General features: G+C 68.1%; 104 protein-coding genes, 1 tRNA gene and 3 pseudogenes. 45 read left to right on the forward strand and 63 right to left on the reverse strand.

Annotated elements, in window-relative coordinates:
* Window positions 1–1,504: molybdopterin-dependent oxidoreductase (locus tag E3T25_RS07935; RefSeq protein ID WP_241980737.1), on the forward strand; the 1,504-nt coding region annotated here is incomplete at its 5' end.
* A gap of 366 nt (window positions 1,505–1,870) precedes the next feature.
* Window positions 1,871–2,080 carry a TraR/DksA family transcriptional regulator gene (locus E3T25_RS17940; RefSeq protein ID WP_420898237.1) on the forward strand — a complete coding sequence of 70 codons (210 nt, stop codon included), beginning with the start codon at window positions 1,871–1,873 and terminating at the stop codon, window positions 2,078–2,080.
* A 79-nt stretch (window positions 2,081–2,159) separates the two neighbouring features.
* Here E3T25_RS17940 and E3T25_RS07945 read toward each other — a convergent pair.
* The 4 genes and pseudogenes from E3T25_RS07945 to E3T25_RS07960 form a co-directional block, all read right to left on the reverse strand.
* Window positions 2,160–3,434, reverse strand: a pseudogene (locus E3T25_RS07945) (ABC transporter ATP-binding protein); the annotation flags it as partial.
* A pseudogene (locus tag E3T25_RS07950) lies at window positions 3,433–4,962 on the reverse strand (ABC transporter ATP-binding protein); the annotation flags it as partial. The pseudogenes E3T25_RS07945 and E3T25_RS07950, both read right to left, overlap by 2 nt.
* A gap of 8 nt (window positions 4,963–4,970) precedes the next feature.
* Window positions 4,971–5,561, reverse strand: coding sequence for a TetR/AcrR family transcriptional regulator (locus E3T25_RS07955; protein WP_104099714.1), 591 nt, complete (start codon window positions 5,559–5,561; stop codon window positions 4,971–4,973).
* Between the two features lie 70 nt (window positions 5,562–5,631).
* Window positions 5,632–6,594, reverse strand: a complete 963-nt coding sequence (locus E3T25_RS07960; protein ID WP_104099713.1) for an aldo/keto reductase — start codon at window positions 6,592–6,594, stop codon at window positions 5,632–5,634.
* Window positions 6,595–6,677: 83 nt separating this feature from the next.
* Here E3T25_RS07960 and E3T25_RS07965 point away from each other — a divergent pair, with 83 nt between their 5' ends.
* The 3 genes from E3T25_RS07965 (at window position 6,678) to E3T25_RS07975 (ending at window position 9,010) form a co-directional block, all read left to right on the forward strand.
* On the forward strand, window positions 6,678–7,796 hold the full coding sequence (locus E3T25_RS07965; RefSeq protein WP_166785310.1) for a N(5)-(carboxyethyl)ornithine synthase: 1,119 nt from the start codon (window positions 6,678–6,680) through the stop codon (window positions 7,794–7,796).
* 96 nt (window positions 7,797–7,892) lie between these two features.
* Window positions 7,893–8,393 carry a methylated-DNA--[protein]-cysteine S-methyltransferase gene (locus E3T25_RS07970; RefSeq protein WP_134373546.1) on the forward strand — a complete coding sequence of 167 codons (501 nt, stop codon included), beginning with the start codon at window positions 7,893–7,895 and terminating at the stop codon, window positions 8,391–8,393.
* Complete coding sequence (locus tag E3T25_RS07975) at window positions 8,390–9,010, forward strand: DNA-3-methyladenine glycosylase I (RefSeq protein ID WP_134373548.1); 621 nt, start codon at window positions 8,390–8,392, stop codon at window positions 9,008–9,010. The genes E3T25_RS07970 and E3T25_RS07975 overlap by 4 nt, the downstream gene beginning before the upstream one ends.
* 544 nt (window positions 9,011–9,554) lie before the next feature.
* Here the strand turns inward: E3T25_RS07975 and E3T25_RS07985 are convergent.
* The 14 genes from E3T25_RS07985 to prmC form a co-directional block, all read right to left on the reverse strand.
* Window positions 9,555–10,535, reverse strand: coding sequence for a malate dehydrogenase (locus E3T25_RS07985; protein ID WP_134373646.1), 981 nt, complete (start codon window positions 10,533–10,535; stop codon window positions 9,555–9,557).
* 44 nt (window positions 10,536–10,579) lie between these two features.
* The gene (locus tag E3T25_RS07990) at window positions 10,580–11,350 is read right to left on the reverse strand and encodes a YaaA family protein (protein WP_134343227.1); all 771 of its coding nucleotides are present in this window, start codon (window positions 11,348–11,350) and stop codon (window positions 10,580–10,582) included.
* A 5-nt stretch (window positions 11,351–11,355) separates the two neighbouring features.
* On the reverse strand, window positions 11,356–11,622 hold the full coding sequence (locus E3T25_RS07995; protein WP_104099707.1) for a F0F1 ATP synthase subunit epsilon: 267 nt from the start codon (window positions 11,620–11,622) through the stop codon (window positions 11,356–11,358).
* A gap of 2 nt (window positions 11,623–11,624) precedes the next feature.
* Window positions 11,625–13,088, reverse strand: coding sequence for a F0F1 ATP synthase subunit beta (gene atpD, locus E3T25_RS08000; protein ID WP_104099706.1), 1,464 nt, complete (start codon window positions 13,086–13,088; stop codon window positions 11,625–11,627).
* 18 nt (window positions 13,089–13,106) lie between these two features.
* On the reverse strand, window positions 13,107–14,009 hold the full coding sequence (locus E3T25_RS08005; RefSeq protein ID WP_104099705.1) for a F0F1 ATP synthase subunit gamma: 903 nt from the start codon (window positions 14,007–14,009) through the stop codon (window positions 13,107–13,109).
* 103 nt (window positions 14,010–14,112) lie between these two features.
* Window positions 14,113–15,750: a F0F1 ATP synthase subunit alpha gene (gene atpA, locus E3T25_RS08010; protein ID WP_104099721.1), complete on the reverse strand. Its 1,638-nt coding sequence runs from the start codon at window positions 15,748–15,750 to the stop codon at window positions 14,113–14,115.
* 86 nt (window positions 15,751–15,836) lie between these two features.
* Complete coding sequence (locus tag E3T25_RS08015) at window positions 15,837–16,634, reverse strand: F0F1 ATP synthase subunit delta (protein ID WP_134373550.1); 798 nt, start codon at window positions 16,632–16,634, stop codon at window positions 15,837–15,839.
* Window positions 16,634–17,176: a F0F1 ATP synthase subunit B gene (locus E3T25_RS08020; RefSeq protein ID WP_104099703.1), complete on the reverse strand. Its 543-nt coding sequence runs from the start codon at window positions 17,174–17,176 to the stop codon at window positions 16,634–16,636. The genes E3T25_RS08015 and E3T25_RS08020 overlap by 1 nt, the downstream gene beginning before the upstream one ends.
* An 11-nt stretch (window positions 17,177–17,187) precedes the next feature.
* Window positions 17,188–17,418 (reverse strand): ATP synthase F0 subunit C, encoded by a 231-nt coding sequence (atpE, locus tag E3T25_RS08025; protein ID WP_174720104.1) that lies wholly within the window; start codon window positions 17,416–17,418, stop codon window positions 17,188–17,190.
* Window positions 17,419–17,469: 51 nt separating this feature from the next.
* Window positions 17,470–18,252: a F0F1 ATP synthase subunit A gene (gene atpB, locus E3T25_RS08030; RefSeq protein WP_134373552.1), complete on the reverse strand. Its 783-nt coding sequence runs from the start codon at window positions 18,250–18,252 to the stop codon at window positions 17,470–17,472.
* A 179-nt stretch (window positions 18,253–18,431) separates the two neighbouring features.
* Window positions 18,432–18,917: a Cg1360 family ATP-synthase-associated protein gene (locus tag E3T25_RS08035; RefSeq protein WP_134343229.1), complete on the reverse strand. Its 486-nt coding sequence runs from the start codon at window positions 18,915–18,917 to the stop codon at window positions 18,432–18,434.
* Complete coding sequence (locus tag E3T25_RS08040; RefSeq protein ID WP_134343230.1) at window positions 18,914–20,137, reverse strand: MraY family glycosyltransferase; 1,224 nt, start codon at window positions 20,135–20,137, stop codon at window positions 18,914–18,916. Before E3T25_RS08040 ends, E3T25_RS08035 begins: the two co-directional genes overlap by 4 nt.
* Before the next feature lie 2 nt (window positions 20,138–20,139).
* Entirely contained in the window at window positions 20,140–20,943 is an 804-nt protein-coding gene (locus E3T25_RS08045) for an L-threonylcarbamoyladenylate synthase (RefSeq protein ID WP_104099698.1), read from the reverse strand.
* 40 nt (window positions 20,944–20,983) lie between these two features.
* A complete protein-coding gene (prmC, locus tag E3T25_RS08050; RefSeq protein WP_241980752.1) occupies window positions 20,984–21,865 on the reverse strand; it encodes a peptide chain release factor N(5)-glutamine methyltransferase in 882 nt (293 codons plus the stop codon).
* 140 nt (window positions 21,866–22,005) lie between these two features.
* Here prmC and cysK point away from each other — a divergent pair, with 140 nt between their 5' ends.
* From cysK to E3T25_RS08065, 3 genes are read left to right on the forward strand one after another with little or no spacing between them, the layout of a single operon-like run.
* The gene (gene cysK / locus E3T25_RS08055; RefSeq protein WP_104099697.1) at window positions 22,006–22,944 is read left to right on the forward strand and encodes a cysteine synthase A; all 939 of its coding nucleotides are present in this window, start codon (window positions 22,006–22,008) and stop codon (window positions 22,942–22,944) included.
* Between the two features lie 29 nt (window positions 22,945–22,973).
* Window positions 22,974–23,552 carry a serine O-acetyltransferase EpsC gene (gene epsC, locus E3T25_RS08060; protein WP_104194082.1) on the forward strand — a complete coding sequence of 193 codons (579 nt, stop codon included), beginning with the start codon at window positions 22,974–22,976 and terminating at the stop codon, window positions 23,550–23,552.
* A 13-nt stretch (window positions 23,553–23,565) separates the two neighbouring features.
* Entirely contained in the window at window positions 23,566–24,576 is a 1,011-nt protein-coding gene (locus E3T25_RS08065) for an isopenicillin N synthase family dioxygenase (RefSeq protein WP_134373554.1), read from the forward strand.
* A 51-nt stretch (window positions 24,577–24,627) separates the two neighbouring features.
* Here the strand turns inward: E3T25_RS08065 and pdxH are convergent, their stop codons facing one another.
* From pdxH to argS, 10 genes are all read right to left on the reverse strand, one after another.
* Window positions 24,628–25,269, reverse strand: coding sequence for a pyridoxamine 5'-phosphate oxidase (gene pdxH / locus E3T25_RS08070; protein ID WP_174842986.1), 642 nt, complete (start codon window positions 25,267–25,269; stop codon window positions 24,628–24,630).
* A gap of 106 nt (window positions 25,270–25,375) precedes the next feature.
* Window positions 25,376–26,455: a peptide chain release factor 1 gene (gene prfA / locus E3T25_RS08075; RefSeq protein WP_134343233.1), complete on the reverse strand. Its 1,080-nt coding sequence runs from the start codon at window positions 26,453–26,455 to the stop codon at window positions 25,376–25,378.
* Window positions 26,455–29,037, reverse strand: coding sequence for a transcription termination factor Rho (gene rho, locus E3T25_RS08080; RefSeq protein WP_420898236.1), 2,583 nt, complete (start codon window positions 29,035–29,037; stop codon window positions 26,455–26,457). The genes prfA and rho overlap by 1 nt, the downstream gene beginning before the upstream one ends.
* Window positions 29,038–29,582: 545 nt before the next feature.
* Complete coding sequence (gene thrB, locus E3T25_RS08085) at window positions 29,583–30,536, reverse strand: homoserine kinase (protein WP_104194086.1); 954 nt, start codon at window positions 30,534–30,536, stop codon at window positions 29,583–29,585.
* Window positions 30,533–31,654, reverse strand: coding sequence for a threonine synthase (gene thrC, locus E3T25_RS08090; RefSeq protein ID WP_134343235.1), 1,122 nt, complete (start codon window positions 31,652–31,654; stop codon window positions 30,533–30,535). Before thrC ends, thrB begins: the two co-directional genes overlap by 4 nt.
* The gene (locus E3T25_RS08095) at window positions 31,654–32,991 is read right to left on the reverse strand and encodes a homoserine dehydrogenase (RefSeq protein WP_134373558.1); all 1,338 of its coding nucleotides are present in this window, start codon (window positions 32,989–32,991) and stop codon (window positions 31,654–31,656) included. The genes thrC and E3T25_RS08095 overlap by 1 nt, the downstream gene beginning before the upstream one ends.
* Window positions 32,988–34,436: a diaminopimelate decarboxylase gene (gene lysA / locus E3T25_RS08100; protein ID WP_134373560.1), complete on the reverse strand. Its 1,449-nt coding sequence runs from the start codon at window positions 34,434–34,436 to the stop codon at window positions 32,988–32,990. The genes E3T25_RS08095 and lysA overlap by 4 nt, the downstream gene beginning before the upstream one ends.
* A gap of 207 nt (window positions 34,437–34,643) precedes the next feature.
* On the reverse strand, window positions 34,644–34,931 hold the full coding sequence (locus tag E3T25_RS08105) for a hypothetical protein (RefSeq protein WP_134373562.1): 288 nt from the start codon (window positions 34,929–34,931) through the stop codon (window positions 34,644–34,646).
* A gap of 143 nt (window positions 34,932–35,074) precedes the next feature.
* Window positions 35,075–35,854 (reverse strand): LmeA family phospholipid-binding protein, encoded by a 780-nt coding sequence (locus tag E3T25_RS08110; protein ID WP_134373564.1) that lies wholly within the window; start codon window positions 35,852–35,854, stop codon window positions 35,075–35,077.
* Between the two features lie 2 nt (window positions 35,855–35,856).
* Window positions 35,857–37,533, reverse strand: coding sequence for an arginine--tRNA ligase (argS, locus tag E3T25_RS08115; RefSeq protein ID WP_104099686.1), 1,677 nt, complete (start codon window positions 37,531–37,533; stop codon window positions 35,857–35,859).
* Window positions 37,534–37,586: 53 nt separating this feature from the next.
* Between argS and E3T25_RS08120 the strand changes: the two genes are divergently transcribed.
* On the forward strand, window positions 37,587–38,240 hold the full coding sequence (locus tag E3T25_RS08120) for an iron ABC transporter ATP-binding protein (RefSeq protein WP_134373566.1): 654 nt from the start codon (window positions 37,587–37,589) through the stop codon (window positions 38,238–38,240).
* Window positions 38,241–38,408: 168 nt separating this feature from the next.
* Window positions 38,409–38,480 (forward strand) — tRNA-Arg (locus E3T25_RS08125).
* Window positions 38,481–39,215: 735 nt separating this feature from the next.
* Here the strand turns inward: E3T25_RS08125 and E3T25_RS08130 are convergent.
* Entirely contained in the window at window positions 39,216–40,778 is a 1,563-nt protein-coding gene (locus E3T25_RS08130; RefSeq protein ID WP_134373568.1) for a DUF222 domain-containing protein, read from the reverse strand.
* Between the two features lie 331 nt (window positions 40,779–41,109).
* Between E3T25_RS08130 and E3T25_RS08135 the strand changes: the two genes are divergently transcribed.
* The gene (locus tag E3T25_RS08135) at window positions 41,110–41,325 is read left to right on the forward strand and encodes a GYD domain-containing protein (RefSeq protein WP_233191191.1); all 216 of its coding nucleotides are present in this window, start codon (window positions 41,110–41,112) and stop codon (window positions 41,323–41,325) included.
* Between the two features lie 476 nt (window positions 41,326–41,801).
* On the forward strand, window positions 41,802–42,743 hold the full coding sequence (locus E3T25_RS08140) for a hypothetical protein (RefSeq protein WP_134373570.1): 942 nt from the start codon (window positions 41,802–41,804) through the stop codon (window positions 42,741–42,743).
* A 94-nt stretch (window positions 42,744–42,837) separates the two neighbouring features.
* Here E3T25_RS08140 and E3T25_RS08145 read toward each other — a convergent pair whose 3' ends face one another.
* Complete coding sequence (locus tag E3T25_RS08145; protein ID WP_370295259.1) at window positions 42,838–43,035, reverse strand: hypothetical protein; 198 nt, start codon at window positions 43,033–43,035, stop codon at window positions 42,838–42,840.
* A gap of 118 nt (window positions 43,036–43,153) precedes the next feature.
* Between E3T25_RS08145 and E3T25_RS08150 the strand changes: the two genes are divergently transcribed.
* Window positions 43,154–43,507 (forward strand): hypothetical protein, encoded by a 354-nt coding sequence (locus tag E3T25_RS08150; RefSeq protein WP_134373572.1) that lies wholly within the window; start codon window positions 43,154–43,156, stop codon window positions 43,505–43,507.
* 60 nt (window positions 43,508–43,567) lie between these two features.
* Here the strand turns inward: E3T25_RS08150 and E3T25_RS08155 are convergent, their stop codons facing one another.
* From E3T25_RS08155 to E3T25_RS08180, 6 genes are all read right to left on the reverse strand, one after another.
* On the reverse strand, window positions 43,568–43,924 hold the full coding sequence (locus E3T25_RS08155; protein WP_134373574.1) for a GntR family transcriptional regulator: 357 nt from the start codon (window positions 43,922–43,924) through the stop codon (window positions 43,568–43,570).
* A complete protein-coding gene (locus tag E3T25_RS08160; protein ID WP_134373576.1) occupies window positions 43,921–44,868 on the reverse strand; it encodes a hypothetical protein in 948 nt (315 codons plus the stop codon). The genes E3T25_RS08155 and E3T25_RS08160 overlap by 4 nt, the downstream gene beginning before the upstream one ends.
* Window positions 44,869–45,265: 397 nt before the next feature.
* On the reverse strand, window positions 45,266–45,709 hold the full coding sequence (locus tag E3T25_RS08165) for a DUF1294 domain-containing protein (protein ID WP_134373578.1): 444 nt from the start codon (window positions 45,707–45,709) through the stop codon (window positions 45,266–45,268).
* A 23-nt stretch (window positions 45,710–45,732) separates the two neighbouring features.
* Entirely contained in the window at window positions 45,733–47,064 is a 1,332-nt protein-coding gene (locus E3T25_RS08170; RefSeq protein ID WP_134343245.1) for a M20/M25/M40 family metallo-hydrolase, read from the reverse strand.
* Between the two features lie 76 nt (window positions 47,065–47,140).
* A complete protein-coding gene (locus tag E3T25_RS08175) occupies window positions 47,141–47,713 on the reverse strand; it encodes a GNAT family N-acetyltransferase (RefSeq protein ID WP_104099679.1) in 573 nt (190 codons plus the stop codon).
* A gap of 35 nt (window positions 47,714–47,748) precedes the next feature.
* Window positions 47,749–48,597, reverse strand: coding sequence for an aldo/keto reductase (locus E3T25_RS08180; RefSeq protein ID WP_134373580.1), 849 nt, complete (start codon window positions 48,595–48,597; stop codon window positions 47,749–47,751).
* Between the two features lie 337 nt (window positions 48,598–48,934).
* On the opposite strand from E3T25_RS08180, the gene E3T25_RS17750 reads away from it, so the two are divergent.
* The 9 genes from E3T25_RS17750 to E3T25_RS08225 all read left to right on the forward strand — a co-directional run bounded on the left by E3T25_RS17750 (window position 48,935) and on the right by E3T25_RS08225 (window position 58,500).
* A complete protein-coding gene (locus E3T25_RS17750; RefSeq protein ID WP_134373582.1) occupies window positions 48,935–51,010 on the forward strand; it encodes a TPM domain-containing protein in 2,076 nt (691 codons plus the stop codon).
* 142 nt (window positions 51,011–51,152) lie between these two features.
* Entirely contained in the window at window positions 51,153–51,884 is a 732-nt protein-coding gene (locus tag E3T25_RS08190) for a PspA/IM30 family protein (RefSeq protein WP_104194097.1), read from the forward strand.
* A gap of 67 nt (window positions 51,885–51,951) precedes the next feature.
* Complete coding sequence (locus E3T25_RS08195; protein ID WP_134343250.1) at window positions 51,952–52,599, forward strand: NADPH-dependent F420 reductase; 648 nt, start codon at window positions 51,952–51,954, stop codon at window positions 52,597–52,599.
* Between the two features lie 73 nt (window positions 52,600–52,672).
* Entirely contained in the window at window positions 52,673–53,518 is an 846-nt protein-coding gene (locus E3T25_RS08200; RefSeq protein WP_104099674.1) for an arginase family protein, read from the forward strand.
* A gap of 44 nt (window positions 53,519–53,562) precedes the next feature.
* Window positions 53,563–54,369 carry a crotonase/enoyl-CoA hydratase family protein gene (locus tag E3T25_RS08205; protein WP_233191189.1) on the forward strand — a complete coding sequence of 269 codons (807 nt, stop codon included), beginning with the start codon at window positions 53,563–53,565 and terminating at the stop codon, window positions 54,367–54,369.
* A 67-nt stretch (window positions 54,370–54,436) separates the two neighbouring features.
* Entirely contained in the window at window positions 54,437–55,909 is a 1,473-nt protein-coding gene (locus tag E3T25_RS08210) for a dihydrolipoyl dehydrogenase family protein (protein WP_134373584.1), read from the forward strand.
* Between the two features lie 125 nt (window positions 55,910–56,034).
* Window positions 56,035–56,418 carry a Fe-S oxidoreductase gene (locus E3T25_RS08215; protein ID WP_134373586.1) on the forward strand — a complete coding sequence of 128 codons (384 nt, stop codon included), beginning with the start codon at window positions 56,035–56,037 and terminating at the stop codon, window positions 56,416–56,418.
* Window positions 56,419–56,433: 15 nt separating this feature from the next.
* Window positions 56,434–57,276: an SDR family NAD(P)-dependent oxidoreductase gene (locus E3T25_RS08220; protein WP_134373588.1), complete on the forward strand. Its 843-nt coding sequence runs from the start codon at window positions 56,434–56,436 to the stop codon at window positions 57,274–57,276.
* Between the two features lie 804 nt (window positions 57,277–58,080).
* Window positions 58,081–58,500: a DUF302 domain-containing protein gene (locus E3T25_RS08225; protein ID WP_104099150.1), complete on the forward strand. Its 420-nt coding sequence runs from the start codon at window positions 58,081–58,083 to the stop codon at window positions 58,498–58,500.
* A gap of 148 nt (window positions 58,501–58,648) precedes the next feature.
* Here the strand turns inward: E3T25_RS08225 and E3T25_RS08230 are convergent, their stop codons facing one another.
* From E3T25_RS08230 to E3T25_RS08240, 3 genes are all read right to left on the reverse strand, one after another.
* On the reverse strand, window positions 58,649–60,145 hold the full coding sequence (locus E3T25_RS08230; protein WP_134373590.1) for a catalase: 1,497 nt from the start codon (window positions 60,143–60,145) through the stop codon (window positions 58,649–58,651).
* On the reverse strand, window positions 60,142–60,642 hold the full coding sequence (locus E3T25_RS08235) for a Fur family transcriptional regulator (RefSeq protein ID WP_104099152.1): 501 nt from the start codon (window positions 60,640–60,642) through the stop codon (window positions 60,142–60,144). Before E3T25_RS08235 ends, E3T25_RS08230 begins: the two co-directional genes overlap by 4 nt.
* Window positions 60,643–60,734: 92 nt before the next feature.
* Window positions 60,735–61,259 (reverse strand): MarR family winged helix-turn-helix transcriptional regulator, encoded by a 525-nt coding sequence (locus E3T25_RS08240; protein ID WP_166785030.1) that lies wholly within the window; start codon window positions 61,257–61,259, stop codon window positions 60,735–60,737.
* 61 nt (window positions 61,260–61,320) lie between these two features.
* Between E3T25_RS08240 and E3T25_RS08245 the strand changes: the two genes are divergently transcribed.
* Entirely contained in the window at window positions 61,321–63,387 is a 2,067-nt protein-coding gene (locus tag E3T25_RS08245; protein WP_134373592.1) for an MMPL family transporter, read from the forward strand.
* Window positions 63,388–63,526: 139 nt separating this feature from the next.
* On the opposite strand, the gene E3T25_RS08250 is transcribed toward E3T25_RS08245, so the two are convergent.
* The 10 genes from E3T25_RS08250 to E3T25_RS08295 all read right to left on the reverse strand — a co-directional run bounded on the left by E3T25_RS08250 (window position 63,527) and on the right by E3T25_RS08295 (window position 72,515).
* Complete coding sequence (locus E3T25_RS08250; RefSeq protein WP_134373594.1) at window positions 63,527–64,981, reverse strand: amidase; 1,455 nt, start codon at window positions 64,979–64,981, stop codon at window positions 63,527–63,529.
* Between the two features lie 72 nt (window positions 64,982–65,053).
* A complete protein-coding gene (locus E3T25_RS08255; RefSeq protein ID WP_104194153.1) occupies window positions 65,054–65,416 on the reverse strand; it encodes a hypothetical protein in 363 nt (120 codons plus the stop codon).
* Window positions 65,417–65,460: 44 nt separating this feature from the next.
* Window positions 65,461–66,039, reverse strand: coding sequence for a GNAT family N-acetyltransferase (locus E3T25_RS08260; RefSeq protein WP_174720224.1), 579 nt, complete (start codon window positions 66,037–66,039; stop codon window positions 65,461–65,463).
* A gap of 26 nt (window positions 66,040–66,065) precedes the next feature.
* Entirely contained in the window at window positions 66,066–66,752 is a 687-nt protein-coding gene (locus E3T25_RS08265) for a uracil-DNA glycosylase (RefSeq protein ID WP_134373596.1), read from the reverse strand.
* Window positions 66,753–66,762: 10 nt separating this feature from the next.
* The gene (locus tag E3T25_RS08270) at window positions 66,763–67,482 is read right to left on the reverse strand and encodes a Type 1 glutamine amidotransferase-like domain-containing protein (protein ID WP_134373598.1); all 720 of its coding nucleotides are present in this window, start codon (window positions 67,480–67,482) and stop codon (window positions 66,763–66,765) included.
* Window positions 67,479–68,096 (reverse strand): phosphoribosyltransferase, encoded by a 618-nt coding sequence (locus E3T25_RS08275; protein ID WP_104099892.1) that lies wholly within the window; start codon window positions 68,094–68,096, stop codon window positions 67,479–67,481. Before E3T25_RS08275 ends, E3T25_RS08270 begins: the two co-directional genes overlap by 4 nt.
* Window positions 68,097–68,132: 36 nt before the next feature.
* Complete coding sequence (locus E3T25_RS08280; protein WP_104099879.1) at window positions 68,133–69,263, reverse strand: bifunctional 2-methylcitrate synthase/citrate synthase; 1,131 nt, start codon at window positions 69,261–69,263, stop codon at window positions 68,133–68,135.
* 46 nt (window positions 69,264–69,309) lie between these two features.
* Entirely contained in the window at window positions 69,310–70,221 is a 912-nt protein-coding gene (prpB, locus tag E3T25_RS08285) for a methylisocitrate lyase (RefSeq protein ID WP_104099878.1), read from the reverse strand.
* Window positions 70,221–71,756: an MmgE/PrpD family protein gene (locus E3T25_RS08290; RefSeq protein ID WP_134373600.1), complete on the reverse strand. Its 1,536-nt coding sequence runs from the start codon at window positions 71,754–71,756 to the stop codon at window positions 70,221–70,223. The genes prpB and E3T25_RS08290 overlap by 1 nt, the downstream gene beginning before the upstream one ends.
* Window positions 71,757–71,798: 42 nt before the next feature.
* Complete coding sequence (locus E3T25_RS08295) at window positions 71,799–72,515, reverse strand: GntR family transcriptional regulator (protein WP_104099876.1); 717 nt, start codon at window positions 72,513–72,515, stop codon at window positions 71,799–71,801.
* Between the two features lie 87 nt (window positions 72,516–72,602).
* Between E3T25_RS08295 and E3T25_RS08300 the strand changes: the two genes are divergently transcribed.
* From E3T25_RS08300 to E3T25_RS08315, 4 genes and pseudogenes are all read left to right on the forward strand, one after another.
* Window positions 72,603–74,537 (forward strand): AMP-binding protein, encoded by a 1,935-nt coding sequence (locus E3T25_RS08300; protein ID WP_134343264.1) that lies wholly within the window; start codon window positions 72,603–72,605, stop codon window positions 74,535–74,537.
* A gap of 78 nt (window positions 74,538–74,615) precedes the next feature.
* Entirely contained in the window at window positions 74,616–74,975 is a 360-nt protein-coding gene (locus tag E3T25_RS08305; protein WP_104099874.1) for a DUF485 domain-containing protein, read from the forward strand.
* Entirely contained in the window at window positions 74,972–76,615 is a 1,644-nt protein-coding gene (locus tag E3T25_RS08310) for a solute symporter family protein (RefSeq protein ID WP_104170207.1), read from the forward strand. The genes E3T25_RS08305 and E3T25_RS08310 overlap by 4 nt, the downstream gene beginning before the upstream one ends.
* Window positions 76,616–76,753: 138 nt before the next feature.
* A pseudogene (locus tag E3T25_RS08315) lies at window positions 76,754–76,981 on the forward strand (2,3-butanediol dehydrogenase); the annotation flags it as partial.
* Window positions 76,982–77,065: 84 nt separating this feature from the next.
* On the opposite strand, the gene E3T25_RS08320 reads toward E3T25_RS08315, so the two are convergent.
* A complete protein-coding gene (locus E3T25_RS08320; protein ID WP_134343265.1) occupies window positions 77,066–77,845 on the reverse strand; it encodes an SDR family oxidoreductase in 780 nt (259 codons plus the stop codon).
* Between the two features lie 26 nt (window positions 77,846–77,871).
* Between E3T25_RS08320 and E3T25_RS08325 the strand changes: the two genes are divergently transcribed.
* The 7 genes from E3T25_RS08325 (at window position 77,872) to E3T25_RS08355 (ending at window position 87,038) form a co-directional block, all read left to right on the forward strand.
* The gene (locus E3T25_RS08325) at window positions 77,872–79,068 is read left to right on the forward strand and encodes an acyltransferase family protein (RefSeq protein WP_134373602.1); all 1,197 of its coding nucleotides are present in this window, start codon (window positions 77,872–77,874) and stop codon (window positions 79,066–79,068) included.
* A gap of 117 nt (window positions 79,069–79,185) precedes the next feature.
* Window positions 79,186–80,517, forward strand: coding sequence for a bifunctional o-acetylhomoserine/o-acetylserine sulfhydrylase (locus tag E3T25_RS08330; protein ID WP_134373604.1), 1,332 nt, complete (start codon window positions 79,186–79,188; stop codon window positions 80,515–80,517).
* A 339-nt stretch (window positions 80,518–80,856) separates the two neighbouring features.
* Entirely contained in the window at window positions 80,857–82,083 is a 1,227-nt protein-coding gene (gene metX, locus E3T25_RS08335; protein WP_134373606.1) for a homoserine O-acetyltransferase MetX, read from the forward strand.
* Between the two features lie 125 nt (window positions 82,084–82,208).
* On the forward strand, window positions 82,209–83,696 hold the full coding sequence (locus E3T25_RS08340) for a DUF4389 domain-containing protein (protein ID WP_134373608.1): 1,488 nt from the start codon (window positions 82,209–82,211) through the stop codon (window positions 83,694–83,696).
* Window positions 83,697–83,826: 130 nt separating this feature from the next.
* Window positions 83,827–84,996 (forward strand): sensor histidine kinase, encoded by a 1,170-nt coding sequence (locus tag E3T25_RS08345; protein WP_134343269.1) that lies wholly within the window; start codon window positions 83,827–83,829, stop codon window positions 84,994–84,996.
* On the forward strand, window positions 84,993–86,291 hold the full coding sequence (locus tag E3T25_RS08350; RefSeq protein ID WP_104099866.1) for a hypothetical protein: 1,299 nt from the start codon (window positions 84,993–84,995) through the stop codon (window positions 86,289–86,291). Before E3T25_RS08345 ends, E3T25_RS08350 begins: the two co-directional genes overlap by 4 nt.
* A gap of 60 nt (window positions 86,292–86,351) precedes the next feature.
* Window positions 86,352–87,038 carry a response regulator gene (locus tag E3T25_RS08355; RefSeq protein WP_255408575.1) on the forward strand — a complete coding sequence of 229 codons (687 nt, stop codon included), beginning with the start codon at window positions 86,352–86,354 and terminating at the stop codon, window positions 87,036–87,038.
* Window positions 87,039–87,504: 466 nt separating this feature from the next.
* On the opposite strand, the gene E3T25_RS08360 is transcribed toward E3T25_RS08355, so the two are convergent.
* From E3T25_RS08360 to E3T25_RS08370, 3 genes are all read right to left on the reverse strand, one after another.
* A complete protein-coding gene (locus E3T25_RS08360; RefSeq protein ID WP_104099865.1) occupies window positions 87,505–87,840 on the reverse strand; it encodes a thiamine-binding protein in 336 nt (111 codons plus the stop codon).
* A gap of 4 nt (window positions 87,841–87,844) precedes the next feature.
* A complete protein-coding gene (locus E3T25_RS08365; protein ID WP_166785975.1) occupies window positions 87,845–89,083 on the reverse strand; it encodes a glycosyltransferase 87 family protein in 1,239 nt (412 codons plus the stop codon).
* Between the two features lie 71 nt (window positions 89,084–89,154).
* Complete coding sequence (locus tag E3T25_RS08370; RefSeq protein WP_104099863.1) at window positions 89,155–90,015, reverse strand: ADP-dependent NAD(P)H-hydrate dehydratase; 861 nt, start codon at window positions 90,013–90,015, stop codon at window positions 89,155–89,157.
* A gap of 74 nt (window positions 90,016–90,089) precedes the next feature.
* Between E3T25_RS08370 and E3T25_RS08375 the strand changes: the two genes are divergently transcribed.
* Window positions 90,090–91,181, forward strand: a complete 1,092-nt coding sequence (locus E3T25_RS08375) for an NADH:flavin oxidoreductase/NADH oxidase (protein ID WP_134373612.1) — start codon at window positions 90,090–90,092, stop codon at window positions 91,179–91,181.
* 6 nt (window positions 91,182–91,187) lie between these two features.
* Here E3T25_RS08375 and E3T25_RS08380 read toward each other — a convergent pair whose 3' ends face one another.
* The 3 genes from E3T25_RS08380 to guaB1 form a co-directional block, all read right to left on the reverse strand.
* On the reverse strand, window positions 91,188–92,249 hold the full coding sequence (locus E3T25_RS08380; RefSeq protein WP_104170217.1) for a hemolysin family protein: 1,062 nt from the start codon (window positions 92,247–92,249) through the stop codon (window positions 91,188–91,190).
* On the reverse strand, window positions 92,242–93,675 hold the full coding sequence (locus E3T25_RS08385; RefSeq protein ID WP_134373614.1) for a hemolysin family protein: 1,434 nt from the start codon (window positions 93,673–93,675) through the stop codon (window positions 92,242–92,244). The genes E3T25_RS08380 and E3T25_RS08385 overlap by 8 nt, the downstream gene beginning before the upstream one ends.
* 179 nt (window positions 93,676–93,854) lie before the next feature.
* Window positions 93,855–95,294: a GMP reductase gene (gene guaB1, locus E3T25_RS08390; protein ID WP_134373616.1), complete on the reverse strand. Its 1,440-nt coding sequence runs from the start codon at window positions 95,292–95,294 to the stop codon at window positions 93,855–93,857.
* A gap of 132 nt (window positions 95,295–95,426) precedes the next feature.
* On the opposite strand from guaB1, the gene E3T25_RS08395 reads away from it, so the two are divergent.
* On the forward strand, window positions 95,427–99,239 hold the full coding sequence (locus tag E3T25_RS08395) for a multifunctional oxoglutarate decarboxylase/oxoglutarate dehydrogenase thiamine pyrophosphate-binding subunit/dihydrolipoyllysine-residue succinyltransferase subunit (protein ID WP_134373618.1): 3,813 nt from the start codon (window positions 95,427–95,429) through the stop codon (window positions 99,237–99,239).
* A gap of 445 nt (window positions 99,240–99,684) precedes the next feature.
* Window positions 99,685–100,521, forward strand: a complete 837-nt coding sequence (locus tag E3T25_RS08400) for a VOC family protein (RefSeq protein ID WP_134373620.1) — start codon at window positions 99,685–99,687, stop codon at window positions 100,519–100,521.
* Here the strand turns inward: E3T25_RS08400 and E3T25_RS08405 are convergent.
* Window positions 100,518–100,760 (reverse strand): zf-HC2 domain-containing protein, encoded by a 243-nt coding sequence (locus tag E3T25_RS08405; RefSeq protein WP_104099857.1) that lies wholly within the window; start codon window positions 100,758–100,760, stop codon window positions 100,518–100,520. The two genes, E3T25_RS08400 and E3T25_RS08405, sit on opposite strands and share 4 nt — an antisense overlap.
* Window positions 100,757–101,362, reverse strand: coding sequence for a sigma-70 family RNA polymerase sigma factor (locus E3T25_RS08410; protein WP_233191227.1), 606 nt, complete (start codon window positions 101,360–101,362; stop codon window positions 100,757–100,759). The genes E3T25_RS08405 and E3T25_RS08410 overlap by 4 nt, the downstream gene beginning before the upstream one ends.
* A 110-nt stretch (window positions 101,363–101,472) precedes the next feature.
* On the opposite strand from E3T25_RS08410, the gene aroA reads away from it, so the two are divergent.
* The 3 genes from aroA to bcp all read left to right on the forward strand — a co-directional run bounded on the left by aroA (window position 101,473) and on the right by bcp (window position 104,530).
* Window positions 101,473–102,831 (forward strand): 3-phosphoshikimate 1-carboxyvinyltransferase, encoded by a 1,359-nt coding sequence (gene aroA / locus E3T25_RS08415; RefSeq protein WP_134373622.1) that lies wholly within the window; start codon window positions 101,473–101,475, stop codon window positions 102,829–102,831.
* Window positions 102,828–103,877 (forward strand): ribosome small subunit-dependent GTPase A, encoded by a 1,050-nt coding sequence (gene rsgA, locus E3T25_RS08420; protein ID WP_104099854.1) that lies wholly within the window; start codon window positions 102,828–102,830, stop codon window positions 103,875–103,877. Before aroA ends, rsgA begins: the two co-directional genes overlap by 4 nt.
* A gap of 173 nt (window positions 103,878–104,050) precedes the next feature.
* The gene (gene bcp / locus E3T25_RS08425) at window positions 104,051–104,530 is read left to right on the forward strand and encodes a thioredoxin-dependent thiol peroxidase (RefSeq protein ID WP_134373624.1); all 480 of its coding nucleotides are present in this window, start codon (window positions 104,051–104,053) and stop codon (window positions 104,528–104,530) included.
* A 165-nt stretch (window positions 104,531–104,695) separates the two neighbouring features.
* Here bcp and E3T25_RS08430 read toward each other — a convergent pair whose 3' ends face one another.
* The gene (locus tag E3T25_RS08430; protein ID WP_233191224.1) at window positions 104,696–105,151 is read right to left on the reverse strand and encodes a hypothetical protein; all 456 of its coding nucleotides are present in this window, start codon (window positions 105,149–105,151) and stop codon (window positions 104,696–104,698) included.
* Window positions 105,152–105,334: 183 nt separating this feature from the next.
* Here E3T25_RS08430 and E3T25_RS08435 point away from each other — a divergent pair, with 183 nt between their 5' ends.
* Entirely contained in the window at window positions 105,335–105,583 is a 249-nt protein-coding gene (locus tag E3T25_RS08435; RefSeq protein ID WP_035837005.1) for a WhiB family transcriptional regulator, read from the forward strand.
* A gap of 127 nt (window positions 105,584–105,710) precedes the next feature.
* On the opposite strand, the gene E3T25_RS08440 is transcribed toward E3T25_RS08435, so the two are convergent.
* Window positions 105,711–107,204, reverse strand: a complete 1,494-nt coding sequence (locus E3T25_RS08440) for a sensor histidine kinase (protein WP_134373626.1) — start codon at window positions 107,202–107,204, stop codon at window positions 105,711–105,713.
* Between the two features lie 76 nt (window positions 107,205–107,280).
* Here E3T25_RS08440 and E3T25_RS08445 point away from each other — a divergent pair, with 76 nt between their 5' ends.
* Both E3T25_RS08445 and E3T25_RS08450 read left to right on the forward strand, forming a co-directional pair.
* Complete coding sequence (locus E3T25_RS08445) at window positions 107,281–107,745, forward strand: LpqB family beta-propeller domain-containing protein (protein WP_134373628.1); 465 nt, start codon at window positions 107,281–107,283, stop codon at window positions 107,743–107,745.
* Entirely contained in the window at window positions 107,718–109,439 is a 1,722-nt protein-coding gene (locus E3T25_RS08450; protein ID WP_241980738.1) for a DUF5671 domain-containing protein, read from the forward strand. Before E3T25_RS08445 ends, E3T25_RS08450 begins: the two co-directional genes overlap by 28 nt.
* A gap of 93 nt (window positions 109,440–109,532) precedes the next feature.
* Here the strand turns inward: E3T25_RS08450 and E3T25_RS08455 are convergent, their stop codons facing one another.
* Together E3T25_RS08455 and E3T25_RS08460 are read right to left on the reverse strand one after the other, a co-directional pair.
* On the reverse strand, window positions 109,533–110,789 hold the full coding sequence (locus E3T25_RS08455) for a CpaE/TadZ family protein (protein ID WP_174842999.1): 1,257 nt from the start codon (window positions 110,787–110,789) through the stop codon (window positions 109,533–109,535).
* Between the two features lie 2 nt (window positions 110,790–110,791).
* Window positions 110,792–111,424, reverse strand: a complete 633-nt coding sequence (locus E3T25_RS08460; protein WP_104099850.1) for a hypothetical protein — start codon at window positions 111,422–111,424, stop codon at window positions 110,792–110,794.
* 211 nt (window positions 111,425–111,635) lie between these two features.
* On the opposite strand from E3T25_RS08460, the gene E3T25_RS08465 reads away from it, so the two are divergent.
* A complete protein-coding gene (locus tag E3T25_RS08465; protein WP_134373630.1) occupies window positions 111,636–111,968 on the forward strand; it encodes a helix-turn-helix domain-containing protein in 333 nt (110 codons plus the stop codon).
* 369 nt (window positions 111,969–112,337) lie between these two features.
* On the opposite strand, the gene E3T25_RS08470 is transcribed toward E3T25_RS08465, so the two are convergent.
* Window positions 112,338–113,003, reverse strand: coding sequence for a hypothetical protein (locus E3T25_RS08470; RefSeq protein ID WP_241980740.1), 666 nt, complete (start codon window positions 113,001–113,003; stop codon window positions 112,338–112,340).
* 238 nt (window positions 113,004–113,241) lie between these two features.
* Here E3T25_RS08470 and E3T25_RS08475 point away from each other — a divergent pair, with 238 nt between their 5' ends.
* Window positions 113,242–113,682, forward strand: coding sequence for an Rv3235 family protein (locus E3T25_RS08475; RefSeq protein WP_233191219.1), 441 nt, complete (start codon window positions 113,242–113,244; stop codon window positions 113,680–113,682).
* Window positions 113,683–114,023: the final 341 nt, after the last annotated feature.

The following is a 114,023-nucleotide window of genomic DNA, read 5'->3' on the forward strand; positions in this document are numbered from 1 at the left end:
GCCCGCGACGGCCGGCGTGGCCGCCGCCCTGGCCGGCCTCGGCGCGGCCGAGCTGACGGCCGCCCTGCTCGCCCCGGTGGGCAGCCCGATCTTCGCCGTCGGCGCGCTGGTCATCGACCGTGCCCCGGCCTGGTTGAAGGAACTCGTCATCGCCCTGTTCGGCACGGCCGACAAGGTCGTACTGGTGTTCTGCGTCGCGCTCGGTGCCGTGGTGCTGGCCGCCGCCGCCGGGGCGCTGGAGTTCCGGCGGGCGCCGATCGGCCGGGTCCTCGTGGCCCTGGCCGGCGCGCTGGCCGTCTTCGCGGTGCTGTCCCGGGAGAACACCGCCGCCTTCGACGCGATGCCCGCAGTGCTGGCGATGGTCGTTTCGGCCGTGCTCCTCACGGTGATGGTCGCCCAGCTGCGCCGCACGCCCGGAGGCGCCGAGGCATCCGCTCCGGACCGCCGTCGGTTCCTGGTCTGGGCCGGGGCCAGCGCCGGCCTGGGCGTGCTCGCCGCAGCCGGCGGGCAGCTGATCTCGGCCGGTATCCGGGCGACGGATGCGGCGCGCGCGCGCTTCACACTGCCGGCCGCGGCCGTTCCCGGTGCCCCGATCCCAGACGGTGCCGCTCTGGACCTCCCCGGCCTCACTCCGCTGATCACCCCGAACGCCGACTTCTACCGCATCGACACCGCCCTGCAGGTGCCCCGGATCGACCCGGGAACCTGGACGCTGACGGTCACCGGGATGGTCGAGAGGGAGATCGAGATCGACTTCGCCGAGCTCCTCGCCCTGCCCCTCGAGGAGAGCACGACCACTCTCGCCTGCGTCTCTAACGCCGTCGGCGGCGACCTGATCGGCAACGCGACCTGGCTGGGCTACCCGATCCGCCTGTTGCTGGCGCGGGCCCGGCCTCTCGCCGGGGCCGACATGGTGCTCTCCCGCAGCGAGGACGGCTGGACCGCGGGCACCCCGCTGGAGGTTCTCACCGACGACCGCAATGCGATCCTCGCGGTGGGGATGAACGGGGAGCCGCTCCCCCTCGAGCACGGCTACCCGGTGCGTATGGTCGTGCCCGGGCTCTACGGTTACGTGTCGGCCACGAAATGGGTGGTCGAGTTGAACGTGACCCGCTTCGACCGGGAGACCGCCTACTGGACGACGCGCGGCTGGACCGCCCGAGGACCGGTCAAGCTCTCCTCCCGGATCGATGTGCCGAGCCGGAACACCGACGTCGCGGCCGGACCGGTGATCGTGGCGGGTGTGGCCTGGTCGCAGTACGTGGGCATCCGCGGCGTGCAGGTGCAAGTTGACGACGGAGCCTGGAACGACGCGACCCTGGCCGACGCGATCTCGGCCGACACTTGGCGCCAGTGGAGCTGGGTCTGGCCGGCATCGGCCGGGCGGCACACCCTGCGGGTGCGGGCGACGGATGCCGCGGGCCTGGTGCAGACTTCCGTGCGCCGGGACGTGATCCCCGATGGGGCCACCGGCCTGCACGATATCCCGGTCACGGTCGCCTGAAGCGACCCCTCGCAGTCCCGCGGCAGCCGGCCGGCGCGGGCGTATCTTCAACAGCGAGAACCACGCAGCGTGCCGGCGCATTGCCGTGCCCGGCTTGAGAGGACGGTAATCATGCACCGGAATGACGGATCGACAGTGCGCGCCGGCGGCTCACGTCGCCCCCCGGCAGCGGAGTAGACGCCCATGCCCACCCGGACGAAACTGACCCCCGCCGACCTGCGGCACTTCGAGAAGCTGCTCCGCCATCAGCGCCGCGACCTCGACATCACGCTCGGCCGGATCGGCACCACCCTCGACGGTGTGATCAAGGCCAGAAACACCGGCACCGCCGACGACGAGCACGACCCCGAAGGACCCACCCTGACCATGGAGTGGTCGCGCATCTCGGGTGTGCACAGCGACCTGGCGGCGCAGTCCGCGGCGATCGACCAAGCCTTGGCGCGCATCGCGGACGGCAGCTACGGGTTCTGCACCCGCCGGGGCGAACCGATCGGCCGGGAACGACTCGAGGCCCGGCCGTCCGCGGAGCTGTGCATCGACTGCGCGCGCGAGTTGGAGGCGCACCGCCGGGCCTGACCGAACCAATTCGACGGAGATTCTGGTCTCCAGAGCGGTTTTTGGTCATTCTGGGGCCGCTTTGGGCAAAATCTCCGTCGAATTCGTTCCGGACGGCGCGGAGGGCGCGCATCGCTTTCTGCACGAGCACCTCGGTGCGCGTGTCGACGGAGCTGGTCGCCTCGTCCAGGATCAGCACGCTGGGCTTGGCGAGGAACGCGCGGGCGATGGTGAGCAGCTGCTTCTCGCCGGCGCTGACGTTGCTGCCCTCGTCGTCGAGTACGGTGTTGTAGCCGTCGGGCAGCGTGTGCACGAACCGGTCCACGTAGGTCGCGCGCGCCGCGTCCAGGATCTCCTTCTCCGTGGCATCCGGACGCCCGTAGGCGATGTTGTCGCGGATCGTGCCGCCAAACAGCCAGGTGTCCTGCAGCACCATGCCCATGCGTCCACGCAGGTCGTCGCGGGTCATTCGGCGCACGTCCACGCCATCGAGCGTGATCCGGCCGGCGTCGAGCTCGTAGAAGCGCATCATCAGGTTCACCAGGGTGGTCTTGCCTGCCCCGGTGGGGCCCACGATGGCCACGGTCTGGCCGGGCTCGGCCACCAGGCTCAGGTTGTCGATCAGCGACTTGTCCGCCGTGTAGCGGAACGAGGCGTTCTCGAAGACCAGCCGGCCGTGGGCGGTCGTGGGTGCCTCGGCACGCTCCGGGTCGGGGCTCTGCTCATCGGCGTCGAGCAGGGTGAAGACCCGCTCGGCGGAGGCGACGCCGGACTGCAACAGGTTCGCCATCGACCCGAGTTGGGCCAGCGGGTGGGTGAATTGGCGGGAATACTGGATGAACGCCTGCACATCGCCGAGCTGCATGGCCCCGGATGCCACCTGGAGGCCGCCGACGACGGCGATCCCGACGTAGACGAGGTTGCCGATGAATGTCATCGCCGGCATGATCAGGCCGCTGACGAACTGGGCGCCGAAGCTGGCCTCGTAGAGCTCGTCGTTCTTGGCCCGGAAGCGTTGCTCGACCTCCTTCTGGCGGCCGAACACCTTGACCAGGGCGTGGCCGGTGAAGGTCTCCTCAATCTGGCCGTTCAGCTCGCCGGTGTGGGTCCACTGGGCGACGAACAACTTCTGCGAGCGCTGGGCGATCAGGACGGTCGTGACCAGGGTCAGCGGCACTGTGACCAGGGCGATCAGGGCCAGGAGAGGCGAGAGCTGGAACATCATCACGATGACGCCCACCACGGTGAGCAGAGAGGTGACGGCCTGGCTCAGCGACTGCTGCAGGCTCTGTAAGACGTTGTCCACGTCGTTGGTGACCCGGCTGAGCACCTCGCCTCGCTGCACCGTGTCGAAGTAGCGCAGCGGGAGGCGGTTGGGCGACGATCACCATGGTGGCGCCACCCGTGCCGACGGCCAGTGCCTCGCGCAGCCGAGCATCCGTCGCCAGGTCGAGCGAGGAGAACGAGTCGTCGAAGATATAGAGTTCGGGCCGTTTGACCAGGGCCCGGGCAATGGCCAGGCGCTGCCGCTGCCCGCCGGACACATTCATGCCGCCCTGCGCGATGGTCAGTGCCTCCCAGAGTTCCGCCTCAGTGGCGTCGGGCTTGCCGTAGAGCAGGTTGCTGCGCACGGTGCCGGAGAACAGATGCGGCTTCTGCGGCACCAGCCCGATGCTGCCCCAGAGCAGGTCAGGGTGGAGCTCGCGCACGTCCACCCCGTCGACCCGCACGCTGCCGTTGGTGGCGTCGAAGAGGCGAGGCAGCAGGTTGACCAGGGTGGTCTTGCCCGATCCGGTGCTGCCGATGATCGCGGTGGTCTGCCCCTGATGCACGGTAAAGCTCACGTCGGAGAGCACCGGCTGCTCGGCGCCGGGGTAGGCGAAGCCCACGTCCACGAGTTCCACCTCTCCGCGGCCGATACTGTCGACGACGGGGTGGCGCGGCGGGCGCACGCTGGACTCGGTCTCGAGCACTTCGCCGATCCGGTCGGCCGACACGGTCGCCCGCGGGATCATCACGGCCATGAACGTGGCCATCATCACGGCCATCAGGATCTGCATCAGGTAGCTAAGGAAGGCAACCAGGGTGCCGACCTGCATGGACCCGTCCTCGATCCGGAACGCCCCGAACCAGATCACGGCCACGCTGGAGACGTTCAGGACGAGCATGACGACCGGGAACATCAGGGCCATCAGGCGGCCGGCCTGAAGGGCGGTGTCGGTGACATCCACGTTCGCCTTGCCGAACCGCACGGACTCGACGTCTTCGCGCACGAACGCCCGGATGACGCGGATGCACGTGAGCTGTTCCCGCAGCACCCGGTTCACCGTGTCGATGCGGGTCTGCATCAGGAGGAACAGCGGCACCATCCGCGCGATGATCAGCCCGACTGCGATCAACAGCACGGGCACGCTCACGGCGATCAATCAGGATAGCTGCACGTCCTGCCGGACGGCCATGATCACGCCGCCGATGGACAGGATCGGTGCGGTGACCATCATGGTGGCGGTCATCAGCACGAGCATCTGCACCTGCTGCACGTCGTTGGTCGACCGGGTGATCAGCAACGGGGCGCCGAACCGGGTGACCTCCTGCTCGGAGAACTCGCCGACCCGGGTGAAGACAGCGCCGCGCAGGTCGCGTCCGAGCCCCATGGCGGCCTTCGCGCCGAAAAAGACGGCGACGATCGCGCACACGATCTGGAACAGGGTGATCAGCAGCATCAGACCACCGATGCGCAGGATGTACACGGTGTCTCCCGTGGCGATGCCCTCATCGATGATGTCGGCGTTGAGGGTGGGCAGATAGAGCGAGGCGATCGACTGGGCCAGCTGGAACACGACGACGGCTGCCAGCAGCCGCCGGTACGGCCGCAGGTATTTCACGAGCAGTTTCCAGAGCATCGGATCTCCTAGCAGGGGGCGTTCGGCGGCGTCGGGAAGCCGATGATGCCGTAGAGGATGAGGGCGGTGAGCTCATCGTCGTCGAAGTCGGGGCCGGCCGTGATGTGGGGCACGGATGCCGCAAGCGCGATCATCCGGATGACCTGCCCTGAACGCTCCGGGGCAACCGTGAGGCGCAGGAGGTCAGGCGCGAGCACGTCGGCGAGCAGCACGGTGAACTCGTGCGCGACGTCGTGGGTGTGGGGTCTGCCCATCGAGCCCACCGCCGTCATCAGCGCGAAGACCTGCGCGAAGCGGCGGCGCAGCAGGGAGACCATGGCGCGCACCCGTTCCTCGAGCGGGAGCTCACGGTCGAGCGCGGCAAGTTCGAGACGGAACGGCTCGGGGTCGAGCTGACGGTCCATGGCCGCCCGGAGCAGGTTGTCCTTGCTGTCGAAGGCTCGGAAGATGGTGCCCTCGGCGATCCCGGCGCACTGGGCGATCTGTCGAGTGGTGACGGTCTGGCCGTGCTCGATCAGCAGCGGCGTGACCGCGTCGAGGATCATCGACTGCCGGTCCTCGACGGACAGGGCTTTCGCGCGCGCAGGTTTGACGGACATCCCCCCAGCTTTTATGAGTGAGCGCTCACTCACAAAGTGGAATCGGGGTTCGGGTTCCAGAGAGGACGGTTCAGGCGAAGAGGTCCGAGATCCAGGCCACGTCCTCGGGCGACGGCCTCCACGCGCTGCCCTCGGTGGCGTTCTGCAGGATCTGTTCCGGGCGGGTTGCTCCGGCGATGATGCTGGTGAGCCCCGGCTGGGCCAGCAGCCAGGCGAAGGTGGCTGCGAGCATGGTCACGCCGCGCTGGTCGCAGAACGCTTCGTACTTTTCGATGACGTCCCAGGGCGCGTTCCGGGCCAGGTGCGGCCGGACCATCATGATGCGGCTGTCGGCGGGGCCGCCCGCACGAGAGAACTTGCCTGTGAAAAGCCCGTTGTAGAGGGGGAAGAACGGCAGGAAGCCGAGCCCGTAGGCGTTGACGGCCGGCAGCACCTCGTCTTCGGCGTCACGCACCAGCAGGCTGTACTCGTTTTGCGCCGAAACGAACCGCGGATGCCCCGTCAGCCGGGCGGTGAACTCCGCCTCGGCGATCTGCCAGCCGGCCAGGTTGGAGTGGCCGATATAGCGCACCTTTCCCTCGCGGATGAGGTCGTCGAGGGTCTGCAGGGTCTCTTCGATCGGGGTGTTCGGGTCAGGCTGGTGCAGTTGGTAGAGGTCGATCCAGTCGGTCTGCAGGCGCCGGAGGGACGCCTCGACGGCCAGTCGAATGTAGCGACGTGAGGCGCGGGCGCCCCAGTCGGGTCCATTCCGACCGTTCATGTCCATGCCGAACTTCGAGGCGAGCACGATCTGGTCGCGCTTGCCCCGCAGCGCGCAACCCATCAGGGTCTCGCTGAGGCCGCGTTCCGCGCCGTAGATGTCGGCCGTGTCCAACAGGGTGATCCCGGCGTCGACGGCCGCGTTGACGACGGCGGTGGTTCCGGCCTGGCTCTCCGTCGCGGTTCCGGCGCGTCCGAAGTTGTTGCAGCCCAACCCGATCGTGGACACCATGAGCCCCGAATTGCCCAGTCTGCGGTACTCCATCTGCTCCATCCCTCCACATTAGGCTCGCCGGCCTGTGCTAAACAGGACTCAACTACAAAGGGGTGTCAGTGAGTCGTTTCACGCTCGGCGTCATGTCGCGTTCCGGTAAGCCGAATGAACGGCGCTTGCCCATTCATCCGTCACATGTCGAACGGATCGATCCGGACCTCCGGGAGCGAATGTTTCTCGAGCGGGGCTACGGAGAGCAGTTCGGCGTGTCGGACGAGCAGCTGGCCCCGCTCGTGGGAGGGCTTTGCTCGCGCGCGGACCTCATCCGGGAGTGCGACGTCATCCTGCTCGCAAAGCCTCTGCTGGCGGATGTCGCGGCACTGCGCGACGGACAGGTGCTCTGGGGCTGGCCGCACTGCGTGCAGGATGAGAAACTCACCCAGCTTGCCATCGACAAGCGGCTGACCCTGATCGCGTTCGAGGCGATGAACCACTGGACCGGAGGCGGCGAGTTCCACCTGCACGTGCTGCACAAGAACAACGAGCTCGCCGGGTATTGCTCCGTGCTGCACGCCCTGTCCCTGATCGGTTCGACGGGTGACTACGGCCGCAAGCAGCGTGCCGCGGTGATCGGCTTCGGGGCCACCGCCCGGGGCGCCGTGACGGCGCTCAACGCACTCGGTGTCTACGATGTCACGGTGCTGACCAATCGCGACGTGACCGCGGTCAGCTCCCCGATCCACTCCGCCCAGATCGTGCAGCTCGACCACGGCGACGGCACGAACGGGAACTTCGCCCTGCCGGGAAACGAACGGGTGCCACTGCCCGAGTTTCTCGCCGGCCACGACGTCATCGTGAACTGCGTGCTGCAGGACCCAAATGCCCCGCTCATCTTCCTGAGCGACGATGATCTTCCGATGGTGGCCCCGGGGTCGCTGATCATCGACGTGTCCTGCGACACCGGCATGGGTTTCAGTTGGGCGAAATCGACGACGTTCGACGAACCGACCTTCCGGGTCGGCACCAACGTCACCTACTACGCGGTCGACCACAGCCCGTCGTACCTCTGGAACTCCGCCACCTGGGAGATCAGCGAGGCGCTGTTGCCGTACCTGCGCGAGGTCCTTGCGGGCGAGGCCGCTTGGACCGCCAACGAGACCCTTCGGCGGGCCATCGAGATCCACGAGGGGATCATCCGGAATCCCGACATCCTGGCATTCCAGCACCGCTCCCCCGAGTATCCCCACACCCGGCTCGCCTGAAGCCGGCCGGCTCCTCCCCAGCCCAGCCCGGCCCTCCTTCCACGCCAGGTCCGAAACCCGCGCTGTGCGCAGGGCGCCGCCGACTACAGTCGAGGCATGACGACCATCGAAACCTTCCTGATCCGGCTGCCCAGCCCCATTGGGCGGCTGGAACTCACGAGTGACGCCGAGCGCATCCTCTCCCTCTCCATCGAACGCGACGGACAGCTGCCCCTCGACGAGACCCCGGAAGCCCCGTCGCCCCTGCTCGACCGGGCCGCGCGCCAATTGGCGGAGTACTTCGGCGGCACCCGCACGGTTTTCGACCTGCCCGTGGCGCCGAGCGGGGGCACTGCGTTCCAGCAGGGCGTCTGGCAGCGACTGTCCGAGCTCGGCTTCGGCGAGGCGACCTCGTACGGCGAGCTGGGACGATCGCTGGGCAAGCCGGGGTCCGGCCGGGCCGTGGGCGGCGCCGTCGGGGCGAACCCCGTTCCGATCCTGATCGGCTGCCACCGGGTGCTCGCCGCCGACCGTCGCATCACCGGCTACAGCGGCGGCAGCGGAGTGCCCACCAAGGTCTGGCTCCTCGACCACGAGGGCATCGAGCACCGCTCATGAGCACCCCGGCGACCAGCGCGCTGCCAGCCGAGGCCACGACATCCGCCTCACTGAAGCTCGGCGATGACGGGCTCACCCGCTGCGGCTGGGTCGGCGGCGACCCCGAATACCAGCGCTACCACGACGAAGAGTGGGGGCGTCCGCTCCGGGACGAGAGGCTGCTGTTCGAGAAGCTGTGCCTCGAGGGGTTCCAGGCCGGCCTGTCCTGGATCACCATCCTGCGACGTCGGCCGGCCTTCCGGGCCGCCTTTTACGACTTCGACGTCGACCGCGTGGCCGTGATGGACGACGTCGACGTCGCCCGGCTCCTCGCGGATGCGAGCATCATCCGGCACCGCGGCAAGATCGAGGCCACCATCCGGAACGCCCGGGTCACCCGAGACCTCGGCGAGAGCCTGACCGAGCTGATCTGGAGCTTCGCGCCCGAAGCCCGCGGCCCCCGGCTGCGGGAGCTCGGCGAGGTCCCGGCGACCACAATGCAATCGATGGCACTGAGCCGGGAGTTGCGCACCCGGGGCTACACGTTCGTCGGCCCCACCACCATGTACGCCCTGATGCAGTCGGCCGGCCTCGTCGACGACCACCTGAGCGGATGCCATCGGTCGAACGACGCCTGACCACCACAACGCCTTCGGCTGACGCTATGCCGATCGCCGCCCTGTCAGCCGCCACGCTGCCAACCGCCGCCCTGACGGCCACGGGCTGCCCGACCGCGGGCTGCCCGACCGCGGGCTGCCCGACCGCGGGCTGCCCGACCGCGGGCTGCCCGACCGCGGGCTGTTGTGCGTGAGGTGCTCCTCGAGGCGAGTATGTCCTGAACGATTGGTTCTGTCGCGCCCGCACTTCAGCCCTGACTGCACCGTGTGGACGCCGTTCATCACGGGCGGAACGCCGTGTCCGGTGTCGAACCAATTCGACGGAGATTCTGCCGAAAATGAGCATATTTCTGGGATTTAGAGGATATTCGGGCCGAATCTCCGTCGAATTCGTTCGGGACGGAGTCGCCGCGAGGCCTCGGAATCAAACATACGGCAGTCGGAGCGCACGTTCATCCCCCTCCCTTTCGCGGTCACGGCTCTCCGACGTGTGCATCGAAAACAACCGCTTCGAAGCCCCCATCCGCGAATCCTCATCGCCCCCCAGCCATCAGGACTCGCGCGTCTATCGGAGGGACGGCAGCAGGCCGAGTGCCCGTACGGCCTCGCGCTCCTCGATCAGCTCCGCGACGGACGCGTCGATCCTCGCCCGCGAGAACGCGTTGATAGCCAGGTCCGGCACGATCTGCCAGCGGCCGTCGACAGCCCGAACCGGGAAGGAACATACGAGCCCCTCCGGGACGCCATAAGAGCCGTCGGAGCTGACGCCCGCCGAGGTCCACCGCTCACCGGTCCCGTTGACCCAGTCGTAAACGTGGTCGATGGCTGCGCTGGCCGCGGAGGCCGCGGACGATCCCCCGCGGGCCTGAATGATTTCGTAGCCTCGGTTCGCCACCCGGGGGATGAAGTCGTCGACGAGCCAGTCCTGCGCCACCAGCTCGGAGACCGGACATCCCCCGGCGGTGGCGTGGAAGACATCCGGGTACTGGCTGGCGGAGTGGTTTCCCCAGATGGTGAGACCGTCGAGTTCGGCGACGTGCACCTGAAGCCGGCTTGCTAGCTGAGCGATGCCGCGGTTGTGGTCCAGTCGCGTCATGGCGGTGAACCGGTCGGCGGGGATGTCGGGGGCGAAGGCACTCGTCACCAGGGCGTTGGTGTTGACGGGGTTGCCCACGACCAGCACGCGCACGTCGGATGCCGCGCCCGCGTTGAGGGCGGCCCCCACCGGACCGAAGATGCGGCCGTTGCTTTCGAGCAGCGCGACGCGCTCCATTCCAACGGCTCTAGGGCGGGATCCGACCAGGAGGGCGATGTTGACGCCGTCGAAGGCGCGCACGGGGTCTTCGGTGACCGTCACGGAGCGCAGGAGAGGGAACGCGCAGTCCTGCAGTTCGAGGGCGGTGCCCTCGGCTGCTGCGCGCCCCGAGGGGATCTCCATCAGGGTCAGGTTGACGGGAACGGTCGGGCCGAGGAGGTCTCCGGACGCGATCCGGAAGAGCAGCGAATAGCCGATCTGTCCGCCGGCGCCGGTGACGGTGACATTCATTGGTGTGGACACGAAAGCCAGCCTAGGGCCGGAATGTGCCCGCGTCAGCCTCGGGTTGCGGCAACCTCGGCGGCGACGACGAGATTCAGTTCCCGGACCGCTCCCGGGCGCAAATCGAAGCCTGCCCCCGGTGCCCAGTCGAGCAGCTCTACGGCGGTGTCGAAGGACCGACCGTGCCGGATCAGAGCCCGGGTGAAGTTCCCCTTGGCCGTCTTGTTGAAGTGGTTCACGGCTCGCGTCTGGCCGTCCGCCGTCTCCGTGACCACGCGCAGAAACACCGCGTCGGGCCGCACCGGCGCGGGGCCGAGCGCCACGTACCCGTTCGAGCGGAGATCCAGCAGGAGCCCCGCTGACCCCGCCAGAACGCAACCCACAGCGCCCGCCCAGTGCTTCTTCAGAGGCAGCTCCGGCAGCCTGGAATCGCAGGACAGCCGGTAGGCCGGGAGGAGATCGAGAGCGCCGACCGGCCCGAACAGGGCGGAATGCACGAGGACGTTCCGGCCTGCCCAGTCGCGTTCCAGCGGGGAGAGGCTGGCGGCGTCGAGGGCGTCATAGACGACGCCGGTGTACCGGTCGATGGCCGGCATTGTGGCGGCGGAGGACAGCACGCGATTGCGCTCCACCTCCGCGGACTGCGTGCGACCCAGTCTTAGGGCCGACATCATCGCATCCGGATGCTTCGCAAGCGACTGCAGCGCACGCACAAGTACCCGCCGCTTAGGTCCAAGCGACGGGTACGTGAGGCTCTGCAGGTCAAGCGGTAATTCGATGCCCCCGTGACGTTTCGTCTCGGACGGCGGCAGAAGGATCAGCACACTGACTAAACGAGTTCTGCCTTGCGAGCGACGATCGTGACCACATCGTTGGCGACCGACAGGAAGCCGTCCGCCGCCTCGGCGACGATTTTCTCGCCGCCGCTCAGGGTCACGCGCACCTCACCGCTGGCCAGGATGGCCAGCATGGGCTCGTGCCCGGGGAGGATTCCGATCTGGCCTTCGACGGTGCGGGCGACAACCATGCTCGCCTCGCCGGACCACACCTCGTGGTCCGCCCCGACGACGCTGACCTTGAGCGAAGAATCGGCCATGACTAGTCGTTCTCCTTCTGGATTTTCGCCCACTTCTCTTCGACGTCGGCGATGCCTCCGACGTTGAAGAAAGCCTGCTCGGCCACGTGGTCGAAGTCACCATTGGCAATCGCCGTAAAGGATTCGATGGTGTCCTTAAGCGATACCGTGGACCCCTCGACGCCCGTGAATTTTTTGGCCATGTAGGTGTTCTGCGACAGGAACTGCTGGATGCGGCGTGCGCGGGAGACGGTGACCTTGTCTTCCTCGGAAAGCTCGTCGACACCGAGGATCGCGATGATCTCCTGCAGTTCCTTGTTCTTCTGCAGAATCGCCTTGACGCGAACGGCCGTGTTGTAGTGATCGGCACCCAGGTAGCGGGGGTCGAGGATACGGCTGCTCGAGGTGAGCGGGTCGACGGCCGGGTAGAGGCCCTTCGAAGCGATCTCACGCGACAGCTCGGTGGTGGCGTCGAGGTGGGCGAACGTGGTCGCCGGGGCCGGGTCGGTGTAGTCGTCAGCAGGCACGTAGATGGCCTGGAGCGACGTGATCGAGTGGCCACGGGTCGACGTGATGCGCTCCTGCAGGATGCCCATCTCGTCGGCCAGGGTCGGCTGGTAGCCCACAGCGCTGGGCATACGGCCCAAAAGGGTCGACACCTCAGAGCCAGCCTGAGTGAACCGGAAGATGTTGTCGATGAAGAGCAACACATCCTGCTTGGCAACATCGCGGAAGTACTCGGCCATGGTGAGCGCGGAGAGGGCGACGCGCAGACGCGTCCCCGGCGGCTCGTCCATCTGGCCGAACACGAGGGCGGTCTTGTCGAAGACGCCCGCCTCTTCCATCTCGTGGATGAGATCGTTGCCCTCACGGGTGCGCTCACCGACACCGGCGAACACGGACACTCCACCGTGGTCCTGCGCGACACGCTGGATCATTTCCTGGATCAAAACGGTCTTGCCGACGCCGGCACCACCGAACAGGCCAATCTTTCCACCCAAGACGTACGGGGTGAGCAGGTCAATGACCTTGATGCCGGTCTCGAACAGCTGCGTCTTGGATTCCAGCTGGTCGAAGGGCGGTGGCTTGCGGTGGATGGGCCAGCGCTCAGTGATTTCGATCTTCTCGCCGGGCTCCGCATTGAGCACCTCGCCAATGGCGTTGAACACGCGCCCCTTGGTAACGTCCCCGACGGGAACCGTGATGGGCGAGCCGGTGTCCCGGACCTCCTGGCCACGAACCAGACCGTCGGTCGGGTTCAGCGCGATGGCGCGAATGAGGTCGTCGCCCAAGTGCTGGGCAACCTCGAGCGTGATCACGGTCGACACATCACCGATGACGATGGTGGTCTTCAGTGCGTTGTACATGCCCGGAATCGAGTCGTGCGGGAACTCGATGTCGACGACCGGGCCCGTGACCCGGGCGATCCGGCCCACGGCCACGGTCTCGACCGGTGCATGGACTGGCGCGGTTGCGGTGTCAGTCATAGCTCTCTCTTCTCTGGTTTAGTGCTTGGCGGATGAGAGCGCGTCGGCTCCACCCACGATCTCGGAAATCTGCGACGTGATCTCGGTCTGCCGGGCGTTGTTGGACAGCCGGGTGTAGTCCTTGATTAGCTTGTCCGCGTTGTCGGAGGCCGATGACATGGCCTTCTGACGTGCGGCGTGCTCGGCTGCGGCGGACTGCAGCATGGAGTTGAAGATACGGCTCTCGATGTAGACGGGCAGGAGCGAGTCCAGCACCGTTTCAACGTCCGGTTCGAACTCATAGAGTGGCAGGACCTGATTATCACCAGGCTCCTCACCGCCCTCCACGACCTCGAGGGGAAGCAGCCGGACAACCTGAGGAAGCTGGGTGACCATGCTGACGAACCGGTTGTAGACGACGTGAATCTCGTCGACGCCACCGTCGTCCGCTTCGCGGAGGAAGGCCTCGAGCAGCGCGTCGCTGATATCGCATGCGGTCTCGTACTGCGGCTGATCGGTGGAACCGGTCCAAATGCGCTCGGAGACGCGGCGGCGGAAATTGAAGTACGACGCGGCCTTGCGACCCACCAGGAAGTAGACGATGTCCTTACCCTGGCTGCGCAGCAGCTCGCTGAGCGATTCGGCCTCACGCAGCACCTGCGAGCTGAACGCCCCCGCGAGACCACGGTCGGAGGCGAAGATGACGACCGCAGCGCGCTCGATCTTCTCCGGTTCGGTCGTGAGCACGTGGGCGACATTCGAGTACGTCGCTACCGCGGACACCGCCTGCGTGACGGCACGAGCGAACGGGGTTGACGCGGCGACGCGAGCCTTGGCCTTTTGAATGCGCGAGGCAGAGATCAACTCCATGGCCCGAGTGATCTTCTTAGTCGTCTGGGCAGACTTGATCTTCTGCCGGTAGACCCGAAGTTGCGCTCCCATGTGTCTCCTGTGCTTCCTTGTCAGTGCTGAATTGGTGCGGACGATCGAGTGATGCCGGCCGCGCCCCGCGGCTCGAACGAGTCGGGAGCGCGGCCGATGTCACTTAGCGGCGGTGCTTGACGATCTTTTCCTGGTTGACCTTGTCAGCGGGAATCGCCTCGAAGACTTCCTTGCCCACCGAGGCGAGCGGCTTGCCCTCGCCCGTCTGGAATCCTTGCTTGAACTTGTCGACCTCGATCTCGAGCGTCGCGATGGTCGCGTCGTCGAGAACGTTGGTGTCGCGCAGTGTCGTGAGTACGCTCGTGGTGCGGCCCAGGTGGTCGAGCAGGCCACGCTCGAAGCGCAGGACGTCGGCCACGGGCACCTCGTCGAACTTGCCGTTCGTGCCGGCCCAGATCGAGACGACCTGGTCTTCGACGGGGTACGGCGAGTACTGCGGCTGCTTGAGCAGCTCGGTCAGGCGTGCGCCACGACCGAGCTGGCGACGGCTCGTCGCGTCGAGGTCGGAGGCGAACATCGCGAAGGCCTCGAGCGACCGGTATTGCGCCAGCTCGAGCTTCAGAGTGCCGGAGACCTTCTTGATCGACTTGACCTGAGCGTCACCGCCGACTCGGGAGACCGAGATGCCCACGTCGACCGCGGGACGCTGGTTGGCGTTGAACAGGTCGGACTGCAGGAAGATCTGGCCGTCGGTGATCGAGATCACGTTGGTCGGGATGTAGGCAGAGACATCGTTCGCCTTGGTCTCGATGATCGGCAAGCCGGTCATCGATCCGGAACCGAGGGCGTCGGACAGCTTGGCGCAACGCTCGAGCAGACGGGAGTGCAGGTAGAACACGTCACCGGGGTACGCCTCACGTCCCGGCGGGCGGCGCAGAAGCAGCGACACCGCACGATAGGCCTCGGCCTGCTTGGACAGGTCGTCGAAGATGACGAGGACGTGCTTGCCGGCGTACATCCAGTGCTGACCGATGGCCGAGCCGGTGTACGGGGCGAGGTACTTGAAGCCGGCCGGGTCGGAGGCCGGGGACGCGACGATGGTCGTGAACTCCATGACTCCGGCATCCTCGAGCGCACCCTTGACGGCGGCGATCGTGGAACCCTTCTGACCGATGGCGACGTAGATGCAACGAACCTGCTTGTTCACGTCGCCCGTCGCCCAGTTGGCCTTCTGGTTGATGATCGTGTCAATCGCGATCGCGGTTTTGCCGGTCTGGCGGTCTCCGATGATCAGCTGACGCTGGCCGCGGCCGATCGGGATCATGGCGTCGATGGCCTTGATTCCGGTCTGCATGGGCTCGTGAACCGACTTGCGGTCCATCACGCCGGGTGCCTGTAGCTCCAGCGCGCGGCGGCCTTCGCTCTTGATCTCGCCGAGCCCGTCGATGGGCGCCCCCAGCGGGTCGACGACGCGGCCGAGGTAGCCGTCGCCGACGGGTACGGAGAGGACCTCACCAGTGCGGTGCACCTCCATGCCCTCGACGATGCCGGCGAACTCGCCGAGAACGACGACGCCGATCTCGTCTTCGTCCAGGTTCTGGGCGAGGCCGAGGGTGCCGTCCGCGAACGTGATGAGCTCGTTCGCCATCACGCTGGGAAGGCCCTCGACGTGCGCGATGCCGTCGCCGGCCGTGGTGACGTAGCCAACCTCGGTCGTCGCGGTCTTGTTCGGCTCGTAGGACTTCACGAAGTCCTGGAGAGCGTCACGGATCTCATCGGGGCTGATCGTTAGTTCTGCCATCATCTTCCCTTTTCTGTACTGGGTGTACAGGTTCTGTCGTGCACGAGACGCTGCCGTCCCGAGGTGTGTGGTACTGACTGAAGCGGTCAGCCAGCGAGCTGGATTCTCAGATCTTTAAGGCGGGTGGCAATGCTGCCATCGATGACGTCGTCACCGATTTGAACGCGGACGCCCCCGACAATTTCGGGGTCGACAACCTCATTGATCGTGAGCCGACGCCCATAGCGCACCGTGAGGCTGGCTCGAAGGCGATCAACCTGCTCCGGAGCCAACGCGGCGGCCGACGTGATCGTGGCGATCGAGCTGTCCGACTGGTCCGCGACGATGGATGCGGCGTAGCGCAGCAATTCTCCGATGCGGCGGCCGCGGGGCTGCTGCACCAGGTGTCGAACAATCGCGAGCGTCTGTTCGGAGACCTTGCCGGCCAGGAGGGCGTCAACAACACTCACCTTGGCCGCTGTGGTGCCGAGCTTTGAGGCGAGGGCGAGCTCGAGCTCGCCGTTGGACGACACGGTCTTGCCGAACGCGAACAGTTCCTCCGCGACCTGCCCTGGGACCGTGGCCGAAGACGCAATCACCCGCAGGCCGAGGTCTTCGATGCCGGCCAGAAGATCGGTGTGGTTCGACCAGCGTGCGGCGGAGGCGGCTTGAAGCAGCTCCAGCGCGGTCGGCGTCATTGCGCCCGAGAAGATTGCGCTCACGAGGGTGGCCTTCGCCGCCGCATCCGCTGACGGGTCGACCAAAGCCGACCGGAGCTGTGACGTGTGGCCAATCACACGACCGGAGTTCAACAAATTGACGCCGGTCGCGAGGACGTTCGTTCCCCCGGGACGGGACAGAACCGCCCGTGTTGAGACTAAGGCTTCCCTGGTGGCGCTACCCATTACCGGACCACTTTCTCCGAGGCCTCGAGGTCAGCCAGGAATCGGTCGACGATGCCGCTGGCCTTTTCGTCGTTGGTCAGGCTTTCGCCGATGACGCCGGAGGCCAGGTCGATGGCCAGTGTGCCGACTTCGCTGCGCAGGGAGATCACTGCGGCCTGTCGTTCGGCCACGATCTGAGCCTTCGCCGTCGCGGTTACCCGAGCGGCGGCGATGACGGCCTGCTCCTTGAGCTCGTTCACGATCGTCTGTCCGTCGACGCGGGCGGCGTCGCGGATCCTGCCGGCCTCGGCCCTCGCCTCGGCCAGCTGGGTCGTGTACTGCTCGAGAGCAGCTTCGGCCTTGCGCTGCGCATCATCTGCCTTGGCGATGTTGCCCTCAATGGCCTCCGCACGATCGTCGAGGATCTGGCGGAAGCGCGGGATCGCGAAGCGCACGAAGAAGACCATGACGACCAGGAAGACAACAGCCGACCAGGTGATGTCGTAGATGGCAGGAAGGAACGGATTCGTTTCCGCTTCTGCTGCCAGAACAAGCTCAGGCATGGTGGCGATCCCTAGACGAAGATGAAGAAGACGGCTACACCGATGAATGCAAGGAGCTCCGTGAACGCTATGCCGAGGAACATGGTGACCTGGAGACGGCCTGCGAGTTCGGGCTGGCGAGCCATGGCTTCAACGGTCTTTCCGGCGACGATACCGATGCCGATACCCGGGCCGATCGCGGCAAGACCGTAGCCTACGGTGGCGATATTGCCGGTGATCTCGGCAAGAATGGTGGATTCCACTATGTGTGTCCTTTCAATCGAAAACGACGTCGGTCGACGCAGTTGTGTGTGTCAGTGCTCTTCAGCCACGGCCTGTTGGACGTACACCGCGGTCAAGAGGGTGAAAATGTACGCCTGGAGGATGAACACGGCGAACTCGACGAAAGTGAAGATGAACCCGAACGCCAGCGTCCCGATTCCGAAGAGCCCCAACCAGCCACCTGCAGTGAAGATGAAGAAGCTCGTCGCCCCAAAGCACAGCACGAGCAGGAGGTGTCCGACCATCATGTTGAGCAGGAGTCGCAAAGCGAGCGAGATCGGCCGCACGATAAAGATATTGATGAACTCGATCGGGGCGAGCAAGATGTAGATCGGCCACGGCACACCGGCCGGGAAGAGCGAATTCTTGAAGAACTTGGCGGCGCCGAGCTGCTTGATACCCGCGTAGATGAACACGACGTAGGCGACGAGACCGAGCAGCAGGGGCATGCCGATGAGTGCCGTGCCCGAGATGTTCAGGGCCGGGATTACGCCCGTGACGTTCATCGCAAGGATGCCGAAGAACATGCCGGCCAACAGGGGCAGGTAACGGCGACCCATCTCCTTGCCGAGGATCTGATCGGCGATCTGCACCTGGACAAAACCCAGTGCAAGCTCGGCGATGCTCTGACCGCGGCCAGGGACTCGGGATGGTTTGCGCAGGGCGAGCCAGAAAAGCAGGAGCATCACGGCTACGGCGAGGATGCGGACCAGGATGATCCGGTTGATCTCGAAGGGCGTTCCCTCAAAGAACAACGCGGGGAGACCAAGGAACTCACTGATGCCCGGAGCCTGAAACTCATCGCCGGTAGCCATGGGAACCAGTAAGTTCGCAGCGTAATACAACAGCGCTATCTCCTGTTTCTGTGCGGATGCACAACGGCGACAATGGTCAAGTGTGGTCTGTGGCGCAGTGGATCGCACTGCGGCCGGTGACAGTTTTTTGACTCTATCAACTTTCGCTCACGGCGACTAATCGACCGCCCCTGTTCCGGTCAGGACCTGGGGTGGTCGGATTTTTTTGGGAGCACGGCGTCACTCACGTAGCCCAAATGGGAGCGGAAGACCACCAGGACGTCGACGATCATGGTGCCGATGGCTCCGGCAATGACGGTGATGAACAGAACTGTCGTCTGCACGAAGGAAGCATCCCGAAGCAGAGCGAGTATCACGATGAACACGACGATTTTCAGCAGCCATGCCCCCATCACGATGCCGAAAAAAGCGGCAATGTCGAACCGCATGGCCCCGATGATGCTCACGGCAGTGATCGAAGCGAACAGCACGGCAAGCGCGGTGCCGATGAAGGCGCTGATGAGGCCTTCGGTTGACGCGAAAAGGTAGCCGAGTCCGCCGCCGACGATCGCGATGGCAATCGCGAGGAAGCCTGTGTATCGAAGGACTGCGGTCAGGACTCCCCTGGCGTTCGATGGCACCGCTCGGAGCGTGGTGGGCAAGCTGGTGGGATCGGGTGCGTTCATACGTTTTCCTCCACCGTCGCCGACGCCTCATCGAGGCGGTCGAGTCGGGCGATTTCTTCTCTGTGTTCGGCCGTTCGGGCGAGTTGGCTGGCGGACTCGACGGCCTTGCGCCGACTCAACGGAGCCAGCGTGACGAGGGTGCAGATCAGCAGCGCGACGATCAGGAAAATTGTGGCATACCAGGTGGGCAGCCCGAAATACACCGGGAGCAGAAAGTAGAGCAGGCAACCGACGGATGCCGCCGCGGTCCAGCCGTAGAAGATCAAAACGGCATGCAGGTGCGAATGGCCCATGTCCAGTAGCCGGTGGTGCAGGTGCTTGCGGTCGGCGCTGAAGGGTGATTTGCCGGCCCGGACGCGCCGGAACACCGCCAGACCGAAGTCGAGAAGCGGAATGATCAGGATGGCGACGGGCAGGATGATCGGGATGAACGCCGGGAAGAGCTGCGACCGGTTCACGGCGGTCGGGTCGACCTGGCCCGTGATCGCGATCGCGGACGTGGCCATCAGCAGACCCACCAGGAGGGCGCCCGCATCACCCATGAACAGTTTCGCCGGCCGCCAGTTGAGCGGCAGGAAGCCGACGCAGGCACCCACCAGGACGGCAGCGATCAGTGAGGCGAGGTTGAAGTAGTTGCTCGGGGAGGTGTCCCGGGCCAGCAGGTAGCTGTAGAGGAAGAACACTCCGTTCGCGATGAGCGCGACGCCGGCCACGAGTCCGTCGAGCCCGTCGATGAAGTTGATCATGTTCATCACGATCACGATCACGATCACGGTGATCAGGATCGACATCCAGGACGACCCGACGGTCAGGCCGCCGATCGGCAGCGACAACACCTGCACGCCCTGCCAGGCGATGAGGCCGGCAGCGATGAACTGCCCGGCCAGTTTGGTCATCCAGTCGAGGTCCCAGAGATCGTCGGCCACTCCCAGCAGCACGATCAGCAGGGCTGCACCCAGGATGGCGAGGATCTGCTGGGGGTCACTGAAGATGAGTCGCAGCGGCGCGAAGCGGGCCGCAACCAGGTAGGCCACACCGAAGGCGGCGACGATGCCGACGAAGATCGCGATTCCGCCGAGGCGGGGCGTGGGCCGCGTGTGCACATCGCGCTCGCGGATCTTCGGGTAGAGGCGGTAGCGGTGACTGAGCTTGAGTACAAGAACTGAGAACCCGAAGGTCACCAGGGCCGAGACCAGGCTGAGCAGGACGAAGACGGTCATGGCTATCGAGCGTCTGCCGTGGGATCGACCGGTTCGGCCCTCACTTCGGTGACGGGCTCGGTGGCCGACTCGGTGGTGGTTTCGGCAGCGGGCTTGTCCGCAGGCGCGCCGAACCCGATCGGCGCGAGCGCCTCTCCGATGACGCCTTCGATGGCCTCCCGTGAGATCACGCCGTTCCTCACGATGACGACCTTGCCACCGTTGGAGTCGAAGCCGGAGGCATCCACGATGGTCGACGAGGTATCCCCGGGCCGGTCGCCGATGGGTTCGTAGCCGAGTCCGGCCGTTCCGCCGTCGAGGTAGACGGCCACGCTGCCGCCGAGCATCTCTTCGGCGCCTTCCGCGTCGATCGCGGAGGGCCGGCCGCTGGTGTTGGCGGATGACACGGCCAAGGGTCCCGTCTCGGAGAGGAGGTCGAGGGCAACCGGGTTGCTCGGCATCCGAAGGGCCACCGTGCCGCGGGTGTCACCGAGGTCCCAGGCGAGCGACGGCTGGGCGTTCAGCACCACCGTCAGACCACCGGGCCAGAACACGGCGACGAGCTCGCGCACCGGTTGCGGAATGTTCTGGGCCAGGGCGTCGAGGGTGGGAATTCCGGGGATCAGCACGGGCGGCGGCGAGGAACGGTCGCGGCCCTTGGCGTCGAGAAGGCGCTGCACCGCCTCCGGGTCGAAGGCGTCCGCGGCGACGCCGTAGACCGTGTCGGTGGGGATGACAACGAGCGCGCCGCGACCGATGGCCGAGCGCGCGAGCCTCATGCCGGCCGCGTATTCCGTGTCAACCGAGCAGTCATAGATGCGAGTCATTGTGCCTGATTCTACTGCAGCCGCCCAGAGGGAACCGCCCTCACCGATCGGCGGGAACGGGGGCGAGGGCCGTGGTGGCGCGGTCGCGGGTGGTGTAGTCGCGGTGAGTGGCCGGGACGCGCCAGCCGTCGGCGGCCAGGAGGGCACGGATCTGCGCCCCCTGCAACTCACCGTGCTCGATCACGATCTGGCCGCCAGGACGCAGGAGGCGCAGGGCCGTGCGGGAGACGTGCCGCACCACGTCGAGCCCGTCGGGGCCGCCGAACAGGGCGCGGGCCGGGTCGAAGAGGCGTACCTCGGGGTCGCGCGGGATCGCATCCGTCGGAATGTAGGGCGGGTTGGAGATGACCACGGCCACGGTTCCGTCGAGTTCGGTGAGCTCTTCGGTGAGGTCGCCGAACACCAGCGTGGCATTCGGCGCGGCTACCTGCTCGAAGTTGCGGGAGGTATAGGGGAAGGCCTCCGGCGAGTTCTCGACCGCCCAGATGCGCGCGTTCGGCACCTCGACCGCCAGGGAAAGGGCTATCGCGCCGCTACCGGTGCCGAGGTCCACCCCGATCGGCTCCGCGTCGGGCAGTGCCCGGAGCGCGTCGATGGCGAACTGCGCCACCTGCTCCGTCTCGGGGCGGGGAACGAACACGCCCGGTCCGACGAACAGGTCGAGGGAGCGGAAGGGTGCCCGCCCGGTGATGTGCTGCAGCGGCTCGCGCAGGCAGCGGCGACGAACGAGTTCACGGATGGCAGCGGCATCCGTGGAGACCAGGGCGGTGCGCAGGATGGCGGCGGCCTGCACCTGGCCGCGGCTCTGGGCGAGAACGTGACCGATCAGGAGATCGGCGTCGACGTCGGGGTCGCTGATCCCCGCCTGGGAAAGGGAGTCGATGGCCCGGGTGCGCAATTCGGCAATGTCGGTGGGAACAATGTCGGTAGGAATTGAGCTGATGGGAATGGAATGGTGGCCGTGCGAAGTTGTCACGTATTGAAATGTAACGCACGCACACGCCCAATGCCGGAGCCGTAGGCTGGGCGAGGTTCCTGACCCCGATCGAAAGGCGACCACCGATGCCCGCACAGATTTACTCCGATATCACTGCTGCAGTCGGCAAGACCCCTCTGGTCAAGCTAAACCGACTCACCGCCGGCCTCGACGCGACCGTGCTGGTGAAACTGGAGTTCTACAACCCCTCGGGCAGTGTGAAGGACCGGATCGGGATCGCGATCGTCGATGCGGCCGAGGCCTCGGGCGAGCTGGCTCCGGGTGGAACCATTGTCGAGGGTACCAGCGGCAACACCGGGATCGCTCTCGCCATGGTGGGCGCCGCCCGCGGATACACGGTCATCCTGGCGATGCCGGAGACCATGAGCCGCGAACGCCGCCAGCTGCTGCGCGCCTACGGCGCCCGGATCGTGCTGACGCCGGGCTCCGACGGCATGCGCGGCGCGGTCACGACGGCCGAGGAAATCGCGGCCGCCACCCCCGGGGCGATTTTGGCCCGCCAGTTCGACAACCCGGCCAACCCGGCCATCCACTATGCGACCACCGGCGTCGAGATCTGGGACGACACCGCGGGAGCCGTCGACATCCTCGTCGCCGGAATCGGCACCGGAGGGACCATCACGGGCACCGGCCAGCTGCTCAAGGAACGCAAGCCATCCGTACGCATCGTCGGCGTCGAGCCGATCGACTCACCCATCCTCACCGGCGGCAAGCCCGGACCGCACAAGATCCAGGGTCTCGGCGCCAACTTCATACCGAACGTTCTCGACACGCACGTCTACGACGAGGTCACCGACGTCACGCTCGCCGACTCCGTGTCCACGGCGCGCGCGCTGGCAACGGATGAGGGCATCCTCTCCGGCATTTCCGGCGGATCGGCTGTCTGGGTGGCAATCGAACAGGCCAAGCGCCCCGAGAACGCCGGCAAGACCATCGTGGCCATCATGCCGAGTTTCGGCGAACGGTACCTCTCCACGGTGCTCTACGAGGACCTGCTGGACTAGTCGGCGAAACCGGGCCGGCGACGCAGCGAATGGGTGTCTTTTCGAGCATCCGTGAGGACCTGGCGATGGCGCGCGCCCACGACCCGGCCGCCCGCAGCAACATCGAGGTGTTCCTGGCGTACAGCGGTCTGCACGCCGTGTGGTCGTATCGAGTGTCCCACCGGCTGTGGGAGGCCGGATTGCGGCTCCCGGCCCGGCTCCTGTCGCAGTTCACCCGGTTCCTGACCGGGATCGAGATCCACCCCGGCGCCCGCATCGGCCGAAGGCTGTTCATCGACCACGGCATGGGCGTGGTGATCGGGGAGACCTCGGACATCGGCGATGACGTGATGCTCTACCACGGGGTCACCCTCGGCGGGAAGACCCGGCACGGGGTGGCCCGGGGGGAGAAGCGGCACCCCACCCTGCACGACGGGGTGACGATCGGCGCCGGCGCCAAGGTGCTCGGGCCCATCGTCATCGGCGCCTGGAGTACGATCGGCGCCAACGCGGTGGTGACCCGGGATGCCCCACCCAAGTCGCTGCTGCTGGGGATCCCGGCCATCGTGCAGCCGGCCAAGACCGATACCATCGAATCCGCCCGCGGGCTGCTGCCCGGCGACGACTGAGGGACAGAGACCAATGACCACCGATACCGCCGCCCTCACCCTCCCCGTACTCGACCTCTCGCGGCTTGACCGGGGCGATGCGGAGGCGGAGGCTTTTCGAGCCGATCTGCGGGAGGCCACCCACTCCTTCGGGTTCTTCTACCTGACCGGTCACGGCGTGCCCGCGGACCTCACGGATCGAGTCATGCGCACCGCCCGAGCCTTCTTCGCCCTCCCCGAAGCCGACAAGATGGCGATCGAGAATCTGCGGAGCCCGCACTTCCGCGGCTACACCCGCGTGGGCGGCGAGCTCACCCAGGGTACGGTTGACTGGCGCGAGCAGATTGACATCGGGCCGGAGCGCCCGGCACTTCCGCGGCCCACGGATGCCGCCTTCCGGCGTCTCGAGGGACCGAACCAGTGGCCGTCCACTCTCCCCGCGCTACGAGAAGTGATGACCCTCTGGCGCGAAGAGCTCACCGCGGTCGCCCTCCGCCTGATGCAGGCCTGGGCGCTGTCGCTCGGTGCCGACGAGCACGTGTTCGACGCGGCCTTCGCCGAGAAGCCGTTCACCCTGATCAAGATCGTGCGCTACCCCGGCAAATCCGATCCCACTCCCCGGCAGGGCGTCGGCGCGCACAAGGACTCCGGGGTGCTGACCCTCCTGTTCGTCGAACCCGGCAAGGGTGGCCTGCAGGTGGAGAAGGATGGCGACTGGATCGACGCTCCCCCGCTCGACGGCGCCTTCGTGGTCAACATCGGCGAGCTGCTGGAGGTGGCCACGAACGGCTACCTCAAGGCCACCGTGCACCGGGTGATCTCGCCTCTGATCGGAGACGACCGGGTCTCGATTCCGTTCTTCTTCGGCCCCGCGCTCGACGCGACCATCCCGCTGCTCAGCCTGCCGGACTCCCTCGAGGCGCCCGGGGTCACAGCCGACCCGAACAACCCGATCTTCTCCACCTACGGGGAGAACGCCCTGAAGAGCCGACTGCGCGCGCACCCGGACGTGGCGGCCATCCACTACTCCGACCTCGCCGAGTAGCCACCGCAGCCGCCGTTGCCGGCGCAGCGATCGTCGCTGCCCTGGCGGGCGCTACGGCTGGAGGCGCTCCAGCGCCCAGCCTCCGCCCTCCAGCGCCGTGAAACGCAGGCGGTCGTGCAGCCGGGACGTGCGGCCCTGCCAGAACTCGATCGCGTGCGGAATGACCCGGAACCCGCCCCAGTCGGTGGGCCGCGGGATCTCCATGTCGTCGGGGTAACGCTGCTCGACCGCGCGCACCTGCTCTTCGAGCAGTTCGCGGCTCACGATCGGTTCCGATTGCTCACTGGCCAGGGCGGCGATGCGGGCGGGCCGCGGACGACGCGCGAAATAGGCGTCGCTGACGGCGGCATCCGTGGCGTGGGCAGTGCCGTAGACGATCACCTGGCGCTGCATCGGATACCAGGGGAATAGCAGCGTCACACCGGAATTTTTCCGGAGCGCGCGCCCCTTGCGCGAGTCGTAGTTGGTGACGAACTCGAACCCGCTGCCGTCGAGCCCCTTGAGCAGAACCGTGCGGCTGCTCGGCCGCCCGTCGGGGTCGATGGTGCCAACGACCATGGCGTTCGGCTCATACAGCCCGGCTCCCTCAGCGGCCGCCAGCCAGGTCGCGAACTCGAGCATCGGGTCAGAGTTCACCTGCGCCTCGGTCAGGCTCACATCGCCGTAGTCGGTGTGACTCGTCAGGGATTCCATCAGCATCCTCGCCTCGTTGTCGAACGGTGGATGCGAAAAGCCCAGCCTCCGTTCTCTCCAGACTACGAGAGACCGACGGCTGGGCAACCGCTGTGTGCGGGGTTGATCAGTCGTGATCACCGATCTCGGCCAGCCGGGTGGCTTCGTCGGCCGTGATGCAGGAGTCGATCACGGCGTCGAGGGCGCCGTTCATGACCGTATCCAGGTTGTAGGCCTTGTAGCCGGTGCGGTGGTCCGCAATCCGGTTCTCCGGGAAGTTGTACGTGCGGATGCGCTCGGACCGGTCCATGGTGCGGATCTGGCCCTTGCGCACGAGGGAGGCGGCGGCGTCGATTTCTTCCTGCTGCCGGGCAAGAACGCGGGCACGCAGAACGCGCATGCCGGCTTCCTTGTTCTGCAGCTGGCTCTTCTCGTTCTGCATGGCCACGACGATGCCGGTCGGAAGGTGTGTGATGCGCACGGCGGAGTCGGTCGTGTTCACGGACTGGCCGCCGGGGCCGCTCGACCGGTACACGTCGATCTTGAGGTCGTTCGCACTGATCTCGACCTCTTCGGGCTCGTCGACCTCAGGGAAGACGAGCACGCCGGCGGCGGAGGTGTGGATGCGTCCCTGCGACTCGGTGGCCGGCACTCGCTGAACGCGGTGCACGCCCCCCTCGTACTTGAGGTGCGCCCAGACGCCCTCGGCAGGGTCGCTCACGTTGCCCTTGATGGCGAGCTGAATGTCTTTGATGCCGCCGAGGTCGCTCGTGGTCTGCTCGATGATCTCGGTTTTCCAGCGCTTCGACTCCGCATAGTGCAGGTACATGCGGAGCAGGTCGGCGGCGAATAGTGCGGATTCCGCACCGCCCTCCCCCATCTTGATCTCCATGATCACGTCGCGGGCGTCGAGCGGGTCGCGCGGAATCAGCAGGCGCCGTAGCTTTTCGGCCGCGTTTTCCAGCTGCTCCACCAGACCGGGGATCTCAGCGGCGAAGTCGGCGTCCTCGTCCGCGAGTTCCCGCGCGGCATCGAGGTTCTCGCCGATCTCTTTCCACTCGTGCCAGGCCGCGATGATGCGGCTGAGCTCGGCATAACGACGGTTGACCTTCTTCGATCGGGCCGGGTTCGCGTGCAGCTCGGGATCCGCCAGCTGAGACTGGAGCTCATCGTGCTCAGCCAGCAGAGTCAGGACAGACTCGAACATCAGTGGTCCTTGTCTGACCCACCGAGGGTCGGCATCGACTTCTGAACCTGCATCAGGAACTCGACGTTGGACGTGGTCTCCTTGAGACGACCGAGGATGACCTCCAGTGCCTGCTGCTGTTCTAGCCCGGCGAGGGCGCGTCGCAGTTTCCAAGTGATCTTGACTTCGTCCGCGCTCATCAGCATTTCTTCACGCCGGGTGCCGGATGCGTTGACATCCACCGCGGGGAAGATGCGCTTGTCGGCCAGGTGGCGCGACAGGCGGAGCTCCATGTTGCCCGTGCCCTTGAACTCCTCGAAGATAACCTCGTCCATCTTGGATCCGGTCTCCACCAGGGCGGAGGCGAGGATGGTGAGCGAGCCACCGTTCTCAATGTTGCGCGCCGCGCCGAAGAAACGCTTCGGCGGGTACAGCGCGGACGCGTCGACGCCGCCGGAGAGGATCCGGCCCGACGGCGGGGCCGTCAGATTGTAGGCGCGGCCCAGGCGGGTGATCGAGTCGAGCAGCACGACGACGTCGTGGCCCAGTTCGACGAGACGCTTGGCGCGCTCGATGGCGAGCTCGGCGACCGTGGTGTGGTCTTCGGCGGGACGGTCGAAGGTGGAGGCAATGACCTCACCCTTCACCGTGCGCTGCATGTCGGTGACCTCTTCGGGACGCTCATCGACCAGGACAACCATGAGGTGGACCTCGGGGTTGTTCGTGGCGATGGCGTTAGCAATCTGCTGCATGACGATGGTCTTGCCGGCCTTAGGCGGTGCGACAATCAGGCCGCGCTGTCCTTTACCGATCGGGGCGACCAGGTCGATGATCCGCTGCGTCAGCTTGCCCGGCTCGGTTTCGAGGCGCAGCCGCTCCGTCGGGTACAGCGGGGTGAGCTTCTGGAACTCGACGCGGTTCGCGGCCTCTTCGACGGTCAGGCCATTTATGGAGTCGACCTTGACGATCGCGTTGTACTTCTGGCGTCCGCTCTGATCGCCTTCGTGCGGCTGGCGGATGGAGCCGACGACGGCGTCGCCCTTGCGCAGGTTGTACTTCTTGACCTGGCCGAGCGAGACGTAGACGTCGCTCGCACCCGGCAGGTAGCCGGAGGTGCGCACGAACGCGTAGTTGTCGAGGATGTCGAGGATGCCGGCGACGGGGATCAGCACGTCGTCGTCGTTCAGCTCCGGCTCGAAGTCGTCGCCGGTGGTGACGCCGCGACGCTTGCGGTCACGGAAACGGTTGCGGTTGCTACGGCCGTTCAGGTCGTCTTCGAGTCCGGCGCGGTCGGGACCGGCGTTGCGCTCCTGACCCTGACGCTCTTGGCCCTGGTTGCGGTCCTGGCGGTCCTGACCCTGACGCTCCTGGCGGTCCTGGCGGTCCTGGGCGCGATCCTGGCTCTGCTGGGCCTGGCGGTCCTGACCCTGGTTGCGGTCCTGACCCTGGTTGCGGTCCTGATTCTGATTGTCCTGGCTCTGGCCCTGGCCGCGGTTGCCGGTCTGGCGTTGCTGACGGGCGGTCTCCTCACCGCGCTCGGCGCTACGCTCGGCGCCCTGCGTGCGGTCGCCCCCGCGGCTGCGGTTGCGGTTGCGGCCCTGTCGGGGCTGTTCCGTCTGCTCGGACAGTTCGCCCTGATCGGCGTGGTCGCCGCGCTCGGTCGATTCGGCCTGATCAGTGACGACGGTCCCGACCGGGGCGTGCTGCTCGGTTCCGGTCTCGGTGCCGGTATCGGTGCCGGACTGGGTTCCGGTCTCCGTGGCGAATTCGTCGGCGTTGTTGCGCGCGTCGATGCTGTTGCGGGCATCGATGCTGTTGCGGGCGCCGCCGCTGCGGCCACCGCGTGAGCTACCGCGACGCGACCGGCCGGAACCGGTGGTCTCGGGTGCCGCCTCGGTGATCTCGGGGGTCTCCTCGGCCACGACTGCGGTCTCGGCGACCGCCTCGACCGGGGCAGCAGCCTCGGTGGTTGTTTCAGTCTCAACGGTGGGGGCCTCGGTGTCCACGATGGGGGCGGCGGCGGCTTCGGCCGCTGCCTTCACGGTGACCGACGTGGCACGTTTGCGAGCCTGGCGGGCCGGCTTCGTGGCCAGGACTACGGTCTCGGTCACGGGTGACTCCGGCAAGGCGCCGGCATAGGTGGTGGGGGCAGTGGTACGGCGGAGGGCCGCGGCGTCATCCGGAACGATCATGCCGATGCCCAGGTCGCCGTCAGCGTTGACGTGCGCCACCGCGGGAGCCGCGGTCGCGGTGGAGGCGCGGCGGGACACGCGCTTGCGCGGCGCGGCAACGGTGATCTTGGCAGCAACGTCGGTGGTCGAGGCCGCGTCGGTCGCGGCGTCGGCCGCGGGAATCGCCTCTTCGACGGGAACGGCGGCCGTGGTGTCGGCGGCCGTGACCTCGGCGGCCGTGGTCTCGGCGGAGACACCCGAGGATGCGCTCTTGGCCTGCTCGGCGGTGATTGCTCCTACGAGCTCTCCCTTGCGGAGCTTTGATGCACCCGGGATACCCAACTCGAGCGCCAGAGCCAGAAGCTCGGCGACGCGAAGGGTGGTGAGGTGCGAGGAATCCGCACCGGGGGTGAGGAGGTTGACGTCAGTCACGAAAATTGTCCTTTCCCCTGGCGTCATGCGAGCGGGCCAGGGAAGCTGTTGCGGCGTCTCACGCGCTGCGGGTGGTCCAATCCCAAAGTGATGTGGATTGAAGTGAACACACACAGCTACGCATAGATGATGCGATAGCAGTGAGTTACAGGGAATGCACCGGAGAAGAGAGCCGGGCGTTACGCGGTTCCATCGGGTGCACTTTTACTGTAGCAGAACGTAAGAACGCCGAGGACCGACCGGATACGGCGTGTCCTTGGCTTTCAGATACTCCTTGACCTGAGTGAGTCCTCACAGCCGTCAGCGATGAGTCACCGCTGCCGGGTCCAACCGGCTCGGTGCTCCGGCCTGCGTCCCGAACGAATTCGACGGAGATTTTGCCCAAATCGCACCTGATTCACCCGAAAGAGCGGTTTCACACGAGAATCTCCGTCGAATTGGTTCACCACCGGATCGGGCGCTGCGCCTGCGAGGAAGACTGCCCGGGCGGTGCAGTCGACTGACCGACCGGGAGCGACACAACCGATCGATTCGGACTCGCTTCTCTAACGCTCGGTGCGGGTGACGGTTGCACCCAGCACGTCGACGGCCAGCATCAGCGCCTGCCAGGGCGTTTCGGACTCGGCGGCGACGAGCTCGGCCGCGACGAGTCGCTGCCCTGGGTCACTGGCCAGCACCAGGATCGATGGGCCGGCGCCGGAGACGACGGCGGCGAAGCCGTGCTCCCGGAGCAGGGTGATCAGCCGGTTGGTCTCCGGCATGGCGGCGGCACGGTAGCTCTGGTGCAGTTTGTCCTCGGTGGCCGCGAGGAGCAGTTCGGGGCTCTGGATCAGGGCCGCGATCAGCAGGGCCGAGCGCGACAGGTTGAAGACGGCGTCTTCGTGCGGCACGCTCTCGGGCTGCAGGCTGCGGGCGAGCGCCGTGGACATGGCGTGCTCCGGAACGAACACGAGCGGCTTGACGCCGCGGTGCACCATCAGCTTCTTGTGGCGCGGTCCGTCGGGTGTCATCCACGCGATCGTGAGACCACCGAACAGGGCGGGCGCCACGTTGTCGGGGTGCCCCTCCATCTCAGTCGCGAGGGCCAGGAGCGCCTCCGCGTCGATGTCGACGATGCCCTCGAGCAGGCCCTTCGCGGCCATGATCCCGGCGACGATGGCGGCGCCGGACGAGCCCATGCCGCGGCCGTGCGGGATCTCGTTGTGGGCAACGAGGTTCAGTCCGGGCAGTTCCTGGCCGTAGGCGGCGAAGGCGTGGATGAGGGCGCGCACGACGAGGTTGGTCTCATCGGTGGGCACCACGCCTTCTCCGACGCCGTGCACCTCGACCGTGACGCCCGGCTCATCGCGAACGGAGACCTGGAGGTGGTCGTGGTGTGCCAGGGCCAGACCCAGGGTGTCGAAGCCGGGGCCGAGGTTGGCCGTGGTCGCCGGAACCTGCACGGTGACGGAACGGCCCGAGAGCACCGACTTGCCGGAGAGGGCCTCGGCGATGGTCATTTCTGGACCAGCCCGAGGACGCTGGCGATTTCGGCGGTGTCGACAGGCACGATGGTCGGCTTGACGTCGGAGCCGTCTGCGGTGCGGAGCGCCCACTGCGGGTCCTTCAGACCGTGGCCGGTGACCGTGAGTACCACGGTGGAGCCGGCCGGGATGAGCCCGGCTTCGGCGCGTTCGAGCAGGCCGGCGACGCTGATCGCGGAGGCCGGCTCGACGAAGATGCCGACCTCGGCCGACAGGATGCGGTAGGCCTCGAGGATCTTTTCGTCGCTGATCGCGCCGAAGTAGCCGTCGGTCAGGGTACGCGCGGCGAGGGCGAGGTCCCAGGATGCCGGGTTGCCGATGCGGATGGCGCTGGCGATGGTCTCCGGGTGGTCGACGCGGTGGCCGAGCACGATCGGGGCGCTGCCAGCAGCCTGGAACCCGAACATGCGCGGCAGCTTCGTAGTGGCGCCGCGCTCGAGCTCTTCGGTGTACCCGCGCGTGTAGGCGGTGTAGTTGCCAGCATTGCCGACGGGGACGATGTGGATGTCCGGCGCGTCTTCCAGCACCTCGACGACCTCGAAGGCGGCCGTCTTCTGGCCTTCGATCCGGTCGGGGTTGACCGAATTGACCAGGTGCACGGGGTAATTCGCGGAGAGGTCGCGGGCGATGTCGAGGCAGTCGTCGAAATTGCCCTGCACCTGCAGCAGCTGCGCGTTGTGTGCGATGGCCTGGCTGAGCTTGCCCATGGCGATCTTGCCCTCGGGCACCAGCACGACGGCCTGGATTCCGGCGTGGGTCGCGTAGGCGGCGGCCGACGCGGAGGTGTTGCCGGTGGACGCGCAGATGACGGCCTTGGCACCGTCTTCGACGGCCTTGGAGATGGCCATGGTCATGCCTCGGTCCTTGAAGGAACCGGTCGGGTTCATGCCCTCGTACTTGATCCAGACCTTCGCGCCCGTGCGAACGGAGAGCGCCGGAGCCGGAATCAGCGGGGTGCCCCCCTCGCCGAGAGTGATGATGGGCGTCGCATCCGTGATGTTGAGGCGGTCCGCGTACTCGCGCAGCACGCCGCGCCACTGCCGGGAAGCCGTCTTCACGACTGGTTTCGGCAGAGTCTCTCGTTCGCTGGACATCAGGCTCCTTCAACTCTCAAAACGGATGCGACATTGGTGACAAATCTGTTCGCGGCGAGGTCTGTCACGGTGGCCGCCAGGGCGGCCTCCGTAGCCTCGTGCGTTCCGATAACTAGGGTAGCCGTGGCGGAGACGGCGGAGCGACTCGCGGTGCCCGGCTGGGCCGGCGTCATCGACTGCTCGACCAGGGCCAGGGACACGCCGTGGTCGCTGAAAACGCTGGCGAGCGTGGCGAGAACGCCGGGTTCGTCGGTGACTTCCAGGGTGACGGCGTAGCGCGTGACGATCTGGCCGATGTCGAAGACCGGCAGGTCGGCGTGCTGGGACGCGGGAACGCCGGGGCCACCGGCGATGTGGCGGCGGGCCAGTGACACCAGGTCTCCAAGCACGGCGGACGCCGTCTCTACTCCCCCGGCGCCGGCGCCGTAGAACATCAAGCTGCCGGCCGACTCCGCTTCGACAAAAACCGCGTTGTTGGCGCCGTGCACGGAGGCGAGCGGGTGGCTGCGGTGAACCATGGCCGGGTAGACCCGGGCGGAGACGCCCTGCTGGCCGCTTTCGGCGTCGACGAGGCGTTCGCAGATGGCGAGCAGCTTCACGACGTAGCCGGCCTTGCGGGCTGAGTCGATCTGCGCGGGCGTGATGGCGGTGATGCCCTCGCGGTAGACGGATGCGAGCGGCACGGTCGTGTGGAAGGCAAGGCTGGCCAGAATGGCCGCCTTCTGCGCCGCGTCGTACCCGCCGATGTCGGCGGTCGGGTCGGCCTCGGCGTAGCCGAGGTCGGTGGCCAGGGCGAGAGCCTCCTCGAGGGTGTCCCCCTCAGTGTCCATCCGGTCGAGGATGAAGTTGGTGGTGCCGTTCACGATGCCGAGGATGCGGTTGACCTGGTCGCCGCCGAGACTCTCGCCGAGCGGCCGAACGATCGGGATCGCACCGGCCACGGCCGCCTCGTACTTCAGCTGTGCGCCGACCTGGTCGGCGGCGGCGAAGAGTTCGGGCCCGTGGGTGGCCAGCAACGCCTTGTTGGCGGTGACGACATCCGCCCCCGAGTTGATCGCCATCAGAATGTATGAGCGTGCGGGCTCGATGCCGCCCATCAACTCGATGACGACGTCGGCGCCGAGGATCAGGGTCTCGGCGTCGGTGGTGAACAGCTCGCGGGGCAGGTCGACGGTGCGCTCGGCGTCGACGTCGCGCACCAGGATGCCGACGAGCTCGAGGCTGGCACCCACCCGGTTGGCGAGTTCTTCACTGTTTTCGAGCAGCAGCCGGGCGACCTGAGCGCCGACGGAGCCGCCTCCCAGCAGCGCGACGCGCAGATTGCGGTATTCGATCATCGGGCGGGTTCCTTCGGTAGATCGGTCGAGCCGGTGGTCGAGCCGGTGGTCGGGCCGGTCGAGGCCGAGACCCCGGTGTCGCGGGCGAGCAGGTCGGCGATGGTCTCGCCGCGCACCAGCATCCGCGGGATGCCGCCGGCCACCGCGACCACGGCCGGCCGGCCGAGGAAGTTGTAGTTGTTCGACAGCGACCAGCAGTAGGCGCCGGTGGCCGCGACGGCCACCAGGTCGCCCGGGGCCACGTCGCCGGGGAGATAGTCAGCGTCGACGACGATGTCGCCGCTCTCGCAGTGCTTGCCGGCGAGGCGCACCAGCACCGGGTCGGCCGCCGACACGCGGCCGGCGAGCCGCACGGTGTAGTCGGCGCCGTAGAGGGCGGGGCGGACGTTGTCGCTCATGCCTCCGTCGACACTGACATAGAGGCGCGGGTTGCCGGCCACGTCGACGGACTTGGTGGTTCCGACCTCGTAGAGGGTGATTCCGGCCGGGCCGATGATGCAACGTCCCGGCTCGAAGGCGACCACGGGCACCGGGATGCCGAGGGCGCTGCACTGCGCGGCGACGATGTCGGCCAGGCTGGCCGCGAGCTCGCCGATCGGGGTGGGGGTGTCGGCCAGGGTGTAGGCGATGCCGAAGCCGCCGCCGAGGTTCAGCTCGGGGACGGGGCCGCCTGCGAGCAGGGCGGCGTGCACGGCGAGGAGGCGCGACGCGGATTCGGCGAAGCCGTCGGCGCCGAAGATCTGCGAGCCGATGTGGCAGTGCAGGCCGCGGAAGCCCAAGCTCGACTCGGCCCGGATGAGGCCCACCAGCGCCGCGGCGTCATCGAGCGTCACGCCGAACTTCTGGTCTTCGTGCGCCGTGGCGAGGAATGCGTGGGTATGCGCGTGCACACCGCTGTTCACGCGCAGCCGAACGGCCTGCACGATGCCGTGCCGGGCGGCGGCCGCGGCGACGCGCCCGATTTCGACCAGGCTGTCGATCACGATGGTGCCGACGCCGACGCGGCAGGCCTCGTCGATCTCGGCCAGGGATTTGTTGTTGCCGTGATAGCCGAGCCGGTTCGGCGGGCTGCCGGCCGCCAGCGCCACGGCGAGTTCGCCGCCGCTGCAGACGTCGATGTTGAGACCTTCGGCCAGCATCCAACGGGCGATCTCGGTGGACAGGAACGCTTTGCCGGCGTAGTAGATGTGCACGCTCGTGCCGATGCGGGCGAACTCGGCCTCGAAGGCGGCGCGGAGCGAGGCCGCGCGGGCGCGGGCATCCGTTTCGTCGACCAGATAAAGAGGAGTGCCGAATTCGGCGGCCAGGGCGGGGGCGGTGCAGCCGCCGATGAGGAGTTGCCCCTGCGGGGTGCGGTCGATGGTGGCCGGCCAGAGGCCATCGGCGAGCGCATTGGCGTCGTCGGGCAGGCAAAGCCAGTCGGGGGCGAGCGGGTTGGTGGCCACGGGTGAAAACCTCACGGGAAATGTCGAGTGGGTGTCTCACTGAGTGGCGAGCGAACCCGGATTGGTCCCTGAAGCCAGTGAAAGGATGCCGTCGGCTGCGACCGGGGACCTGGTCCGAGTGTAGCGAACGGCGCCGGTGCGCGCCGAATCGCGTTACGTCCCGCTGCGTGGCGGGCTGCGCGGGCTGGGCAGCGTGGCGGGCTGCGGTCAGACCAGCGCGGCAGTTTCGGCCACGTCGACGATCCACGCCTCCGGGTCGATCATGACGCTCGAGCCGCTGCTGCACCAGATGCGCCGCATCTTGAGAAGCATCTTCTCCGCTTCCCGGATGGTGCCCAGTTCCAGGTCGACCATGACGAAGTTCGGATCAGTCACCGAGCGGAAAATCGTATAGCGGATCACCCCGGATCCGCGGCGGTCGGCCGGGTCCAGATCGAAGGCACGTTTCCAGCGGCCATAGTCGGGCACGGGGTGTTGAATGCGCAACAACGTCATGGTGCCTCCTCGAAAAGGCGAATGCGCGACCGGCGGATACCTCGAGTGTACGACCCCGCGGGCGTCGTGTCAGGCCCCGGTTTGATTACGGTCCGAACGATGTGCGAGCGTGTCGGCGTGCTGCAAGGGCATGAAGTGCGGGGTCAACCGGCGGTGCAGCTGCCGAGGGTGGTCAACGACTGTCGGCTCAGCGTCAACGAGCTCGACTGCAGCGTGAGTCGCGCTCGATCCGCGGTCACGTTCACTCCGGCGAGGGTGACCCCCTCGGGGAGGTACTGGGCCACGCAGATGCGGAGCGGTTCCTCACCCAGAACACGAGACAGCAGGTTGCCGGCGTTGATGCTGCCGCCGCCTGAGGTGACGCTGGCACCGCTCGGCGTGAGCAGCAGTGCGTCGGCGTCCACGCTCGGCGTCGCCGAGGCGCGGTAGCCGATCGGGAAGCCGACCACCGCCAGGCTGCCGCTGTAGCTGATCTCGTCCTTCCCGAGTTCGACGCCGGCGTCGGGGACATTGCTCGGCAGAACCTGGCTCAGCAGGGTGTTGAGGGCATCGGGTTCGAGGTCGATGATGCCGCGCACGTCGCCGACGGGCTGGGATTGGTCGAGCGGGACATCCGTCGCCACGACGTGCACGGATGCCGGCACGCCGTCCACGGTCAGGGTGCCTGATTCCAGGGCCACCCGGTCGAAGCTGCCGCCGAGGTACTGCGCGATGACCGACAGGCCTCCGATGGAGACGGCCACGTCCCCGGTCACGGTGTCGGGCAGGTTCGAGGCGATCTCCTGCTCGATCTGGCCCTCGGCGTAGCTGCGCAGGCCCCCGTCGACGAAGAAGAAAGCAGCGACGAGCCCGACCACGACCAGACCCGCGACGATGAACGCCCCGAGCCCGCGACGACGGGATTTCCTGGCGGACGCGTCCATGCCTACATGCGTTCCGGTGCGGAGACGCCGAGCAGGCCGAGGCCGTTGCGGATGACTTGGCCGGTGGCGTCGTTGAGCCAGAGCCGGGTGCGGTGCAGGTCGGTGATCGGTTCGTCGCCAAGCGGGATCACCCGGCAGCTGTCGTACCAGCGGTGGTAGTAGCCGGCAACCTCTTCGATGTAGCGGGCGATACGGTGGGGCTCGCGCAGTTCGGCGGCCTGCGCGACGACGCGCGGGTATTCCTGCAACACGCCGAGCAGGGCCGATTCGCTGTCGTGGGTGAGTAGCTCCGGGGCGAATGCGGTGCGTTCCACCCCCGCGGTGGCCGCGTTGCGGGCGACCGAGCAGGTACGGGCATGCGCATACTGCACGTAGAAGACCGGGTTCTCGTTGGTGCGCTTGCCGAGCAGGTCGAGGTCGATGTCGAGCTGAGTGTCGCTGCTGGAGCGCACTAGGGAGTAGCGGCCGGCGTCCACGCCGACGGCGTCGACGAGGTCGTCGAGGGTGACGATCGTTCCGGCGCGCTTGCTCATCCGCACCGGTTCGCCGTTGCGCAGCAGGTTGACCATCTGGCCGATCAGGATCTGCAGGTTCACACCGGGCACGTCGCCGAACGCCTCGACCATGGCCATCATGCGGCCGACATAGCCATGGTGGTCGGCGCCGAGCATGATCAGGTTCTGGTCGAAACCGCGCTCACGCTTGTCGAGGTAGTAGCCGAGGTCACCGGAGATGTAGGCCGGTTCGCCGTTGGAACGGATGATGACGCGGTCGCGGTCATCGCCGAACGTGGTCGTGCGCAGCCAAATGGCCCCGTCTTCTTCGAAGATGTGGCCCTGTTCGCGCAGCCGTTCGATGGCCCGGTTGACGGCGCCGGACTCGTGCAGGGAATCTTCGTGGAAATACACGTCGAAATCCACGCCGAAGCCGTGCAGCTTCTCCTTGATCTCGGTGAACATCAAATCGACGCCGACGCTGCGGAACACTTCCTGCTGCTCGTCGCGGGCCAGCACCGCGATGTCGCCTTCGTGGCTGGCCACGACCTGGTCGGCGATGTCTCCGATGTAGGCGCCGCCGTAACCGTCTTCGGGGGTGGGCTCGCCGAGGTAGCCGGCGAGCACGCTGCGGGCGAAGCGGTCGATCTGCGAGCCGTGGTCGTTGAAGTAGTACTCGCGGGTGACGTCGGCGCCCTCCGCCTGCAGCACCCGGGCCAGGCTGTCACCCACGGCCGCCCAGCGCACGCCGCCCATGTGGATGGGGCCGGTGGGGTTGGCGGACACGAACTCGAGGTTGATCTTGAGGCCGTCGTAGAGGTGCCCGGTGCCGTAAGCGGGGCCCGCATCGACGATGGTCTTGGCGAGTGCGCCGGCGGCGGCGGCCTCGAGACGGATGTTGATGAAGCCGGGTCCGGCGACGTCCACCGAGGCCACGTCGGGAAGCTGTTCCAGGCCGGCAGCCAGTTCGGCGGCCACCTCGCGCGGGTTGGAGCCGAGTGGCTTGGCGATCTTCATCGCGATGCTGGAGGCCCAATCACCGTGGTCGCGGTTTCTCGGACGCTCGAGGGTGACATCCGCCCCGGTCAGGTTGACGTCGGTCACGTCGATTCCGGCCTCGCGTCGACGCTCGCTCAACTGGAGGATGAGGTCTAGCAGGGATTGGGAAAGCTCAGCGGGAGTCACGACTAGCAAGCTTACCGGCCCGGTCACAGACAACCCTCTTGGTAAGGTCAAGCGTGACTCACTCCCTCTCGCCCAGACTCCCGCGCGGACGGCTCCTGCGCACCACCCTTCTCCTTGCCACCGGCACGGTCGCCGTCGTGGCGCTGGCTGCCTGCGGTTCGGGTTCCACCCCGGAAAGCAGCCCGTCGGCAGCGTCGCCATCAGCTACTCCCGGGTCGACGTCGGACGCGACGCAGACACCGGGGCCCACCGCGACGCCGACGCCCACCCCCACGGCAGCAGGCACCCCGGTCACATTTACCTGCGACCAGGTGCTCACCCTCGACGACGTCTACGCCTTCAACCCGAGCTACGGCACCGCCCCCGGTTTCGAGCCGACCATCGCCGCGGGTCAGACGGCGGCAGAGTACCAGGGGCTGAATTGCGGACTGCTCAATCAATCCAGCGACGGAACGATCGAGGTCTCGGTGACCCAGCCCAACGACGTGCTGCTGTCGCAGCTGAAGAACGATGCCATCAGCTCCAGCCAGATCGTTCCCACGTATGGCACGCCGCCCGCCGTCGAGGGCTATTTTTCGGCTGCCGGCGGTTCTGGTGTGGCTCAGGTCTTCACCTCCACCTACTGGATCACGGTGGGTTCGAGCGAGTTCGTCGAGCCGGGCGACGCCGAGTCACTCGTTTCCGCGGCGATCGCGAACCTGCAGTAACACGCCCGGGCGGACCGCGCGGCGGAACCCACCTGAACCTGCCCGAACCTGCCGAATTCGGCCTTTCCGGTCGAGTTCGGGTGGTGTGCCGGGCGGGCTCGACCGCATCCGTCGAACTCGATGCGGAACATCGCCTGCCCGGATGCTGATAACCTAGTGTCTTCCCTGGCCCCCATAGCTCAGGGGATAGAGCACTGCCCTCCGGAGGCAGGGGCGGCAGTTCGAATCTGCCTGGGGGCACAACTGTCAGAGTCCGTGCGAACACTGAGTCGCGGGCTAATCGGCGACACGATCTCAAGGTTTTGTCACGCCGTTTGCCCACACTGGCCCACAGCTCCTCGCCGCGGACTCTGATGCCTTGCCGCTCGGCTACGCCCGGATGCGTGACCCGGTAGGTGTGCGGCATGAAGCCCGCGGCGGTCGGTCGGGTCTGGGAGCACGTCGTCGGAGCCCCACCGCAACGACTCGAGACCGCGGTACTTACAGACGATGGCCGGGGACGGCTGCCACCAAGACCTTCCCCCCGTTCGAATCCGGAAGCAGCGTGGTTGCCGTGCCCCGGCCCCTCCGGAATCGCGTGCAACGCGGAGAATACCGCTACCGCCTCTGAAGCTCCGGGCCCGGTGGTGGACCGATTCGACGGAGATTCTGGTCTGAAACCACATTTTTGGGCTTCCTGGGGCAGTTTCGGGCAGAATCTCCGTCGAATTCGTTCGGGAGAGAGTTGCTGCTCAGCCAGTGACGAGAAGACACGGGAGTCCCGGAACGCTCGCTCAGGAACCACGGACCGCTCCCTGAGAAGTCGCGGAACCCACGCTCATCCCGCGTCGCGGTCGATCGCCTATGCCGGCTTAGGAGCAACTGCCCCGCCCCTTGACCCGCCCCTGCCCGCGACGCAGGTCGAGCCCGTCGAGACCCGGTCAGGAACCCACTCGAGGTTCCCGCGACGCGGATCGAGCCCGTCGAGACCAAGCGCTACAGCGCTGCCCTCTTGCTCGGCAACGCCACCAGCGTCTGCTTGGGGTCTACCTCGATCGGTGGCCTCAGCCAGTACTGCGTTCCGGTGCGGCTGATCGTCCAGTGCTGGTTGTGCAGCAGCAGATGGTGGGGATGGCAGAAGAGCGCCCCGTCGGCAAGGTCCGTACATCCGTTGTTTTTGAGCCACTCGTTGATGTGATGCGCTTCTGCCCACGCTGGCGGTTTCTCACAGTCGATCCAGAGGCATCCGCCGTCGCGTACTGCCATTGCGGCGCGCTGTTTCTCGGTGAAGAGTCGATCGTCGCGGCCGACGTTGATGATCTGGCCGTTGTCGTCGAATTTGATGCCGCGGGTTCCGGTGTCGCAGAGGAGTCGGTCGATGGTCTCCTGCGAGATGGGGACCGGGTTGCCCTCGATCTGCCCATGAGCGGCCCCTTCGGCGGGTTCGACGGGTTCGACGGGCCCAGATTCGCCCGTTGCAGTCTGGACGGTCGTCGGCGCCGGCCCGGTCTGGCCCGGCTGCCCGGTCTCACCGGTCTGACCGGCCTGGCCACCTTTCAGCGCCTTCTCGGTCACGATCACGCGCACCGAGGGGCGGCGGCCGCCGAAGACCCGGCCCGGGTCGGCCTCGCCGGCGATCTTGAGTAGCTGCACGAGGGAGTCCGCGGCGATCTGTTCGGTCGTGCGGAGGTCGTCTTGCATCTTCTTTGCCCAGGCTGCCCGCTCTGCATCCACGAACCGCACCCCGCCGCGGCGCGGGCCCGTGATCGAGTCGAACGTGGAGAGCACGAACTCGCCGTCTTCGGGCGCGAACAGCCCGTTCAGTCGTACGTTGCCGTTGCCCAGCCGGTAGACCCGCAGGTAGCGGTCGTCGTAGGCCTGCTTCTCCCGGGCGGCGATGCCGGCCTCGTCAAGCCGGTCGCGCATCCGTCTCGCCTGCTTGAACACCTGATCGGCATTCAGTGACGACGCCTCGGTGAGGAGCGCCGCCAGGGCCACCCGGAGCTTCTCCGCGGTAACTGCCGCATCGATTTGGCCGAGCCCCGCGCGGATCGACTCGGCCGCGTCAACCGAGAGCGTGCCGGCGGTGACGGCCCGGGCGATCGGCGCCTGCCACGGCACCTTCGCCTCGAACTCGGCGACCTCGGCGGCATCCGCGTCGGGCGTCGAGAGCGCCGCCTCGACCAGCCTGTCGGCCGCCTCGGCATCGGCCATCATCGTGCCGACCGCGACCAGCTTGTAGGCGTCGCCCTTGGACGAGCCGGTCGAGTTCTGAATCAGGGCCTCCGGGGAGAGATACCCCTGCTGCGCCGCCAAACCCGAGTGCCCGAGCTCCGGTCGGGAACGTTCGGCGATGGTCGCCGCCATCCAGGCGGCATAGGTATCGACGAGACGGCGGATCGAAGCGATTCGCTTCTGACCGGCCAACACCTCGGCATCAGGAAGGGCCGAGAAGTCAGCGCATNAGAAGTCAGCGCATGACGAGCCCAGCAGGGCCACGGCATCGGCCGCCTGCCTGAGGTCTTCCGCGAGGTTAGTCATGTTACGAGGATACCTCATTGCGTACACATAGTCGAGTGTTCGTCAGATGATTGAGGATTTTTGAAGATTGAGTTTCGAAGCCCTGTTCGTCAATCTTGGGAGCATCGCTTCGGGTCTCGCCCAGCTCGACCACCGGGTCGAAAGCCCTCTGAGGCTGGGCGGCCGCCCCGTTGCCCCCGGGAACAGGCGGGCCTACCATGTGTCGCAGCGCCACTTCGGGGACCGAGCGTCGTTTCCGTGCCTCGGCGGGTTGCCGCACACAGGTCTCGGGCATTGCTCCGGATGTCCGCGTCCTGCACATCACAGGACGGGACTGACCATGAGCCAGTATTTATTTGGAGCGAACTAGGTGGACGAGGGCATCAGGGGCTTCATGCGCGAAGGTGGAACCGGCCGTCGGGAGGCGCTGGTCGCAGCCCTCAAATCGGTGGGTGGGTCGGTCGGTCGGTCGGTCGAGAGTTTCTACTACGCCTTCGGGGAGACCGACGTTCTGGGGGTCATCGAGGTTCCGGAGCCGTCCGACGCCGCCAAGAAAACGCCGGCGTATCAGGCTCCCGGCCAGTAGGTCTGCGGCGGCGTTCTCCCGCTCTAGCGGCGCATCCATGGGCACTCGGATGCGGTGACGCCCCGAGCCGGATGGCCATCGGCTGACACCTACTCCACCCAGTTGCCCGGAACGACGACGACCAGTCTGCAGCGCGGACATCGGTGACAGGACTCGAGCCCCTGAGCGGTGTCCACACCGTCGGGGGTCATTTCGGCCCCGCACGCCGGACACACCGGGCCGTCACCGTCGAAAGCGAACTCTTCCATTACTCCAGTCTGCGGCGTCCGTGCGGGCTGGTGCCGCGGCAACCGTCTCGCGCGCATCGTGCGCCGTTGCGCGCGTGGCACGCAACGGGCGCAGCGGCGCAGTTCCGGCGCGACGCCGATTGGCGGCGACGCGGACGGGGAATCGGCACGCGACGCGGAAAGGGAAGCAGTGCGGGGAACGACCGGGCACTGTGCCATGCTGTCCGAATCGACGATCGGGGGCTCTCAGTGGTGCGTGACCACGGCTCCGAAGACGCGTACTCGCTGGCCCAGCGCGATCCGGCCTACCTCGCAGCGGTTCGGGTCGCTTACTCGGGAGAGAAGAACGTGCTCAACGCCCTGTGGTGGGCGACTCACCCCGCCGAGGCGGCACCGGATGGCTCACCGTCCCCGGCAAACCAGCTGCGCGACCTCCAGAAGCGCGTCTTCTCGGCGAACGGCGACTTCGTCGGCGATCCGAAGGCCACCGCCGCGCTGCGGGAGCTGCAGGCCACGGTGGCCGCCGACCGTGCCGCGATCGCCGCCGCGATCCGTGCGGCCGAATTCGAGGTCAACACCCAGCCGCCCCGCTCCCCCGGTGAGTCGACGGCACCGAGGAATACTGGTCCCCGGACGATGCACGAGGGGACGTCCGAGGGTTCGCTTCAACCGTTTTTCGAGGAGGTACTCGACGAGACTGCGCTGCCCGCCGGGGGACGCGACCGCAACGCCCTCCTGGTTCTCAGCATCCTTGTCGCACTGGGTGTCGGTTTCGTCGTCGGCACTCAAACGAATGCCTCGCTCGTCACCGCATCGCCTTCTGCGGATCCCGTGAACGCGGAGGACACCTGCGGCCAAGTGAGTGACGTTGTGACGCTGATGCACAATGCGTACGGCTCGCTGCTCGTAGAGCCCTCAACCCAGCAGGAGTTCGAGGGAGCCGCACGGCTCGTTGCGCGACTGAGCGCCCGCGTGGACACCGTGCCCGGCTCTGCGGTGGCGGACCAGGTGGAGGCCCTGAAGGGCCTGCTGCCGTCGTCGGCCAGCGAGCAGATCGATCCGCTGTCGACAGAGTGGGGGCAGGCTCTGGCCCGTGTCAGCGCGGCCTGCAGCGCTGCCGGGTTCGACATCAGCGCGGCCTGCAGTGCTGCCGGGTTCGACATCAGCGTGGACGCCATGATTGGCAGCTGACGGCACCGGCCCGGTCGGGAGCGCGATTTCTCGGATGCATGGACCTTCGGTTCGATGACCTGGATTTTCCGTCTTGGCCGCCCGCTCCGCGCGATCAAGCGGTGCGCTCTACGCCCGCCAGAATCGCGGTGCCGAGCTCGGCCGGCCTGGTGAACTGGAGCCAGTGCCTGGTGGGCAGTTCCACGTACTCGACGTCGTGCAGGCGGGCCAGCTCCGCCACAAACGGATACCCGGCGGCGATCCACTCGGTGAGCAGCGCGGACGGGATCTCGCAGGAGCGGTGCGGCGGCATGGGCTGCCGCGGGTCATCCGGTGCGCCCGCAGCACCAACCTCGGAGATTTTCGCGACACGCCGCTCATGGCCCCCGAACCGGCGTTTCCCGAAAATCTCCGCGATTACGTGACGACGGATGCCTGTCAGCGAGCCCTCGTTCCACGAGCGCTCGCACGGCGAATCCTTCCTTCACCTCGTCGCGGCACGGTCCCGCTACCCGGGCTTGTGGATCCTCGACGAGCCGGAGTCGGCCCTCTCCTCCACCGGTTCTCTCGCCCTGATCCGCCACCAGCAGGACATCCTGGACGCGGGCGGATCCCAGGTCATCCTCTTGACGCACTCCCCGATCCTGGCGTCGCTCCCGGGCGCCGCCATCTACGAGGTCGGGCCCTGGGGTTACCGCCTGTGCGCCTGGGAAGACCTTGACCTGGTGCGCGACTGGCGCTCCTTCCTGGAGGCCCCGGAGCGCTACCTGCGGCACCTGTTCTGACCCGGGGCAACCGATGGCCACCGGCCGCGACCGGCACCCGATCTCACCAACGGCCGGGCCTCAGTTCTGCAGGATTGTGGTGACGTACGCCACCGTGTCGGCCGGGCTGACCCCCAGCTCCCGCAGCCGTTCGACATAGGTCTTTGCCGCGCCGAGCGCCTGCTGTTCGACCGAGTCCGGTGCGGCCTTGACGAAGGAACCGGCCCTGCCGCGGGTCTCGATGAACCCCCCCGCCTCGAGTTCCTTGTAGGCACGCGCCACGGTGTTCGGCGCGAGCACCAGGTCAGCGGCGAGCCTGCGCACCGTGGGCAGGCGTGTTCCCGCGACCATGGCTCCGCTCCGGATGTGCGCAATGACCTGCACGCGCAGCTGGTCGAACGGCGGTGTCGCCGAGCGCGGGTCGATGCGGAGAATCACTGCGGGCCGACCGGGCGCGAACCGGCATCCGCGTGGAGGGTTCGCCGAAAGTGACGCCGTGACGAGGTGAGAACGGATGCGGCGGCACCCGCGCCCAGCACGACCAGCCCGAACAGGTTGAACGCCTCCACGGAGGCCACGCCGCCACCGATTCCCGGTCGCACCGCCATCACGATCTCCTGAACGCCGAAGAAGACACCAAAAGCACCGAGGAGGAACGCGGCGGCGACCAGATCCAGGATCGCGGCCGAGCGCATCGCATCGTCCCAGGCCAGCTCCTGCTCCGACGCCATGGTCTGGGGACGCGCGACGACGATGCGACCGCCGATTTCGAAGGCCGCGAGCACCGCCACGGCCAGCCCGGCCACGACGACCGCCACGCTGAAGGACTGCGGGAAGACGGAGAGCTGCAGCTTCCAAAAAACAGGCAGCAGTACCAGCACACCGACGACCGCCAGGTTGAGGAATACGGTGCCACGAACGCCGACGCGTTCCCACCGCGGAACGTAATCGGCCAAGCGGGTGCGCCGCCCATGGGCAACCCGCTCACCCTCGCCGGTCCTCGCCACCTCGCCGGCCACGGCTGCGATCGCGCCACCCAGCACCCCGACGATCACGAAACCGCCAAGCAGGAACACGGTGGCCGAACCACTGCGGTCCGCCCCGATGAAGTACACGAGGAAAATCGAGACGATCACGCCGAGGAATCCACCGCCGGAGAAGCCCCGTACTCTCCGCACCTGGGCCGCCAAGACCATCGGATGCGAGGCGTGCGGCAGGCCGAGCCCGGCGACCGTTGACGCGTGGGCGACGAGCCGACGCTGCACGGCGGGAACATGGGTCAAGACCCACAGCAGCACGCACGACCCCACGAGCAGACCGGCTACCGTCCACGTGGACACGGCGACGTGGAAGATCATGTTGGACCAGACGTCACCGAGCATCAGATCCCCCTTTTGTGTTCTTAGTTTTGTATCATCTTATCAATACAAGCATAAATACACAACAGGGATCCCGGCGTGCTGCCGTTCTATCGCCGCGCCATATGAGCTCGGAGCTCGACCTCCGGTGCTGGGGTGATTCGCCGTTGACGTCCACGGTCACCTCGCGGATCGTGCCGGTGAACCAGTACGGTCTCGGGTATGCCGGCGTCACCGGGGAGTCCGGGTCGGCATTCCCTTGCCCGCCTTCAGGTCGGGCGGTCCGGTCGGCAGGATGTCAGGGCAGGAGACGGTATAGAGTTCGCCCACCACGGAATTGTGCACGAAATACGTCGCCGTCCTCGACATCGAACGAGTAACCCGCGGCCGGGCACGCGCCCCCGGCTCGGCTCGGCTCGGTTCAGCGGGCCAGCATATCCGGCAGCAGCGGCGAGAAGATCACGACGAAAGCCAGCACATTCAGGGCCACCGTGCCCCAGAACGCCTGCCGAAAACCGGCCTTCTTGGTTTTGTGCCGCAGCACCTGCTGCGCCACGATCGCGCCCGGCCAGCCGCCGGCGAATCCGAGCAGCAGCAGGGTGTTCTCCGGCACCCGCCAGCGCGCAGCGACCGCTGCGGTCTTGTCCATGGCGTAGGCGACGAAGCAGGCGAGGCTGACGGCCAGGTAGAACGCGGCCACCCAGATCGAGACCGGTCGGTAGGCGTCGACGACGAGGTAGATCGACGTGAAGGCGACGATGGCGAGGTAGGCGACGGCTCCCGAACCGGTGCGGGCGGGCATCCGTCGCCGCGTGCCGGTCTGCCTCGTGCGTGGGGACTGCCGCCTGGGCTTGGCCTGTCTCATCTGTGTCTCCTCGCGGCAGCAGCTCAGTCGAGGAAGTCGCGAACGACGGTGTCGAGGGCCGCGACCGTCAACGCGATCGAGCCGATGTCGATGCGCTCGTCGTTGCCGTGGAACAGCTGCCGGAAGGTGCCGTAGTCCCAGTGCCGGCCGAGCAGCGCGAAACCGTAGGCAGGGACGCCGCGGCGGCGGTAGAACCGCGCATCGGAGCCGCCGACGCTGAGCACCGGGAGCAGGTCGGCGTCGGGGTAGGCCCGGCGCACGGCCTTGCCGAGCGAGTGGAACAGCGGCGTGTCGACCGCGGACCGGGTGGCCGCGGCGAATTCGTCGCCCTCGATCGTGACCTCGTCGGCCAGGTCGCCGAGCGCCTCCCGCAGGTAGGCGTCGACGTCGGCGGCTGACAGGTCGGGCAGCACCCGGATATCGAGGGTGATCGTGGCGAGCGCGGGGATGACGTTGTCCTTCACCCCGGCCCGCACGATGTTGGGCGAGATGGTGGTGTGGGTGGATGCGTGCGCGAACCCGGCCAGGCTGCCGAGCTCGTTCAGGGCGCCGTCGATCCGGTGCGGGTCGAGCAGGCGCGCGGCAAGGTCGGGTTCCAGGTCGAGGGCCTGCACATATCGGCGCCAGTCGGCGGTGATCTGCACCGGGGCGCGGTAGCGGGCCAAGCGCCCCACGGCATCCGCCGCGATCACCGCGGCGTTGCGCGCGCCCCACGGGGCCGACCCATGGCCGGGGGTGCCGCGCACGGAAAGGCGCCGCCCGGCGATACCTTTTTCGCCGACGGCCGTCGAGATCAGCGGCCGCGGCCCGACCATGGCCCCGCCGGACTCGGTGAGCACGGCGTCCGCGTCGATCAGATCGAGCCGGTGCTCGGTGAGCCATTCCACGCCGAAGTGGCTGCCGTCTTCCTCGTCGGCAACCGCGGCGAAGATGAGGTCGCCACGCGGCCGGAACGGTCCGGTCGCAATGGCCCGGGTGACGACCGCGTAACTGGCGGTCAGGTAGAGCATGTCGAGGGCGCCGCGTCCCCAGATCTCGCCGTCGATGATCTCGGCGCCGAAGGGGTCGCGGCTCCAGCCGCCGTCGTCGACCGGCACCACGTCGAGGTGGCCGACCAGGGCGAGCGTGGGCGCCGTGGGATCGGTGCCCCGGATTCGAGCGATCAAGGAGGCGCGGCCCGGATGCGGTTCGACCACCTCGAGGTCGAGTCCCGACCCGGCGAAGAACCCCTCGAGCGTGCGCACGCTGCGAATCTCGCCGCCCGAATCGGGAGTGCCGTCGTTGACGCAGGCGTTGCGGATGAGGTCGCGCAGCAGGTCCACCGTCTGGCGGGTCAGGGCTTCATGGTCGCTCATGCGCACGCTGGACGGAGATGGTGCGCGACAGTCGATTCCATGGTGGCGGCCAGTCCTTTTGTAAAGTGCCTGAACTCTACCGGGTGAGATCGGCCGCGGCGCACGCCTGGGCGGCGGCCGCCCGGGAAACCGCGTAGCGGATGTGAACCCGGAGCGGTGAGCCGACGGGAATCTTCGGATGCTGGAACTCGGCGGTCGCGGTCATCCCGAGTCGTTCCATCACGGCCCGCGACGGTTCGTTGATGACCGCCGTGATCGCCTGCACCTGTTCGAGATCGAGCCGCCCAAAAGCGACATCAAGGGCCGCCCGGGCGGCTTCGGTGGCGTAGCCCTGGCCCCAGAAGGAGCGGGCCAGCCGCCAGCCGACCTCGAGCCCGCCGGGTCCGGGGATGAACGCGGGCACGGGAGCGAGCCCGGTGAAGCCGATGAAGTCGCCCGTCGACTGTTTCTCGAGCGCCCAGAGTCCGTAGCCGTGCGTCTCGAAGAGCCGGTCGGCCCGGCCGGCGAGCTCGTCGCTCTGGGTCCGGGTCAGCCGAGACGGGAAGTACCGCATCACCTCCGGGTCCTCCCCCATCGCGGCGAACGGCGCCAGGTCTGACTCACGCCAACGGCGCAGCAGGAGGCGGGCGGTGCGGGTCTCGAGCGGCATCCGTCCAGACTAGTGACCCGGACCCCTGCGGGTGGTCAGGGAATCCAGTTGAACTGGTCCGGGTCGGGGCCGGTGCGCTCGTCGCGGTTCAACGCTGTGATCGCAGCCAGGTCGTCGGCAGTCAATTCGAAGTCGAAGAGCGCGAAGTTCTCCTCGACCCGGCTGCGGGTGACGGACTTCGGGAACACGATGTCGCCACGCTGCAGGTGCCAGCGCAGGGTGACCTGAGCGGCAGAGCGGCCCAGGCGGCCGGCGATGGCCGTGATCACGGGGTCGCCGAGCACCCTGCCCTGTGCGATGGGCGACCACGCTTCGGTCACGATGCCGTGCTGCGTGTTGAACGCGCGCACGTTGTCCTGGGTCAGGTACGGGTGCACCTCGATCTGGTTGATGGCCGGCACTGTGCCGGTCTCGTCGAGGAGACGCCGCAGGTGCTGCGGCTGGAAGTTGGAGACGCCGATGGTCTTCACCCGCCCGGAGGCGTGCATCTCCTCCAACGCCTTCCAGGTCTCGACGAAGTCTCCGACGGCCGGCAGCGGCCAGTGGATCAGGAAGAGGTCGAGGTAGTCGAAGCCGAGGGTCTCGAGCGTCTGCTCGAAGGCGGCCAGGGCATCAGTTCGGGAGTGGAAGCCGTTGTTGAGCTTGCTCGTGACGAAGACGTCAGTCCGATCCAGGCCGGATTCGCGCACGGCCTCGCCGACGCCCTGCTCGTTGCCGTACATCTCGGCGGTGTCGATGTGGCGGTAGCCCACCTCGAGGGCGGCGAGCGTCGACCGCCTGGTGTCGGCCGGCTCAATCTGGTACACGCCGAACCCGAGCTGCGGGATCGTCTCTCCGTTGTTGAGGGTGATGCGGGGAATGGATGTCGTCGGTGCTGCGGTCATGTCGTAGAGCTCCTTTTGTCGACGAGGCGCACGGAGAAGACTGCGCGCCCCACCCTGACCTAAACGGCGCACGGTGAAGCGAATTCCCGTTCAGGGCCGATCGACAGGCTCGAGACCCGGCGGGCGCCGGCGAGGTGCTCGACGACCTCGACCTGAACATCAGGGGTGTCGTCGATGATCTGCAGCCCGCGGCAAATGCCCAGCCAGCCAGCCAGCCGGCCGCCGTGACAGCGGGCAACAGTGATACTCCTGCCTGGGCGGTGGACGGGCCTGTGTCGCCGTCCTATGCTCGACCTGGGAACGCCCGAGTGTCGATGGTGGTGTGAGGATGGGGTCCATGCGGTCACGGTGGTTGATTCCGGTCGCGGTTGCGGCGGTTCTGAGCTTTGCGATGTCCAGCGCGTCGGCGCCCACGGCGGCTTGGGCGCAAAACCCGGTCGACTTCGGCGCCAGCCACATCGTCGACACGGTCGACGCCGTCACCGCCCGCGCCGACGAGGTCACGGCCGCGTTCGACGAGCTCTATTCCGAGACCGGAGCCGACCTCTTCGTGGCCTATGTCGACAGTTTCACCGGGGTCGAGGACCGCGAGCAGTGGGCCGACCAGACGGCTGACAACAACGGCCTCGGCACCAACGACGTGCTGCTGGCCGTAGCGACGGATGACCGCCAGTACCAACTTTCCGTGGCCCCCGACTCCGCCCTGACGGATGCCCAGCTCCAGGAGATCGAGACCGTCGCCATCGAGCCGGCTCTGCGCCAGAACGACTGGGCCGGCGCCGCGATCGCCGCAGCCGAGGGTTTCTCCGCGGCTCTGCGGGGCGAGCCGGTCTCGGCCGGCGAGATCACCCCCGGGGACGAAAGCCCCGGCGGCGGTGCCGGCGGGTTTCTCATCGTCGTGTTCGTGATCATCGCCGTGCTGGTGCTTCTGGTCGCCGGAGCGGTCATCCTGCTCGCCCGACGCGGGCGGGGGCGTGCCCTGCCAGCCGGAGCCGGAGCGCCGACCGGGCTACAGTCCCTGCCGACGCCCGAGCTCAAGCGGCGCGCCTCGAGTACCCTCGTGCAGACCGACGACGCGATCCGTTCCAGTGAGCAGGAGCTCGGCTTCGCGATCGCCCAGTACGGCACGGAGGTCACCACCGCCTTCCGGGCCGCGCTCGAAACGGCGCAGAAGCAGCTCAGCCAGGCGTTCACCCTGCAGCAGAAGCTCGACGACGCCGAACCCGACTCCGAAGAGCAGGCGCGCGCCTGGCACGTCGCGATCATCGACCTCTGCAGCCAGGCCAACCTCACCCTCGATGCGCAGGCCGACGACTTCGACGAACTGCGCCAGCTGGAGAAGAACGCGCCTGAGGTCGCCGCTGCCGTGTCCCAGGGCGCCGAGGCCGTGCGGGCCCGGCTCGCCGGCAGCGAGGAGAGCCTGGCGGCCCTGGCCGCCCGGTACACCGACGTGGCGCTCGGCACGGTTGCCGACAACCCGGCCGAGGCCCGCGAGCGTCTCGCCTTCACGGAGACCGCTCTGGCCCGGGCCACCACCCGGCTGGGTGCCGGCGATACGGCGGCCGCGGCCGTGGACATCCGTGCGGCCGAGGTATCGGTCGACCAGGCGCGGTTGCTCCTGGACGCCGTGGACCGCCTGGGCACCGACCTCGCCGGCGCGACCCGGCAGATGGCGGCCACGGTCGCCGAGCTGCAGACCGATCTGGTGACCGCGCGCGGCCTGCCCACGTCGACCGAGGCCGCCGCCGCGTTGCCGGGAGTGATCAGCCAGACCGAACAGACCCTCGCCGAGGTGTGCGCTCGTTCCGCGGCCGGCCGGATCAACCCGCTCGAGGTGATGGCCATGCTCGACGCCGCCAACACCGCGATGGATGCCGCGCTGCAGGGCGTGCGGGACGCCGAGGCGCACGTCCAGCGCGCCCGGGCCACCCTCAACCAGAACCTGCTCGCCGCGCGCGGGCAGGTGTCGGCCGCGGAAGACTTCATCAGCGCCCGGCGCGGGGCGGTGGGCGCGGAGGCGCGCACCCGGGTCGCCGAGGCCGGCAGGGTTCTCGTGGAGGCCGAATCGCTGGCCGCCACCGACCCGGGTGCCGCTCTCGCCGCCTCGCAACGGGCCAACTCCCTGGCCGCGGCCTCCATCGCCGGCGCCCGGAACGACGTCGACGGGTTCGCCGGCCAGGTTCCGGGCGGCCACGGTCCCGGCTACCGAGCCGGCGGTAGCGGCGGGAACGGGGTCATGGGGGCCGTGCTCGGCGGCATCCTGATCAACACAATCCTCTCCGGCGGCGGGGGTGGCGGGGGTGGCATGTTCAGTGGCGGTGGCGGCGGCCGGCGCGGCGGCGGCTTCGGCATGCCCGGCGGCTTCGGCGGTGCCGGTTCCCGCTCACGCCGGGGCGGGGGCGGGCGGTTCTAGAAACCGGCGCCGTCGCAGCCGTTTCAGCCGTTTCAGCCGTCGCAGCCGTCGCAGCCTGCACGGCGGTCCACACGTCTTGACCAGCACAAACCGACACACTGGAGGTCAGCCGATGCTCCGGAACTCGAAAGGACACCGCACAATGACGAAACAGTCCATCTTTGGCCGTATCTCCCAGTTGGCGAAAGCGAACATCAACGCGCTTCTGGACTCCGCCGAGGACCCGCAGAAGATGCTCGACCAGATGGTTCGCGACTACACCAACAGCATCGCCGACGCGGAGAGCGCGATCGCCGAGACGATCGGCAATCTGCGCCTGCTCGAGGACGACTACCGGGAAGACGTCGAGGCCGCGACCGAGTGGGGTGGCAAGGCCCTGGCCGCGAGCCGCAAGGCCGACCAGCTGCGCACCGCCGGAAACGCGGCCGACGCCGACCGTTTCGACAACCTCGCCAAGGTCGCCCTCGGCCGTCAGATGCAGTCGGAGAAAGAGGCGAAGCTGGCCGAGCCTCAGATTGCCTCGCAGACGGCCGTCGTGGCCCAGCTCAAGGACGGCCTCAACAAGATGAAGGAGAAGCTGAACCAGCTCTCCGCCAAGCGCAGCGAACTGATCGCCCGGTCGAAGACCGCCGAGGCGCAGACCAAGGTGATGGATGCCGTCAAGAGCATCGACCTGATGGACCCCACCAGCGAGGTCAGCCGCTTCGAGGACAAGATCCGCCGCGAGGAGGCCCGCGTTCGGGGCGCCAGCGAGCTGGCCGCGTCGAGCCTGGACGCCCAGTTCGAGAGCCTCGAGGACCTCGGCGAGCTCACCGAGGTCGACGCCCGCCTCGCCGCGCTCAAATCCGGCGGCGCCGGCTCCATCACGCAGTAGCCCTCAGCCTCCAGCGCAACCGGGCGCCGACGGGAACATCCCGTCGGCGCCCGGCGTTGTCCCTAGCATGACAACTCTCGGAATCATCGGCGCCGGCAACATCGGCAGTCAGCTCGCACGACTCGGCGTGGCCAACGGATACGACGTGGTCGTGAGCAATTCGCGCGGCCCCGAAACCCTCACTGATCTGATCGGCGAGCTCGGCCCGCACTCCCGCGCCGCGACCCCCGCCGAGGCCGCCGCGGCCGGCGACCTCGTGGTCGTGACCATCCCGCTGAACCAGATCCACACCCTGCCCACGACGGAGCTGGCCGGCAAGCTCGTGATCGATACGAACAACTACTACCCGCAGCGCGACGGCGACATCGCCGCACTCGACGACGAGAGCACCACCACGGCCGAGCTGCTCCGCGATCGCCTGCCGGAGTCCACGATCGTGAAGGCGTTCAACCACATCTATGCCGCCGATCTCACCGAGCACGGTCAGCCGGCCGGGTCCGTCAACCGGCGCGCCCTGGTCATCGCCAGCGACGACGCCTCCGCCGCCGCTACCGTGACCGCACTGCTGGACCGCTTCGGCTACGACACCGTCAACGTCGGCGCGCTCAGCGAGGGCTGGCGCATCCAGCGGGACACCCCCGGCTACGGCCCGCGCTTGAACGCGGCCGAGTTGCGGGACGCGACGGACGCCGCTGCGCGCTACCGCGACCAATAGGCGCTGCGCGTAGATCGGCCCGATCCAGCACGAAAATCCCGCGCGCGGGGAAGCTCTGGGAGCATACTGAAGTATGGCTCCCTCCTTCGTTGTCGTGCCACAGTGGCAGGGTTCGGTTTCTCCGCGCGCGATGCGCCTGAGTGACGGGGCGGAGGCGATCCGGGGTGATCTTCCCTACTCCGTCACCCGTGAAGTGCCGGTGCCGGTCGAGGCCGGCGATTCTCTCGACACCGGCATCGACCGCTTCTCCACCCTGATGATGGTGCGCGAACGCCTCACGGCTGCACTGCACGGCGGCGCTGGCCCGGTGGTCACGATCGGCGGCGACAACGGGGTGTCCCTGGCGGCCGTCGAGCATGCGTCGCGGCAGCATCCTGATGACCTGGCCGTGGTCTGGCTCGACGCCCACCCCGACCTGCACACCCCCGACACCTCACCGTCCGGAGGTTTCACGGGGATGGTGCTGCGCGCCATCACCGGCGAGGGTGCCGACGGCCTGACCCTCGACCCGGGTGAGCGCGTTCCTCTGGAACGCGTCGTGATCGGCGGCGCGCGCGCCATCGACCCGGCCGAGGACGCCCTGATCCAGGACCGCGGAATAGTGAGTCTTCCGGTCGAGGACCTCGACCCTCCCGACGCGCTCGTCGCGGCCCTGCGCGCCACGGGCGTGGGCACCTTCTACCTACACCTCGACCTGGACGTGCTCGACCCGTCGGCGCTGGCCGGCCTGGCCGACCTCTACCCGTTCGGGCTGAGCGTCGACACCCTGAACCGGCTGATCACCGCCCTGCGCGCCGAATTCGAACTGGCCGGCGCCACCATCGCCGGCTTCGCCCCGGCCTCGCCGGAGGCCGCCACCGACGACCTGCCGAGCATCCTGCGCATCATCGGCGCGCTGACCCGACCTGCTCAGCCATAGCATGGGACCGACGCGCCAGCGTCACGAGGCCAAGGGAGGCATCCGTGAACGAGCAGCACTCCGTTTCCGATCCGTCGAGGATCATCACCGAGAGGCGCGGGCACGTGCTGCTGATCGGGTTCAACCGTCCGGAGAAGCGCAACGCCGCCGATCTGGCGCTGCTGACGCAGTTGGCCCTCGCCTACGGTGAACTCGACCGCGACCCTGAGCTGCGGGTCGGCCTCGTCTACGCGGTCGGCGACCACTTCACTGCCGGCCTCGACTTGGCCGACATCGGCCCCCGACTTGGCCCCGACGGCCTCGACATGGTGCCGCCCGGCGGCATCCATCCGTGGCAGGTCGACGGGCCAAGCGTGTCCAAGCCCGTGGTGATGGCCGTGCAGGGCACCTGCCTCACTCTCGGCATCGAGCTGATGCTCGCGAGCGACATCTCCGTGGCGTCAGAGTCCACCCGCTTCGGCCAAATCGAGGTGGCGCGCGGCATCCTGCCGTTCGGCGGCGCGACCATCCGCTTCCCGCGCGCGGCCGGCTGGGGCAACGCCATGCGCTGGATGCTCACCGGCGACATGTTCGACGCCCGCGAGGCCCACCGCATCGGGCTCGTGCAGGAGGTCGTGCCGGACGGCACCCAGTTCGAGCGCGCGCTGGAATTGGCCGAGCGGATCGCCGCCCAGGCCCCGCTGGCCGTGCAGGCCACGCTGGCCAACGCCCGCACGGCCGCGCGGGAGGGTGCCGCGGCCGCCGAGGCGGGGCTGCAGCCGGCCCTGGCCCGCCTGGCCGCGACCGAAGATTCCCGCATCGGCATGGAGGCATTCGTCAGCCGCCGGCCGGCTACTTTCGTGGGTCGTTAGGCTGGCATCACCACCTCATCGGAACTACAGCACCACTCATCTGCACCATTGACCAAAGGAGAGACGGATGTCTGCCGCCGCCAGCACCACCCCACCTGACCCTTCCGCCAAGAGCTACGACGTCATCGTGATCGGCGCCGGCGCGGCGGGTGAGAACGTCGCCGACCGCACGACGCAGGCAGGCCTCCGCACCGTGATCGTCGAGGCCGAGCTGGTCGGCGGCGAGTGCTCCTACTGGGCCTGCATGCCGTCGAAGGCGCTCCTGCGCAGCGGAGCGGCCCTCGCCGCAGCCCGGCGCGTCGGCGGTGCGGCCGAGGCCGTGACCGGCGACCTGGACATCGCGGCCGTTCTGCGCCGCCGCGACTCCTTCACGAGCAATTGGTCCGACGAGGGCCAGGTGCGCTGGCTGGAGAAAACCGGGATCACCCTGGTGCGCGGCCACGCCCGCCTCACCGGCGTGCGGGAGGTGACCGTGACCGCTGACGACGGCACCACGACCGTACTGGTCGCGGCGCACGCCGTGGTCGTCAGCACCGGGTCGGCGGCGCTGCTGCCCGATATTCCCGGTTTGGCAGCCGTGTCGCCGTGGACCAGCCGCGAGGCCACCAGCGCCCCCGGAATCCCGGACAGTCTGGCGATCATCGGCGGCGGCGTGGTCGCCGCCGAGATGGCCACCGCCTACGCCGGGCTCGGCGCCGAGGTCACGATGATCGTTCGGAGCGATTTGCTCGGCGGTCAGGAGCCCTTCGCCGGTGAACTCGTGCTCGCGGCCCTCCGGGGGGCGGGCGTCACCGTGCTGACCGGGGTGTCGACCACCGAGGCGGCCCGCACCGCCGACGGCGATGTGACCCTCACCCTCTCCAACGGCAGCGGGGTCACCGCGACCGAGGTACTCGTGGCCACCGGCCGGGTTCCCCGCAGCGCGGATGTCGGGCTCGAGACCGTGGGCCTCACACCGGGCGACTGGCTCGAGGTCGACGACACCCTGCTGGTGCGGGGCACCGCGCCGGACCTGACCGGGGACTGGCTGTATGCCGTCGGCGACATCAACCACCGGGCCCTCCTCACCCACCAGGGCAAGTACCAGGCCCGCGCGGCCGGTGACGTGATCGCGGCCCGGGCCGCCGGCAGGCCCGTCGACGACGCCCCGTGGGGATCGCACGTCGCCACAGCCGACCATGCCGCCGTGCCGCAGGTCACCTTCACCGACCCCGAAGTGGCATCTGTGGGATTGACCCAGGCTGCTGCCGAGAAGGCCGGGTTCCGCACCCGGGTACTGGACTACAACTTGGGCCAGGTGGCCGGGGCATCCGTGCACGCCGACGGCTACACCGGGTCGGCGCGCGCGATCGTGGACCTCGACCGTGAGGTTCTGATCGGGGTCACCTTCGTGGGGCCGGATGTCGCGGAGCTGCTGCACGCGGCGACCATCGCCGTGGTCGGCGAGGTGCCGATCCGAAGGCTGTGGCACGCGGTGCCGAGCTACCCCACCCTGAGCGAGGTCTGGCTGCGGCTGCTCGAGGAGTACGGTCGCCCGTAGCCGCGCTTTCGCCCTCGCGGCGCACCCGGTGGAGGCTGGCGCACTTTCCAACCCGCGCCACCTTCCACCACCTGCCCCGCGCCACCTCCGCCGTGAATCGATCATGGGAAACCCAGGCTTCTATCGTGGGGGCCACCTACGCTGGAGGAGTGCGCCGCATCTTCTTCGACTCCCCCATCAGCCGGGCCGGCTACCTCTACGCCACCACGGTCGGCGTGATCTGGGGTTCCATCTGGAGCACGGGCAAGGTCGAGCGCCGAGGCGGCCTCATCGTTTTTCGCGGGATGCCCTCCTGGGCATTCGGACGCGGCGGAGCCTGTGTCGGCGGCTGCTACCTGACCAACCAGAACGTGTCGATGGCCATCCTCGAACACGAGGCCGTGCACAAACATCAGTGGCAGCGCTTCGGGATGGTTTTCCCGCTGCTCTACCTGGCGGCCGGCCGCAATCCGCTGCAGAACCGCTTCGAGGTCGAGGCCGGCCTCAAAAAGGGCGGCTATGTCAAATAACCCGGAGGACCCAGAATGACCGCACGCACCATCGTGATCACCGGCGCCAGCGACGGGATCGGCGCCGCCGCCGCCCGCGCCCTCAGCCAGTCCGGCGACCGAGTCGTGATCGTGGGCCGCTCGCCAGCCAAGACCGCCGCGGTCGCCGAGGCACTGGGTGCCGAATTCCTCGTGGCCGACTTCGCCTGCCTCGACGAGGTGCGCGCCCTTGCCGCCGAGCTGCAGGAGCACTATCCGCGCATCGACGTGCTCGCCAACAACGCCGGCGGCATCATGGGCGACCGCGTAACCACCGTTGACGGCTATGAGAAGACCTTCCAGGTCAACCACCTGGCTCCCTTTCTGCTCACCACGCTGTTGATGGACCGACTCGTCGCCAGTCGGGCCCGGGTGATCAACACGTCCAGCGCCGCCAACCAGCTCTTCGGCAAGATCGACCTCGACGATCTGCAGGGCGAGACGAAGTATTCCGCGAACAAGGCGTACGGCGACGGCAAGCTCGCGAACATCCTCTTCACCAGGGAACTCCACCGCCGCTACAGCGACGAGGGACTCACCACTGCAGCCTTCCACCCCGGCGTGGTGGCAACGAGCTTCTCCACCGGGTCGACGACCCTCATGCGCCTCATTTACCAGACTCCGCTCAAACGCCTGCTGCTCGGCGCTGAACAGGGAGCCGACACTCTGGTCTGGCTGGCCACCACGACGCCGGGCACCGACTGGGCATCGGGCGAGTACTACGAGAAACGCCGCATCCAGAAGGCGAACAAGCAGGCCTACGACTCCCAGCTGGCCGCCGCTCTCTGGGAGCAGAGTTCCGCGCTGGTCGCCGCGCACTCGGCGCCTCTGGCCTCCTAGCCGGATCCTCCTGGCCGGAGCCTCCTGGACGAGGCTTCTGCACGAGGCTTCTGCACGAGGCTTCCGGGGCGAGGCTTCCGGGGCGAGGCTTTTTGGGTGAAGCTTCCGGTGTCGAACGAATTCGACGGAGATTTTGCTTCGAAACGGCTTTCTCGCGCTGTTTTGGGCCGATTCGGCCAAAATTCTCCGTCGAATTCGTTCGGGGTTCGGGTCGCGGTGCGGAACTCCAAACGGGAGAAACTCCGGCTGCGCACCGAGCTCGCCACGGCTCCGGTCGATGGGCCTTGCCGCCCTGCGTCCTGCCTCCGCGGGTCAGGGCGGCCAAGCGCGCGCGCGTGGCCAACTCAGGACATCCGTCACCCTCAGTTACCAACCGGTGCGAAGCAGTGCAGGATCAGCCCGGATGTCCGGAGGGCCCGGACGGATCTCCTGAGTTGGCCACACGACGAGCCGGACGTGCCGCGGCACCTGTAGGTTCAGGCGCCCACCCTGAGCTCCCTTGTGGCCGAACCGGTGCAGCTCGGGGCCGGTGAAAGTGGACCGGGTGAATGGGGACGATAGCCAGAGCACGTGAGCAACCTCGACCGCGAATGGCCGGCAGCTCGCGCGGGGGCGGCTGGCGCCGGGCGCATCCGTCGAGGTAAGCATGCCCCACGTGTGAAATGCCTGACCTAACGAGAATCCACCCGTTCACGGTGGCAGATCGGGCCGGTGGCGCGCATGATGGTCTGGGGGCGTCGCGGTCCCCAGTGAATGTCACCGAGTGAATGAACCGAGTGAATGTCACCCAAGTGGAGGAACAGCATGAGCTACGCACACACCGTCACGGTCAATGTCTCGTTCGACGAAGCGGTCCGGATGGCCCGGGAAGCACTGGCCGACCAGGGATTCGGCATACTGACCGAAATCGACATACAGTCCACCTTCGCCGCCAAGCTCGGCCAGGAGGCCGCCGACGCCGTCGGCGACTACCTGATTCTCGGTGCCTGCAATCCCGCCCTGGCCCAGCGGGCCGTGACCGCCGACCCGGGCATCGGCGCCCTGCTCCCCTGCAACGTGGTCGTGCGCCGCCACGCGGGGGCCGGTGAAACCACCGTGGAAGCCCTCGACCCGGCCATCATGGCGCAGCTCAGCACGAAACCGGAGATCGAGCAGGTCTCCATCGAAGCGGATGCCCGGCTGCGCGCAGCCCTCGCCGCCGTGCTCGCCGGCGCAACGCAGTAGCCAACGCGCAGCGCTGGATGCGCAGGTCCACCGGGCGCTGCGCTCCGCTTGCCGCTGACTCAGCTCGCGAGCGCATCGACACGACAACGCCCGACCTCGAAGAGGCCGGGCGTTGTCGTGAACGGATTCTGCGGGTGCAGCGCTGCTGCTACAGGGCGGCGTACCCGGCTGCGGCCTCGGCCAGCAGGTCGGCCTCGGCCCAGGTCGCGAGGTTCGCGCGCAGCTTCACGCCGAGGTCGGCGTCGACGCTGGTCCAGTATGCGATAGCTCGCTCGGTCACTTCGGGACGTTCCACCCCGCTGATGGCACCGGTGATGGTGTCGAGGAAGCGCGCCTTGGCGGCATCGTCGTAGACCTCGCGGTACAGCGTCCCGGCCTGGCCGAAGTCGCTGTCCTCGCTGCGCAGCTGCGCGGCGGCGCGCACGAGTTCGCCGTCGTTCTCCCAGCTTCCGTCGGTTGCCGCCTGCGGGTCGGCCACCGGGCCGCCCAGCGAGTTCGGAGCGTAGTTCGGGACATCCGTCGCGTTGAAGTGATAGCGAGCGGCGCCATCCTGCGAGTAGTTGTTCACTGGAGCCTTCGCGGCGTTCACCGGCAGCTGGTTGAAGTTCGTGCCGACACGGTATCGCTGGGCGTCCGGGTAGGAGAAGATGCGCGCCATCAGCATCTTGTCAGGACTCGCCGCGATGCCGGGCACGAAGTTCGCCGGGGAGAACGCGGCCTGCTCGATCTCAGCGAAGAAGTTCTCCGGGTTGCGGTTCAGGGTGTGCGTGCCGACCTTGACCAGCGGGTAGTCTGCGTGCGGCCACACCTTGGTGATGTCGAACGGGTTGAACCGGTAGGCCTTGGCGTCGTCGTACGGCATGATCTGCACCGAGACGTCCCAAGACGGAAAGTTTCCGGCATCGATGGCGTCGAAGAGGTCGCGACGGTAGTAGTCGGCGTCGGCCCCCGCGATGAGCTCAGCCTCCGAGCCCTCCATCTCGATGTTGCCCTGGTTTGAGGTGAAGTGGTACTTGACCCAGAAGCGCTCACCGGCGGCGTTGATCCACTGGTAGGTGTGCGAGCCGAAGCCGGGCATCTCGCGCCAGGAGCGCGGCAGGCCGCGGTCGCCCATCAGGTAGGTCACCTGGTGCGCGGACTCCGGGGAGAGGGTCCAGAAGTCCCACTGCATGGTCGCGTCGCGCAGGCCGGAGCCCGGCAGACGCTTCTGCGAGTGGATGAAGTCGGGGAACTTGATGCCGTCGCGGATGAAGAACACCGGTGTGTTGTTGCCGACGATGTCGTAGTTGCCCTCGGAGGTGTAGAACTTCACCGAGAAGCCGCGCACGTCGCGCCAGGTGTCGGGGCTGCCCTGCTCACCGGCAACGCTGGAGAAGCGCTGCAGCGTCTCGGTGGTCGTTCCGGGCGCGAAGACGGCGGCGCGGGTGTACGCGGAGACGTCTCCGGTCACCTCGAAGACGCCGTGCGCTCCGCCGCCCTTGGCGTGCACGATGCGCTCCGGGATGCGCTCGCGGTTGAACTGGGCGAGCTTCTCGACCAGGTAGACGTCGTGCAGGGCAGTGGCTCCCTCGGTTCCAACGGTCAGGGAGTGCTCGTCGCTGGCGACGGGCGTTCCCGTCTGCGTGGTGGTGGACTTGATTGTCATTGTGCTCCTTCGTTCGACAGCGGTGCAGGTGTGGAAAGTGCGGTGAGTGTGGAGGTCTGGCAATCGGGGCAGAGGCCCCAATAGGTGACCTCGGCGGTTTGCACGGTAAATCCGGAGGTGTTCGAGGGCGTTAGGCAGGGGGACTCACCCACGGCGCAGTCGACGTCGTGCACCGCGCTGCACCGGGTGCAGACGATGTGGTGGTGGTTGTCGCCGACCCGGCGTTCGAAGAGAGCCGGGGAGCCGGCCGGCTCGATCTTGCGGGCGATCCCCGCGCCGGTGAAGGCCGCGAGCACACCGTATACCGCCTGCAGTGAGGTGCCCGGCAGCTCGGCTCGAACCGTGGCGTAGAGCCGCTCCGCGGTCGAGTGCGGGGCCTGGTCGAGAACACGCAGCACCGCCAAGCGGGGCCCGGTGACCTTGAGCCCAGACGCACGGATGCTGTCGGCGAGCAAGCCGGACGCCTCAACCGCCCGCACCCGCCCTGTTTCCGTCATGCGCCCCACGCTAACAGTTGTTTTGAATTACTCAAAACAATTGGCGACCACCGGGCGTGGCGCACGCGGGCTGCAGGGCGCGGATCACCGGCTCAGGACGGCGAGCCGAGTGCCGATTGGTAAACGTCGACGACCCGGGCCAGGAAGGCCTCGATGACCTCTCGTTCCTCATCAGAGAGATCCTGGGTGAGCGCCGCCACTCCCCCGATCACCGGAAGCAGTTGCTGGAACGCCCGCAAAACCGACTCCTGAGCCGGCACCACGACCACCTTGCGCCGATCCGACGAGTGCGGATGGCGCTGGGCGTGACCGAGGGCCACGAGCCGGTCGACCACGAGAGTGGTTGCCGCCGTGGAGATGTCCAGGCGGCGGGACAGCTCGCCCGGGGTCAGCGACCCCTCCCGGATCAGGTGCTCCATCGCGGACAGGTCGGTGGCGTTCACCTCGAGCGCCTGCCCGACCTGGCGCTCGAAGGCGCGGGACAGGTGCACGATGTCGTGCAGCTGGAAGCCGATCCGGTCCGAAACCGGCAGACTGGAATCCCGACTTTCGCCGCCCCCCGGCGCGCCGACGACCCCGGCCGCGGAGCCGGGAGCGAACTTGCGACGCTCTTCCATAGGAGCCATACTATTACGAAGATTGCTAGGGCGCCTAGCAATCAGGCTTCTTGGAGGAATTTTGCTCGCGATTCAGCGGATCATCACCGGTCGACGCACGGCCTGGATCGTACTGATCGCGACGATTGTCGCCGTCGGTCTGCTCTTCTCCCTCCTCCCCTCCGACGATTCCGAGGAGTTCCCCACCTCCGGGCTGCCCACATCCAGCCAGGCCGCACAGGTCGACGCTCTCCTCGCCGAGTTCCCCTCCGCCGAGCAGACCTCCGCGATCGTGGTCTGGACCCGGGAGGGTGCCGACCTGACCCGGGCCGACATCGCAGCCATCGCCGAACGCGGCACCGCCCTCGCCGAGCAGTCGATCGTGCCGCAGGCGACCATGCCGCGGTTCAGCGATGACGGGCAGGCCGCGATCAGCATCGTTCCGCTGGACGCGGACGAGGCCAACGCCGACATCGGCGGGGCGGCCACCGGCATCCGTGACGCCGCGTCCGACGCACTGCCGAGCGGTCTGAACGCCTTTGTCACCGGCGCCGTCGGCTTTCAGTCCGACATCACCAACGCCTTCGCCGGTGCCGACTTCCGGCTGCTGCTCGTCACCGTGATCGTCGTCGCCGTGCTTCTGATCGTCACCTACCGCAGTCCCGTGCTCTGGATCGTTCCGCTCGTCGTCGTCGGCATCGCGGACGGCCTGTCCGGGGTCGTCGTCGGCGCCCTGGCCGAGCCGTTCGGCATCACCCTCGACCCCTCCGTCGCCGGCATCCAGTCCGTGCTGGTCTTCGGCGCTGGCACCAATTACGCCCTGCTGCTCGTGGCCCGCTATCGCGAGGAGTTACTCCGCACCGAGAACCGCAACGACGCCATGCTGGCCGCGGTGCGCGGTGCCGGCCCGGCCATCGCCGCCAGTGGCGGCACGGTCGCGCTCAGCCTGCTCACCCTGCTGTTCGCCGAGCTGTCCGGCAACCGCGCGCTCGGTTTCGCCTGCGCTAGCGGTGTCGTCATCGCCATCATCTTCGCGCTGGTCGTGCTGCCGGCTGCCCTTGTGGTCTGCGGTCGCGGCCTGTTCTGGCCGTTCATCCCCCGCTTCGTGCCGGGCGCCGGTGCCGAGCTGCGTCCCGGCTTCTGGACCCGCCTCGGTCGGGGCGTGCAGCGCCGTCCGATCGTGGTCACCGCGGCATCCGTCGCCGCGATCGGCGCCCTCAGCCTGGGCCTGATCGGCGCCTCCGTGGGGCTGTCGCAGGCCGACCAGCTCCTCGGCAAGCCCGAATCGGTGCAGGCGCAGGCCATCGTGAAGGAATCCTTCTCGGCCGGCTTGACCAGCCAGACCATCGTGCTGGTACCGGATGCCGCGGCCGCCGAGGCCACGACGCTTGCCACCGACACGCCCGGCGTCGAGTCCGTGCTGCCCGGCGAGAGCGCGAACGGCCTGACCCGGCTGAACCTCTCCCTGTCCAGCGAGCCGGGCAGCGACGAAACCTTCTCCGTCATCGACACACTGCGCGGCACCTATGCCGACACCTCGGGCGACGTGTCCGAGGCGCTGGTCGGCGGCAGCGACGCCACGGCGTTCGACAACAAGACGAGCGCCCAGGCCGACCAGGCCCTGATCATCCCGATGATCCTGGCGATCGTGTTCTCCATCCTCGCCCTGCTCCTGCGCTCCCTGGTGGCACCCGTTCTGCTGATCCTCAGCGTGCTGGCGACGTACTTCGCCAGCCTCGGTGCCTCCAACTGGATCTTCCAGAACCTGATGGGCTTCCCCGCCTTCAACACCAACGTGGTGCTGTTCGCGTTCCTCTTCCTGGTGGCCCTCGGGGTGGACTACAACATCTTCCTCACCACCCGAGCCCGGGAAGAGAGCATCCGGTTCGGCACGAAGGAGGGCATGGTGCGCGCCCTGTCGTCGACGGGCGCGGTCATCACGAGCGCCGGCATCCTGATCGCGGCGGTCTTCGCCGTGCTGGGCGTGCTGCCAGTCGTGGCTCTCACCCAGATCGGCGTCATCGTCTGCATCGGCGTGCTGCTCGACACGCTCGTGGTGCGCACCCTCGTGGTGCCGGCGCTGGTGTTCCTCACCGGCGACAGGTTCTGGTGGCCGTCCCGTCCGGCCGCAAAGGCCCCGCTGGTCTAGCGCACCGCGGGCGAGGATCCGTGTCGAACCCCGAACGAATTCGACGGAGATTTTGCTCTAGACCGCGTGTTCAGGCTCAAAAACCGGTGCTTGACCCAAAATCTCCGTCGAATTGGTTTGACCGCGCGCTCGGAATCGCTCAGCGGGGGCACGGGAGTCCGGGGCCGCCGGCCTCGGGCGGCGTGCGGTGCTGCCACTGCAGCCTCCGTTCGAGCTGCGCACCGAGCGCCAGTAGCGTGGCCTCCCCGCCCGGCCGGCCGATCAGCTGCACTCCCATCGGCAGTCCAGCCCCGGTTTCGGTAACGGGCAGCACGATCGCGGGCAGTCCGCTCACGTTGACCATGGACGTGAACGGGGTGTACTGCACCTGCTGGGCGAAGTTGCGCTCCCCGTCGACCGCGTCGTACCAGCCCAGCGGGCGCGGCGTGAGCGCGAGCGCCGGGGTCAGCACCGCGTCGAACCGGGACAACTGGCGGATGAACGACCGCTCGTAAGCCGACAGGGCCGCGAGCGCCTGAGCCAGATCCCGAGCGGACAGCTCCCGGCCGCGGTTCATCAGCCAGCGGGTGAGCGGCTCGAGCAGCTTCTCCTGCTCCGGGGTGTCGGCGGGGATGCCCGCAGCGCCGGCCTGCCAGATCGTGCGGAACGCCGGCACATAGCTGTCGTCGGGCTCGAGCGCCGTCTCCTCCAGGCCATGGCCCATACTCGCGAACCCGTCGACGGCCACCATCAGGGCGGCCAGCGCCTCGGGAGCGATCTCGATCGGGTAGGCGTCATCCCAGGCGGAGGTTGTCATCACGCCGAGCTGGAACCGGCCCTCGCCGCGCACGGCGGCGGCCAACAGAGGTGCATCGTCGCCGGGGGGCCGGAGCGAGTACAGGTGCTGCGGATGCCCGCCTCGCGGCGCGATCATGGCGTCCAGCAGCAGGGCGGCATCCGCCACCGTCCGTGCCAGCGGTCCGGCCACGCTGAGACCGCCGAGCGCGTTGATCCCGGACGACGAGGGCACCCGGCCACGCGACGGTTTCAGGCCGACGAGACCGCAGGCTGCCGCGGGGATCCGCACCGAGCCGCCGCCGTCGGAGCCCGGAGCGAAGGGAAGCAGCCGGGCGGCGACGGCCACCGCCGCCCCGCCGCTGGAGCCGCCCGCGCCCCGGGAGCGGTCCCACGGGTTGCGCGCGGGCGGCCCGGCCAGCGTCTCGGTGTACGACGGCAGCCCGAACTCGGGCGTGCTGGTCTTGCCGAGGCTCACGCCGCCGGCCGCGTCCAGGGCGAGCACGAGATCGTCGGACTCGGCCGGCACGTAATCCTGCATCAGCCGCGATCCGAACCGGGCCGGCACGCCGGCGCGGCTCTGCAGGTCCTTGTCGGCGAAGGGCAGACCCCAGAGCGGCATGCTGCGCGGCATCAGCTGCTCGACGAAGCGCGCCCGCTTCCGCGCGGCATCCGCTGTCACGCTCACGAACGCGCCGAGGCCGGAGTCCTGAGCCTCGATCCGGCCCAGGTAGTGCTCGGTCAGCTCGGTGGGGCTGATCTCACCGCGCTGCAGCGCCTGCCATTGTTCGAGAGCGGTCAGTTCATGCGGAGCGGCCATCCCCCGAGCCTAGCCAGCCGGGATTCCGGGCATCGGCGCGACGGAGCGGCGAGACGCTCAGCGGCGCGACGCTCAAGAGTGGGACAGCCCGGTCAGCAACGCCTGGAACGCCCGCGGCGCGGCGCGGAGAACGGATGCCGCCGCCCACGACCCGGCCCACGGCAGCAGCTGCGCGACGTTGATGATCTCGTACTGCACGAGCGACCCGGCCTCCTCCTCGGGCAGCACCTGGTACTCGCCGCGGTACCACCAGCCGCGCCGCAGCACGAGTCGGCGTCGGTCCCGGTCGATGTGCACGTTGCCCCCGCCGGCCGCCCCCGAGGCCATCGCCGTCACGAGCCGGTTGAACACGGCGTCGGGGCCGGCCTCGAGGTGTCCTGCGAACGAGCGCAACACGGTGTGGCGCTCGGGCAGGGTGGGCAGGGCATCGGTCATCCCTCGATTTTAGGCGTCCGCCGGCCGCAGGCTCGCCGCTGCGCCTATTTGAGGCTCTTCTGCAGGAGCACGGTGCCGAGCCAGCGGTCGAACTTGAAGCCGACCTTGCCCATCCGGCCGATCTCCGCGAATCCGAAGTCGAGGTGCAGCTTGATCGACGCGTCGGCGCCCTGGTCGGCGACGACCGAGATGATCTCCTTGAGCCCGGCCGCCTGGGAGCGCTCGATGAGTTCGCCGAGCAGCATCCGGCCCAGTCCCTTGCCGGTGGAGGCCGCTCCGAGGTAGATCGAGTTCTCGACCGTGAAGCGGTAGGCGCGTTTCTGCTTCCACGGGCTGACCAGGGCGTAGCCGAGCAGCTGGCCGGCCGGGGAGACGGCCACGATGAACGGCATCCCGAGCTTGCCCAGATAGTAGAACTTGCTGCGCCACTCGGCGAGGGTCATCGGGTCGACGTCGAAGGTGACCGTGCTGTTGGCGACGTAGTAGTTGTAGACCTCCCGGATATACGGTAGATCAGTGATTTGGGCCTCACGCATGGTGAATCCGAACGGCGCCTCTTCCGCGGGCGTCGGTCGAAGGTGCCGGGGCAATTGCCGACGCGGCTGGTATTCCTCTTCAAGCACAGCTAACTCCTCCAGAGAGCTCCAGATTACCCGAGGGACCAGTCCACCGGGGCCGCCCCGGTGCGGCCGAGGTACTCGTTGGCCCGGCTGAACGGCTTTGAACCGAAGAATCCGCGCCTGGCCGACAGCGGGCTCGGGTGCGCGGACTCGATCACCGGCGTGTCCCCGAGGAGCGGCCGCAGCGTGCCGGCATCCTTCCCCCACAGGATCGCCACGAGCGGCCGGTCCCGGGCGACGAGGGCGCGGATGGCCTGCTCGGTCACGCATTCCCAGCCGCGGCGCCGGTGCGACCCGGCCAGGCCGGCCTGCACGGTGAGTACGCGGTTGAGCAGCAGCACCCCCCGCCGCGACCACGGCGAGAGGTCTCCAGTGGCGGCGGTGACGCCCACGTCGTCGTGCAGCTCCCGGCAGATGTTCGCCAGGCTGCGCGGCAGCGGCCGCACGTGTGCCTCGGTCGCGAAGGCGAGCCCGATCGGATGTCCCCGGGTCGGGTACGGGTCCTGGCCGACGATGAGCACCCGCACGGCATCGAACGGCTCGGCGAAGGCGCGGAAGACGTTCTCCGGGGCCGGTAGCCAGATACGGCCGGCCAGAGTCTCGGCGCGCAGGAGCTCCGCCATCCGGTCGATCTCCGGCCCCACCGGCGCCAGCGCCTGGGCCCAGCCAAGATCGATGGCCCGGCTCTCGGTCAGCGCCGCGAGGGTGACGGGCATGATGCTCGGCTCAGGCCCCGAAGGTGCTCACGAGCACCCCGCCGTCGGCCTCGCTGACCCGCCAGACACTGCCGGCTCCGACGACGCTGAGCGCGCCCTCGCCGACGACCAGCGCGGTGTTCTCGTCGACGGCCAGGCCGCCGTCGATCAGGCCGGCCTCGGTGGCCGCGACCAACCGGGACAGCGTGCCCCACTGGGCGGCGTGTACCTCCACGGTGACGTCGAGCAACCCGATGCCGGGTTCGACGGTGATCTCGTCGAGCCCCTCGGCGGCGTGTTCACCGCTGACCTCGACGCCGCCCATGCGCCAGCCGCCGATCAGGGCACGCTCGGCCGCGATCATCGCGCCGGCAGAGAATCCGAGATAGGGGATGCCGGCGGCCACCTGACGACGGATCTCACCGAATATCGGGGCCACGGCGACCAGGTAGGCGGGGGTGACTCCGCCGCCGACCAGGATTCCGTCGGCCTCGGACACAGCGGTCAGGGCGAAGACGTCGCCCGGGGCGACGACGGTGACCTTCGGCTCGAACTCGCCGGCCGCGGAAACGGCGGCGACCAGGTTCGCGGCGTGGTCGGCGGCGTCTTCGGCACGCACGACGAGGATCGCGATGCCAGGCTCCGCGCGGCCTGCCACGACTCCGCGCGCCGTGGCCTCGGCCAGGAAGGGTCCGAAGACGGCCGCGTCTGTCCGGGGGTTCCAACCGCCGCCGACCAGGTGCACGCTCACAGCAGGGCGCCCCGGGCCACGAGGGGCAGGCTGGCGGCGAGCAGGCTCGCGACAGGCAGGTCGTCATCGAGCTGTGCGCCGCCCGGCAGGCTCGCACCGGTGAGGCTCTCCGCTACGGGAGGCAGCGAGGACCAGGGGAACACGATCCAGCGGTCCGTTTCACACCAGGTGAAATCGGGCACCAGCACGGTGCGAGGCTTCGTGTACAGGGTGGCGGTGCGCACCTCGCAGGCGGTTTCCCGCAGCAGCGCGACGACCATCGCGAGGGTGTGCCCCGAGTCGGAGACGTCGTCGACGAGCAGCACCCGCAGGCCGGTCAGCGACGGCGCGTCGAGCATCGGTCCCGACAGGACCGGCACGGGGAGGCGCTCGTCGACGCCGGTGTAGAACTGCACGTTGATGCTGCCGCAGTTCTTGGTGCCCAGCGCATACGACATGGCGCCGGCGAGCAGCAGCCCGCCGCGGGCGATGGCGATCACGACATCCGGCTGGAAGCCGCTCGACAGCACCGCCTTCGACAGCTGGCGGGACGCGTCCGCGAACACGTCCCAGCCCAGCACTTCTCGCTCAATTCCGGTCACATCACGTGCAGCGTCGTCCGCGTCGAATCCCATTTCCCAATGGTAGGTCACGGCGCGGTCACGATGAGCTCAGGCCAGGTGCCGCTCCTCATGGCCGTTATAGAGCGAGAGCGGCCGGATCAGGGCATTCGATGCGGTCTGCTCGATGATGTGCGCGGTCCACCCGGTCAGTCGCGCCGCGACGAAGATCGGCGTGAAAGTGAGGGTGTCGAATCCCATCAGGTTGTACGCCGGTCCCGACGGGTAGTCCAGGTTTGGCAGGATGCCGGTGCGCGTCGTCATCCCCGCCTCGAGGGATTCGTAGAGCTCCAGCAGGTCCGGCCGGTCATAATGCTCGACCAGGGTGACCAGCGCGGTGCGCATGGTCGGCACCCGCGAGTCCCCGTGCTTGTACACCCGGTGGCCGAAGCCCATCACCTTCCGCTTTGCGGCGAGGGTCTCATTCAGCCACGCCTCGGCGCGCTTCCCGGCGCCCAGGCCGAGCCCGATTTCGTCGAAAATGTGCATCACGGCCTCGTTCGCCCCGCCGTGCAGCGCGCCCTTGAGAGCCCCGATCGCTCCGGTGACCGCGGAGTGCAGGTCGGACAGGGTCGAGGTGATCACGCGGGCGGTGAACGTCGACGCGTTGAAGGAGTGCTCCGCATACATGATCATGGACACATCGAACGCGTTCACGACCACGAGTTCGGGCACCTCGCCGAACGTCATGAACAGGAAGTTGGCCGAGTAGCCGAGGTCGCTGCGCGGTTCGATCAGCTCGAGGCCGTGGCGGCGGCGCTGGTCGTAGGCCACGATCGCCGGCATCTGGGCCCAGAGCCGCAGGCCCTTGGCACGGTTGGCCGCCGGCGACGCGTCGGCCGCATCGGGGTCGTTCGCGCCGATCAGGCTGACCGCCGTGCGCACGACGTCCATCGGGTGCGCCGTCATCGGCAGCTCGTCGATGACGCGCTTCACCGCAGGAGTCAGGTGCCGGAGGGAGCGTTCCTGCTCCTCGAATTCGCCCAGCTCGACGTCGGTCGGCAACTCGCCGTGCCAGAGCAGGTAGGCCACCTCCTCGAAGCTCTTCTGTGCCGCGAGTTCCTGCACCGGGTAGCCCCGGTACAGCAGCGAGTTCGATTCGGGGTTGACCTTGGACACCTGCGTATGGTCGACCACGACGCCGGCGAGGCCCTTGTAAATGGTCGGTTCGTTCTGACTCATGTCGCTCCCTTGCGTTGAGACTGGATCTGCGTGCGGGGCCGGGCTGCTACGAGGCAACATCCGGGTTGAGGGTGAAGTTGAAGACGCCGGAATCGAAGTGGCTGTACGACTCGTAGTCGAGCAGCTCGTAGAGCCTCGCCCGGTGCTGCATCTCCGGCAGCAAGCCGGTCAGTGAGCCCTGCGCCTCGATGGTGTCGAGGCCGCGTTCGGCCGCCCCCATCGCGAGGCGCAGCAGGGACACCGGGAAGATGACGATGTTCATGCCGACATCCGCCAGCTGCTGGGTCGTGTAGAGCTCGCCCTTGCCGAACTCGGTCATGTTCGCCAGCACCGGCACGTCCACGGCGGCGCGGATGGCCGCGAACTCGGCCAGGGATGCCATCGCCTCCGGAAAGATCGCGTCGGCCCCGGCGTCGACGAGCTTCTTCGCCCGGTCGACCGCGGCAGCCAGGCCGTCGACGGCACGGATGTCCGTGCGCGCCATGATCAGGAAGTTCGGGTCGCGCCGGGCGTCGACGGCCGCCCGGATGCGCTTGGCCGCCGTGTCGTCGTCGACGACCTGCTTGCCGTCGAGGTGACCGCAGCGTTTCGGATTGACCTGGTCCTCGATGTGCATGCCGGCCAGGCCGGCATCCTCGAGCGTCTGGATCGTGCGTGCCACGTTCATCGGCTCGCCGAAGCCGGTGTCGGCGTCCACGATCGTGGGCAGGTCGCTCATCCGGGCGATCTGCTGGCTCCGGCCGGCCACCTCGGTGAGAGTGGTCAGGCCGATGTCGGGCAGACCCAGGTCGGCCGAGAGCACCGCGCCGGAGATGTACACCCCTTCGAAGCCCTTGGCCGCGATCAGTCGGGCCGAGAGCGGGTTGAACGCACCGGGGAAGCGCAGCAGCCGGCCGCTCGCCAGGTCCTTGCGGAACGCGGCCCGCTTGGCGGCCGGGCTGACTTTCGAGTACAACATCAGAAGATTCCGTTCGGGGTGGGAAGTGAGGCGAGCAACCCGTTACGGGCCACGATGGTGAGCTGGCCGAGCTCCCCGGCGCCAAGCCGCGGCAGGCGTTCGGCCGCGGCGAGGAAGCGCACGATCTCGCCCTCCTCGACCACGTCGGCCGCGAGGGTGCGGAACTTGTGCACGTATTCGGCCCGCCCGAACGGCTTCGCGCCGAGCGGATGGGCGTCGGCGACGGCGATCTCGTCAACGACCCGGCTGCCGTCGGTGAGCTCGATCTCGACTCGACCGCCGAAGGCCTTCTCGGCCGGGTCGAGCGAGTGGTACCGGCGGGTCCACTCGCTGTCTTCCGTGGTGGTCACCTTGTTCCAGAGGGCGATCGTGTCGGCCCGGCCGGCGCGTTCGGGCCGGTAGGAATCCACGTGGTGCCAGCTGCCGTCTTGCAGGGCGACCGTGAAGATGTACGGGATGGAGTGGTCGAGGGTCTCCCGGCTGGCCGTGGGGTCGTACTTCTGCGGGTCGTTCGCGCCCGAGCCGATCACGTAGTGGGTGTGGTGGCTGGTGTGGATGACGACGGATACGACGTTGGCCGGATCGGACAGGGCCGGGTGCTCCCGGTGCAGCTTCCGGGCCAGGTCGATCCACGCCTGCGCCTGATACTCCGCCGAGTGTTCCTTCGTGTAGCTGTCCAGGATGGCGCGCTTGGCTTCACCATTCGACGGCAGCGACACCTCGTAGGCGGCATCCGGCCCGTCGAGCAGCCAGGCGATCACGCCGTCTTCACCCTCGTAGATCGGGGTGGGGCTGGTTTCGCCGCGCATCGCGCGGTCGACCGCCTCCACCGCCATCTTGCCGGCGAAGGCCGGGGCGTGTGCCTTCCAGCTGGAGATCTCGCCCTTCCTGGACTGCCGGGTGGCCGTCGTGGTGTGCAGCGCCTGCCCCACGGCCTGGAAGATGGTCTCGGGGTCGAGCCCGAGCAGGGTGCCGATGCCGGCGGCCGCCGACGGGCCGAGGTGGGCCACGTGGTCGATCTTGTGCGCGTGCAGGCTGATGCCCTTGACCAGGTCGATCTGGATCTCGTAGCCCGTGGCGATGCCGCGCACGAGGTCGCGACCGGTCAATCCGCGGGCGGTGGCGAGGTGCTGGGCGACCGCGACGACCGGCGGGATGTTGTCGCCGGGGTGTGAGTACTCGGCGGCGAGGAACGTGTCGTGGTAGTCGAGCTCACGCACGGCGACCCCGTTGGCCCAGGCCGCCCACTCAGGTGACACCCGGCGGGAGCGCTGCTCACCGAACACGGTCGCCCCGACGCCGTTGAACGAACGCGGGTGCGCCAGCGCCTGCGAGCGGGCCGACACCACCGGGCGCCGGGTCAGCGACGCCGCGGCGACGGCGGCGTTGTCGATCACCCGGTTGACGATCATCTCGGTCACCTCGTCGCTCACCCCGACCGGGTCGGAAGCGACCTCGGCGATCTTCCAGGCCAGCTGGTCGGTGCGGGCAAGGTTCTCGTCGCTGCGGTGAACACGAACGTGGTGGAGCTGCACGGTGGATCCCTTCGATTGGTTCGATTGGTTCGAATAGTGCGGTCATCGCGGTGGAGGCGATGGGTCGGCCGGAACGGCCGACGATCCCCGGAGGGTCGCGAGAACGCTGGTGAGGCTCTGGTGGAGGTGCACGTGCGTGGCGTGGGCGGCCAGCGACGAATCGCCCGCCAGAACGGCGTCCACGATGAGCAGGTGCTCGGCGGCGGCGCTTCGGAGCCGGTCCGGGTTGTCCCGGGCCAGGCGACGGATGCGGGCGAGGTGCGTGCGCACCCCGGCGAGCGCACCCACGAGGAAGGGGTTCGCCACGGCCACGTCGAGGGCCAGGTCGAACTCGTCGATCAGCTCGTAGTAGCGGCGTAGTCCCGCCTTGCCGTGCCGGAGCAGCTCCGGGGCCGCAAGGAACTGCGTGCGGAGAGCCTCGAAGACCGCCGGGTCGCGGCGCTCGGCGGCGATCCGGGCGGCGTGTTCCTCCAACGCCCGTCGCACCTCGTAGAGCTCCCCGATTCTGTCCACGCTCATCTCGGTGACCATGAACCCACGGCCGGTGCGGCCGGCCACCAGACCGTCGGCGATCAGCCGGGCGATCGCCGCGCGCAGAGGGGTGCGCGACACCCCGATCCGGGCGGCTTGCTCCACCTCGAGCAGCCCCGTGCCGGGCGCCAGGAGGCCGTCGAGAATCTCGCCGCGCAGCTGCCGGTAGGCGCGTTCACTTGCGCGAACCGGAGCCGTGGTCCCCGTCGTTGGGGTTTCTGTATACACAAATCACATGTTATTCCCTTATTGCGGGTTATGTGCCAGACTTCACGAATTCTATGTATACATAGGAACTTCAACGGAGAGGTTCGAATGTCTGGGAAAGCTTCGGCGGGGTATCACGACCTGTGGCAGAGAAGCATCGATGACGGCACGCGTTCGGCGTTCTGGCTGCAGGCAGCCCGGGCAATCGACTGGACCGTTCCGCCGACGGTGGCGCTGGAGGAACGCTTCCCCGGCGCCTGGCGCTGGTTCCCGGACGGCGAACTCAACACCAGCTACAACGCGCTCGACCGCCACGTGCTTGCCGGCCGCGGCGAACAGACGGCCGTCATCTACGACTCGGCGATGTCCGGCACCCGGGTGCGCCTGAGCTACCGTGAACTTCTGGGACGCGTCGAGCGCTTCGCCGGGGTGCTCCGCGCCAGCGGCGTCGGCCAGGGCGACCGGGTGATCGTCTACCTGCCGATGATCCCGGAAGCCATCGTCGCCATGCTGGCGTGTGCCCGCATCGGCGCCATCCACTCCGTCGTCTTCGGCGGCTTCGCAGCCAGCGAGCTCGCCGTGCGGATCGACGATGCGCGACCGACCGTGATCGTGACCGCCTCCGGCGGCCTCGAACCGGGCCGGGCGGTCGAATACCTGCCTCTGGTCGAACGCGCCCTCGCTCGCAGCAAGGGCTCGGTGCACACCGTCATCGTGCGCGACCGGGAGATGGTCCCCGGCTGCGCCGCCGACTACGCCGGCACCAGCGACGTGGCCTGGCTGGACTGGGCCCACGAGGAGAACGAGGCCTCCCCGGCCGCGCCGATCAGCCTTCGCTCCGACGACCCGCTCTACATCCTGTACACCTCCGGAACGACCGGCAATCCGAAGGGGATCGTCCGCGACAACGGCGGCCACGCCGTGGCGCTGGCCTGGTCGATGGCCAACATCTACAACGTCAAGCCCGGCGACGTCTTCTGGGCGGCCTCTGACGTCGGCTGGGTGGTCGGCCACTCCTACATCGTCTATGCCCCGCTGCTGGTCGGCGCCACCACGGTCATCTATGAGGGCAAACCGGTCGGCACCCCGGATGCCGGGGCGTTCTGGCGCGTGGTGGAGGACTACCAGGTGTCAGTCCTGTTCACGGCGCCCACGGCCATCCGTGCCATCCGCCGCGTCGACCCTGACCTGGTCGAACTGGCGGGGCACGACATCCAGAGCCTGCACGGGCTGTTCCTGGCCGGCGAACGCCTCGACCCGGAGACATACCACTGGGCCAATGACGGGCTGCACTGCCCGGTGGTCGATCACTGGTGGCAGACCGAGACCGGCTGGGCGATCTGCGCGAACCCGCGGGGCATCGCCGACATCCCGACGAAACCGGGCTCGGCCACGTTCCCGGTGCCCGGCTACGACATCGCCATCCTCGATTCCCAGGGCAAGCCGGTCACGAAGGCCGGCAAGGACGGCAACATCGCCATCCGCCTCCCGCTGCCGCCCGGCGCCCTGCTCGGGATCTGGGGCAGCGAAGACCGCTTCGAAAGCTCCTACCTGTCGGCTTTCCCCGGCTTCTACGCCACCGGAGATTCCGGCCACTTCGACGAGGACGGCTACCTCTATGTGATGGGCCGCACCGACGACGTGATCAACGTTGCCGGGCACCGACTGTCCACCGGCTCGCTCGAGGAGGTGCTCACCCTGCACCCCGCGGTCGCCGAGTGCGCGGTGCTCGGCGTGCGCGACCCTCTCAAGGGGCAGCGCGCGGCCGGCTTCGTCACGCTCAAGTCCGGGGCCACGATCGACCACGACACTCTCGGCGCAGAGCTCATCGCGCTGGTGCGGGAGCATGTCGGGCCGGTGGCCGCGTTCCGAGACGTGACCATCCTGGACAGGCTGCCGAAGACCCGGTCGGGGAAGATCCTCCGCAAGACCATCCGGCAGATCGTCGATGGCGAGGCCTACACCGTACCGCCGACGATCGAGGATCCCACGGTTCTCGACGCCCTCAAGCAGGCCGTGCATGGAGTCGGCCCGAACGCCTGAAGCACCAGTCGACCCCCACAGATCACCCCAGCACCATCCCACACAGTCACATCCCTTCACCGGAGCAAAGGAGCCCGCATGGCGGAATCACTGAAAGACAAACTCCCGGACGGAGTAAAACCGTCCACCATCGACTACATCGCGTATGAGAAGACGCCGAAGTTCATCCAGCTGAAGAAGCAGCGCCGCGGGTTCGTGCTGCCGCTGGCCGCCTTCTTCTTCATCTGGTACTTCGCCTTCGTGCTCGTCGCGGCCTACCTGCCCGACGTGATGGCAATCCCGGTCTTCGGCAAGTTCAACCTCGGACTGGTGCTCGGCCTCGGCCAGTTCGTCACCACCTTCGCCATCACCATGTGGTACGTGTCGTACTCGAACCGCCGTCTCGACCCCCTCGGGGCCGAGCTGCGTGCCGAGCTTGAGGAGATGGACAAGAAATGATCGCAACCAGCATTCTGCAGTCCCTGCCGGGCCGCCTGGCCCAAGCCGTCGAACCCGCGGAAAACAACCCCGTGCTGAACATCTCGATCTTCCTCGCTTTCGTGGCGGTCACCCTGATCGTCGTCATTCGCGCCGGGCGCAACAACAAGACCGCGGCCGACTACTACACCGGCGGCCGGTCCTTCACCGGCCCGCAGAACGGGTTCGCCATCGCCGGCGACTACCTCTCCGCGGCGTCGTTCCTCGGCATCGTCGGGGCGATCGCGGTCAGCGGTTACGACGGCTTCCTGTACTCGATCGGCTTCCTCGTGGCCTGGCTCGTCGCCCTGCTGCTGGTGGCCGAGCTCATGCGCAACACCGGCAAGTACACCATGGCGGATGTGCTCTCCTTCCGCCTGCGTCAGGGTCCCGTGCGCGTGGCCGCGGCGACGACCACCCTTGCCGTCTGCTTCTTCTACCTCCTCGCCCAGATGGCCGGAGCCGGCGGCCTCGTGTCGCTGCTCCTCGGCATCAACGACAAGGTCGGACAGTCCGTCGTGGTCACCGTGGTCGGCGGCCTGATGATCATGTACGTGCTCATCGGTGGTATGAAGGGCACCACCTGGGTGCAGATCATCAAGGCGTTCCTGCTCATCATCGGCGCATTCGCGATGACCGTCTGGGTGCTGGCCATCAACGGCTTCAACTTCTCGGCGCTTCTCGACTCGGCCATCGCCGCCTCGACGAGTGTGCCGGCCGACGCCATCCTGGTGCCCGGCCTGAAATACGGCGAGAACCCGCTCGACTTCGTCTCGCTCGCCATCGCCCTGGTGCTCGGCACCGCGGGCCTGCCGCACGTGTTGATGCGCTTCTACACGGTGCCCAGCGCCAAGGAAGCCCGTCGCTCGGTCGTCTGGGCGATCTGGCTGATCGGTGCGTTCTATCTGTTCACGCTGGTGCTCGGCTTCGGTGCCGCCGCGCTCGTCGGAGCAGATGTCATCCTCGCCGCTCCCGGCGGAGTGAACTCGGCCGCGCCGCTGCTCTCCCTCGCGCTCGGCGGACCGCTGCTGCTCGGCTTCATCTCGGCCATTGCGTTCGCCACGATCCTGGCCGTGGTAGCCGGGATCACGATCACCGCCGCGACCTCCTTCGCTCACGACATCTACATGAGCGTGATCAAGAAGGGCAAGGGTGACCCCGACGCCGAGGTCAAGGTCGCACGTCGTACCGTCGTCATCATCGGCATCCTCTCGATCGCCGGCGGCATCGGCGTGCAGGGGCAGAACATCGCCTTCCTGGTGGCCCTGGCCTTCGCCGTCGCGGCGAGCGCCAACCTGCCGACCATCCTGTACTCGCTCTTCTGGCGCGGCTTCACCACCCGCGGCGCCGTGTGGAGCATGTACGGCGGCCTTGCGGTCACCGTCGGTCTGATCATCTTCTCGCCGGTCTTCTCCGGCACGGAGACGTCGATGTTCGGTGCAGACGTCGACTTCGCCTGGTTCCCTCTGAGCAACCCCGGCATCATCTCCATCCCAATCGGGTTCTTCCTGGGCTGGCTCGGCTCGGTCACCAGCACTCGCAAGGAAGACCCGCTGCTGGCCGCGGAAATGTCCGTGCGGTCCATGACCGGCTTCGGCGCCGAGAAGGCCTCCGAGCACTGATCGAAACCGTACGACCCGCATGACCACTACTCCCCTCGGCTGCACCCCAGCCGGGGGGAGTAGTGTCGTTCCGCGGGCCGGAGGGCCAGACCATCCGCCTACGCCGAGCCTTTGACGCATGACTGGAGAAGATTCTCAATGAAAGCTGCACGTTTCCGCGGCCAGAAAAACGTCCGCATTGAAAACATCGAAGATCCGGAGACCCGCAGCGGCACAGTGAAGATCGCAGTCGCCTGGTGCGGCATCTGCGGCACCGACCTTCATGAGTATCTCGACGGCCCGATCTTCATCTCGGCGCCCGGCCACCCGCATCCGCTTTCGCATGAATCCCTCCCGGTCACCATGGACCACGAGTTCGACCTCACCAGCGAGGGCTTCGACACCCTGATCAACCACAACGACACCGCTGTGAAGACCCTGGTCCACCCCTAGGCAGAACGCTTGAGTGCGTCAGTCTTTGGGTGCCAGCGGCCCCCGCGCGACTCGCGTGGGGGCCGCCTGCGCAACCGGCTTGATCACGATCAGGTCCAGATTGACGTGGGCCGGGCGTTCGACGCTCGACACGATCGTCTCGGCAATATCTTCGGCGGTGAGCGGATTCGGCACCCCGGCGTAGGCCGCGGCAGCCTTCTCCGCATCACCGTTGAAGCGCACCAGCCCGAATTCCTCGGTCTGCACCATCCCGGGGGCAACCTCGATCACCCGGATCGGCTCGCCATTCAATTCCAGGCGCAAGACTTCCATCAGGGCGTGCGCGGCGAACTTCGCCGCGTTATACCCTCCACCTCCGAGGTAGGCGACATGACCCGCAATGGACGTGACCGTGACGATGTCGGCGGCGCCGCCCTCCGCCCGGATCCCGGCCCGCAGCAAGGGCAGCACGGCGCTCGTGACCCGCTTGACCGCGAGCACGTTGATCTCGAACATCCAGGCCCAGTCCTCGATCTTCGATTCCTCGACGGTGTCCAGCCCCACTGCGCCGCCCGCGTTGTTGACCAGCGCGTGCACCGGCCCGGACGCCGCGAGATAGTCGCGCAGCGCGTCCACGTCCGCCTGCCGGGTGAGGTCGGCCGTGAAGACCTGCGCCCCGGTCTCCGCCTGCAGCGTCGCGAGGCGGTCGGCGCGGCGAGCCACCCCCACCACATCCCAGCCCCGCTGGCGGAACAGGCGCACGGTGGCGGCACCGATCCCCGAACTCGCACCGGTCACAACGACTCTTTTTGTACCCATGGTCCCATTCTGGTCGGAGAAGCAGCATGATGAGCCCACGCGCCGCCGGAATACCGCACGTGCAGAAACGACGCGTGCCGCTCTGGGACAATGCGCGCTGGATCGCGATCGCCCTGGTTGTGCTCGGGCACGCCATCCTGAAACTCATCGCCGAGTCGGATGTCGCCTACGAGTTCTATCTGTTCGTCTACGCCTTCCACGTTCCGCTGTTCGTCGCCGTCAGCGGGTACTTCGCCCGGTCGGGCCCGCTCGGTACTCGCCAGCTGCATCGTCTGGTCACCGACATCGTGCTCCCCTACGTGATCTTCGAGACGATCTGGACAGTCGTGCACTGGCTACTCGGCGGCGAATTCCGCCTGGACTACTCGTCCCCCTCCTGGACCCTGTGGTTCCTGATCGCCCTCCTGGCCTGGCGCCTCGCCCTACCCTTCCTCGTGCTGCTGCGCCATCCGCTGCTGATCAGTGTGATCATCTCCGTCGGCGCCGGGTACTTCGCGTCGATCGACAGCACCTTCGCGCTGTCGCGCACGCTCGGGCTGCTGCCGTTCTTCGTCTTCGGCTGGCAGCTACGCCAGTGGAAGCTCACCGACCGCTGGCTGGGGCTGCACGCCACCGCGGTATGGCGCTGGCGGATCGGCGCGTTCACCCTGTTCACGGCACTGCTGGGCGTGATCGTGGCGAACATCGACGCCCTTCGTGAGGCGCAGGTGCGCCAGTTCCTGCTCTACGACGAGGCCTACCCGGCGTTCGGCTACGACCAGCTCTGGGCCGGCGTCATCCGTCTGGGTCTGCTGCTGCTCGCGTTCGCCCTCATCGTGGCATTCCTGGTGCTCATGCCCCGGCGACGGCTCTGGTTCACGCCCTACGGCGCGGCCACGATGTACATCTACCTGCTGCACAGTTTCGTGCTGTTCCTCCTGCGCGAGAGCGGGGTGCTCGGCGGACCCCAGCCGGGCTGGGTGCTGCCCGCGATGATCGGGTTCAGCGTGCTGATCTCCATCGCCCTCTCGCAGCGGATCGTGCGCAGGGTGTTCCACCCGCTGATCGAGCCGCGCGCCCGCTGGCTGTTCCGCAAGAAGGCGCGCACCGATACCGGCACTATCGTGCTTCCGCACCTCGACGCGCCTGCCGGCACGCTCGCCGCCGAGCCTCCCGCAGAGCCTCCCGCAGACGCACCGCCCGCAGACCCTGCCGTCGGCACACCGCGCGACACGCCGCGCTGACCGCTTCGTGACGCTGTGTTGCGGTGTCCGTTGCCAGCTCGACAACCCCCTGCCTAGAATCGCTGGCAGAGCGCTGGAAGGTCCACGCTCGTCGAGGATCACCCGGGAGATCACCTCATGAGCGACAACGCTGCAGACTGGAAGTTTGAAACCAAGCAGGTGCACTCCGGTGCCCAGCCCGACCCGACCACCAATGCCAGGGCAACCCCGATCTACCAGACCACGTCCTACGTGTTCGACAGCGCCCAGCACGCGCAGAACCTGTTCGCACTGGCCGAATTCGGCAACATCTACACCCGTATCATGAACCCGACCCAGGCCGTCGTCGAAGAGCGCGTCGCCGCCCTCGAAGGGGGCACCGCAGCCCTGCTCCTGGCCTCGGGCCAGGCCGCCTCCACGTTCGCGGTGCTGAACATCGCCCAGGCCGGCGACCACATCGTCTCGTCGAGTTCAATCTACGGCGGAACCTACAACCTGTTCAAGTACACCCTGGCCAAGCTGGGCATCGAGACGACCTTCGTCGAGAACCAGGACGACCCCGAGGAGTGGCGCCGGGCGCTGCGCCCCAACACCAAGCTCTTCTTCGCCGAGACCATCGGCAACCCCAAGATCAATGTGCTCGACATCCGTCTCGTGGCCGATGTGGCGCACGCCAGCGGGGTGCCGCTCATCGTCGACAGCACCATCGCCACCCCCTACCTGATCCGCCCGTTCGAGCACGGCGCGGACATCGTCGTCCACTCGGCGACCAAGTTCCTCGGCGGCCACGGTGCCGTCATCGGCGGCGTCATCGTCGACGGCGGCACGTTCGAATGGTCCAAGAACGTGGAGAAGTTCCCCGGCCTCACCGAGCCGGACCCGTCCTACCACGGCGTCAGTTACACGGGCGCGGTCGGCGACGGCATCGCCTACATCATCAAGGCGCGCGTGCAGCTGCTGCGCGACCTCGGATCCGCGATCGCCCCGGCGAGCGCCTGGCAGCTCATCCAGGGCATCGAGACTCTCAGCCTGCGCATCGAACGCCACGTGCAGAACGCCCAGGACATCGCGGAATGGCTCGAGAACCACCCCGACATCGCCTCGGTCAACTACGCCGGCCTGCCGTCGAGCCCCTGGTACGCCGCCGCCAACACCTACGCGCCCCGCGGTGTCGGCGCCGTGCTGTCCTTCGAGTTGAAGGGCGGAGTGGATGCCGGTCGCGCCCTCGTCGACAACCTTTCCCTGTTCAGCCACCTGGCCAACATCGGCGACGTGCGGTCGCTCGTCATCCACCCGGCCTCGACCACGCACGCGCAGCTCACCCCGGAGCAGCAGCTCACGGCCGGTGTGACGCCGGGCCTGGTGCGCCTCTCCGTCGGCATCGAGAACATCGCCGATCTGAAGGCCGACCTCGAGACCGGCCTGGCGGCCGCCCGCGCGGTTGTGCAGGCATCCCGCGCCAACGCCTGACACGCCCCCAGCCGCTGCCAATCCGGATGGGTATCCCCCCAGGCGGGTGGGTAACCAATTCGACGGAGATTTTGCCCTCTACACCCGGTTTCGGCCCGTTTCAGGCCAAAATCGGCAAAATCTCCGTCGAATTCGTTCGGGTGGCGAGCTGATTCGGCTCCGCCGAGTGCGAACAGAGTGGAAACCGAGTGGAAACCCAGTGCAACCCGAGTGAAAACCGGGTGCGTCCCGAGTGAAAACCGGGTGCTCCGCGGCGGCGGCCGGGCGCGCGGTGCGCTCACCAGACGGTGCGGTGACAATAAGCCGGAAGGGCTGTTCACCCGGCAGAATAGGGAGCCTATGGACTGGCAATATTCGGCAGACACCGTCCCGTCGAGCTTCGTGACCGAAGCCCAGGCGCGGTCGCTGCTCGGCAAACCTCCGGCGACGGGTGCGTGGCGCGACGGCGACCCCGTGGGGAACCGTCGTTTCCTCGACGTCGGTGCGCTGCACTTTGAGGGGGGCAGCAGCCTCGGCGCCGTGCGGATCGCCTACGAGACGTGGGGCGAACTGTCCCCGAGCGGCGACAACGCCGTGCTCGTGCTGCACGCCCTCACCGGCGACAGCCACCTGGTCGGCCCGGCCGGCCACGGCCACCCGACCGCGGGCTGGTGGAGCAGGATCGTCGGCCCCGGCCTGGCCATCGACACCGACCGCTGGTTCGTGGTTGCCCCGAACATGATCGGTGGCTGCCAGGGCAGCACCGGTCCGGCCTCCCTCGCCCCGGACGGCTCCGAATGGGGCACCCGCTTTCCCTACCTCACCATTCGCGATCAGGTCGCCGCGCAGGTCGCCTTCTCAGACCATCTCGGCATCGACCGTTGGGCCGCCGTCGTCGGCGGCTCGATGGGCGGGATGCACGCGCTCGAGTGGGCCATCGAGCATCCGTCCCGGGTCGCCCGCCTGGCAATCCTCGCGGCACCGCCGGTGACGACCGCCGACCAGATCGCGCTGAATTCGGTGCAGATCGAAGCCATCCGCAGCGACCCGCTCTTCCGCTTCGGCGACTACTACGACGCCGCGGACGGCGACGGCCCGACCCGCGGCCTCGCCCTGGCCCGGCGGATGGCGCTGCTGAACTACCGCAGCTCCGAGGAGCTCAACCTGCGCTTCGAGCGCGGCTGGCAAAGCGAGATCAGTCCGCTCGGCGCGGGCGGCCGCTTCGCCGTCGAGTCCTACCTCGATTTCCACGGCAACAAGTTCACCCGGCGGTTCGACGCGAACAGCTACATCGTGCTGGTCGAGGCCATGAACTCGCACGACATCGGCCGCGGCCGCGGCGGTGTCGCATCCGCCCTCTCCCGCATCGATGCGCTCAGCGTCGTCGTCGGCATCGACAGTGACCGCCTCTTCCCCCTCGAGGGCCAACAGGTCATCGCCGCCCACCTGCAGGGCAACATCGACGACACGGATGCCGTCACGCTCCACTCCGGCTTCGGCCACGACGGTTTTTTGATCGAGAACGAGGCCATCGGCGCGCAACTTCTGCGCGTTCTGAGCCGTCCCGCTCCCTCGCATCGAGCTTGACACGGTCCCGGATCAAGACGACGTCGACCGGCAGGCCACGGAACGCGACACCCTCGTGAACCGAGTCGTGCCCGTGAATGAGACGTACCCTGACTCGAGACGTACCCGATGAGAGGACACGCGCCATGAAACCCGGTTCCGTTATCATGTTGATCTTTGGCGCGATCCTCTCCCTGCTCGGCTTCTCGCTGGCCCTGGCCGGGGCGACGACCGCCGTGGTCAACGCGCAGGGCGAGGACGGCTACATCACCAGCCCCGCCCGCTCGTTCTCGGTACAGTCGTTCGCGCTCACCTCGCCCCGGATCGGCTCGATCGAGCTCCAGGACGTCCCGGCGGACATCGGCACTCTCCGACTCCGCGCGCTCTCCACCTCCACAGCGGACGTCTTCATCGGCGTCGCGTCTCAGGCCGACGTCGACCGCTACCTGGCCGGAGTGAATAGCACCGAGCTGCGTGACCTGAACATCAATCCCTTCCGTGCGGTGTACCGCGACATTCCGGGCAGCCGCGCTCCCGAAGCCCCCGGCGCCCAGGACTTCTGGGTGTCCTCCGCCGAGGGTCCCGGCACTCAGGAGATCGACTGGGATCTGACGAGCGGCAGCTGGGCGGTCGTCGTCATGAACGAGGATGCCAGTTCCGGCGTCTCAGTCGCCCTGCAGGCCGGCATTCGCCTCGGGTTCCTCGCCCCGCTGGCGGTGGGGCTGCTTCTGGTCGGCCTGTTCATCCTTCTCATCGGCCTGGTGCTGACCGTGTTCGGGGCAATCGGCCTGGGCCGCGGCACACTGCCCGCAACCAGGCCCGGCGCCACGCCCGACACACCGCTCGGAGCAGCAACTTTCGTCGGCGCAGGCCCACCCGGGGCGACCGCGGTCCCTGCCCATCCCGGTGGGCGGACGTTTCCCGCCCGGTTGACCGGAACCCTCGACGAGGGGCTGTCCCGCTGGTTGTGGTTGGTGAAGTGGATCCTGATCTTCCCGCACGTGGTAGTGCTGCTGTTCCTCTGGTTCGGGTTTGTCGTCACCACCATCGTCGCCGGGTTCGCCATCCTGTTCACCGGTCGATACCCGACGGCCCTCTTCCAGTTCAACGTCGGGGTGCTGCGCTGGAGCTGGCGGGTGTCCTTCTACGCCTACTCGGCGCTCGGCACCGACCGGTACCCCCCCTTCAGCCTGGCGTCGTCGGCCGACTATCCCGCCGATCTGCAGGTCGATTACCCGGAGCGCCTCTCGCACGGGCTCGTTCTGGTCAAATGGTGGCTATTGGCGATTCCGCACCTGCTGATCGTGGCGGCCTTGACCGGAAGTGCGACGATCTGGCGGAACGACGAGGGCGACTCGGTCTCGAACACCGTCCCGTCCCTGATCGGGGTCCTGGTGCTGATCGCCGCGGTCATCCTCCTCTTCACCGGCCGGTACCGGCGCAGCCTGTTCGATCTGATCCTCGGCATCGACCGCTGGATCTTCCGGGTGGCCGTCTACACCGCACTGTTCCGCGACGAGTACCCGCCGTTCCGCCTCGACCAGGGCGGCGCCGACACCCCGGAGGCCGCGGTCACACGAGCACCGATCACACCCGCCGCACCTGCCGGCGGAGCGGCGTCGAGCACGCCCTGAGTCGCTGGTCACGCCCGTCGGTAACGCCGTCGGTCGCGCGGACGCCGACGGATGCCACGGAGCGCGCGGGGGAACGGACACCGGGCCGGTAGGGTTCTGTATAGAGGGCAAATGGGGTGAGAGCGCCGCTATGCAACGAATCTACAAGGAACGTGACCGTCTGCTCCGCAGAGCGGCTCGCCTGTGCGGATTGGCCGGCTCGGCCGCCGCGCTCCTCGCGATGCTTGTCCCGGGCGGCTTGACCGTGAGCACCCTGGCCCGGAGCCTGCCACTGCTGCTGCTGCTGGTGGCCGGCCAGTACCTGCTCGGCCGGTCCGGCCGGATGCGCTGGGTCGCCTTGATCCTGGTCTCCGGCATCGCCGTGATCCTGCTCGTGGGCTGGTCGGGCCAGCGTGCCACCGGCCTGAACCTCGTCGAGCAGGCCATCATCGGCGGCATCGCCGCCGGAGCCCTGAGCTGCGTCGCCCTCGTGCTCGTTGTCAGCGCCGCCCGCCTGCTGGTGCTGTCCCTGGCATTCGGTGCGACCGTTGCCAGCGTGCTCGCCGCCACCCGCGCCTCGTCCGACGCCACCGTGCCTCTCCTGCTCACCTTCAGCGTCTGGCTTGCCATCGCCCTGGTGGCCTGGTGGCTGGCCCAGAGCGTGCCGCGCGTCATGGCGCGCATCGCCTTCATCGGCCGCGCCCACCTCGCCGAGCGCCATGCCAGCGAGCTCGAAGCCCAACGCCGGCAGGATGCCCGGCTGCTGCACGACACCGTGCTGGCCACCCTCACCCTCCTCGCGCACTCCGGCGTCGGCGTCAGCCCGGCCGCACTGCGCCAACAGGCCGGCGACGACGCCCGGTTGCTGCGGCAGCTACGGCTCGGCGGCCTCCCCACCCCGCGCCGCTCCGGGGTCTACACGCTCGAGCCGGCCACCGAGTCAATGCTCGGAAGCACCCTCGAATCGGTCAAGCAGCGGTTCGGGCGGATGGGACTCGATGTGGACTGGCACGGCAGCGGACAGGTTCTTCTGCCCAGCGACGTGCTCGACTCCTTCCTCCTCGCCCTCGGCGAGTGCCTCGAGAACGTGCGACGTCACGCCGGCGTCGCCCGCGCCGACGTGACGATCACTGATGACGACACAACCGTGCGCGCCATGGTCACCGACGCAGGGGTCGGCTTCGACCTCAGCGGCGTTAGCGCCGAACGCCTCGGTTTCGCCGAATCGGTCGTGGCCCGCCTGCGTGACGTGGGCGGCAACGCCCGCCTCTTCTCCTCCCCCGGCTCCGGCACCACGGTCGTGCTCGAGGTGCCCAAGTGACCGTCCCCGGCATCGTCGACGCCCGCCGCCGTGACGCGCGCCGCGCTGCGGCGGCGGGCGGGTCCGACCAGCCGAGCAATCAGGACCGCCAGGAACGCCGGGCTTACCGGCGCAGTTTCCGACGCCCCGAACGCACCGAGCAGACCACGCGCGCCAACCAGAGCGGCCTGGGTGGCCGCCACCTCGGCATCGGCCTGACGTTCAGCGGCGGCTTCATCACCCTGTTCCTGTTCGGGCAGTTCGCCGTGCAGTGGTCCGAATATCCCGACCCGACGCCCAGCCTCATCGCGTGGGGTCTCCTGATGGCGACCACGGTCCTGGCATTGATCACGGTGCAGCGCCTTTCGGCTCGGATGCCGGACTGGCTGTTCGCCGCGGCCATCGCCGCCGGCGCCGCCGTGGTGGCGCTCGACCTGATCGGGTCGTGGGGCGAAACCGACTCCGGCGTCTACCCGACCGCCGCCGCCGCCGTCGGCACCCTGCTCATCTCCCTGGCCACCGTGCGCCGCGGGCACGACCTCGTCTCGGCCGCGATGGCGCTCGGCCTGCTTCTCTTCCTCGGGGCGCTCACCGAGGAGCGCGCCGATCCGCTCACCTTCGCCCCCGACCTCCTTGCGATCAGCCTCGCCATCCTGCCTCCGCTGCTCGGCGTCGCCACGGTGCGGGGATTCCGCCGGATGGCCCAGCGTGAGCTCGACCTGGTGCTGGTGCAGAGCACCATCTCCCAGCCGCAGTTCGCGGTGGGGATGTTCGCCTCCGAGGAACTCGCCCGTATCGACCTCGACGCGGAGACTCTGCTCGACGACGTCGCGAAGGGTCGCACGGCGCTGCCGCTGAGTTCCGAGAAGTCGACGACGGCGGCAGACCTCGCCACGCAACTGCGGCTGCACCTGATCCGGGGCCGCCGGGAGACCTGGCTGCACCACGCGATCACCGAGTCCGAGTTCCTGGGACCGTCCGTCGGCCTGCACGACCCGGCGGGGCTGGCCGGCATGCTCAACCCCGACCAGCGCGATGCCCTTCTGCGCACGATCTGGCTGCTGATCAGCGACACAACCCGCGACGAGGCATCCGTTTCGCTCTCTCTCGGTCCGATCCGACCCACGCACGGCGTCTCCGCTCGCCAGAAGTTACGATTTCCGATCGAATTGACCACGACGGGTGTGCCACGACGTCGAGTGGACCCCGAGACGTGGCAAGCTATCCGAATAGTCGGCCCTCACGTCGATTCCAGCCGGGACGGAAGTCTGCATCTGGAAATCGAATGCAGTATCGACAATCCCGCGGATGCTTAGGGTCCGTGGAACTACGCTGTTGAGCTTCTCATTCGGGGCCAGAAGCACAAGGAGACAGAAGTGACGAACACGACCACGTTGAGCACTGAGGCGCCGAGCAAGGACAACCCCATCCGGTTGGCCCTCGTCGACGACCACCGCATGCTGTTGGGGGCCCTCACCGAGTGGATCCGGGGGGCCGCGGACGACATCAACATGGTCGCCGCCGTCACCACCTGGCCCGAGCTGCTCACCCACCCCGAATTTCCCGTCGACGTCGTGCTCCTCGACCTCGACCTCAAAGACAACATCCCGGTCTCACTGAAGATCTCGACGCTCAAGACGGCCGGCGTGAAGACGGTGTTGATGAGCACCTATTCCGAGGCCGGGCTCGTGCGCGAGGCGCTGGCTGCCGGTGCGCTCGGCTACCTGGTGAAGAGCGAAGAGGCAACGATGATCGTCGAGGCGATCCGCTCCGCCTATGACGGCGACTCCTTCATCTCGGCCGAACTGGACGAAGCCCTCAACAACGGCGCGAACGGCGGTTCTCCCCGCCTTAGCGCGCAGGAGCGCCGGGTGATGGCCCTCTACGGCGCGGGCGAGCCGGTCAAGGCCGTCGCGCACCAGCTCGGCATCTCCGAGGAGACCGCCAAGAGTTACCTCAAGCGCATCCGGGAGAAGTACCGCCTCGCGGGCTTCGACGTGGGAACCAAGGTCGCCCTGCGCAAGCGCGCCATCCACGACGGCATCCTGCTCCAGGGCGACTGACTTCGGCGCTGCCGAACGGCCCGGCTGCCGAACGGCCCGGCTGCCGAACGGCCCGGCTGCCTCGCGCCGACCACGCCGGCCACGCGGATCGCCTGGGTGCCGTCCGGGAGCTCCACACCGTTCCCGCGCCGGGTGCGGTCCAGGAGGAACGTCCCCACGGTGAGCAACAGGGCGAAGAAGCTTTGGCCCAGGCCGATCCAGACCGGGGCGACGTAGCCGAAGTTGCCCGCGATGGCGAGGCCGTGAGCAGGTCTGCCTCCAGAGTACGGGGCCGGTGGCCCGAACGAATTCGACGGAGATATCGCTCTAAACAGTGCGTTTGGGCTCAAAAGCGAGGGTTTGACCCAGAATCTCCGTCGAATTAATTAGACGCCCGGTACGGCGTTCCGCCGGGGTCAAACAGCGCCCCGCGGTATGGTCGGCTCTGACTCCCGGAGAGCGATGCAACCAGATGGGATTCACTTGGCTACGCGGCCGGTGTGGCGGCCGTCGATGCTGCGGCCTCGGCCAGCGCCGCCTCGAGGCGCTCGACCTTCCCGGTCAGCTCCCCGGTGCGGCGGCCCCGGATGTCGGCCTTGAGCACCAGGGACACCCGCGGCCCCCAGGCTCCGACGGCTTCAGTGGCGGCCTTGACCACCGCGAAGACCTCGTCCCAGTCGCCCTCGATGGTGGTGAACATCGAATCGGTGTGGTTGGGCAGCCCGGATGCGCGCACGATGCGCACGGCCGCGGCGACCGCGTCGTGCACCGACCCTTCGTCATCGTGGGAGCCGGACGGGGCGACGGAAAATGCAACCAGCATGGGGTTACTCCTTTTGATAGGGGGTGGGTGGGAACAGGATCTGCCACACGGCCCAGCCGAGCAGCACGACCTCCAGCACGTTGCGCACGGTCAGCACCAGCACCAGAGCCGGGTCTGCCACGAGCAAGAGGTCGTAGAAGTGCGGGTAGACGAGTTGGGTCAGGGCCGCGATGACAAGCCCGAGCACGGCCGGGAGCCGCCAGGCACGCCCCCGCACCAGCAGCCCGAAAATGATGGGCGCGGCCAGCCAGGTCGTGAACTGCGGCGAGCCGACCTTGTTGACGACGATCAGGGTCAGCACCAGCGCCAGCGCCAGCGGCGGGAACAGGCCGGCCGGTTCGGCGCCTGCACGCATCCGCTGGCAGGCCAGGAGCACCACGGCCAGCCCGCAGAGGGCGAGCAGGGGGGTCATCGCCACGATGGCGACGTTCGTGCCGGTGCCGATGATCTGGAAGGTGAGGATCTGCCGGTCGTAGTAGAGGTGACTGCCCGGCAGACCCAGCGCGGCCGGCCACATCCAGAGGCCGGCGACCGGGGACTCGATCTGGATGCCGCGGTTCGTCTGCTCGCCGACGAAGCTGAGCACGTTCGGCCCGCTGCCGAGCCCGAGCGCCACCAGCACGATGCCCAGGCTCGTGCCGGCCGCGGCGACGAGCACCCGCCAGCGGTCCTTCGAGACGACGAATAGCGCGATCACCAGGGCCACCGGCCAGATCTTCACCCAGGTGACCAGAGTCAGCAGCACGGTTCCCCAGACCGGCCGGGCGCCGACGAACAGCAGTGCGGCGATCGCCAGCGGCACGGTGACCGCATCGATCCGGGCGAGGGCGACGGGCCCGAGCAGCAGCAGGAAACCCAGCCACCAGGCCGCCGCGGCCAGGGCACGCCGGTTGCGGCCCCGCCCGAGCAGCAGCGCGAAGGTCCCGGCGTTCAGCAGGGTCACGAGCCCGAGCCAGCCGGCGGCGTAGAGGTCGGGGCCGAACGCGAGCGGCGCCAGGATGGGCAGGAGGGCCAGCAGCGGGTAGACGAAGCCGGTGGTAATGCCCACGACGTCGGCACCGGATGCCGCGTCGGTCGCCCAGCCGAGGTAGACGACCTCCACATCGCCCAGCGGCCAGCCGGGGGACGCGAAACAGAGCCACCAGAGCACGCCGTGCACCAGTGCGAAGCCGGCCCAGAGCAGCGTTCGCGATGTCGGCACGCCGGCTCCGGCGGCCAGGTGTTCTGCGACGGATTGGGGCACGCTCCACCTTCGCACACCCCCACGGCTCCGCCGCCGCACCGGGACAGTCAGCGCGGGGCCCAGCGCGGCGGTCAACGCGAGCCGAGCAGGTCCGCGATCGTGGCCGGCACCGCGCCGGCGATGTCGAGCGCGGTGATCGGACCTCCGTTGGACGCCCGGGCCGCTGCCCGGGCGTGCACCAGGGCGGCCGTCGCCGCGAGATGGGCCGGCGCGGCGGCATCCGTCTGGATCGCCCGTGAATGCGTGGCCAGGAGGGCGCCGAGGATGCCGCCGAGCACGTCCCCGGATCCGGCCGTCGCCAGCCAGGAGGGCGCCTTCGACACCGTCAGCCGGGTGCCGTCGGGCGCCGCGATCCAGGTGACGCTTCCCTTGAGCAGCACCGTGACGCCCAGGCCGGACGCGGCGCGCACGGCCCACTCTCCCGGCGCAGCGGCCACCTCGGAGCCGGCCACCGACTCGCCCTGCGGGGAGAGCAGGCGTGTAAGCAGCCGGGCGAGTTCGCGGTAGTGCGGGGTGATCACGACGGGCCCGGTCGCCCGGCCGACCAGGTCGAGGGCCCCAGCATCGCACACCGTGGGCAGCCCCTCGGCCAGGGCGCCGAGCAGCGCGGCCTCGGTCACCCGGTCGCGCGCGGCGGCGTCCTGGCCCGAGCCGAGCAGCCAGGCCTGCACCTGCCCGGGGGCGGTGACGGCCTCCGGGCGTCGCTGCAGCACCAGGTCGGACGCCCGTCTCGGGCCGAGGTAGCGCACCATCCCGACCCCGGTGCGGAGGGCCGCCTCGACTCCGAGCACCGCGGCCCCGGGGTACTCGTCGGAGCCCGTGCGCACGCCCAGCACGCCGCGGCGGTACTTGTCGTCGTCCGCCCGGGGAACCGCGATCCGCTCGCGCGCCCGTGCGTCGTCCCATTCCAGCCATCCCCGTGGTTCGCTCATGCACTCACGATAGGTTGTTTTGAGTGCGTCGGGCCGGCCGCTTCGCCCGCCCACTCGACCCTTGGGGGAAATCCGTGGCTGTTACCGCCCTGTTCGAACCGTTCACCGTGCGCGACGTCACCCTGCGCAACCGCATCTGGGCGGCGCCGATGTGCCAATACGCGGTGCGGGAGAAAGACGGCGTCCCGCGGGACTGGCACCTCGTTCACCTGGGCGCGCTGGCCGCGGGCGGCGCCGGCCTGATCCTGGTCGAGGCAACCGCGATCAGCCCGGAGGGCCGCATCTCCCACGCCGACACCGGCCTCTGGAACGCGGAACAGACCGCCGCCTGGGCACCGATCGTGGCCTTCCTTCATGCGCAGGGCGCGAAGGCCGGCATCCAGCTTTCCCACGCGGGGCGCAAGGCTTCCGTCTGGCCGGCCTGGGGCGGAGACCGGCACGGCACTATGGCGACGGATGACGGCGGCTGGCCGACCGTGTCGGCCTCGGCCGTGCCGTTCCCCGGCTACGCACCGCCCGTGGCCCTGGATGCCGCGGGCATCCAGGGAATCGTTGACGGGTTCGCTTCCGCCGCGCTCCGGGCGGTGGAGGCCGGGTTCGACGTCGTGGAGCTGCACGCGGCGCACGGCTACCTGCTGCACCAGTTCCTGTCCCCGCTGAGCAACCGGCGCACCGACGGGTTCGGCGGCGGGCTGCCGAACCGGGCCCGCCTGCTGCTTCAGGTCGTGGCCGCCGTGCGCGCGGCCATCGGCGAGGAGCGCGCCCTGTTCGTGCGGTTCTCCGCCACGGATTATACCCCGGGCGGCTGGACCGAAGACGAGACGGCCGAGGTCGCCGGCTGGGCCGCGGCCGCCGGGGCCGACTTCTTCGACATCTCCTCCGGCGGCAACGTGACCGGGGTGCGCATCCCGCTGGGTCCCGGCTACCAGGTGCCGCTCGCCGAGCACGTGAAAACGGCGGCGGACGTGCGGGTCAGCGCCGTGGGGCTGATCACCACCGCGCACCAGGCCGAGCAGATCGTGGCATCCGGCCGGGCCGACGCGGTCCTTCTGGGCCGCGAACTCCTGCGCGACCCGCACTTCCCGCTGCGGGCCGCCCACGAGCTCGGCGCCGGCGTGGACTACTGGCCGCCGCAGTACCTGCGCGCCCGGTGGCCGGCCGCCTGAGAACGGCTACAGGCGGCGGGTCGCGTCCTGCACTTCGCCGACCAGCTCTTCGATGATGTCCTCGAGGAACAGCACCCCCACGGTCTCACCGGTCGCGGTGAACGAGCGCGCCAGGTGCGCGCCGGAACGCCGCATGGTGGCCAGGGCATCTTCGAGGTCGGTGTCCTCGAAGATCGACGCCAGCAAACGGATGCGCTTGCCCGGGATCGGCTCCGCGTAGCTGCCCTGCCCGACCGAGGTGGCCGTGTCGCCGTCGAGGTCGATGACGTCCTTCAGGTGAACGTACCCGGTTGGTTCACCGGACTCGTTCACCAGAACATAACGGGAGAAACCGTGTCTGGTGACGGCCTTCTCCACGTCTGCGGGGGTGGCCGCCTCGGGCAGGCTGATCAGGCCGTCGAGGTTCACCGCGACGTCCCGCACCTTGCGGGTGGTGAACTCGAACGTGGCGCTGAGTGCCCCGGTGCCGTCCCGCAGCACGCCCTCCCGGGTCGACTGGGAGACGATGGTCGCCACCTCGTCCAACGTGTAGGTGCTGGTGGCCTCCTCCTTGGGCTGGACCCCGAACATTCGCACCACCAGGTTGGCGGTGGCGTTGAGCGTCACGATCACGGGCTTGACCAGGCGGCCGAAGAAGACGAGCGGCGGGGCGAGCACGAGCACGGCCCGGTCGGGGATGGAGAACGACAGGTTCTTCGGCACCATCTCACCGAACACGACGTGCAGGTAGGAGACCAGCAGCAGCGTGATCACGAAGGCGATCACGCCGATGGCCTCCTCCGGTAGCGGGGTCAGGCCCAGCGGGATCTCGAGCAGGTGGTGGATCGCCGGCTCCGAGACGTTCAGGATGAGCAGCGAGCAGACCGTGATGCCCAGCTGGGTGGTCGCCAACATGAGGGTGGCGTGTTCCATCGCCCACAGCGCTGTGATTGCGCGCTTCTTGCCGGCCTCGGCGAGAGGTTCGATCTGGGACCGGCGCGCGGAGATAACCGCGAATTCCGCGGCGACGAAAAAGGCGTTGGCCGCGAGCAGCACGACCAGCCAGACCAGCCCCGCCCAGTCACTCATTGTCACTCACCGTGCGCTCCGTGCCGTTCTTCTTGCGGTCACCCTTTTTGTCCAACTTTTTTTCGGATTTCTTGTCGGTCCTGGTACCGCGGTCACCCCGGGCAGGCTCGCCGCCCTCCTCGGGCTCGACGGGCTCGCTGCAGGGTGTGAAGCGGAGCCGGTCGATCCGTCGGCCGTCGAGGCGTTCCACGGACAGCACGCCGCCGGCCAGCTGCACGACGTCGCCGACCACGGGCAGGCGACCTAATTCGCTCATCACGAACCCACCCACGGTTTCGTAGGGGCCGTCCTCCGAGATCACGATGCCCGTGCGGTCGAGCAGCTCGTCCGGGCGGAGCATGCCAGGGAATGTCAGAGAGTCGGTAGACAACACCACACCGGCGCGGGTGCGGTCGTGCTCGTCGGCAACCTCTCCGACGAGTTCCTCGACCAGGTCCTCGAGCGTGGCCACTCCGGCCGTGCCGCCGTATTCGTCGACGACGATGGCCATCTGGTAACCGCGGCCGCGCAGCTCGATCAGCAGTCCGTCGAGTTTCATGGTCTCGGGCACCCGGATGGCCTCGGACTGCAGGGCCGATACCGGGACATCCGCCCGGCGACGTCGGGGAACGGCCACGGCCTGCTTCACGTGCACGATCCCGACGATATCGTCGACGCCCTCGTCGACGACTGGGAAGCGGGAATACCCGGTTTGGCGGGTGAGGTCGATGACGGCCTGGGCGGAGGCGGTGCGCTCGATGCTGGCCACCCGCGGGCGGGGCGTCATCACGTCCGAGGCGGTATGCCCGGAGAAGAGCAGCGTGCGGTGCAGGAGTGTGGCGGTGTCTTTCTCCAGCAGCCCGGCACTGGCCGAGCGCCGCACGAGGGAGGACAGCTCCTCCGCGGTGCGCGCCCCGGACAGCTCTTCCTTCGGCTCGATCCCGATCGACCGCAGCACACCGTTGGCGCTGCCGTTGAGCACGACGACGGCTGGTTTGAACACGGTCGTGAACAGTGTCTGGAACGGGATGACCAGCTTCGCGGTCTGCACGGGCAGGGCGAGGGCGAAATTCTTCGGCACCAGCTCGCCGATGATCATCGAGGCGAGTGTGGCGACGATGACCGCGGTCGTGACCGCGACGACCGGCACCACCGCCGTGGACAGCCCCAGGCCGATCAGCGACGGCGACAGCAGCATGGTCAGAGCCGGCTCCATGGTGTAACCGGTGAGCAGGGTGGTGAGAGTGATGCCCAGTTGGGCGCTGGAGAGGTGCGTCGAGGTGATCCTGAGTGCGGCGATGGTCAGGCCGAGTCGGGTCTCTCCTCGATCGCGGCGGGCCTCGAGCTCCGACCGGTCCAGGTTGACCAGGGCGAACTCGCTGGCGACGAACAGGCCGGTGCCGATGGTGAGGAGGAGCCCCGCGGCGAGCATGATCCACTCATACATGGCGGACCTCGACGACGGCGGCGCCGAAGTTCATGACCGAGACGCCGTTCGGGTGACGGGAAGAATTTCCGGGCGAGAAACCGGGCGCATGCGCAGGAGGGGGGTCGTCCATTATTCCGCTCAGTCTACCGCCCGGCACCGAGGCCACGAGTCGTTCTCGGGTGTCAGGCCCCCCACCTCTACCAGGAGACGGGCAGGGCCTTGCCCTCCTCGTAGCCGGCCGCCGATTGGATCCCGACCAGCGAACGGGTGTGGAACTCCGCGACCGAGGTCGCGCCCGCATAAGTGAACGAGCTGCGCACGCCGGAGGTGATCATGTCCAGCAGGTCCTCGACGGACGGCCGCAGCGGGTCCAGGTAGATCTTCGAGCTGGAGATCCCCTCGGCAAAGAGCGTCTTGCGGGCCAGCCCGTAGGCGTCGAGGCGGTCGAACCGCTGGCGCACAGCCCTGGTGGAGGCCATCCCCCAGCTCTCCTTGTAAATGCCGCCGGCGGCGTCCCGATCGAGCAGGCCGGGTGCCTCGATCGTGCCGGCGAACCAGGATCCGATCATGACGGATGCCGCGCCGGCGGCGAGCGCGAGCGCCACGTCGCGCGGGTAGCGCACCCCGCCGTCGGCCCATACGTGCGCTCCGAGTTCCCGGGCGGCGGCCGCGGTCTCGAGCACGGCCGAGAACTGGGGGCGGCCGACCGCCGTCATCATGCGCGTGGTGCACATGGCGCCGGGGCCGACGCCGACCTTTACGATGGTGGCGCCGGCGCCGACGAGGTCACCCACGGCATCCGCGGTCACGACGTTGCCGGCCACGATGGGGATGCCGAGGCCCAGGTCGGCGACGATCTCGATCGCCCGCGTCATGCCGCCCTGGTGGCCGTGCGCGGTGTCGATCACGAGAACGTCGACCCCCGCGGCGACGAGCGCCCGGGCCTTGGCCGCGATGTCGCCGTTGATGCCGACCGCCGCGGCCACGCGCAGTCGGCCCTGCGCGTCCAGCGCGGGCTGATACAGGGTGGAGCGAAGCGCGCTCTTGCGGCTGAGGGTGCCGATCACCCGGCCGTGGTGCTGCACGGTGGCGAAGTCGAGCTCGGCCGCGGTCATCACGTCGAAAGCGCGGCGCGGGCCTTCGATATCGTCGGCGTCGAGGGAGGTCATCGTGCCGTGCAGGAGGTCTCCGAGGAGCGCGTCGGGCAGCGCCGTCGCCAGCCGGGACGCGTCGATGGCACCCAGGTAATCGCCGTTCTGGTCGTTGATGACCAATCCCTGGCCGGCCACAGCCGGCACCTGCCGCAGGGCGAGCGCCACGGTGTCCCCCGGGGCGAAGTTGAAGGGGGTGTCGAAGCGGGTGGATTGGGCCTTGACCCAGCGGATCGCGGCGTCGAGATCCTGCAGGTGCATGTCCTGCGGCAGCACGCCGAGCCCGCCGCGGCGAGCGAGCGCGGCCGCCAGGCGCGGCCCGGTGACCGAGTTCATGTTCGCCGAGACGATGGGGATGGTGGCGCCGCTGCCGTCGCCCGGGGCGAGGGAGACATCGAGGCGGCTGCTCACATCCGATTGACTCGGCACAAGGAAGACGTCGGAATACGTGAGGTCGTGGCTGGGTACCGCTCCATAGAACTGCATGGAAATAACGCTAGCGCCCCGCGGGGATGCCCGCAGCCAGGCCCGAGGGGATTAGGCTGGACGAGCAGACCGCGCCGGGCGTGCACGACCGCTCTGGACATTCAAAATCAACGTAGAGAGTGGGAACCGGCTGTGTCAAGCCAGTTGACCGGTAGTGGATCCGACGAGACGACGTCGGGTGAATTCGGAGCGAACGAGTGGCTCGTCGACGAACTGTACGAACGGTACCTCGTCGACAAGAAGCTGGTGGACGAGTCCTGGTGGCCCGTCCTCGAGAGCTACCACCGGACCGCGAACGGCCGCAGCGACGGTTCAGAGGCTCCCGCGAGCAGCGCACCCGCAGGCGACGCGCCCGCCGTGATCGCTCCCGACGTGACCACGCCCGCGGCAAGCGCCCCCGCAACCCCGGCCGCCTCAGCGGCGGAGCCGGCCCCGATCACGGCACCCATCCCCGTCGTCGGCGGGCAGCGCACCGCGCGCACGACGTCCAGCGCGCCCAAGCGGGTCCCCGTGCCGGCCGACATTCCGATCACGAACTCGCAGCCGACCGCCGCCGAGGCCACCGAGGTCGACGTCGTCACCCCGCTCCGCGGCATGTCCAAGAGCCTCGCGGCGAACATGGCGGCCAGCCTGACCGTGCCCACGGCCACCAGCGTGCGCACCATCCCGGCGAAGCTCCTCATCGACAACCGCATCGTGATGAACAACCACATGAAGCGCTCGCGCGGCGGCAAGGTGTCGTTCACGCACCTGATCGGTTGGGCGCTGATCCAGGCGCTGAAGATGTTCCCCAGCCAGAACGTCTACTACAACGAGATCGAGGGCAAGCCCTCGGTCATCGCCCCCGCGCACGTCGGCCTCGGCATCGCGATCGACCTGCCCAAGCCCGACGGCACCCGCTCCCTGATGGTCCCGGCCATCAAGCGCGCGGACACGATGACCTTCGGCGAGTACCTCTCCTCCTACGAAGACCTCGTCACCCGGGCCCGCAAAGGCAAGCTGACGGCGGATGACTTTTCCGGCGCCACGGTCTCCCTCACCAACCCCGGTGGCATCGGCACGGTGCACTCCGTGCCGCGCCTGATGAAGGGCCAGGGCTGCATCATCGGCGCCGGCGCCCTCGACTACCCGGCCGAGTTCCAGGGTTCCAGCGGCAAGACCCTGACCGGCCTCGCCATCTCCAAGACCATCACGCTGACCAGCACCTACGACCACCGGGTCATCCAGGGTGCCGGCTCGGGCGAATTCCTCAAGATCGTGCACGAGCTCCTGATCGGGCAGCACAACTTCTACGAGGACATCTTCTCGGCCCTGCGCATCCCGTACGACCCGATCCACTGGGCGCCCGACATCAGCGTCGACCTGGCCAGCGCCGTCGACAAAACCGCCCGCGTGCAGGAGCTCATCAACGCGTTCCGCGTGCGCGGCCACCTGATGGCCGACATCGACCCGCTTGAATACACGCAGCGCTCCCACCCCGACCTGGAAATCTCGAACCACGGGCTGACCTTCTGGGACCTGGACCGCGAGTTCGTCACCGGCGGGTTCGGCAGCAAACGCCTGATGCTCCTGCGCGACATCCTCGGCGTGCTGCGCGACTCCTACTGCCGCACGACCGGCATCGAGTACATGCACATCCAGGACCCTGCCCAGCGCAAGTGGATGCAGGAAAAGATGGAGAAGAGCTACGTCAAGCCCACGCATGACGAGCAGATGCGCATCCTCGGCAAGCTCAACGAGGCGGAGGCCTTCGAGACCTTCCTGCAGACCAAGTACGTCGGCCAGAAGCGGTTCAGCCTCGAGGGCGGCGAGTCCACCATCGCGCTGCTCGACTCGATCCTGCAGGGTGCCGCGGATGCCGGCCTCGACGAGGTCTGCATCGGCATGGCCCACCGCGGGCGCCTGAACGTGCTCACCAACATCGCAGGCAAGACCTACGGTCAGATCTTCCGCGAGTTCGAGGGCACGCAGGATCCCCGCACCGTGCAGGGCTCCGGCGACGTCAAGTACCACCTGGGCACCGAGGGCACCTTCCGTGCCACCAACGGCACGGAGATGCCGGTCTACCTGGCCGCGAACCCGTCCCACCTCGAGGCCGTCGACGGCGTCCTCGAGGGCATCGTGCGCGCCAAGCAGGACCGCAAGCCGATCGGCACCTTCTCCACCCTCCCCGTCCTCGTGCACGGCGACGCGGCCATGGCCGGCCAGGGCATCGTCCTGGAGACGCTCCAGATGTCCCAACTGCGCGGGTTCCGCACCGGCGGCACCATCCATCTGGTCGTCAACAACCAGGTCGGCTTCACCACACTGCCCGGTGACGGACGCACCTCGGTGTACTCGACGGATGTCGCCAAGACCATCCAGGCGCCCATCTTCCACGTCAACGGGGACGACCCCGAGGCCGTGGTGCGGGTCGCGGAGCTCGCCTTCGCCTACCGTCAGGAATTCAAGCGGGACGTCGTCATCGACCTCGTCTGCTACCGCCGCCGCGGGCACAACGAGGGCGACGACCCCTCGATGACCCAGCCGTTGATGTACAACCTGATCGAGGCCAAGCGCTCCGTCCGGAAGCTTTTCACCGAGGCTCTCGTCGGTCGCGGCGACATCACGCAGGAGGAATACGAGGCCTCGCACGCGGATTTCCAGGACCGCCTCGAGCGCGCGTTCATGGAGACGCACGCGGCGCAGTCCTCGTCGATCCCGATCGTCAGCGCGGCCGGTGCCGCGCCGCAGGGCATCGGTGCCGAGAAGCACGGTACCGACAAGCACGACGACGCGGTCGGGGAACCGGCCACGACCGGGGTGCCCGAAGCGGTCGTGCACCTGATCGGCGATGCCTTCCTGAACAAGCCCGCCGGCTTCACCGTGCACAATAAGCTGCAGCAGCTGATGCAGAAGCGCAACGACATGAGTCGCAACGGCAAAATCGACTGGAGCTTCGGTGAACTCCTCGCCCTCGGCTCCCTGCTGCTCGAGCGCACCCCGGTGCGCTTCGCCGGCCAGGATGCCCGCCGCGGCACGTTCGTGCAACGTCACGCGGTGCTGCACGACCGCATCAACGGCCAGGAATGGCTGCCCTTGGCGAACCTCAGCGAAGACCAGGCCCGGTTCTGGATCTACGACTCGCTGCTCAGCGAATACGCGGCCATGGGCTTCGAGTACGGCTACTCGGTGGAACGCGCCGACGCCCTGGTGCTCTGGGAGGCGCAGTTCGGCGACTTCGCCAACGGTGCCCAGACGGTCATCGACGAGTTCGTCTCCTCCGCCGAGCAGAAGTGGGGCCAGCGTTCATCCGTTGTGCTGCTGCTGCCGCACGGCTACGAGGGCCAGGGGCCGGACCACTCGTCCGCCCGGATCGAGCGCTACCTGCAGCTGTGCGCGGAAGACAACATGACCGTCGCTCGCCCGTCGACGCCCGCGTCGTACTTCCACCTGCTGCGCCGTCAGGCCTACATGCGCCCGCGGCGCCCGCTGATCGTCTTCACTCCGAAGTCGATGCTGCGCCTGCGCGGCGCGACCAGCGAGGTGGCCGACTTCACCACCGGCCGGTTCGAACCGGTCATCGACGACGCCCGGATCACCGACAAGCCGCGCGTCAAGCGGGTGCTGTTCCTGGCCGGCAAGCTCTACTACGACCTGCTCGCCGAACTCGACAAGAACCCGAACCCGGAGATCGCGCTGGTTCGCCTGGAGCAGTTCTACCCGCTGCCCGCCTTCGAACTCAAGCAGGTCGCAGACCAGTACCCCGACGCTGAACTCGCCTGGGTGCAGGACGAGCCGGAGAACCAGGGTGCCTGGCCGTTCTTCTACCTCGAGACGAACAAGCTGGGCCCGCGCCCGGTGACCCTGTTCTCCCGGGCGGCGTCGGCGTCGCCGGCGGCGGGCTCGGCGAAGCGTCACGCGGTCGAGCAGGCCGAACTACTACGCCAGGCGCTTACCCTGTGACCTGCGCCGACCGGCAGAACCGTTCGACAGAATGGGCCGCACCGGACGCTACGGCCCAGTCCTCGACGGGTGAGGCCTGATCGACGGGCTGTGTCACCCCCGCAAGATCAGAGGCGACGACCGCGCAGCGCTGGTCATGACCCGGCGTCGAACCAATTCGACGGACATTTTCTTCCAAAACAGCATTTCCGGATGTTTTGGGTTGATTTGGGGCGGCATCTCCGTCGAATTCGTTCGGGACAGCGCTACTGCACGGCTTCGGACTCGAAAGACACGGCGGGCCACACTTCATCCAGCGTCACGGTCCCCTGATCGCCCGGCATCAGCACCGGGAACAACCGTTTCGGAACCGCGAACCCCTATCGCCCCTCGGCTATCAGGACTCACTCATCTAGGCTGGCCGCACCGCCCGCCGACGCATCGGCCACCGACAAGGAGATCCGCCATGCCCGCACCGCACGCGAACCGAACCGGTCAGCCCTGCTGGGCCGACCTGATGACCTCCGACCTGCCGCGCGCCCGGGAGTTCTACACGCGGCTGTTCGGCTGGACGGCCAGCGATTCCGGTTTGGAGTACGGCAACTACGTCACCTTCCGGAAGGGCGACGCGGACGTCGCCGGCATGAGCTCACAGGAGCCGGGTTCCCGACTGCCCGACGCGTGGACCACCTACCTGTCGGTGACGGATGCCGACGCCGCCGTCACCGCCGCCCGCGCGGCCGGCGCAGACGTGTTGGCCGAGCCGATGACGGTGGGAACCATGGGCCGCATGGCCATCCTGATGGACCCGACGGGTGCGCCCTTCGGGGTGTGGCAGGCCGACGAGTTCACCGGCTTCGACGTCTTCGGCGAGGCGGGCTCACCGGTCTGGCACGAGCTGAACACTCGCTCCTATTCCGCCGCTCTCGATTTCTACACCGAGGTGTTCGGCTGGAAACCGGTCGTCCTGAGCGACACGGAGGACTTCCGCTACAGCACGATCGGGGCGGAGGGTGAGATGGTGACGGGCGTCTTCGACGCCGCGGAACACCTGCCCGACAGCGTGCCCTCGCACTGGCAGCTCTATCTCGGGGTGCCTGACGTGCACGCGGCCGTCACGACCGTGACAGAGCTCGGCGGCACGGTCGTCCGTGAGCCGTGGACGGCGGAGTTCGGCACCTTCGCGCTGGTCACCGACCCGACCGGGGCCCTGTTCGTGCTCGGCTCGGTCGACGAGCCGCTCCCCGAGGAGAAGAACATCGACGACGCCGGTGAGGAGGACGCCGACCTGCCGATCGGCTAGTGGGCGGACTGGATGGTGCGCAGCTTCAGCAACACCTGGTCGCGCAGGTCTTCGGGGGCCATTTCACGGCATGCGCGCTGCACGGCCTCGGTCAGTGTGCGCCCGACCAGGTGCTCGTCGCTGCAGTCGCTGCAGTGGGCGAGGTGCTCCTGAATGTCAGACGCGTCTTCGCCGCACAGTTCGTTGTGCAGGTATTCCTCGAGTTCGGCCTTGGCCTTCTCGCAGCCATAATCGGTCATGCTGGTGTGCTCCCGGTTCGAGTCTGGCCCGCCGCTGTTCCCAGGCCGCGCTCAAGGGCGTAACCGGCCAACAGGTCGCGCAGGAGGCGCCGGCCACGATGCAGGCGACTCATCACGGTGCCAATGGGTGTTTTCATGATTTCGGCGATCTCCTGGTAAGAGAACCCCTCCACGTCGGCGAAGTAGACAGCCAGCCGGAAGTCCTCCGGGATGGACTGCAACGCGTCCTTGACGGCGCTGTCCGGCAGGTGGTCGATGGCCTCGGCCTCCGCCGAACGATTCGCCATCGCCGTGCGGGACTCCGCGCCGCCGAGCTGCCAGTCCGCGAGATCGTCGATGGTGCCCTGGAACGGCTCACGCTGCTTCTTGCGGTACGTGTTGATGAAGGTGTTGGTCAGGATGCGGTACAGCCAGGCCTTGAGATTGGTGCCCTGCTCGAACTGTTTGAACGCAGCGAACGCTTTCACGAACGTTTCCTGAACCAGATCCTGGGCGTCGGAGGGGTTGCGCGTCATGCGCATGGCCGCGGCGTACAGCTGGTCGATAAAGGGCAGCGCCTGCTCTTCGAACAGGTCTCGCATTTCGATCGCATCGGTTGTCATCACGGACAATCCTAAGCCGTCGCGTGAAACGACCGCAGGTCGCTCCAGCACCATGGACAGCGTCACCCTGGCCTCCCTCTCTCTTTCATCACCGACTATTCTGATAACCGATGTTGATCTCGAGATATTCCAAGCCTGAGTTCGATCCCTACGGCGACACGTCGCCCGAGGTGACGGATGCCCGCTGGCCCGCTCCGACGGCCGCCGGCCCGCTTTCAGCGTCCGTATCCCTGCCGGGGTCGAAGTCGCTGACCAACCGGGAGCTGGTGCTCAGCGCCCTCGCCGCGCATCCGTCGCTGTTGCGTGCCCCGCTGCACTCGCGGGACAGCGACTTGATGGTCGCGGCGCTGCGTCAACTGGGCACCGTCATCGAGGAGGTCCCCGGCGCCGAAGAGTTCGGTTCCGACCTGAGGATCACCCCCGGGGAGCTGCTCGGGTCGACGACCGTCGACTGCGGTCTCGCCGGCACCGTGATGCGTTTCCTGCCGCCGGTCGCGACGCTCGGCCTCGGGCCGACCACCTTCGACGGGGACGCCGGCGCACGCCGCCGCCCGATGGGCACCACCATCTCGTCCCTGCGGGCCCTCGGCGCCGACATCAACGACGACGGTCGCGGCGCCCTGCCCTTCACCGTGCACGGCACCGGCACGCTAGTCGGCGGGGAGATCACCATCGACGCGTCCACGTCGAGCCAGTTCGTCTCCGGCCTGCTGCTCGCCGCGCCGCGCTTCGGGCAGGGCCTGCACCTGCGCCATTCCGGCGAGCGCCTGCCCAGCCTGCCGCACATCGAGATGACCATCGCCACGCTGGCCCGGCGCGGCGTCACGGTGCACAGTCCGGCCGTCGGCGAGTGGATCGTGGCTCCCGGCCCGATCCAGGGCGCCGAGGTCGACATCGAACCCGATCTCTCGAACGCGGCGCCGTTCCTCGCCGCGGCCCTCGTGGCCGGGGGCAGCGTCACCATCTCCGGCTGGCCCGAGACCACCACCCAGGTCGGCGCCGACCTGGCCGACCTGCTGCCGCGCTTCGGCGCCGAGGTGTCTCGGGAGGGCGACCGGCTCACGGTCTCCGGGACCGGCCGCATCCGGGGCGTGGAGCTCGACCTGTCGACCGGCGGAGAGCTCGCGCCCACGCTCGTGGCCCTGGCCGCCCTGGCCGAGTCCCCGAGCACGATCACCGGGATCGGGCACATCCGGCACCACGAAACCGACCGGTTGGCGGCCCTCGCCGCGGAGATCAACGGGCTCGGCGGTTCCGTCACCGAGCTGCCCGACGGGTTGCGGATCGACCCGCGCCCGCTGCACGGTGGGCCGTGGAACACCTACGACGACCACCGGATGGCGACCGCGGGCGCGCTGATCGGTCTCCTCGTTCCCGGCGTGCTGATCGAGAACATCGACACGACCGCCAAGACCCTTCCCCAGTTCACCGACCTCTGGTCGACGCTCGTTTCCGGAGCCCCGTCGTGACGTGGTGGGCGAGTGCCGACGACGATGAGCCCGAGTTCGACGAGTCGAGCGTGCGTGTGCGCCCCAACCGCAAGGGCAGCAAACCGCGCACCAAGACCCGCCCCGACCACGAGAACGCGCTGACCGGGCGCATCCTCTCGGTCGACCGGGGCCGGTACACCGTCATGCTCGACGAGAACTTGCCTGCCGAGCGCCGAGTGACCGCCGCCCGGGCGAGCGAACTGCGCAAGCAGGCCGTCGTCACCGGCGACCGCGTCGACATCGTCGGCGACACGACCGGAGCACCGGGCAGCCTGTCCCGGATCGTGCGGATCGTGCCGCGCACGACGCTGCTGCGCCGCAGCGCAGACGACACCGACGCCGTGGAGCGAGTGATCGTCGCCAACGCCGACCAGATGCTGATCGTGGTGGCCGCCGCCAACCCGGAGCCGCGCATCCGTCTCGTCGATCGCTACCTCGTCGCCGCCTACGACGCGGGCGTGAATCCCATTCTCTGCATTACCAAGACCGACCTGGCCGACCCCACCGCCTTCCTCCGCAACTTCGCCGGCCTCGACCTGCCCGTCTTCGAGAGCCGCGACGACGCCATGCCGCTGGCGGAGATCTCCGCCGCCCTGGTCGGCCACGACACGGTCTTCGTCGGTCACTCCGGCGTCGGCAAGTCCACTCTCGTCAACGCCCTGGTGCCGGGCGCCCACCGCGCCGTCGGAGTCGTCAACACGGTGACCGGCCGCGGCCGGCACACGTCTTCGTCGACCATCTCGTTGCGACTGCAAACGGATGCCGGCCGGGGCTGGGTCATCGACACCCCCGGCGTGCGCTCCTTCGGTCTCGGCCACATCAACACCGACAACATCCTCAAGGCCTTCACCGACCTGGCCCTGATCTCCCAAAAGTGTCCGCGCGGCTGCACCCACCTGCCGAACTCGCCCGACTGCGCGATCAATGAGGCCGTTAGCGCCGGCAAGCTTGGCGAGACCGGCAAGGTGCGCCTGGACTCGCTGCAGCGTTTGCTCGCCACCTTCGCCGCCGCCCCCACCCACTAGCCCCTGTCACCCACCACCCCGAGCCAGCAGCCCCTGCATTGAACGAATTCGACGAAGATTTTGCTCTAGAAAGCCGTGCAGGGCCAAAAAACGGGTGCCTGACCCCAAATCACCGTCGAATTCATCAGGGATGGGCGGAAAATGGGTACAGGCGGGACCAGTAGCGTGGGGGGATGACCGATTCCACGCGGCTCGCGACCGGCGACCAAGCCCCTCCGTTCACCCTGTCCGACCAGGACGGGAACGCCGTGTCGCTGGCCGATTTCGCCGGCTCGAAGGTCGTCGTGTACTTCTACCCGGCGGCGATGACGCCCGGCTGCACGAAGCAGGCCTGCGACTTCCGCGACAACCTCAGCTCACTGGCATCGGCCGGCTACCAGGTGCTCGGCGTGTCGAAGGATGCCCCGGTCAAGCTGAAGAAATTCCAGGAGACCGAGCAGCTCACGTTCGCGCTCCTCAGCGACACCGACCTCGCGGTGCACATGGGCTACGGCGCCTGGGGCGAGAAGAACCTCTACGGCAAGACCGTCACGGGCGTGCTGCGTTCCACCGTCGTGATCGACGAGACCGGCATGGTCGAGCTAGCCCTCTACAACGTGAAGGCCACCGGCCATGTCGCGAGCCTGCGCAAGAAGCTCGGCCTGCCGGCCTGACCAAACGGATGCCGCCACGCGGCCGGCACGGTCCCTGCGCTGCCCCCACCGGCCGCAGGTGGCCCCTACCGGCCCCCGGAGCGCTCGAACGCACGTCTTACCCACCCCGCCGCTGCCGAAGCCGGAGCGGCCCAGCTGCGGCCCTGCTGCGCCGCTACTGCGCCGCTACTGCGGCAAGCCGTCCTCGGAGCGCGCTGACGTCGTTTCTGCGATTACGCGCCGCTGGAACAGCAGCACGAGGACCACGACCGACGGCAGAAGAAGCGCCCAGCCGAGGTCGGGCCGGGCGTAGAACCCCTGGAAGGAGCCGATGGCGACGGCGATCTGCACCATCTGCCAGGTGACGGCAGCGCCCCGGATCCAGGACCGGCGCCGCAGGGAGTTGACCGCGATGGCGGTTACCCAGGACGCGGCGATCAGCACCAGCACCAGGATGGCGAGGGCCGTGGCCAGGGAGGTCGGCGTCGCGATCAGCAACTCGAGAATGAGCCACGCGACCGCGACCCAGAGGAGGGCGGCCTCCGCGCAGAGGATCGCAGCGAGGAGCAGCACGGCCCCCGGCCGACGCACCCGGCCGGCCTGGTTCTCGTCGTCGCCGCTGTGGTCTGACCGTGCATTCACAGAGATATCCCATTCAAAACTATTGATTTGACTCCACCATTATGCGATCATTTTTGAGGCCCGGTTGACGCTCACAGGGACGTGAGTCGATCTGAACGAGTAGATCCACTACCCTTCCTGCAATCGGCAGCCTTTCATCTTCGGCCAATCGGCCAGGCATCCCTGCAATAAAGGAGCACCCCTATGGACTGGCGCGACAAAGCTGCCTGCCTCACCGCCGACCCGGAACTCTTCTTTCCGGTCGGTAATACTGGCCCCGCTGTGGACCAGATCGAGAAGGCCAAGTCGGTCTGCGCCCGTTGCAACGTCACCGAGGTGTGTCTGCAGTACGCCCTCGAAACCGGACAAGACTCCGGCGTCTGGGGTGGACTGAGCGAAGACGAGCGTCGCGCGCTCAAGCGACGCGCGGCCCGGGCCCGGCGCGCGTCCTAGCACGCCCCCCCCCCCGCACCACGGGATCACAGAGAAAGGCCTAGCTGAACAGCCGGGCCTTTCTTCGTTGCGCGCGACGCGCTCGGAACCCGAGGCGACACCCCACGGCGTCACCCCGCGCCCGGCGCTACGCTTCGCGCATGTACCGCAGCGGGATCTCGATGGTCACTTCGGTGCCGCTGCCCATCATGGTGTGCCAGTCGATACTGCCGCTAAGCTCTCCCTGGATCAGGGTGCGCACGATCTGGGTTCCGAGTCCCGACCCGACCTTGCCCTCCGGCAGGCCCGTGCCGTTGTCCCGCACCCGCACGGTGAGGGTCTCCTCATTACGCTCGGCCTCGATCGACACCTCCCCCTCGCGTCCGGCCAGCCCATGCTCGACGGCGTTCGTCACGAGCTCTGTCAGCGCGAGGGCGAGCGGCGTCGCGTAGGCGCTGGGAAGAATGCCGAAACTGCCGGACGACTTCGGATGCGCCGTCGTGTTGTGCGCGGACGCCACCTCCATGATCAGCAGCAACACCCGGTCGAACACCACGTCGAAGTCGACCTTCTGGCTGAGGCCCTCGGACAGTGTGTCGTGCACGACGGCGATGGCGGCCACGCGGCGCATCGCCTGGTTGAGCGCTTCCCTGGCCGTGTCGGAATGCGTGCGGCGCGCCTGGATCCGCAGGAGCGAGGCCACCGTCTGCAGGTTGTTCTTGACCCGGTGGTGAATCTCCCGAATGGTGGCATCCTTCGTGATCAGCTCACGTTCCTGGTGCCGCAGCTCGGTGACGTCCCGGCAGAGCACGATGGCTCCGATCCGTTCGCCCCGGTTGCGGATCGGGATGGCACGCAGCGAGACCGTCACGCCGCGGGCCTCCACGTCGGTGCGCCATGGCGCCCGGCCGGTGACCACGAGCGGCAGGGTCTCGTCGACAACCGCCGTTCCAGTGAGCAGGCTCGTGGTCACCTCGGCGAGGGACTCGCCCTCCAGCTCGTCGGCGAACCCCATTCGGTTGAAGGCGGAGAGGGCATTCGGGCTCGCGAACGTGGTCACGCCGTCGACGTCGAGACGGATGAGTCCGTCCGAGGCGCGCGGGGCGCCGCGCCTCGGGCCGGTGGGGGCGCCCAGATCGGGAAAATCGCCGGAAGCGATCATGGCGAAGAGGTCATTGGCGCAGTCGTTGAAGGTCAGCTCCTGCCGGCTCGGCGTGCGCGCCTCACTCAGGTTGGTGTGCCGGGTGAGCACCGCCACCGGCGTGTCCGAGATCTGGGAACCCGTGGAACTGAGCCGCCGCCGCACCGGGATCGCGCGAACCCGGGTAGGGGTCTCCTCGTACCAGTCGGGGGCCGTGGTGTCGACGATCCTCGCCGTTTCGAAAGCCTCGGTGACCTGCTGTCGCCACTCGACCTTGATGCTCTGCCCGACGAAGTCACGATAGAAGAGGGTGGCGGCGCTCGACGGCCTGGCGTGGGCGACGGCCACGAAGCTCCCGGTGCTGCTGGGCACCCACACGACGATGTCCGCGAAGGCGAGATCGGCCAGGAGCTGGCCATCCGCGACAAGCATATGGAGCCAGTCCACATCCTCCGCACTGCTGCGGCCCTGGGCAAGTACGAGATTACTGAGCGTCGACACAGCAATAGCCTAGGTCCCCCGGACACGTGCCACCGCCGTCGTGGTGCCGTCTCGTAGTTTGGGCCATGCTGAACAGATGAGCACAGCAAATGGAAAGCCCGATCGGACCCTGGTTGTCCTACTGTCCGTGATCGGAGCGCTGGTGGTCATCGCCCTCATCGTCGTCTTCACCGGCGGCGAACCCGAACAGCTTGACGCCGACACCCCGGAAGGCCTCGTCCAGGACTATTCCGCGGCCGTCATCGACGGCGACGAGCAGGCCGCTGGCGCGTACCTCACCGAGGACGCTTTCAATGGCTGCGAGGACTTCGACCGGGGCCCCACCGACAACATGCGGGTCACTCTCGTGTCGACCACCGAGCGGGCCGAGTCGGCCGACGTGAAGGTGTCCATCGTCACCTCCTACGGCAGCGGCCCCTTCGGAGTCGACGAGTACGAGACCCAGGGTGTCTTCGACCTGGTGGCCGTCGACGGCACGTGGTTGATCGATGACGCCCCCTACGAACTCAACATTTGCCCGAATCCGAAGGCCGGTTCCTGATGGTCAGCGTGGTGCTGCTGGTTGCCGTCCTGGTGATCGGCGGCGGTATCGCCGGCATCGTGATTGCGGTGCGCAAATCGACGCCATCCGGGGAGAGCGCGGCCCAGCCCACGGTACGCCGGGTGATCGTATACATTCTGCTCTTCGCCCTGGTCGTGATTGCCGCCATCGGAGTGAGCGGACTGCTCGGGCGCCTCCTCGACACCGGCAACGCACTTGCCTCCAGCGACATCACCGGGCTCGCCCGCTCGCTCGCGTTCACCCTCATCGCCGGCCCGTTCGCGGCCGTACTCTGGTGGGTGCTGTGGCGCCGAATGGACGGCGCGGAACGATCATCCGTCGCCTGGGGGCTCTACCTGGCCGGCCTGTATACGGTCTCCCTTGTCACGTTCAGCACCGCCCTGCTGACCACGGCGGCCGTGCTCGTGCGCGGGGACTGGCAACCGCGTCTCTTCGCCACCGGAGTGGTCTGGGCCGGCGTGTGGGTCTGGCACCTGTGGATGTCCCGGCACGAGGAGAAGAGCCCCACCCAGCTGGTCACCGTGGCCCCGATCCTCGGTTCCGTCTTCGGTCTCGTGATCGCGGTGGGCGGCGCCGTCACGGCCCTCAGCTCTCTTCTCGACGCCGCCGTCGACGCCGCACCGAGCCTCACCCCGGGCGAACCCTGGTGGGAGTTGACCCTCCAGGCGCTCATCTGGTTTGCCGGCGGGCTGGTCATCTGGTGGTGGCACTGGATCCGCAGCCAGGCCCGCGACCTGCGCGGCGGCCTCGCCGATCTAATGGTCGTGGCCGTCGGCGTGGCCGGGGCGGCCATCATGACGCTGAGCGGGGTCGGAACCGTGCTGTTCCTGCTGCTCAGACTGGCTTTCGACCGCACCGACCCGGTCACCGACATCCTCGACCTACTGGGTTTCGGCGTCTCGGTCGCCTTCATCGGCGCACTCGTCTGGAGCTACCACCGGGGCCTGACCCTGGCCCGGTCGGACACGACGAGGGTGGCGACGAAGCTTGTGACCTCCGGCGTGGGTCTCGTGGCCGCGGCCTCCGGGCTGGGCGTGGTCGTGAACGCGATCCTCGCCGCCACGACCACCCCGCTCGCCGGTTCAGGAACCCGAACCCTCCTGCTGGGCGGCATCAGCGCCCTCGTCGTCGGCGGCCCGGTGTGGTGGCTGGCCTGGCAGCCTGCGACGCCGCTCTCCCCCGCGGAGGTCCGCTCCACGGGACGAAGGGTGTACCTGATCCTGGTGTTCGGCGTGAGCGCGGTCGTTGCCATCGTGACGCTTCTGGTGATCGGCTACCGGCTCTTCGAGTTCGCCCTCGGCGACTTCACCGGGGACAGCGTGATCGACCGGGTGCGGGCCTCGCTGGGGCTGCTGGTAGCCACCGGCCTCGCCGCTGGGTATCATTTCTCTGTCTGGCGACGAGACCGCTCGGTGAGTGCAGAGGCCCCGCAGCCGGCGCGCACCATCGGCCGCGTGCTCCTGGTAACGGACGCCGACCCGGAACCCCTCAGCCTCGCAATCGGCGCAGCGACCGGAGGCGCGGCCGTCTTCGTGCTGAAGCGCGCCGACGGCGCCGGTAGCTCGGCAACGGTGGAGCATCTCGCCCAGGCCCTCACCGGCGTAACCGGAAAGCGGGTGCTGGTCGTCACGGGCCCCGGCGACCGGGTTGAGGTGATCCCGCTTCAGGAATGAGCGCCGGTGCGGCCTTCCGCACCGGGGTCGGCACAAGGGTCGACGCGCAAGTCGACGCGGGGTTCGACGCGGGATTCGACGCCGACGGTGGGCTCAGGTGGCCACCGCTGGCCGGCGCCATCTCGATTCCCGGCGCCGTCGCCCCGTGGCGGGCGCGGGCACCGGCAGCAGCTCCGTGCGCACGAAGCGACGGATGCTGGTGCGCGCCGGGGACTTCGGCGCGGCATCCCGCAGCGTGCGCCCGGCGACGATGGCCGCATCCGTGGACACCTGGTCCTGCGGCACCAGGATCGGCGACTCGATGCCGCCGAACCGGCGGAGCGCCGATACGACCTGCCCGTTCGCATCCAGCCCGACCGCGCCCCGGCGCACCCGGTTCATGACCACGCTGACCTGATCGGTCGTGACCACCTCGGCCAGGTCCACCCAGGCGCGCAGGAACCGGGCCATCCCGACCGGGTCGGCGAGGCCGCAGGCGACGACGTGGTCAGCCAGTCCGAGGCCCGTCAGGGTGGCCGCGTTGCGGCGCGGGGCGAACAGGTCACTGGAGATCTCCTCGTCGCTCTCAAGGCTGAACCCGGTGTCGAGCACGACGTAGTCGACCCAGACACGGAGCGCGTTGATGGTGCGCGTCACCCGCTCGGTGGAGAGCTCGGGCCAGCGCGATGGCCGCCCGATGCCGGTGAGCACCCAGAAGGCTCCCTGTGGTGAGTTGTAGCGCTGCGCGATGCGCTCAAATTCGGACCGGGTGAAGCTGTCCGAGCCGGCCAGGCGGCACGCAGCGGCGAAGCCCGGCGCCTCGTCGAGCATCCCCAGGCTCGGCGCCACCGAACCGCTGTAGGTGTCGATGTCCGCCAGGGCGACGGTATGCCCGGCAGCGGCGATCTCCGCCGCGATGTTGATCGCCAGAGTGGTGCGCCCCGGGGCGCCGGCCGGCCCCCAGACGGCGATGACCGTGCCCTGCCGTTTTGTGCCGGGCAAGCCCGCCGGATCGCCGACCCGCAGCGGAATGGCGACCCCGGCGCCGATCAGCGCCTCAGTCTCGGCCCAGTCGGCGGCGGCGTCGACCACGTCGAAGAGGCCGAGCCCGGCCGCATTGCGTCGGTCCTGGTCGTTGGCGGCGAGCGCGATCACCCGGGCGCCGTGGGCGTCGCAGGCGGTGATCAGCTCGGCCGTGAGCGTGCTGCGGCCGGCTCCGACGATCACCACCTCGGGCGCGCGCTGCCGCAGGGCGAGGATCACTTCGCCCGCAGTCGTCGAACGCGCCACGATCACATGGCCCTGCTCGATGATGTCGATCAGCAGACGGTCTTCGGTGTTCCGGTCGAGTGCCAGTGCGATGGTGGCCACGTTTACTTCTCCAGCGGTGCGTTGACGGGCACAACCGCGATGGCGTCGCGGTTCGCGATGGACTCCAGCACCGCCGCGACGGCTCCCTTCGGCACCAGGATCTCAAGTGTTCGGATGCCGCCTCCCGCCACGAGCCCCGTGGGCTCGACCAGACGCACGACCGCGGCCTGGTCGACGAGCACCGTCGGCGGCCCGAACGTGTTCGGGTCCGTTTTGCGGGCGGACCAGACGTCGACCACGGAGCCGGGACCGATGTTCGAGGCCAGGGCGCTGGTCAGCTCGACGACCACGCTCGTGACCTCGGTGCCGGCGGTGCGCCCGACCGCGGACGCAGGCACGAGTTCCCCGGCGGCGATCGTGCGGGTGACGACCAGCCCGTCATCCGGCAGCCCGTCGGGGGTCACGTACAGGTCTCCCGTTACACCAAGCCGCACCTGCGTGGCCACGAGGTCGGATGCCTCCACTCGGTCCCCGACGGCGAGCGCCGAGCGCGCGGTGAACACCGCCGTGGACCGGTCGGCGGCGGAGACGATCAGATAGACGCCTCCGACGGCGGCGACCACGAGCGCCAGCCCGATCGCGAAACGCGGATCGAACCAGAATTTCGGTCGTGCGTTCCTGGCGGTCTTGCTCACGGGCGCCTGCCTCCCCAATACTGACTCAATTGGTGCTGACTCGATGGAGCCGGATCGATGGTGCCGACTCAATAGTTTCGACTCGAAACTCCGTTTGACCCGGGAATCCGCCTCGACGTCCATCGTGGTCGTCTTCGCCCCCACGCGGGAAAGTTATCCACAGCCTCACTCCGCCCCGATTAGGGCCCGCCCGCCGACGGATAATCGATCCATGAACGATTCCGGGGCTGCTTCCAGTGTGGGCCGGTTCCTTACCCTGGCCGACACCGCGGAGATCCTCTCGTTGACGGTGGCCGAGGTGCTGGAGCTGGTGCGCACCGGTGAGCTGCCGGCCATCCGGCTCGGCACCCAGAGCACCCCGGCGGGCGGCGCAGGCACGATCAGGGCCGGCAGCGCGGGCGTGTGGCGGGTCGAACGGATCGTGCTCGAGTCTTTCATCGAGGCCAAGTACGAAGAAGCCCGGCGCATGTCGCTGTGGCAGCAGTCGGACTTCGGGAACATCCCCGAGCTGTCCGGCGGCACGATCATCCGTCCCGACGACTGACCCGGCTAGATTGATGCATCCTCGTCGTGTGGTTGTGCCGCTCCCGGAGGGTCAGGGCTGACCGCACGGGGGCACGCTGCTCATCCAGGCCGACCGCTGTCCCCGGCGTTGAACCAATTCGACGGAGATTCTTGGTCAAACAACCGTTCTCGGGACCAAACGGGCTGTTCAGACTCAAATCTCCGTCGAATTCGTTCGGACGAGTTGCTGCGGGCTGTGAACGCGAAAGGCACGGCGGCTCAGCGCGGACGGTTGGCGCAGACGGTTGGCGCAGAGCGTTGGCGCAGACGGTTGGCGCAGAGCGTTGGCGCAGAGGATTAGGCCAGAGGGTTAGGCCAGAGGGTTAGGCCAGAGGGTTAGGCCAGAGGGTTAAGGCAGCCGTACGAGCTGGATCTCGCCTACCGGCACGATGCGGTACTGGTGCACCTCCGCTTCGCGGCGCAGGGTACCCGGCGCGTGCAGGGCCAGGTCGATGTGGTCCCGGCCCACCCGGTCGATGGTGCCGGGGAGCACACCCGCACGGGTGTGCACCTCCAAGTTGGAGCGCCGTCGGCAGAGGTCTCGCAACACAAACGCCAGGCCGATGCGGTCCACGACCCGGGCTGCGGATTCGGGCTCGGTGCCGAGCGATCCGGGGATCTCCCCCCGGCGCAGGACGACCCCGGCCACGGCGGCCAGCGGGAGCACGCACTGGGAACCGTCGGAGACGGAGTCCAGCAGGTCACCCGCCAGCCAATCCCGCCCGAATGTGGTCGGCCGCACGGCGATCGTCTCCCCCGTCGCGAGCACGATCCGCAGCACACCCGCACCGGGGACCGACCCGGTCCAGGGCTCTGATCCCTTCCGGGGATCTGCGGCGACGGCGGGAGTGCGCGCGAGGTTGGTCAATCGGTTACGCAGAGACAGCCGACCCAGCCGCAACCGTTCTTCTTCGGCGCGCAGGTCGATCTCCTCGGCGTGCAACTCGTGTTCGAGCTGCCCCTCGAGGTCGTCGAAAAGGTTGTCCCAGCGCACAGTCCCGAAGTTAGCCCGCACGACCAACATCCTGCCCGGGTTATCCACAGGTCTTAAAAGCACTCGACACCACCGTCCCCGGCTGATTGAGTGTCGAGCACGGCCCGTACCCCCCGCGTGGGGGTGCCTGACCCTCGCCAACACCTGCTCCACCGAATGTCTGCTCCATCGCACGCCGGATCCACCCGAACCCCTTGAACCACCCGATTGCCACGGCAGGTGTGCCGCCGGCAGCGGACTCACGCACCTCGGAGGAGTCATGAGCGATCCAGCCAACACCCCGGCACGCCAACCCCGGTCAAGGGACAACAAGTTCGTCCAGGACGACTTCTTCGGCCACCAACCGAGCAGCAGGGACCAGCTGCCAGACCCGGAGCCACTGCTGATCAACCTCACCCGCTGCGTGATCGAGGTGCTTGCCGGCGCCCGAGAGCTCGACCAGCTCGCCCGGTGGGTCAGCGACGACGTTTACCGGCACCTGCTGAAACGGGTGGTGCTCTCGGCACGGGCGCGCGCCGTCAAGGGGCAGAAGGCCCAGCGGCCCGCGTTCACGATCGGGCGGGTCACGATTTCCGAGCCGCGAGACGGCGTGATCGAGGCCGTCGTGATGGTGCACAGTAAGGTTCGCGTTCGCGCCGTGGCCCTGCGCCTGGAAGGAATGGACCAACGCTGGCGGGCCAGCGCTATCAACGTGTTGTGACAACCGGCTCCGCGGGAGAAATGAGCCCTCGCCCCGGGGGCGCGCTACTGGGGGATTGTTCCCACTGCCGAGGTAGGCGCGCAGTGAACCGCGACGCGACTCGAACGTGTGTGACCGCTGCGGACCAGTGCGGGACCAGCGCGGAGGTCCGGCCCGGCGGGTCGATTCTCCCATGCTGGCCACAAGACCCGCCGGATGCGCGGCGGCGCTCGAGCGGTTCGGATCCCCGTCGAACTCCGCCGCGCAGCCCGAACGAATTCGACGGAGATTTCGCCGGAATCGACCCTAAAAACTCCGAAAAGGCAGTTTCATCCGAGAATCTCCGTCGAATTCGCTTACCG

This window comes from Cryobacterium sandaracinum (assembly GCF_004403415.1).
Taxonomy (GTDB): Bacteria; Actinomycetota; Actinomycetes; order Actinomycetales; family Microbacteriaceae; genus Cryobacterium; species Cryobacterium sandaracinum.

Excerpts from the sequence above, each read along its gene's own strand:
- E3T25_RS08040 (WP_134343230.1), bottom strand. The coding sequence starts at position 20,137 with ATGACCGTCTTCGTCCTGCTCAGCCTGGTCTCGGCCCTGGTGACCTTC.
- E3T25_RS08360 (WP_104099865.1), bottom strand. The coding sequence starts at position 87,840 with ATGCTGGTTGCATTTTCCGTCGCCCCGTCCGGCTCCCACGATGACGAA.
- bcp (WP_134373624.1), top strand. The coding sequence starts at position 104,051 with ATGACCGATTCCACGCGGCTCGCGACCGGCGACCAAGCCCCTCCGTTC.
- E3T25_RS08210 (WP_134373584.1), top strand. The coding sequence starts at position 54,437 with ATGTCTGCCGCCGCCAGCACCACCCCACCTGACCCTTCCGCCAAGAGC.
- E3T25_RS17750 (WP_134373582.1), top strand. The coding sequence starts at position 48,935 with ATGCGGTCACGGTGGTTGATTCCGGTCGCGGTTGCGGCGGTTCTGAGC.
- E3T25_RS08345 (WP_134343269.1), top strand. The coding sequence starts at position 83,827 with ATGCAACGAATCTACAAGGAACGTGACCGTCTGCTCCGCAGAGCGGCT.
- E3T25_RS08165 (WP_134373578.1), bottom strand. The coding sequence starts at position 45,709 with ATGAGACAGGCCAAGCCCAGGCGGCAGTCCCCACGCACGAGGCAGACC.
- pdxH (WP_174842986.1), bottom strand. The coding sequence starts at position 25,269 with ATGGAATCCCTGACGAGTCACACCGACTACGGCGATGTGAGCCTGACC.
- epsC (WP_104194082.1), top strand. The coding sequence starts at position 22,974 with ATGGGTGTCTTTTCGAGCATCCGTGAGGACCTGGCGATGGCGCGCGCC.
- E3T25_RS08220 (WP_134373588.1), top strand. The coding sequence starts at position 56,434 with ATGACCGCACGCACCATCGTGATCACCGGCGCCAGCGACGGGATCGGC.
- E3T25_RS08405 (WP_104099857.1), bottom strand. The coding sequence starts at position 100,760 with ATGACCGATTATGGCTGCGAGAAGGCCAAGGCCGAACTCGAGGAATAC.
- E3T25_RS08330 (WP_134373604.1), top strand. The coding sequence starts at position 79,186 with ATGAGCGACAACGCTGCAGACTGGAAGTTTGAAACCAAGCAGGTGCAC.
- E3T25_RS08065 (WP_134373554.1), top strand. The coding sequence starts at position 23,566 with ATGACCACCGATACCGCCGCCCTCACCCTCCCCGTACTCGACCTCTCG.
- E3T25_RS08110 (WP_134373564.1), bottom strand. The coding sequence starts at position 35,854 with ATGGACGCGTCCGCCAGGAAATCCCGTCGTCGCGGGCTCGGGGCGTTC.
- atpA (WP_104099721.1), bottom strand. The coding sequence starts at position 15,750 with ATGGCAGAACTAACGATCAGCCCCGATGAGATCCGTGACGCTCTCCAG.
- E3T25_RS08150 (WP_134373572.1), top strand. The coding sequence starts at position 43,154 with ATGCCTGTCAGCGAGCCCTCGTTCCACGAGCGCTCGCACGGCGAATCC.
- E3T25_RS08445 (WP_134373628.1), top strand. The coding sequence starts at position 107,281 with ATGAGCACAGCAAATGGAAAGCCCGATCGGACCCTGGTTGTCCTACTG.
- E3T25_RS08160 (WP_134373576.1), bottom strand. The coding sequence starts at position 44,868 with ATGCTCGGTGACGTCTGGTCCAACATGATCTTCCACGTCGCCGTGTCC.
- E3T25_RS08435 (WP_035837005.1), top strand. The coding sequence starts at position 105,335 with ATGGACTGGCGCGACAAAGCTGCCTGCCTCACCGCCGACCCGGAACTC.
- E3T25_RS08400 (WP_134373620.1), top strand. The coding sequence starts at position 99,685 with ATGCCCGCACCGCACGCGAACCGAACCGGTCAGCCCTGCTGGGCCGAC.
- E3T25_RS08145 (WP_370295259.1), bottom strand. The coding sequence starts at position 43,035 with ATGCCGCCGCACCGCTCCTGCGAGATCCCGTCCGCGCTGCTCACCGAG.
- cysK (WP_104099697.1), top strand. The coding sequence starts at position 22,006 with ATGCCCGCACAGATTTACTCCGATATCACTGCTGCAGTCGGCAAGACC.
- atpB (WP_134373552.1), bottom strand. The coding sequence starts at position 18,252 with ATGGCTACCGGCGATGAGTTTCAGGCTCCGGGCATCAGTGAGTTCCTT.
- E3T25_RS08300 (WP_134343264.1), top strand. The coding sequence starts at position 72,603 with ATGTCTGGGAAAGCTTCGGCGGGGTATCACGACCTGTGGCAGAGAAGC.
- guaB1 (WP_134373616.1), bottom strand. The coding sequence starts at position 95,294 with ATGCAGTTCTATGGAGCGGTACCCAGCCACGACCTCACGTATTCCGAC.
- E3T25_RS08235 (WP_104099152.1), bottom strand. The coding sequence starts at position 60,642 with ATGACGGAAACAGGGCGGGTGCGGGCGGTTGAGGCGTCCGGCTTGCTC.
- E3T25_RS07955 (WP_104099714.1), bottom strand. The coding sequence starts at position 5,561 with ATGTCCGTCAAACCTGCGCGCGCGAAAGCCCTGTCCGTCGAGGACCGG.
- prpB (WP_104099878.1), bottom strand. The coding sequence starts at position 70,221 with ATGTTGTACTCGAAAGTCAGCCCGGCCGCCAAGCGGGCCGCGTTCCGC.
- E3T25_RS08410 (WP_233191227.1), bottom strand. The coding sequence starts at position 101,362 with ATGACAACCGATGCGATCGAAATGCGAGACCTGTTCGAAGAGCAGGCG.
- E3T25_RS08015 (WP_134373550.1), bottom strand. The coding sequence starts at position 16,634 with ATGGGTAGCGCCACCAGGGAAGCCTTAGTCTCAACACGGGCGGTTCTG.
- E3T25_RS08005 (WP_104099705.1), bottom strand. The coding sequence starts at position 14,009 with ATGGGAGCGCAACTTCGGGTCTACCGGCAGAAGATCAAGTCTGCCCAG.
- E3T25_RS08180 (WP_134373580.1), bottom strand. The coding sequence starts at position 48,597 with ATGACCGCAGCACCGACGACATCCATTCCCCGCATCACCCTCAACAAC.
- atpD (WP_104099706.1), bottom strand. The coding sequence starts at position 13,088 with ATGACTGACACCGCAACCGCGCCAGTCCATGCACCGGTCGAGACCGTG.
- E3T25_RS07975 (WP_134373548.1), top strand. The coding sequence starts at position 8,390 with ATGAGCACCCCGGCGACCAGCGCGCTGCCAGCCGAGGCCACGACATCC.
- E3T25_RS07960 (WP_104099713.1), bottom strand. The coding sequence starts at position 6,594 with ATGGAGCAGATGGAGTACCGCAGACTGGGCAATTCGGGGCTCATGGTG.
- thrB (WP_104194086.1), bottom strand. The coding sequence starts at position 30,536 with ATGACCATCGCCGAGGCCCTCTCCGGCAAGTCGGTGCTCTCGGGCCGT.
- E3T25_RS08310 (WP_104170207.1), top strand. The coding sequence starts at position 74,972 with ATGATCGCAACCAGCATTCTGCAGTCCCTGCCGGGCCGCCTGGCCCAA.
- E3T25_RS08385 (WP_134373614.1), bottom strand. The coding sequence starts at position 93,675 with ATGTATGAGTGGATCATGCTCGCCGCGGGGCTCCTCCTCACCATCGGC.
- E3T25_RS08255 (WP_104194153.1), bottom strand. The coding sequence starts at position 65,416 with ATGACCGATGCCCTGCCCACCCTGCCCGAGCGCCACACCGTGTTGCGC.
- E3T25_RS08370 (WP_104099863.1), bottom strand. The coding sequence starts at position 90,015 with ATGAGCGAACCACGGGGATGGCTGGAATGGGACGACGCACGGGCGCGC.
- prfA (WP_134343233.1), bottom strand. The coding sequence starts at position 26,455 with ATGTTCGAGTCTGTCCTGACTCTGCTGGCTGAGCACGATGAGCTCCAG.
- E3T25_RS07985 (WP_134373646.1), bottom strand. The coding sequence starts at position 10,535 with ATGAATGTCACCGTCACCGGCGCCGGCGGACAGATCGGCTATTCGCTG.
- E3T25_RS08225 (WP_104099150.1), top strand. The coding sequence starts at position 58,081 with ATGAGCTACGCACACACCGTCACGGTCAATGTCTCGTTCGACGAAGCG.
- E3T25_RS08325 (WP_134373602.1), top strand. The coding sequence starts at position 77,872 with ATGATGAGCCCACGCGCCGCCGGAATACCGCACGTGCAGAAACGACGC.
- E3T25_RS08175 (WP_104099679.1), bottom strand. The coding sequence starts at position 47,713 with ATGCCGCTCGAGACCCGCACCGCCCGCCTCCTGCTGCGCCGTTGGCGT.
- aroA (WP_134373622.1), top strand. The coding sequence starts at position 101,473 with ATGTTGATCTCGAGATATTCCAAGCCTGAGTTCGATCCCTACGGCGAC.
- E3T25_RS07970 (WP_134373546.1), top strand. The coding sequence starts at position 7,893 with ATGACGACCATCGAAACCTTCCTGATCCGGCTGCCCAGCCCCATTGGG.
- E3T25_RS08045 (WP_104099698.1), bottom strand. The coding sequence starts at position 20,943 with ATGACTCGCATCTATGACTGCTCGGTTGACACGGAATACGCGGCCGGC.
- E3T25_RS08305 (WP_104099874.1), top strand. The coding sequence starts at position 74,616 with ATGGCGGAATCACTGAAAGACAAACTCCCGGACGGAGTAAAACCGTCC.
- E3T25_RS08465 (WP_134373630.1), top strand. The coding sequence starts at position 111,636 with ATGAACGATTCCGGGGCTGCTTCCAGTGTGGGCCGGTTCCTTACCCTG.
- E3T25_RS08020 (WP_104099703.1), bottom strand. The coding sequence starts at position 17,176 with ATGCCTGAGCTTGTTCTGGCAGCAGAAGCGGAAACGAATCCGTTCCTT.
- E3T25_RS07965 (WP_166785310.1), top strand. The coding sequence starts at position 6,678 with ATGTCGCGTTCCGGTAAGCCGAATGAACGGCGCTTGCCCATTCATCCG.
- E3T25_RS07995 (WP_104099707.1), bottom strand. The coding sequence starts at position 11,622 with ATGGCCGATTCTTCGCTCAAGGTCAGCGTCGTCGGGGCGGACCACGAG.
- E3T25_RS08170 (WP_134343245.1), bottom strand. The coding sequence starts at position 47,064 with ATGAGCGACCATGAAGCCCTGACCCGCCAGACGGTGGACCTGCTGCGC.
- E3T25_RS08340 (WP_134373608.1), top strand. The coding sequence starts at position 82,209 with ATGAAACCCGGTTCCGTTATCATGTTGATCTTTGGCGCGATCCTCTCC.
- E3T25_RS08035 (WP_134343229.1), bottom strand. The coding sequence starts at position 18,917 with ATGAACGCACCCGATCCCACCAGCTTGCCCACCACGCTCCGAGCGGTG.
- E3T25_RS08475 (WP_233191219.1), top strand. The coding sequence starts at position 113,242 with ATGAGCGATCCAGCCAACACCCCGGCACGCCAACCCCGGTCAAGGGAC.
- E3T25_RS08265 (WP_134373596.1), bottom strand. The coding sequence starts at position 66,752 with ATGCCCGTCACCCTCGCGGCGCTGACCGAGAGCCGGGCCATCGATCTT.
- E3T25_RS08250 (WP_134373594.1), bottom strand. The coding sequence starts at position 64,981 with ATGGCCGCTCCGCATGAACTGACCGCTCTCGAACAATGGCAGGCGCTG.
- thrC (WP_134343235.1), bottom strand. The coding sequence starts at position 31,654 with ATGTCCAGCGAACGAGAGACTCTGCCGAAACCAGTCGTGAAGACGGCT.
- metX (WP_134373606.1), top strand. The coding sequence starts at position 80,857 with ATGGACTGGCAATATTCGGCAGACACCGTCCCGTCGAGCTTCGTGACC.
- E3T25_RS08280 (WP_104099879.1), bottom strand. The coding sequence starts at position 69,263 with ATGAGTCAGAACGAACCGACCATTTACAAGGGCCTCGCCGGCGTCGTG.
- E3T25_RS08095 (WP_134373558.1), bottom strand. The coding sequence starts at position 32,991 with ATGATCGAATACCGCAATCTGCGCGTCGCGCTGCTGGGAGGCGGCTCC.
- E3T25_RS08240 (WP_166785030.1), bottom strand. The coding sequence starts at position 61,259 with ATGGAAGAGCGTCGCAAGTTCGCTCCCGGCTCCGCGGCCGGGGTCGTC.
- E3T25_RS08105 (WP_134373562.1), bottom strand. The coding sequence starts at position 34,931 with ATGACGTTGTTGCGCATTCAACACCCCGTGCCCGACTATGGCCGCTGG.
- E3T25_RS08275 (WP_104099892.1), bottom strand. The coding sequence starts at position 68,096 with ATGGGATTCGACGCGGACGACGCTGCACGTGATGTGACCGGAATTGAG.
- E3T25_RS08230 (WP_134373590.1), bottom strand. The coding sequence starts at position 60,145 with ATGACAATCAAGTCCACCACCACGCAGACGGGAACGCCCGTCGCCAGC.
- E3T25_RS17940 (WP_420898237.1), top strand. The coding sequence starts at position 1,871 with ATGGAGTGGTCGCGCATCTCGGGTGTGCACAGCGACCTGGCGGCGCAG.
- E3T25_RS08195 (WP_134343250.1), top strand. The coding sequence starts at position 51,952 with ATGACAACTCTCGGAATCATCGGCGCCGGCAACATCGGCAGTCAGCTC.
- E3T25_RS08380 (WP_104170217.1), bottom strand. The coding sequence starts at position 92,249 with ATGAGTGACTGGGCGGGGCTGGTCTGGCTGGTCGTGCTGCTCGCGGCC.
- E3T25_RS08200 (WP_104099674.1), top strand. The coding sequence starts at position 52,673 with ATGGCTCCCTCCTTCGTTGTCGTGCCACAGTGGCAGGGTTCGGTTTCT.
- E3T25_RS08320 (WP_134343265.1), bottom strand. The coding sequence starts at position 77,845 with ATGGGTACAAAAAGAGTCGTTGTGACCGGTGCGAGTTCGGGGATCGGT.
- E3T25_RS08190 (WP_104194097.1), top strand. The coding sequence starts at position 51,153 with ATGACGAAACAGTCCATCTTTGGCCGTATCTCCCAGTTGGCGAAAGCG.